This is a genomic window from Tropicimonas sp. IMCC34043 (assembly GCF_003390845.1).
Lineage (GTDB): Bacteria > Pseudomonadota > Alphaproteobacteria > Rhodobacterales > Rhodobacteraceae > Tropicimonas.
This window is the reverse complement of the sequence record NZ_QMEK01000003.1, coordinates 228,067-341,680: the sequence shown is the minus strand read 5'-3', so window position 1 is coordinate 341,680 and position 113,614 is coordinate 228,067. Positions and strand designations below refer to the sequence as shown.

Sequence of the window (113,614 nt, the reverse complement as noted above, 5' to 3'; positions counted from 1 at the left end):
GCCGGGCTGTCGGCGGTGATCGGCGAAGACGGGCTGACCGTTTCGGGCGGCGAACGACAGCGGCTTTGCCTCGCGCGGGCACTGGTGGCGCCCGGCCGGGTCATCGTTCTTGACGAGGCGCTAAGCGAGGTCGATGCCGCGACTGCCGCCCGCATCATGGCCCGCCTTCATGCCCGCTGGGCCGACCGGACCCGCATTATCACCACTCATGGCGATGCGGGCGTCCACGGCCCCTTTGACCGTATCCTGGCGCCGAGCCCGGCATGATCCGCCTCGCGCTGATCGACGGCCCGCTCGATGGCCCCGAAACCCCGGCCCGGTTGCACGCAACGGCCATGGTCCGCGCCATCCGCCGCGCCGGGGCGGCGGTCGAGATCCAGTGCTTTCCGGTCTTCGACGGCGGGCTTTCGACCTCGCTCGACCGGCTGATCCGCGCACTTGCCGTCGCCCGCGCCGCGGCACCGCAGATCGTCCACTGCTCGCTCGGCCTGCCACGGGCGGCGGTGCCGCTCGATGCGGCGCTCGAGGCGCTGCTCGACACCGGTGCGCTGGTGGTCGCGGCGCGCCCCGCGCGCGGACTGCGGCCGATCTGGCCCGCCGCACATCCATCCGTCTTTGCGGTGCAGGGCGATGCCCGCTGCGGGGCGCCGGATCACACCGCCCTCGACCCCGCCCAACGCTGGTTCGGCGCCTGCCCGGCCCTGCCCGCACCCGACGCAATGGCGGGCGCCAGCATTGCCGCGGCGCATTTCAGCGGGCTTCTGGCCGCCGATCTGGAGCGCGGCGGAGACCCCGCCACTGTCGCCAGCCGTCTGGCCGCCACAGCCCGGTTTCACGGCCGCGAACGGCGCCGTGAGCCGGCACCGGAGGGTTCACTCGCCGGCAGGCAGGCCGATTCTGGCTGAGCCAGCGGCCCCCTGCTGCCAGGAGTGCAGGAACGCCTGCGGCGCACGGCCGAAATGCTGGCGGAACGCCGCGACAAAGGCGCTGGGGCTGCGATAACCGAGCGACCAGGCGATGGCCGTGCTGCTTTGCCCGCGGCTCAGCAATTCGATTGCAGCGAGCAGCTTCAGCCGGCTGCGCCATTGGCGAAAGGTCAGGCCGGTCTCGCGCCGGAACAGCCGTTCCAATGTGCGCGGGCTTGCCCCCGCAATGGCGGCAAGCTGGTTCAGGTGCCGTGGATCCTCGGGATGGCCGCGCAGATGCCGGGTCAGCCGCAAAAGCCGCGGGTCCTGCCCGCCCGGCAGGTTCAGCGGCGCCTCTTCCAGCGCCTCGATCTCGTCGAGGGCGACGGCGCACAGACGCCGCAGCGGCGCGTCGAACGGCGCCCGCATGTCGGCACCGCCAAGCCGCAGGATCAGTTCGCGCATGAAGGGGGTCAACAGCAGCACCGAACACTGCCCCTCAGGTTCGGCCCGGATCGGGCAAGAGGGATCGACATAGAGGTTGCGGATCTCGACGTCGGTTTCGGTCACGACGTCGTGCAGTGTTCCGCCGGGGATCCAGACCGCGTGGCTTGGCGGCACGATCCAGACGCAGCCCGCGCTCGTCACCCGCAGAACGCCCTGCCAGGCCCACAGCAGCTGACTGCGCGGGTGCCGGTGCGGCGGGATCGTCGCCCCCGCGGCACGCGTCCGCGCATAGACCAGGATCGGCCGCGCGGGATCGTCGACAAACCCCTTGCCGCTGGGAACATAGTTTGGCGTGTCGGCGACATCCTTTGTCATTATTTCGCTCTAACGCAATTCACGACGTCGGGCTAGGGTCGCGCGTCTGTTGAACGAGCGGAGGTTCGATGCCCTCGAAAGCCGGAATTGAAGGGAAGCAACTGTTCGTCGCGGGCCTCGTGCTGGTGGCACTGTGGCTGTCGATCCTGCCGCCTGCGGCGTTGAGCCCGCATCAGGCGCAAACCCTCGGGATCGTGCTGGTGACGCTGTCGCTTTGGGGCACCGGGCTGGTGCCGGGCTATCTGGCCAGCCTGATCTTCTTTGCGGTGACGATCATTGCCGGGCTTGCGCCGCCAGAGCTGGTGTTCTCGGGCTTCGCCTCGGCGGCGATCTGGCTGATCATCTCGGGCTTTGTCATCGGCAGCGCGATCTCGGTCTCGGGTCTGGGCGAGCGGCTGGCATCGCTGGTCGGTCCCATGCTGACCGGCAGCTATCCGCGGCTGATCGGCGGGCTGATGCTGACCTGCATGGCGCTGGGGTTTCTCATGCCCTCATCGCTTGGCCGCGCGGTGGTGATGGTGCCGATCGGTATGGCGCTGGCCGAGCGCTGCGGCTTTGGCACAGGATCGAACGGCAGGATCGGCGTTGCCGCCGTGCTTGCCGTCGGCTGCAACATGCCAAGCTTCGCGATCCTGCCCTCGAACATCCCCAACGTGATCCTGTCCGGCAGCGCCGAAACCATCCTTGGCGTGCATTTCACCTATGCCGACTATCTGCTGCTGCATTATCCGGTGCTTGGCGTCCTGAAGTCGCTGGCAACGGTGCTGCTGGTGCTGCGGCTGTTCCCGGCCACGGTCGAGGCCGCAGAGATCGCCTCGCACAAGGATCACGACGGCACGCCCGGCGCCGGTTTCAACCGCGGCGTGCAGATCCGGGTGATGGCGATCCTGCTGGTCACGCTCGCCCTGTGGATGACCGACGGCTGGCACGGCATCAACCCGGCCTGGATCGGGCTTGCCGCCTCGGCGATCCTGCTGATGCCGGGGATCGGCGTGGTGACGCCGCCGGCGTTCAAGGCCTCCGTCGATTTCGGCACGCTGCTGTTTGTCGCCGGCGCGCTGGCACTTGGCGCCATCGTCAATGCCTCGGGGCTGGGTGCCATGATCGGGCAGTTGCTGCAGGACGTCCTGCCGCTGGAAGCGGGACGCGACGCGGTGAACTTCGCCTCGCTGGTCGTCATGTCGACGCTGACCGGGCTGATCGCGACCGTGCCCGGGGTCCCGGCCGTTCTGACGCCGATGGCGCCGGATCTGGCCAATGTGACCGGATTCAGCGTGCCCGCGGTGCTGATGACCCAGGTCATCGGGTTCTCGACCGTGCTGTTCCCCTATCAGGTCGGACCGCTCGTCGTTGCCATGCAGCTTTCGGGCGAGCGTCTGGGGACCCTGTTGCGCATTACCCTGCCACTGGCGGCAATCTCGCTGATCGTGCTGGTGCCGATCAACTATCTGTGGTGGCGGCTGCTGGGCTGGATCTGAGCCGTCACGCCCGGCGCAGGCACAGCGTCGCCCATTCGCCGATGTCCTCGCGGTCGTGCAGCGACAGGCCCACCGCGTCATAGGCCGCCAGCACGTCGGCGGCCTGTTCGGTCAGCAACCCGCTGAGAATGGCAAAGCCGCCGGGCTGCAGCGCACCCGCGATATCGGGGGCGAGGGTCACCAGCGGACCCTTGAGGATATTGGCGAAGATCAGGCCAAAGGGGCCGGCAGCCGCGATCTCGTCATGCTCGAGTCCCGCTGCCACCACACAGCGCAACCGGCCTTCCAGCCCGTTCGCCACGGCATTGGCCTCGGCCACCTCGATTGCCACCGGATCGATGTCTGATGCGATCATCACCCCGGGCCAGACCCGTGCCGCAGCCATCGCCAACACCGCGGTGCCACAGCCGATATCGGCCACCGGCAACGGCCGTTCGCCCGCCTCGATCAGCCGGTCGAGGGCGCGCAGACATCCCAATGTGGTGCCGTGATGACCGGTGCCAAAGGCCATCGCCGCCTCGATCAGCAGCGGTTCGACCCCGTCGGGGACGCTGGCGGCGTCGTGGCTGCCGTAGAGCCAGAACCGGCCGGCCTGCACCGGCGCAAGTTCGCGCCGGACCTTGGCGACCCAGTCGACCTCGGGCACTTCCGAGATGGCGAAGGCCTTCGCGCCATAGGCTGCCGCCAGCAGGGCCAGCGCAATATCGTCGGGGGCCTCGGTGAAATAGCCGCCGACCTCCCACAGGCCCGATCCGTCCTCGATCTCGAGAATGCCGATGCCGGTCGGCTCGGGGATCAGATCCTCCATCGCCTCGCCCAGGGCCTCGGCCCGGTCCTTGCCGGGAAGCGTGGTCAGTGCAGTAAAGATCGGCATCGGGCGGCTCCTGTGGTCGGGCGCTCCCGACGGGGGTCCGGGTCGCGGCTGGTGCCCGCGCTAGTCCAGCCGTTTCTCGTGGTCAAGGGCCGCCATGATCTGCGCCACCATTGCATCGACCGGCCCCTGCGAACCGAGGCGGATCAGCGGACAGTCAAGCTCGTCCGCCCAACTGTCGAGCCCGGTGCGGCTGCGCCCGGGCAACAACCCGTCCTCGAAGCCCGCCGCCCATTCCAGAAAGGCGTCGACCTCTTCCTGCTCGCCGTCGGCGCCGCCGTCGGCGAGCGCCAGACGCCACCGCTCGCGCCGGCGCAGCCGCGACAGCCGGGTATCGGTATCAAGCTCCAGATAGACGGCAAGGGTGAACCGCTGCGCGATGCCCTCGCTCCAGCTGTGGATCGATCCCGACAACACCCAGTCGCGCCGCGGCAGGAACACCGTCTCCATCAGGGCGCGGCGTTCGGGGATCGGACGTTTCACCCGGAACGGCGGATCGGTCGGCATCCAGTAGAAATCGTCGGTCTCGAAATGCTGCGTGGCCAGCGCATTGGCCAGCGCCCGACCCACCGTGGTCGTGCCGGTGCCGCTGGCCCCGAAGATGTGGATCCGATGACCAGCCAATGCGCCGTACCCCTGCCCTGCCGGTTCAGGCGCCCTGAGGCCCCGCTGGGCAAGTGACCCCTGTTCCGCCGATTCCGCAATAGCCCGCGGGATTCTTGGCAAGGTATTGTTGATGGTAGGCCTCCGCAAAAAAGAACTCTGCAACATCTTGGATTTCGGTCGTGATCCTGCCGCGTCCCGCAGCATTCAGGGCTGCCTGATAGCTGTCTCGGCTGCGTTCGGCCTCGGCCCGCTGGGCGGCGTCGGCAACGTAGAGCGCCGATCGATACTGGGTACCCCTGTCATTGCCCTGGCGCATGCCCTGGGTGGGATCGTGGCTTTCCCAGAACAGCTTCAACAGATCGCCGTAGCGCATCACCTCGGGATCGAAAACGACCCGCACCACTTCTGCATGGCCGGTGCGGCCGCCGCAGACCTCTTCATAGGTCGGATTGGGCGTGTAGCCGCCGGCATAGCCCGCCATGGTCAGCCAGACCCCGGGGCGCTGCCAGAAGATCCGTTCGACCCCCCAGAAACACCCCATTCCGACGATCGCAACCTGCAGACCCTCGGGCACCTCGAGCGTCAACGGACGCCCGAACACGAAATGCGTTGCAGCGGTGGCAATCGGCTCGGCCCGTCCGGGCAGCGCCGCGTCGGGGGAAATCAGCTCCATCTTGTCGCGTCTGGCAAGGAACATCGGTGTCTCCTATCGTTTCCTGCCATCTATATGGGCGCCTGCGGCTGTTAACGCTACTCTGCAAGGGCCGGTTCGACGGCCGACGGTTCGGACCCTTGGCTCACGACCGGACGCAGGCGGGCCAGCACCGTCTCGTTGCCCGGCCGCGGATGGCGCGGGATCAACAGCGAAAGCCCCAGCGATCCGCTGGCCATGACGGCGGCCAGAACGAACACCCCCGACGGCGCGACGAGCCACAGATAGCCGAGGGCCGCCGGCAGGAACACCGCAGCAATGTGATTGATCGTGAAGGCCACGGCCGCCGTCGGCGCGATGTCGGCCGGGTCGGCGATCTTCTGGAAATAGGTCTTCAGCGCCAGCGCGAGACCGAAGAAGATGTTGTCGATGACATAGAGCCCGGCGGCCATCATCACGCCCCAGCCGAAGCTGTAGACGCCGCCATAGGCCAGAAAGATCAGCACGAGCCCCGAATATTCGAACATCAGCGCCCGCCGCTCGCCGAACCGCGCGACCGCATGGCCGATCAGCGGGGCGACAACGACATTTGTGACGAGCGTGATCATGAACAGCGCGGCAACGTCTTCAACCGCAAAGCCGAAGCGCTCGACCATCATGAAACCGGCGAAGACGACGAATATCTGCCGCCGGGCGCCCGCCATGAACTGCAGCGCGTAATAGAGCCAATAGCGCCGCCGCAGGACCATCTTCTTGGTCTGCGGGGTCGGCGATTCGAACTGCGGGAAGAGCACAAAGGCCGCAGCCGCGACGATCGCCGTGGTCAGGCCCGCGGTCATGTAGACCGTGTTGAAATCCAGATCGAACGTCTTCCAGGTCAGCACGATCAGCCCATAGGCGACCAGCGTCGCCGCCGATCCCGCCGCCAGCAGCCAGCCAAGCATCTTCGGCGCGCGGGCGCGGTCGATCCATTGCAGTTGCAGCGACTGGTTGATCGTCTCGTAATAGTGGAATCCGATCGAGCTGAGCATGGTAATGGTCAGGATCCCGCCGAGCGAGGGGAACCAGGCCGTCACCGCGGTTGCAAGCCCGAGCAGCATGAGCGCCAGGAGCAGCAAGACCTGTTCGCGCATCAGCCGGATCACCAGGATCACGCCGATTGCGAGGAAGCCCGGGATCTCGCGTACCGTGTGCAGCCAGCCGATGTCCGAACCGTTGAAATCGGCAACTTCGATGACAAAGTTGTTCAGAAGTGCGGTCCAGGTCGCAAACGCGATCGGCATCGCCGCGGCTGTGACGAACAGCAGGGTCTCGGGCCGCCGCCAGCGCGGCAAGTTGGCGGAGTCGGAGAGGCTCATGGTGCGCATGCAAACTGCTTACGCGGGGCCAGGGAGTTTGGAAAGTGTCCACGTATGCCCGATCCGGAACAGGCCTTCAAAGCCCGGACATCGACGGCCCCGGAGACGTCGCGCGTTGGGCCAGATGACCGTGGTTCGGTCAATCTCCCTGCCGTCTCCCTGCCGTCCGCAGAGCCACGGCAGGGGCAGTCAAGTCCGGACAGACTGTAGCATCCTGTCGTCTACAGCGCCTGCCTGGGACGCATGCCGGAGGGTCCTGCCTTGGCAATGGCACCTCTTGCGGGGCCCACTGCAAGGGGTGCCATCGCAGCCGGGGTCCACATCGCGTGTGCGCCTGTTTCGTCGCCCCGGTCCCTGTCGGGGTCAGATCCCGTCCGGGCCGGGGTCAGATGTCAGGAGAGCGTCGCGCGCGTTCCAGATCGGGCGTGAACACGGTATAGCGTCCGCGCCCGGCGTCCTTGGAGGCATAGAGCGCGAGGTCGGCATCCTTCAGAATGCGGGCCTGCCCGGAACGGCCGCGGGCGATGCTGGTGGTCAGGCCGATGCTGCCCGAGATCCGGCAATAGACCCCGTTGTAGGGGACCGGCTCCTCCAGCCGGGCGATGATCCGCATCGCGATATTGCCGAGCTTCTGCAAGTCGATCTGATCGCGGATGATCAGCACGAATTCGTCGCCGCCGACCCGAGCCACGGTATCGACTGCGCGGGTCTCGGACACCAGCACCCGGGCGACGTTCTGCAAGACCAGATCGCCCGCGGCATGGCCATAGGTATCGTTGACCTCCTTGAAAAAATCGAGGTCGACATGCATCACCCCGAAGGGGGTGCCGTCGGCGATCAACCGTCCCAGAACGTGGTCCATCGCCCGAAGGTTCTTGAGCCCGGTCAAGGTATCGGTGAAGGCTTGCTCCTCGGCGGCGACCTTGGCGCCCTGCAACCGCAGGTTCAGCTTCTTCGATTCCTGCAGCGCCGCCGATTTCGCCTCGACCAGATACAGCATCTCGACCGCCAGGTCGGTGCCGGCGAAATCGCCCAGCGTCAGATCATAGGCCTGCACCGCATCGACAACCGAAATCCCGAACGACAGGTTGATCAGCACACCGTGCCCGCAGGGCAGTGCCGCCGCCACGCCCTTGAAGTTGCCGCGGACACCGTTGCGGAACGCCAGCGACACTTGCCCGCTGTCGGTCTCGATCAGATCGCGGACGTGACAGAGCCCCTTGGGACGGCGCAACTCGAACAGGTCGAACAGCTGCATCCCCTCAAGCCGCGAGCCCAGCCGCAGCTTCTGCAGGGTCGGACCGACCCGGAGGATCCGGCCATTCGCCGCGACCGTCAGATGCATCGGCATCAGCCGGTTCAGCGCCGCGACACCAAACCCCGGAACCCCGCCGCAACAGGTGCTGCTGCAGACCGCTTCGGTGCCGCCCTGCCCGCTCATTCCGCGGCCTCCTTGGCCGGGCCGACGGGACGGGCAAGCGTGAATCGTCGGCCTTCGGCAAAGGCGCTGTCGAGCAGGCTGATGTCGACCACGTAGCGGCCGTCCGGCGCCATTCGCTGATCGAGCAGCGCCAGCGCGCCGTAATCGTCCGCCATCGCCCGCAGCACCCCGACGAGGACAAAGGCAAATCCCGGATGCAGATTCTCGACATGGAGCGCGAACCGCCCCTCGGATTCTTCGACGAGATCGAGGCAGGGTAGACGCAGTTCGGGGACCGCAAGCCGGGCACGGTCCGGCAAATCCTCCAGCGAGTGGAGGAAATCGGCGAATGTCTCGCCGCCGAAGCGCAACAGGCGGCGGATCGATTCCGTATTGGGATGGCTGACCAGATAGGTCCCGACATCCTCCAGCACCATGTCGTGCGGCTTGTCGAGCACGCGCACGACCTCGTCCATCAGGCGCTGGGTCACCGCATCGTCATAGCTGAACATCGTCTCGAAGCCGTCCGGCCCCAGATCCAGCACGGCGGCCACGCGGTTCCAGCACCCGGTACCGTAGGTATCGCGCACAAAGCACTGGATAGATCGATTCACGAGCCCATGCATTCCCAACCCCTTTGTCACCGGTGAGGCTACGGGGCGGCGTTTAACAAATGGCAAAGGCGAAGCTGCGCAGGCGCGTGGAAATCGTCGAGCAAGCCCCAAACGTATGTCTGCCTTTCGACGAATTCTGCGGATTTTCGGACGATGGAAATGGGCACGACCCGTCGCCTTTGGACAATGGTCGATACGATCTGACCCGTTACAGGTCTTTCTCGGCAGGTCAGCCTGGCCCGACGGCGTCCGTCGCGGCGCTCAGCCGAGCCCCAACCAGCCCGGCAAATGGCCGATGTCAGGCAGGATCGCCGCCGCAAAAGGTGCGAGTTCCGCCTCGGTCGCGGGGCCGGTCAGTACCCCGACCGGCACCATACCGGCGGCGGCGCCGGCACTCAGGTCAAAGATGCTGTCGCCGATCATTGCCACCCGGGCAGGGTCGATCCCGGTCGCCTCGGCAAATGCCAGGCACTGGCCGGGGCCGGGCTTGGCGCCATGGCCGCTGTCGGCGCCCGCCACGAAATCGAACAACTGCAAAACGCCGCAGCCGCGCAGTTGCGCCGCGGCGGCGGCAGCCTCGTCGTTGGTCGCCACGCCCAGAACGAATCCTTCCGCCCGCAGGCGGTCGAGCAGCGGGACGAGCGGTACAGCCTCGATCGCCTCGATTTTCTGAGATTCGGCAACAATCCGCTCATACAGAACCGAAAAGCTCTGATCCGGCAGCAATGGCAGCAGCGCGCGCACAACGTGTTCGGTGGTGCCGGCGACCGCCACGCTGTCGGGATGATAGCGCCGCGCATGCCGGTCCAGCCGAAGACGCGCCGCAAGCGCATCGGCCTGAACCGGGTCGTCCGCGGCCAGATCCAGCAGCAGGTCCGCGGCCCAGCCCCCCCAGGTCGCCTGAAAGTCGAAAAGCGTGCCGTCCTTGTCGAACAGCAGGCCACGCAAGGTTTTCATGGCTATCTGACCGCCCCGGCTCAGGTCCAGTTCGGCAGCGCGCCGCCCGGTAACGCCTGCCGGGCCGCCAGCGGGCGATCAAGGCCAAGCCCCGCCGATGTGCAGAACGCCTGCACCCAGGCATCGTCCATGGTCAGGAAATCGAGCACCGCCGCAAGAAACTCGGGATTGCTCGCCCCGGTCCGCAAATCGTCGATCCCCGCGCCGGTCGAGCCCATGAATACCGGCAGCAACTCGTCGTTCCCGGCCAGCCAAGCCAGGGCATCGAGGGCAATCGTTTCCGCGGTATCCCTGTGCATGCACGGCTCCGTGAAGTGACTCGAAAGGTTTCCTTAACCAATCTCAATACAGACTGTTCCCAACAACGCCAACAGGCTCCAACAGGGTCATGAACAGGAGATCGGCGCGATGCCCGGGCGGATATTGGTCGTGGACGACGTCGCGACGAATCGGATCATCCTCAAAGCGAAGCTTTCCGGCGCCTGCTATGACGTGCTGCAGGCGGGGAATGGAATTGAGGCGCTGCGCATCGCGCGGGAGCAGGCGCCAGACCTGATTCTGCTCGATATTGCAATGCCCGAGCTCGACGGGCTCGAGACCTGCCGCCGTCTCAAGGCCGACCCTCGCACCGCGGGGATCCCGGTCGTCATGGTCACCTCATCGGCCAACATGGCCACCAAGCTCGCCGCACTCGAGGCCGGCGCCGAGGATTTCATGACCAAACCGGTCGACGAGATGGCACTGCTCGCCCGGGTCCGCAGCCTGCTGCGCGCCCGCTCGATCGACGCCGAACTCTCGCTGCGCGACGGCACCTGCGAGGCACTCGGATTTTCCGATGCGCCAAGCTGCTTTGTCGCGGCCGGACGGGTCTGTCTGGTGGCCGGCAACAGGCCGACCGCGCTCGCCTGGGAGCGCATGCTGTCAGAAGTCATTCGCGACCGGATCGAGATCTGCTCGCCCTCCAAGGCGCTTGCTTCCAGCTCTGCCGAACGGGTCCCCGACGTCTTCCTGATCGCGGCCGATCTCGAACACGAGGGCGACGGGCTGATGCTGCTGTCCGAACTGCGCTCGCGCCCGCAAACCCGGCATGCCGCAATCCTGGTCGTTGTCGAGCCCGAGGCGCGCCGCTCGGCAACCATGGCACTCGACCTCGGGGCCTCCGACATCATTTCCCTGCCGCTCGACGGCCGTGAACTGGCAATCCGTCTGCGGACCCAGCTTGAACGCAAGCGTCAGGCCGACCGGCTGCGCCGGCAGGTGCGCGACGGGCTGCAGATGGCGGTGACAGATCCCCTGACCGGGCTTTATAACCGCCGCTATGCGATGTCCCACCTCGCCCGGGTACATGAACGCGCGCAGGACTCTGCCCGCGGCTATGCGCTGCTGCTGATCGACCTCGATAACTTCAAGCGGGTCAATGACACCCATGGCCACGCCGCTGGCGATACGGTGCTTCAATCGGTGGCCCGGCTGCTGACCGCGAACCTGCGCAGCGTCGATCTGGTGGCCCGAATCGGCGGCGAGGAATTTCTGGCGATCCTGCCCAACATCACGCCCGCCGCGGCCGAAAACGCCGCCGAACGGCTGCGCGGTGCAATTGCCGCCACCGCAATTTCGATCCCGCCCGGGCTCATCAGCGATGTGGCCGACCTGCATCAGACGGTCTCGATCGGCCTTGTGGCCGTCGACGCGAACCAGATGGACGCGATGCCGGACACTGGCGGGATCCTCGCCGCCGCAGATCAGGCTCTGTATCGCTCGAAGGCGCTGGGACGCAACCTTGTCACCCGCGGCGAACAAAGCCGCGCCGCCGCATAAGCGAAGGCCGGCACCTCGGCGCCGGTCAGCATTCGGGGACCGATAAGCTTATTGATCGGGCGGCGGCGGCGGGGGATGCCCATAGCCCGCGCCGCCGCCCGCGCGATAGCCAGACCCATCGCGGGGCCCTTTGCCGTCAGACCGACCGCCGCGACCGAAATGCAGGTCCCGCGCCAACCGGTCGGCAAAGGCCTGACGTTCCTCTGGCGACATCTGCGTCAGCTGCGCGATCAGCACCTCCTGCCCGACCTTCCGCGCATTGGCGGCAAGGTCGGCCTGGAGGTCGACCAGCGCCTGCATCCGCGCGGCGTCGAAGGGTTCGGTCCGAAGCACTTGCAGCGTCTCGTCGAAAGCCTGTTTCCACGCGGCCCGACCGGCCCGCATTTCGCTCCGCCGTTCCCAGCTTGCCGAACGAAGCGCTGCGCGCTGCGCCGGATCGAGCGCGGTCAGGAATGGCCCGAGGCCCAGTTCCTTCGAGACCTGGACCGGCCCCGGCCCATCGACGGCACGGCCCAGAATCGCACCGCCGACGATCCCGACCACAGCGAGGTTCAGCGCCAGCGACACAAACAGCAATACCCGCAGCCACCGGCCTCGGCGCGGCGCCCTGACGGGGGCGGATCCGGTCTCGGTCATGTCGCGCGCCCTTTCATCCGTCTGACAGCAGGAACCCGTACTCGGGCAACGAACTGTCCATGGTCAGGTTATAGCTACCGTCGAACAACACCAGCGACAGCGTGTCGACGGCCACCGGAGGATGAAACCCGATCCACAGCCCGGCAATCGTGGCACACGCAAGCCCCGCCAGCGACGGCCAGCCGCCAAGCGCCGCAAGCACCGCGCCAAGGCCAAACCGCCGGCCGGCCCGCGCCTGCGTCTCCACGGGGGCCGCCTCGACCGGCGCCCTCAGGTCCTGTTCACCATAGGCATCTTCCAGAATCCGCGCCATCAGGTCTGGCGTCGGCTCTGCCACCTCTGTCCGCATCGCCTGGAAGAAGGCTTCCAGTTCGCGGTCGAGATCCCCCTCCGGGTTTCTGTCGAACTCAGTCGTCATCGCACAACCCCAGTTCTGCGCGCCGCCCGACCAGCCGGGCCGCCAGCGCTCGTTTTCCGCGGGCGGTCAGGCTTTCGACCGCCTCCACTCCGATCTCCATCACTTCGGCGATCTCGGGGTTCGAAAGCCCCTCGAAGTGCCGCAGAACCACCGCCTGCTGCTGCCGTTCCGGCAAATCTGCCAGCGCGCTGCGCAGCGCCTCGAACCGCGCCGCCTCCTGCATCTGCCCCAGCACCCCGGGGCGCTCGTCTTCGGGCTCGTTGCCTTCGCCGAAGGCATCGTCAAGCCCGATGCTGCGCCGCCGTCGCAAGCGGTCGGTGCACAGGTTGCTCGCCACTCGGTAAAGCCAGGTCGAAACCTTCGCCTCGCCCTCGCGCCACTGGGGCGCGAACCGCCACAGCCGCAGCATCGCCTCCTGGGCCACATCCTCGGCCTCGCTGCGGTCGCCCAGCATCCGCGTGGCAAGCCCCAGAACCCGCGGCGTCAGGCGCAATGTCAGAACCCGCGCCGCCGCCCGATCGCCGCCAGCGTAGGACGCCAGCAGCGTCTCGTCCGTCGTGTCGGACAGGGTATCGAAGGGCATCTCCATCTTCCTGTCGACTAACGCCATTCAGGTCCGGGGTACAATTGTCTCGCCGCCATGGACGCAGGCTTGGCCGCGCTGCCTGCGGGGACGTCCGCGGGCCTGTCTCAGTTCTGCCATCCACCCCGGCCACCCTGGCCCTGGCCACCCTGCCCTTGCTGGCCGCGACCGCTCTGGCGCTGGCCTTGGCCCTGACCGCCCAGCCGCTGCTGCATCAGGGCGGTTGCGGCAGCGTATTCAGCGGCCGTGATCACCCCGTCGCGGTTGGTGTCGGCACGCGCCATCAGCTGTGCGCCCGGCGGAGTACTGCGGTTCTGGCCCGCAGCGGTCCTCGCCTCGGCCCAGGTGATCGTGCCGTCGCGATCGAGATCGAGCCGCATCATCATCCGGTCGGCCCGTTGCGGCCCAAGCGTGCCACGCGTCGCGGTCATCCGGGACAACTCCTCGCGGGTGATCCTGCCGTCGCGGTTGCGGTCTGCCGTGGCGAACAGGTCGTTCATCCGGGTCGCCGGCAGCACGCCAAGCTCGGCCGCGGTGACGCGACCGTCGCCATTCGAATCAAGCTCGGCAAAGCTCGGCCGCGAGGATTGCGCCAGCGATCCGCCGAAGGCGTCGGCGCCGCCGGTGACCGCAAGTCCGAGTGCGATGGCCGATCCGAGAACAAGTATGCGGGTCATGTCTGATCTCCCGATTTCTGCAAGGCCGCGGCCGTGCCGCGCCCTTTCATGTTCATTCTACGCAGCCAGGCGCCGGTTCCGTCGCCCCGATGGCGGTTTTCTGACCCCCCCGCGCAGTTGCGCCAGCGCATCAAGCCGGGCATAGAGAGCCGGGGGAAGAGGGAGATCGCCATGCAGGGCCCAGAACGACATCGCGCGCCGGAGACAGGCCCCGAAGACCGTCCGCTGAAGCAGGCGATGCTGCGCGGGTGGTGCCGGCGGTGTCCGAACTGCAACCGCGGTCGGCTGTTTGTCGGCTATCTCAAGATCGCCGATCACTGCCCGGTCTGCAACGAGGCCTATTTCCACCACCGCGCCGACGACGGACCGGCCTATCTGACGATCCTGCTGGTCGGCCACCTGATGGCGCCGCTGATCCTGATTTTCTATACCGAGCTTCACCTGCAGCCCCTCGTCATGGCGTTGAGCCTCAGCGTGATCTGTGTGGCGCTGTCGCTTTTTTTGCTGCCGCGGATCAAGGGCGCCTTCGTTGCCCTGCAATGGTCGCGCCGGATGCATGGCTTCGGCGCGCCCGAAGAGACGGCCAGGACCTGACGCCGATGGCGGATGCAGCCGCAATTCGCGACGCCGCGACAGTGATCCTGTGGCGAGCCGGCCGCGACGGGCCCGAGGTGCTGATGGGCCAGCGTGGCGCCTCGGCCGTCTTCATGCCCAACAAGTTCGTGTTCCCCGGCGGCGCGATCGACGCCGGTGACGGCGCCGTGCCGCTTGCCGGCGCGCCAGATCCCGTCTGCCAGCGCAGGCTCGGGCTTGCCGCGTCACCGGCGCTGGTGCCCGCGCTGCTGGCCGGTGCCATCCGCGAGGTCTGGGAAGAAACCGGTCTGGTGCTGGGCAAGCCCGGCCAATGGCCCGACCCGCCGTCAGACTGGCGGGGCTTTGCCGCGACCGGCCATCGGCCGTCGGCCGCGGGGTTCCAGTTCGTGTTCCGCGCCATCACGCCCCCGGGCCGGACCCGGCGTTTCGACGCGCGGTTCTTTCTGGTGCCGGCGACAGAGGTGCGCGGCGATGCCGACGACTTCTCGGGCGCCTGCGACGAGCTGCAGTTGCTGCAATGGATACCGCTGTCGCGGGTCCGCAGCTTTGATCTGCCCTTCATCACCGAGGTGGTGCTGGCCGAGATCGGCCCGCTGATCCTGCAGGGACGGCGGCCCGAAACCGTGCCCTTCGTCAAGAACGACGACATCGTGTCGGGCATCACCCGGCTGAGTTGAACCGGGGTGCAGGATCAACCGTGGCGCGCCGCGACGGTCTTCAGCTGGGTAAAACCGTAAAGTGCCTCGAAGCCCTTCTCGCGGCCATGCCCGGATCGGCCGGTGCCACCGAAGGGCAGCTCGACCCCGCCGCCAGCGCCATAGTTGTTGAGGAATACCTGGCCTGCACGGATCGCTCGCGCCATCCACATCTGGCGCGCGCCGTCGGCGGTCCAGATCCCGGCGACAAGCCCCAGTCCGGGGCCATTGGCGATGGCGACCGCCTCGGCCTCGTCCTCGAACGGGATCAACAGCTGGACCGGGCCAAAGATCTCCTCCCGCTCCAGCCGGTGACCGGGGGCGAGACCGGCCAGCAGGTGCGGGGCAAGATAATGCCCGCCCTCGGGGGCATCCTCGACGATTGTGCCGCGGGCGAGCACTTCGGCCTCGGGGGCGGCGGCAAGATAGCCCGCGACGATCTGTTTCTGACGCGCCGAAATCATCGGCCCAAGGTCGTGATCGGCCAGCGCCGGTCCGACGCGAAGGCTGCGATAGCGGGCCGCCATGGCCGCGGCCACCTCGTCAAAGCGGGGGCGCGCGACAAGGATGCGCGAGGCCGCCGAACAGGTCTGACCGGCGTTCTGGATGCCGGCGTTCACAAGAAACGGCAATGCGGCGTCGAGATCGGCATCGGCAAAGACGATCTGCGGGGACTTGCCGCCAAGTTCGAGCGTCACCGGCACGGCATTTGCCGCCGCCGCCGCCTGCACCGACTGGCCGACGCAGAACGATCCGGTGAAGGACAGATGCGCGACGCCGGGGTGGGCCGCAAGTGCCGCCCCCGCCTCTTCGCCAAGGCCCGGCACAACGTTGAGCGCCCCGGCAGGCAGGCCCGCCTCGACCGCAATCCGGGCAAAAGCGAGCGCGGTCAGGCTTGCCTCCTCGGCCGGTTTCAGCACGCAGGCGTTCCCGGCGGCAAGCGAGGCACCGACCGACCGGCCAAGGACCTGCATCGGATAGTTCCAGGGGATGATATGCCCGGTGACCCCGAGCGGTTCGCGCAGGGTATAGACGGTGTAGCCCGGCAGATAGGGAATGGTCTCGCCCATCAGCTTGTCGGCGGCACCGGCGTAGAATTCCATATAGCGGGCCAGCGCCAGGGCATCGTTGCGGGCCTGGGACAGGGGCTTGCCGACATCGCGCGCCTCTAGCCTTGCCAGGGTCTCGGCATGCTCGGCCACGCGCCGGCCGATGCGGGCGAGGATGCGGCCACGCTCGGCCGCGGGGGTCTGGCCCCACGCACCCTCCATTGCGGCGCGGGCGGCTGTGACGGCACGATCCACCTCGTCCGCGCTGCCGCGAGGGATCTCGCCGATCTGGGTGCCGTCCGAAGGGTCCTCGACCGGCAGGGTCCGCGCGGCGGGGATCCAGTCACCGCCTATCAGGATCTCGCGGCTGTCGAACCAGCCCTCTGTCGCATCGCTCATTCTCGCCTCCCCCATTGGCCGCGGACACTGGAATGCCAGCTTGTGCCGTGTCGTGAAACGTCAAACCCGCGGGACCTCTCAGGCGCCGTCATGCCATGGCCTCGGGCAGCATCGGGGCGGCGTCCAGCAGCGTCCGGGTATAGGGATGGCTCGGGGCGGCAAAGACCGCCGCCGTCGTCCCCGCCTCGACGATCTGGCCCGCCTTCATCACCAGCACGCGGTCGGTCACGGCGCGAACCACCGTCAGGTCATGGGAAATGAACAGATAGGTCAGGCCAAGTCGTCCCTGCAGATCGGCCAGAAGGTCGAGGATCTGGGCCCGGACGCGGACGTCGAGCGCCGACACCGCCTCATCCAGCACGATCAGGTCGGGGCGGGTGATCAGCGCGCGGGCAATCGCCAGGCGCTGGCGCTGGCCGCCGGAGAACTCGTGCGGATACTTGTCGGCATCCGTGGGGCGAAGCCCGACACTTTCCAGTGCCTCGGCCACGCGCAGGTCAAGATCGGCCGGCCGCCCGCCAAGGTGGAATGGCTCGGCAATCAGCCGCGCGGCACTGTGGCGGGGATTGAAGCTGCCGTAAGGGTCCTGAAACACCACCTGCATCCGGCGGCGCAGGGCGGGCGGCATCTGCGGGGTGATCTTCTCCCCGCCAAGCCGGATCGCACCGCCCTGGATCGGTTCGAGCCCAAGGATCGCGCGCGTCAGCGTGGACTTGCCACAGCCCGACTCGCCGACAAGCCCAAGGCTCTCGCCGCGGTGCAGATCGAAGCTGACGCCATCGACGGCGCGAAAGCCGGGACGCGCCCCGAACAGCCGCTGGCGCGGCAGGGGATAGTCGCGCACGACCCGTTCGACGCGCAACAGCGGCGCGGCCGCGGGCGGGGCCGGGACGCGGACCGGCTGATGGCGCGAGGCCTCGAACAAGGCGCGGGTATAGGGGTGGCGACGGTGGCGCAGGACATCGAGCGTCGCGCCCGCCTCGACCACCTCGCCCGCCTTCATCACCGCGATATCGTCGGCAAGCTCGGCCAGCACGGCAAGGTCGTGGGTGATGAACAGGCAGGCCATGTTCTGTTCGTCCACCAGACCGCGGATCAGGCCCAGAATACGTTCCTGCGTGGTCACGTCGAGTGCTGTCGTCGGCTCGTCCGCGATCAGCACCCGGGGACGCAGCGCAATGGCCAGCGCGATACAGACGCGCTGGCGCTGGCCGCCCGACAACTCGTGCGGAAAGCGGTCGGGGGGAATGTGGTCGGGGGACAGGCCGACCCGCTCCAGCCGCTCGACCGCGATGCGGCGCGCCTCGCCGCGCCGGGCGGCGCCATGGATCACCAGCGTCTCGGCGACCTGATCGCCAATGCTCTGGACCGGATTGAGGGCGGTCATCGGCTCCTGGAAGATCATGCCGATCTGGCGGCCGCGGACGGAACACATCTGCTGTTCGCTGAGCGTGGTCAGGTCCTGCCCATCGAGGTGGACATGGCCGGACAGCCGGGCCGAGGGCGGCAGCAGCCGCAGGATCGACAGCGCCGTCATCGACTTGCCCGAGCCGCTTTCGCCCGCCAGCCCGAGGATGCGGCCCTGACCGAGCTTCAGCGACACATCGCGCAGGATCGGTGTGCCGGCGATCGACAGGTCGAGGTGTGCGATGTCGATCACCGGATCGTCCTCCGCAGCCTTGGATCGAGCATGTCGCGCAGTCCGTCGCCCATCAGGTTCAGCCCCAGCACCATCAGCACGATGGCCAGACCGGGCAGCACCGCAAGCCGGGGAAAGGTGTAGAAGAACGTCTGGCTGTCGGCGAGCATCCGTCCCCAGGAAGGCGTCGGCGGCTGCGCGCCAAGCCCGACATAGGACAGCCCCGCCTCGGCCAGGATCCCCATCGAGAACTGGATCGTGCCCTGCACCACCAGCAGGTTCGCGATATTGGGCAGGATATGTTCGGCCGAAATCCGCGCCGGCCCCTTGCCCGCAACCCGCGCGGCCAGGATGAACTCGCGGTTCCACAGCGTCAGCGCGGCGCCGCGGGCGACGCGGGCGAATACCGGAATGTTGAAGATCCCGATGGCCAGGATCGCGTTCAGCGCCGAGGGGCCAAGCACGGCGGTGATCAGGATTGCAATCACCAGCGAGGGGAAGGCAAAGATCAGGTCGTTGCCGCGCATGATGAATTCATCCAGCAGGCTGCGGTGACGCGCGGCGGCGGCAAGTCCGAGCGGCACGCCAAGCACGATGCCGATGCCGACCGCAACCAGCGCCACCGCGATCGAGGTGCGCGCGCCCGCCATCAGCATCGACAGCATGTCGCGGCCAAGGTGATCGGTGCCAAGCGGATGGCCGGCACCCGGGGCCGCAAGCTTGCCCGCGATGTCGAGGGCTGTCACGTCCTGCGGGGTCCAGACCAGCGAGATCAGGGCGGCGGCAAGGAAGGCCGTCGACAGCGTCACACCAAGCAGGAACTGGACCGGCAGGCGCATCATCGCCGCAACCTCGGGTCGACCAGCGCATAGGCAAGATCGACCATGAACGTGACAAGGATGACGGCAAAGACCAGCAGCATGACAACGGATTCGACCACGATCAGGTCGCGCTGGGTGATGCCCTGGAATATCAGCAGCCCGAGGCCCGGCAGGAAGAACACCTTCTCGATGATGATCGTGCCCGCCAGCAGGAACGAGAACTGAAGCCCGACGATTGTCAGGACCGGGATCATGGCGTTGCGCATGCCGTGGCGGCGGATCGCCTGCCCCTCCGACAGGCCCTTGGCGCGGGCAGTGCGGATGAAATCCTGATGCAGCGTCTCGATCAGCGCCGAGCGCATGACCCGCGCGAGGATCGAGGCCTGGGGCAGCGCCAGCGCAACCGCCGGAAGCGTCAGCGCGCGCAGCCCGGGCAAAAAGCCAGCGTCCCAGCCCGGGAAACCGCCGGGCGGAAAGACCTTCCACGTGATGGAGAAGGCGATCACCAGCAGCATCGCGAACCAGAAATTCGGCACCGCGACGCCGATCTGGGTCAGGCCCATGATGCCATAATCGACCGCGCGGCCGCGGCGGGCGGCGGCAAGCGCGCCGATGGGCAGCGCGATCAGGGTCGAAAGCGCCAGTGCATAGACCGCAAGCGGCAGCGACACCCAAAGCCTGTCGCCGACAAGCTGCGCGACCGGGACGCGATAGGTGTAGGAGGTGCCGAAATCGCCCGTCAGCATCCCGCCAAGCCAGTGGAGGTAGCGCGCGATGGGCCCACCGGAGAGGCCCAGCGTCTCGCGCAGGGCGGCGACGGTTTCATCCGACGCGTTGAGACCGAGCATGTAGGAGGCAGGATCGCCCGGGATGACCTCGATCACCGCGAAAACGACGATGCTGGCCGCAAGAAGCGACAGCGCAAGCGAGATCAGGCGGTGGGCGACATAACCGAACATGGCCGGAGCCTAGTCGCCGCGCCGCGGGCACGCCAGCCTCTCGACCGCGTGCCCGGCTCGCCCCGCGCGCTTTGCCCTAGTCCGCTTGCGGCAACGCCCCCCCGGCCCGGCCGCCGGCGCGCGACAGCACCGGGGCAAGGGCGGTGATCATCAGCGCGGCGACCGCGAGGATCGCAAAGGCGAAGCGCAGCGAGGTCACCTCGGCCACGAAACCGATCGCCGGCGGCCCCATCAGCAGCGAGCCATAGCCAAGCGTGGCGACCGATGCGATGCCCCGGCCCGGCGGGATCAGCGGATCGGCCGCGGCGCGGCTGTAGGCCAGCGGCACGACGGCGGCATAGCCAAGCCCCATAAGCACATAGCCCAGCAAGGCCGGAACGAACGCAGGAACCAGCACGACGATGGCAAGCCCAACCGCGGCCGAGATCCCGGACAGGCGGGCAACGACGACCGGGCCGAAACGGGTGATCAGCCGGTCCGCGACCAGCCGCATCGCCACCATGGTCACCGAAAAGACCGCATAGCCCAGCGTCGCATGCGCCTCGCCCACGCCGACGATGTCCTTGAGGTAGATCGCGCTCCAGTCCGCAACCGACCCTTCGCCGAGGCCCGAGGCCATGGTGATCAGGCCGACCGCGATCAGCGCCCCGCGCGGAAAGGCAAAGACCGGGCCATCGTGGCTGTGGGCGCTGGTCTGGGACTTCCAGGGCAGAGTCAGGAACGGCCCGAGCAGCAGCGCGCCCAGCACCGCGGCGGCGATGAAATGCACCGGCACTGCCAGCGACAGGCTGGCCGCGGCAAAACCCGAGGCGGCACCAAGCCCGGCGCCAAGGCTCCACATGGCGTGGAACGAGGACATGACCGAATGGCCGATGCGTTTTTCCACCTCGCCCGCCCAGGAATTCATCGTGACATCCATCGCCCCGTGCATCGCGCCAAAGACGAACAAGGCCGCGCCCAGCCAGACCGGCGAGGGCGCAAGCGCGATCAGGATCAGTGCCAATGGATAGCCCGCGGCAAGCCAGCGGGTGACGGAAACAGCCCCGCGGCTGTCCGACAGCCGGCCGGCGAGCGGAAACGAGATCAGCGCGCCGATTCCCATGCAAAGCAGCAATACGCCAAGCTGCGCCCGGCCGAGGCCGTGGTGATCGACCACGGCAGGGATGCGCGAGGCCCAGACCCCAAGCAGGATGCCGTTCAGCGCAAAGGATGCGGCAACGGCACGCCACGGCGTTCGCAGACGCGCACGGGCGGGGGACGCTCCGGGCACTCGTATTTCAGACATGGCGCACCTCCAGGACGGCATCGGAAAGGGCGGCGGTTTCGGCGCCGCCAGCATCGGTAATCAGCAGATCGAGGTCGGCGCAAGCCACCACCCGGTGGCGCGCCCGTCGGCCCAGCTTGGCCGCACCGGTCAGCACCACGGCTCGGGGTGCGGCAGAGCACATCGCCCGCTTTACCGCCGCCTCGTCGGGATTGTCGGCACTGAGGCCGAAGTCGGCCGAAAGTCCGCAGGCGCCCAGAAAACACAGATCGGCCGCGATGTCGGCAATCGCCGCAACAGCCGCCTGCCCCACCGCGATCCCGCCAAAGCCCGAAAGCCGGCCGCCGACCAGAATCGTCTCGATGCCCTTCGACATCGTCGCCAATGCCACCGCCGGGGCGGGCGTAACCACCAGCGCCCGCGGCAGCGCCGGCAGGCTGCGGGCAAGCCGCATGACCGTACTGCCGCCATCGAACATCAGCACCATGCCGTCCTCGATCAGCGACAGCGCCGCCGCCGCGATCCGCTCGGCCGCGTCGTCCGCGGTCATCAATCGCTCCAGCACCGGCCCCGCGGGTGTGACAACCGGCAAGGCACCGCCACGCACCCGACGAACGGCGCCCGCCGCCTCGAGCGCCAGCAGATCGCGGCGGATCGTGTCGGGCGAGACGCCGAACTCTTCGGCAAGGCCGGAAAGCGACAGCGGAAGTCCCTGGGCCGCACGCTCGGTGAGGATCGACTGTCTGGAATCAGGGGAATTGAGGGGCGAGTTCATGGTTTGCAATTTCCTGCACAATATTGCATATAAATGCACTATCATGCAGGCGGCGTCAAGCCGGTGCGACGATCTTGATCCGAGATCCTTGCCGTCCAGAGGTTTCTCGTCCGCAATCGCACTCACCGCGATCATCGTTTATTGGCCATGAGTCCCGACCCAAACGACATAGAAAAATGATATTTCAATAAGATAAAAGACAAGAGCCCATCCCCCTGAAGGATGAGCTCTTTCTGTTGGTTCCCTCGTCCATCGGCCGGACAATCCGGACCGACGGGCAGGTTATGCGATCATCGTGGACCCCTGTTTGCAAAAAGGGGCAAACTATCGGTCACAAAACACACTTACTCGCGATCAGACATCCATCAGCCGCACTTTGAATGCCCGCAGTTCGAACAGGTCATGCAGCCCTCGATCATCCGCATGGAATATTGCCCGCAGCTGGGGCAGGCCGGGCCGTGCGGCCGTTCGCCGACTGCGGCGCGTTCCGACTGAGGATCGGCCTTCAGCCCCATCCCCTCGCCCTCGATGAAGCCGATCGAGACCAGATGGCATTCGATCACGCCGCCGATCGCCGCGAGGATCGAGGGGACATAGCGGCCCTGCATCCAGGCGCCACCGCGCGGATCGAACACGGCCTTCAACTCCTCGACCACAAAGCTCACATCGCCGCCGCGCCGGAACACCGCCGAGATCATCCGCGTCAGCGCCACGGTCCAGGCATAATGCTCCATGTTCTTCGAGTTGATGAACACCTCGAAGGGGCGGCGATGGCCGTTCAGCACGATGTCGTTGACCGTGATGTAGATCGCGTGCTCGCTGCCCGGCCATTTCAGCTTGTAGGTATGACCGTCGAGCGCCTGCGGCCGGTCGAGCGGCTCGGACAGGTAGACCACATCGGCGCCGGTATCGAGCTCGGGCACCGTTTCCTGCGCCTCGCTCACCGCCAGCACCGACCCTGTCACCGCGTTCGGCCGATAGGTGGTGCAGCCCTTGCAGCCCTGATCCCAGGCCTGCATGTAGACTTCCTTGAAGGCGTCGAAGGGGATGTCCTCGGGGCAGTTGATGGTCTTCGAGATCGAGCTGTCGACCCAGGTCTGGGCCGCCGCCTGCATCCGGACGTGATCGGACGGCGAAAGGGTCTGGGCATCGACGAAGTGATCCGGAAGCGGGGCATCGCCGAACTTCTCGCGCCACATCTGCACGGCATAGTCGACCACCTCTTCCTCGGTGCGCGACCCGTCCTTTTGCAGCACCTTGCGGGTATAGGCATAGGCAAAGACCGGCTCGATCCCCGAGCTTACGTTGCCCGCGAGCAGGCTGATCGTCCCGGTCGGCGCGATCGAGGTCAGCAGCGCATTGCGGATGCCGCTGCTACGGATCGCGTCGCGCACATCCTCGTCCATGTGCTGCAGCGAGCCGCTTTGCAGGTATTTGTCCGCGTCGAACAGCGGAAACGCGCCCTTTTCGGCCGCCAGATGCGCCGAGGCCAGATAGGCGGCGCGGGCGACCCGGTGCAACCAGCGCTCGGTCTGACGCGCCGCCTCGTCCGAGCCGTAACGCAGCCCGACCATCAGCAGCGCATCGGCAAGACCTGTGACGCCAAGCCCGATACGCCGCTTGGTGCGCGCCTCTTCGGCCTGCTGGGGCAGCGGAAAGCGCGAGGCATCGACCACATTGTCCATCATCCGGACCGCAGTCGCGACCAGCTCTTCCAGCTCGCCCTCGTCGATGTCCGCGCCGTCCGCGAACGGGGATCGCACCAGCCGCGCAAGGTTGATCGACCCCAGCAGACAGGCGCCATAGGGTGGCAGGGGCTGCTCGCCGCAGGGATTGGTGGCCGCGATCGTTTCGCAATACTTCAGGTTGTTCATCGTATTGATGCGGTCGATGAAGATCACGCCCGGCTCGGCCTGGTCATAGGTCGACTGCATGATCCGGTTCCACAGATCCCGCGCCGGCAGCGTGTGATAAATCGTGCCGTCGAACTGCAATTCCCACGGCTCGTCGGCCTTGACGGCGGCCATGAAGGCGTCGGTCGCCAGCACCGACATGTTGAACATGCGCAGACGGGCCGGGTCGGATTTTGCGGTGATGAAGGCCTCGATGTCGGGATGATCGCAGCGCATGGTTGCCATCATCGCCCCGCGCCGGCTGCCCGCCGACATGATGGTGCGGCACATGGCGTCCCACACATCCATGAACGACAGCGGGCCCGAGGCGTCGGCCGCCACCCCCTTCACGTCCGCGCCGCGCGGCCGGATGGTCGAGAAATCATAGCCGATCCCGCCGCCCTGCTGCATGGTCAGCGCGGCCTCTTTCAGCATGTCGAAGATGCCCCCCATGCTGTCGGGGATCGTGCCCATGACAAAGCAGTTGAACAGCGTCACGGTCCGACCGGTGCCGGCGCCGGCAATGATCCGTCCCGCAGGCAGGAAGCGGAAATCCTCCAGCGCGGCATAGAATCGATCCTCCCACTCGGCGGGCGCGGCCTCGACCTCGGCCAGAGAGCGGGCGATTCGGCGCCAGGTATCCTCGACCGAAACGTCCACCGGGGCGCCATCGGCGCCCTTCAGGCGATACTTCATGTCCCAGATGGACTCGGCGATCGGGGCGGTGAAGCGGGTCATAGGCATTTCCTTCCGGCTGCGGCAGAGGCACCACATAAAGCGTGTTTTGGCGGAGCGCCACCAAATGTTGCGGCTGTCACTCGCTTTTTATCCTAGCACGCTTTGCCTTCCAGACGAACGGCGATAGACACCGTATGTGCGATCTTCCCCGGGGGACTCTTTGGAACCGTCCGTTCATCTTGTGAAACTCTGCGTCGGCGCCGACAGCGTCGAGGACCTGAGCCTGTGGCAGCACGCCAACCGCCACCGATGGCCGGACGGCCTGCCGCGCCACGTCACACGGATGTGGCCGAAGCGTGAGGCCGAGTTGCTGGAGGGCGGTTCGCTTTACTGGGTGATCAAGGGCGTGATCCTTGCCCGCCAGCGCATATTGCGTCTGGACGAGCAGATCGGCGAGGACGGCATCAGGCGCTGTGCGCTGGTGCTCGACGCCGAGATCCGCCGCACCGAGCCTGCCCCGCGGCGCCCGTTCCAGGGTTGGCGCTATCTCACCCCCGGGGACGCTCCACGCGATCTGGCCGAGGCCCGCGCCAGCGACGATGTGCTTCCGGCGGAATTGACCGCAGCACTCGCCGAGATCGGGGTTCGCTGAAACCCGCGCCCTGCCCGCTTTGGTCCGGCCCATCGTTTCCCCGGACGGGACGAGCCCGCCCGGCACGCCTGCGCGCGATTTGCCGTTGAGTCACAACGAGGTATTGGCCTAACGAGGCCCCGGGCCGAGTGTGCCGCGGAAGCAGAGATCTGATCATGGAATACTGGGTTGTGGCCGGGCTTGCGGCGTTTCTGATGGGCCTGTCGAAGGGCGGCATTCCGATGATCGCGATTCTGTCCGTGCCGCTCATGTCTCTGTTCATGGAGCCTGCGCAGGCGGCGGGGCTTTTGCTGCCGATCTATATCGTGGCCGACTGGTACGCCGTGTTTCTGTTCCGAAAGGCATTCTCGGCACGCAACCTGAAGATCCTGCTGCCCGGCGCCCTGTGCGGGATCCTGATCGGGTTCTTCGCCGTTTCCTATGTGCCGGGCGCGCTGGTGAAACTGCTGGTCGCGGGGATCGGCATTTCCTATCTCGTCAATGCGCTGCGCCACCGTTTTGCAAAGGTGAAGGCCCCGGCAAGAACGGCCGATGTCCCGCGCGGGCTGCTCTGGGGGGCGCTTGCCGGATTGACGAGCTATATCAGCCACGCCGGCGGACCGCCGTTTCAGGCCTATGTTCTGCCGCAGAAGCTCGACAAGATGGTCTATCTTGGCACGGCGACAATCTTCTTCACTGTCGTCAACCTGTTGAAGGTGCCGCCCTTCATCCTGGCCGGGCAGATCACCTGGGAAAGCTTCACGCAGGCAATCTGGCTGGCACCGATGGCGCTTGCCGGCGCGTGGAGCGGGGCGGCCATCTCTCGCGTGCTGCCCGAGCGGGTCTTCTTCCTGCTGGTCGAGATCGCGCTGGCGATCGTGTCGGTGAAGCTGCTCTACGAGGTTGCCTTCGGCTGACATCGGCGGCCGGGGCCGCGGACCTAGCGATAGGTTCGCTCCTCAAGCGCGACGTCGTCCATCAATGTGCCACATGCCGCAATGAAGGCTTCCTCGGCGTCGGGCAGTTTCCGGCGCGGATTGGTGAGCAGGTAGAGGTTCACCAGCGGCAGCGCGTCATAGGGCGGCAGTTGCCGCAGGCGCCCAAGTTCGACATCACGCTGCGCGACATGCAGCGGAAGCGCCCCGATGCCGATGCCCGCCACGATCATGCGCCGCAACTCGTGCAGGTTCGATGAGACGCCGCGCCAGCCGGGGGCAAGCTTTGCCCGCGCCCGCAACTGTGCAACCGGCCGCAATGCGCCCTGATCCGACTCGGTCTGGAACGACACCGAGGTCTCGCCTTCGAGGTCCGGCAAAGTGATTCTCTTGCGGTCGAACAACCGGTGTCGCGGGCCGCAGAACAGCCCGAAGTATTCGCGGTAAAGGATCCGCGCTTTCAAGTTTGATGGAATCTTGTGCAACAAGCATATTCCAAAGCTCACGCGGTTCTGTCGGACACGGGCCTCGATCTCCTCGCTGTCGGCCACGGTGACGGAGAACGTCACTTTCGGATGCGCCATGGCAAAGCCGTGAAGCGTGTCGTCCAGGTGCGGCGAGATCACGTGGGACGTCGTGGTGATCGAGATGTGGCCGCGCAGTTCCTCGCCGCCAACTGCCAGCAGCGAGGGAAGCTGCGAGACCGCCCCGAAGACCAGCGAACATTCCTTGTAGAGCAGGCTTCCCGCGCGCGTGACGCTGAATTCGTTGGGTTTCCGGATGACAAGCTCGTGGCCCGTCGCATCCTCGAGCCGCTTCAATGCAGCCGAAATCGTCGGCTGTTTCAGGCCCAGAAAATCCGCCGCCCGCGAGATCCCGCGCTGTTCGACCACCACCATGAAGGTGCGCAGAAGGTTCCAGTCGAGCGTCCAGGGAAACCGCTGCTCATAGGGCTTCATCATAGATCCTGTCTATAATATGAATTGGTATTATTTATTTGCGCGATGCGCAGTCACATGCAAGCGTTTTGCAAAGAAGGCCCTTCAAGGGGTCCCGCATTCGGGAAAAGCCGTCAGCAAACCGCGCAGACGCCACATCATAATCCAGCAGGAGAGCACCATGACACATCGCAGAGCTTTCATTACGACGTTTCTGACCGCCGGCGCCCTTGCCGTCACGGGCATGACCTTTCCGCTTGCCGCCAGTGCGGACGAGCTTGAGGCGCTGAAGGAAAAGGGCGTGATGCGCATCGCCATGTCGGGCGCCTATCCCCCGTTCAACTTTGTCAACGATTCCAACGAGGTCGTCGGCTTCGACCCGGCCATCGGCACCGAGATCGCCAAGCGCATGGGGCTTGAGGTCGAGATTGTCACCACGGCCTGGGACGGCATCATCGGCGGGCTTCTGGCCAACAAGTACGACGCCGTCGTCGGCTCGATGTCGATCACGCCCGAGCGTGCCGAAGTGGTCGATTTCGTCGGCCCCTACTACACCACCAAGCGTGCGATCTTCGTCCTGCCCAGCAGCGGGATCACCAGTGCCACGCAGCTCGACGGCAAGAAGATCGGCGTGACGCTGGGCGAGACCCACGAGGAATGGGCCCGCGAACAGGGGTATAACGTGCGCACCTACAAGGGCCTGCCCGAGCTGCTGCTGGAGCTTCAGAACGGCCGTGTCGATGCGATCGCAAACGACTCGATCGCCGCGATCCTCGCGATGAAGGAAAACGGCTATGACTATGTCATGATCGACGACTTCGAGACCGAGGAATTCGGCGCCGGCATCGCGATCCGCAAGGGCAACCCCGAGCTGCACGCGGCGATGCAATCGGCGCTGGATGCGCTGATGGAAGACGGCACCTATCTTGAGATCGCAAACGAGTGGGTCGGCGGCGACATCCGCTGAACCTTGACCCTTCCAGGATCCTCCGGGGCAGCCCCGGAGGGTCTGAAATCCTACCGGGACATTCCATGACAACCGACTATGGCAAGCTGACCTGGGAACAGGTGCGCGACATCGACAAGGATCGCGTGGTGATCCTGAACGTCTCGGCGACCGAGGACCACGGGCCGCACATGCCGCTCGACACCGATACGGTGCTGGGCATGGCGGTTGCCAATGGCGTGGCTGCGGCGGCGCCTGACGAGGTTCTGGTGATGCCGCCCGTTCCCTATGGGTTCAACGAGCACCACAAGGATTTTCCGGGCGTGATCTGGATCCAGCCCGAAACGCTGATCGCCTTTGTCACTGACGTGACGAAATCGCTGGCGCACCACGGGTTCCGGCGCATCCTGCTGCTGAACTCGCATGGATCGAACCATCCGGTTCTGGACCTCGCGGCGCGCAAGACGGTGATCGAGACCGGGATCATCTGCGTCTCGGCCTCGTACTGGAACCTCTGTGCGGACCGGATCAACGAGGTGCGAAAGTCCGACATCGGCGGCATCGCACACGCGGGCGAGTTCGAGGCGGCGATGTATCTGCACCTTCATCCGGAACACGTGCATCTGGAAAAGGCGGCGAACCAAAACCTCCACGATCCCGACAGCCGGTTCTTCAACCTCGATCTGGCACGGGGCGGCGGCAAGGCCATGTTGATGCGCTGGTGGTCGTCGGTTTCCGCGGACGGGACAATGGGCGACCCCACGGTCGCCGATGCCGAGACCGGGCGAAAGTTTCTGCAGGCGGCAATCGAGGAAACCACGGCGCTGGTGCGCGAGATCCGTGCCTTGCCGATGCTGGACCGCCAGGACCATCACTGACAATCGACGGACCCGAACGAGGTAGGCGATGGATACCGAACTGATGCTGAAGGTCTATCCCTTCTTTCTGAAGGCGGCCTTGGTCACAGTCGAACTCTCGATCCTGACAGGGATCCTCGGGCTCAGTTGCGGAGCGCTCGGGGCGGCCGCGCGGCTGTCGCGCTTCCGGTTCCTGCGGTTCCTCGGCGCGGCCTATGTCAGTGTCTTTCGCGGCACGCCGGCACTGATCCAGTTGTTCATCCTCTATTTCGGCGGGCCGCAGATCGGCATCCAGCTCGATGCCTTTCAGGCCGGGGTGATCGGGCTTGGCGTCAACATCGGCGCCTACATGACCGAGACCATGCGCGGCGCCATCATTTCGGTCGACAAGGGCCAGCGCGAGGCCGCGCGCACGCTTGGCCTGTCGCAGTTCCAGACATTCCGCAAGGTGACGCTGCCACAGGCGATGCGGCTGATGATCCGTCCGCTTGGCGTCAACATCAACGCGCTGATCAAGGGCACGGCGCTGGTCGCCGCAATCTCGGTGGTGGAACTGACCTACACCGCGCAGCGCTATATCGGATCGACCTACAAGCCGTTCGAAATGTTCCTGATCGCGGGGGTCCTCTACATGATCATCATCTACGGCACCGGCCGCGCGGTCGCCTGGCTGGACCGGAGGGCGAGGATCGTATGACCGCCATCGCAACAGAAGGAGAACGCCATGGGGCTTGATTTCTCCGTCGTCCCGAAGTTCTTCGACATCCTCCTGCTGGGAGCGTTCTGGACCATCGCGATCACCGTCTCGTCGGCAATCCTCAGCTTCTTCGGCGGGATCGTCTTTGCCGTCATCACGCTTTATGCGCCGTGGTTCATCCGCCTGCCGTTCCGCGCCTTCGAATGGCTGTTCATGGGCACGCCGCTGCTGCTGCAACTGTTCCTGATCTATTTCGGGCTGGTGCAGATCGGCATCGACCTGCCGGCCTTTGTCGCGGGGGTGATCGGGCTTGGCCTGCACTTTGCCGTCTACAACTCCGAACTGATCCAGACCGCCATCATCGCGGTCGACCGCGGCCAGATGGAGGCGGCGCGCACCCTTGGCCTGTCGCGCGGGCAGGCGCTGCGCAAGGTCGTCATCCCGCAGGCGGTGCGCGACGTGATCCCGCCGATCGGCAACAACATGATCGCGCTTCTGAAGGACAGTGCCCTCGTGTCGGTGATCGGCGTGTCCGAACTGACGCTGTCGGCGCAACGCGCGATCGGGCGCACCTATCGGCCGTTCGAGTTCTACATCGTCGTCGCGGCCTTCTACTACGTCATCAACCTCGGGATGGAGGCGGTTCTGCGCCGGATCGAGCGCCGCAGCCAGCTCTCCCGTTGACCTTTGGGGATCAGACATGACCGCAAGCCAGCCCTTCATCGAAGTCCGCCAGGCCCGCAAATGCTATGGCGAGATCGAGGTGCTCAAGGATATCTCTCTGACCGTCGATCGCGGCCAGATCGTTGCCATCATCGGCCCCTCGGGGTCGGGGAAGTCGACGCTGTTGCGGGCGATCAACGATCTCGACCCGCTGACGGCGGGCGAGGTCTGGCTCGACGGCGTGCGGGTCAACAAGACCCTGCCGCACCGCCAGTATGAAAAGCACATCAACCAGATGCGCCAGCACATCGGCATGGTGTTCCAGCACTTCAACCTGTTCCCGCACCTGACCGTGCGCGACAATGTCACCATGGCGCCGAAGCTGCTGAAGGGTATCTCCGACAAGGAGGCCGACAGGCTTGCCGAAGAGCAACTGGCCCATGTCGGCATGCTGGAGCGGATCGACTATTTTCCCTCGCAGCTTTCGGGCGGCCAGAAGCAGCGCGTGGCGATTGCCCGCGCACTTGCCATGAAACCCAAGCTGATGCTGTTCGACGAGGCGACCTCGGCGCTCGACCCCGAGCTGGTCGAAGAGGTCAACCTCGTCATGAAGAAGCTCGCCGAAGAGCACATGACGATGATCATCGTGACCCATGAAATGGATTTCGCCGCTTCGGTCTGCGACCGCGTCATCTTCATGGACGGCGGCGTCGTGGTCGAGGAAGGCCCGCCAGAGCTGGTCTTTCGCAACCCGACCCAGGACCGAACCCGAAACTTCCTGCGCAAACATCTTGAAGGTGCAAAATGACGACGAAACCGTCGCATCTGTTTTACCAGTCGCGCCAACCACGGCCGTTCCTGGACCGTGGCGAGGGGATCTATCTCTTCGATCAGTCCGGCAAGCGCTATATCGACGGCTGCTCTGGGGCGATGGTGTCGAACATCGGCCATTCCAACCCGCGGGTGCTGGCCAAGATGAAGGCGCAGATGGACAAGGCCACGTTCGGCTATCGTCTGCACTTCCGCACCGAACCGTCGGAGAAGCTGGCCGCCAGGACAGCCGCCCTGATGCCCGCCGGTCTTGACCGGGTGTTCTTTGTCTCGGGCGGCTCCGAGGCGGTCGAGACCGCGACCAAGCTTGCCCGGCAATATGCGCTGACGAGGGGAGAGGCCGGCCGCTACAAGGTCATCTCGCGCTTCCCCTCCTATCACGGCTGCACGCTCGGGGCGCTTGCGCTGACGGGCTATGACCCGCTTGCGCGCCCCTTCGATCCGATGATGCGCGACATGCCGAAGATCGCAGCACCCGCGACCTACCTCGACCGCGACAACCTTTCCGAGGACCAGCGCGGCATCAAATATGCCGAGCTTCTGCGCGAGAAGATCGAGGCCGAAGGCGCGGAAACCGTGCTTGCCTTCCTGATGGAGCCGGTGGGCGGTGCCTCGACCGGGGCGCTGGTCGCGCCCGACAGCTATTATGGCCGGATCGCCGAGATCTGCCGCGAATACGGCATCCTGCTGATCTATGACGAGGTGATGACCGGCGCCGGGCGCACCGGCAAGTTTCTTGCCGCCGAACACTGGGGCATCACGCCAGACATCATCGCCATGTCAAAGGGCTTTGCCGCCGGCTATGCGCCGCTTGGCGCCGTGGCTGCACGCACCGACATTGTCGAGGCGGTGCTCGATGCGGGCGGCTTCCTGCACGGGTTCACCTATGCCGGCAATCCGCTTGCCTGCGCTGCGGGGCTTGCCGTGCTGGAGGAACTGGAGGAACAGGACATCGTCGCCAATGCGGCGAGGATGGGGGATCTGCTGAAATCCCGGCTTGAAGCCCTGATGGCGCGTTATCCCTTCATCGGCGATGTGCGCGGCAAGGGGCTGCTGCTGGCCTTCGAACTCGTCGCCGACCGCGAGACGATGCAGCCACTGCCGAAGGCGTGGAACCTCTACAACGAGCTTGTCGAAATCGCCTATGCCCGCGGGCTCATCATCTATTCGCGCCGCACCCGTGGCGGTGTCGAGGGCGATCATTTCCTGGTCTGCCCGCCGCTGATCGTGACCGCGGCACAGATCGACGAGATCATGGAGATCCTGATAGAAAGCCTCGATGCGCTGGCCGAGAAGTTCGCCCTGCCGGTGCTGGAACCGGCGCACGCGCCATGAGGCTGTCAGACAAATCGACCACGATCGAGGCGGCCATCGCCGGGATCGCGGACGGGGCCACGGTCATGGTCGGCGGCTTTGGCGTGCCCGGCACGCCCTTTGCCCTGATCCAGGAGCTGCGGCGCCAGGGGCAGAAGGACCTGACCCTGATCAAGAACGACGCCAACGAGGCCGGGATGGGCATCGACCATCTGATCGCGGGCGGTCAGGTGCGCAAGCTGATCGTCACCCATATCGGGCTGAACCCGCACGCGGTCGCCCGGATGAACAACGCCGAGATCGAGGTCGAATTCTGCGCCCAGGGCATCCTTGCCGAACGGATCCGGGCGGGCGGCGCCGGGTTGCAGGCGATCCTGACCGACATCGGGGTCGATACCGATCTGGCGCAGGGCAAGCAGGTGGTCGAGATGAACGGCCGCCGGCTGCTGGTCGAAACCGCGCTGCGGGCCGATGTGGCGCTGATCCACGCGGCCCGGGCCGATCCGTTCGGCAATCTCGCCTATGCCGCCACCGCGCGCAATTTCAACGTCGCCATGGCGATGGCCGCGGCCCGCGTCATCGCCGAGGCCGAGACGCTGGGGCCGCTCGGCACGCTTTCGGCCGAGGCGGTCGAGACGCCCGGCGCCTTTGTCGATCACGTGGTCGCCCTTGGCGCACTTTCCGAGGAGTACGGCATTGTCCGACGCTAGATCCCGCATGGTCGCCCGCGCCGCCCGCGAAATCCGGCCGGGCATGGTGGTCAATCTCGGCATCGGCCTGCCGACCAAGGTGGTGAACCACCTGCCCGCCGACTTCCCGGTCTGCCTGCATTCGGAAAACGGGCTGACCGGCATCGGCCCGACGCTGCCCGACGAGACCGCCGACCGCAACCTGATCGATGCGGGCGGCGCCTATGTCTCGACCATCCCCGGCTCGGCGTTCTTCGACAGCGTGGTGTCGTTCTCGCTGGTGCGCTCGGGGCGGCTCGATCTGACCCTGCTTGGCGCATTCGAGGTTGCAGGTAACGGCGATCTGGCCAACTGGAAGATCCCGGGCAAGTTCTCGCCCGGTGCCGGGGGCGCCATCGAACTGGCGCAAAAGGCACGGCGTGTCGTGGTCATGACCACCCACGTCGACCGCAAGGGCAACCCGAAACTGCTGGCCGCCTGCTCGCTGCCGCTGACGGCGCGCGGCTGTGTCGTGCGGATCTATACCGACATGGCGGTGGTCGACATCACCGAGGCGGGCTTTGCGCTGTGCGAACTGGCCGAGGGCGTGAGTGCCGCCGATGTCAGGGCGGCAACCGGCGCCCCGATCGCCATCCCCGACACCGCCATCCCGACGTTCTGAGGCCAATATGGACCACGATCTGCAAACCCGCATTCTGGCAGCGGTCGACACGCTGTTCGACGACGAGATCGCCTTTCTGGGCGCGTTGACCGCGCACCCCTCGACCCGAGGCAACGAACAGAGCGCGCAGACCTTCATGGCGGGCGAACTCGACGCCCGCGGGATGGCGGTCGACCGCTGGATGATCGACGTTGCCGAAATCCGCGACATGCCGGGATTTTCGCCCGTACTCGGCTGCTATGAGGACGCCGTGAACGTGGTCGGCGCACATCGCAGTGCGACCCGCAAAGGCCGCTCGCTGATCCTCAACGGCCATATCGACGTGGTGCCCGCCGGGCCGCTCGACATGTGGGACAGCCCGCCCTTCGCACCCCATGTCAGTGACGGCTGGCTTTATGGCCGCGGGGCCGGCGACATGAAGGCGGGACTTGCCTCGAATCTCTACGCGCTCGATGCCCTGCGCCATATCGGGCTGGCACCCGCCGCGGACGTGTTCTTCCAGTCGGTGGTCGAGGAGGAATGCACCGGCAATGGGGCGGTTGCCTGCCTTCAGCGTGGCTATCGGGCCGAGGCGGCGCTGATCCCCGAACCCTTTGGCGAGGCGCTGGTCACATCCCAGCTTGGCGTGATCTGGGCACAGGTTCACCTGAAAGGGTTGCCGACCCATGTCGCCTATGCCGGAAGCGGCGCAAACGCCATCGAGGCGGCGATCCCGCTGATTGCGGCGCTGCACGGGCTGGAGGAACGCTGGAACGCGCCAGAGAACCGCCATGCCGATTTCGCCCATGTGCATCACCCGATCAACCTGAACATCGGCCGGATCGAGGGTGGCGACTGGGCAAGTTCCGTCCCCGCCTGGTGCGTCTTTGACATGCGGATCGCGATCTTTCCGGGGCAAGACATTGCCGCCGCGCAGGCCGAGATCGAGGATGCGCTGATGGATGCCGCGCGTGGCAACGCCTTCCTCAAGAATGCCCTGCCCGAAGTCGTCTGGCACGGCTTTCTCGCCGAAGGCTATGCGCTGTCGGCCGACCGGGGCGCCACCGCCGCCGCGGCCATCGGCGCGCTCGATGCCGCGCATATTGCGGTGCAGGGCCGGCCGCTCGACCGCGCGGCCATCACCGCGACCACCGATGCGCGGTTCTTCGGCCTCTATGCCGATACGCCAGCGCTGGTCTATGGCCCGCGGGCCGAGGCGATCCATGGCTTCAATGAGCGGGTAGAGCTGGAAAGCGTCCGCCGCATCACCCAGGCCACCGCCCTTTTCATTGCCGACTGGTGCGGCGTCGAACAGATCTGAGAACCCCATGCGCGAAGCTGTCATCGTCTCTACCGCCCGCACCCCCATCGGCAAGGCCTATCGCGGGGCGTTCAACAACCTCGAAGGGCCGGCGCTCGCCGCCCATGCGGTCCGCGCCGCCATCGCCCGCGCCGGGTTGGATGGCCCCGAGGTCGAACAAGCCGTGTTCGGCTCGGCGCTGACCCAAGGCTCCACCGGGATCAACGTTGCCCGCCACATCGCGCTGGCCGCCGGCCTGCCCGACAGCGTCGCGGGCCTGACAGTCGACCGGCAATGCGCCTCGGGGCTCGATGCCATCGCGGCGGCTGGTCATATGGTTGCGCTAGAAGGGGTCGAGGTCGCCCTGGCGGGCGGGCTCGACAGTATTTCGCTGGTCCAGAACGATCACTGGAACGGCTATCGCTATCGCGCACCGGGGGTGCCCGAGCGATATTACCTGTCGATGATCGAAACCGCCGAGATCGTCGCAGACCGCTATGGCGTCAGCCGCGCCGCGCAGGATGCCTACGCCTTCCAGAGCCAGCAGCGCACGGCCGCCGCGCAGGCCGCCGGACGCTTTGCCGACGAGATCGTGCCGGTCGATGCGACGATGATCGTGACAGACAGGGCCACGGGCGAAACACGGGAACAAGCGGTGCGGCTCGAGGCCGACGAATGCAACCGGCCCACGACCGCGCCCGAGGGTCTGGCGGCGTTGAAGCCGGTGCTTGGCCCCGGCAAATGCGTGACCGCGGGCAATGCGAGCCAGTTGTCCGACGGCGCGGCCGCCTGCGTGGTGATGTCGGAAAGCGAAGCCACGCGCCGCGGGCTTGCGCCGCTTGGCGCTCTCCGCGGCTTTGCCGTGGTGGGCTGCCCCCCCGAGGAAATGGGGATCGGCCCGGTGCTCGCCATCCCGCGACTGCTGTCCCGCCATGGCCTGAAGGCAAGCGACATCGATCTGTGGGAGATCAACGAGGCCTTCGCCGCACAGCTCGTCCATTGCCGCGACAGGCTCGAGATCCCCGACGACCGGCTCAACGTGAGCGGCGGCGCCATATCCATCGGCCATCCCTATGGCATGTCGGGCGCGCGCATGGTCGGGCATATCCTGCTGGAAGGCCGCCGCAGGGGCGCGCGCTGGGGCGTGGTCTCCATGTGTGTCGGCGGCGGTCAGGGTGCGGCAGGCCTGGTCGAGATATTTTGAGCGGACGTCCGGTGCCGTGCACGCCGCCTGTGCCGCTTACAGTCGCTCGACGGCCGTCCGAGCGATCCGAATGGCCGGCATTTTCGCCCGGCACCCTCTGTCATCGTGCGCCGCCCGGGCCGTTCGGGTCGGTTTGAGAATTGTGCCCGCCCCGTGGTTTGATATTGCTGGGTCACGTTACATGCGGACGTGGCGAAATCGGTAGACGCGAGAGACTTAAAATCTCTTTTCCTCAGTGAAGTACGGGTTCAAGTCCCGTCGTCCGCACCAACAAATTCCACAAGTGTATTTTGCTTCCGTATCTTAGGAGACAGACAGGCTCTGATGGTGTGACCACGCCCGACGGCATCGATGTGCCAAGGTGGAGCTGGAACGTTACACAAGGGAGAGCGGTCACATCGTCAGAGCCCGTCGAAGCACATGGTCACGAGGTCAGTGAACTTCGCTCGATTTGACCGACCCGACACGAAAGACAGTCCCGCTATTCGAGTCGAATAACTCTGCAGCGTTTCCTTTCCCATTTTGCCCTCAGTTGCATCAATGCTAAAATCTCTCTGACACTTCGGCGGATCAAAACCTTCAGGGAGGAGACTTTGATGTTAAGAACGTTGTTAATTACTGTCTTGGCCGCGGGATTGCCGATTTTGGCGGCCGCGCAAGACGATCAAAAACCCAATATCCTGGTAATCTGGGGCGACGATATCGGTCAATCCAACATTTCGGCCTATACCAAGGGTCTGATGGGCTATCGCACGCCCAATATCGACCGGGTGGCCGAGGAAGGCTTGATCTTCACCGACTACTACGCCGAGCAGTCCTGCACCGCCGGTCGGTCGTCCTTCATCACGGGGCAGTCCGTATTCCGGACAGGTCTGTCGAAGGTCGGTATGCCCGGCGCGGCCGAGGGCATGCAGATCGAGGATCCGACCATCGCCGGTCTTCTGAAGGCGCAAGGATACGCCACCGGGCAGTTCGGCAAGAACCACCTCGGCGACCGGGACGAGATGCTGCCGACGAACCACGGCTTCGACGTGTTCTTCGGCAACCTCTATCACTTGAACGCCGAGGAAGAGCCCGAGAACGAAGACTACCCGGCCGGTGCAGAGTTCCGCGAGCGGTTCGGTCCGCGGGGCGTAGTGCGGTCTTTCGCCAATCCGGACGGCACGCAGACGATCGAGGACACCGGCCCCCTGACAAGCAAGCGCATGGAAACTGTCGATCAGGAAACGCTCGATGCCGCCATCGCTTTCATTCGTGAGAAAGACGCCGAAGGCACGCCCTGGTTTGTCTGGTGGAACGGCACCCGGATGCACTTCCGGACCCATGTCAGCGACGAAATGCGGGAAATGGCCGACCAGATCACCGGCAAGCACATGGACGAATACCAGGCGGGGATGATCGAGCATGACATGCAGGTTGGTCAGCTTCTCGACCTGCTCGATGAGCTTGGCATCGCAGACAACACCTTCGTCGAATACTCCACCGATAACGGCCCGCACATGAACACCTGGCCTGATGCCGGCATGACGCCGTTCCGGGGTGAGAAGAATACCAACTGGGAAGGGGCCTTCCGCGTGCCGGCGATGGTGCGCTGGCCTGGGCGGATCGCTCCGGGCAGCGTCTCCAACGAGATCATGCACCATATGGACTGGCTGCCGACCTTCCTTGCGATGGCAGGTCAACCGGACATCAAGGAGCAGTTGCTGGAGGGCATTACCGTCGCCGAAGTGGGCGGGGGGCGCGACTATCGCGTCCACCTCGATGGCTACAACACGCTGCCCTACCTGCTGGGTGAGGAAGCAACCTCGCCGCGCCACGAGATCCTCTACTTCTCGGACGACGGCGATCTGACTGCGCTGCGCTGGAACGACTGGAAGGCGATCTTCCTTGAGCATCGTTATCCCCAGACGCTGCGGGCCTGGGCCGAGCCCTGGACGCAGCTGCGCATTCCGCTGCTGTTCAACCTGCGGCGCGACCCCTATGAACGCGCGCAGATCACGTCGAATACCTATTATGACTGGTATCTGGACCGGGCTTTCGTTCTGCTCCCGGCGGCCGATTACATCGGCACTTTCCTGGCGACATTCCAGGAATTCCCGCCCCGCCAGAAGCCCGGCAGCTTTACCATCGGCGAAGCCGCCGAGATGATCACCACGGGCGCATCCGGCGCGCAATGACCGGCATTTGAACAATCAGGCGACCCATTCAGGTGGGTCGCCCTTTAAATCTGACTTTGGCGCCAGGCTTATGCTGGCACAGGCTTTCCCGGCGATCCTGGCCGCTCGCCTCGATGCATGTGGCGCCGCTCTGGCAAGGCATTGATTGGCGCAGGCCGGACCGGGTCAGGCGACTTGTCCGCCTGAAATACTCTTTATGGTGCCTCGGTCGATCCGTTGTCGTCCGCACCATGTCGAAAGACGCCGACAAGACGTTTGAACAACAGGCCTTCGCGCTCGGTCTGCGCCCGGCAAGGGTCGGTTTGATCATGTCGGCTGGACCCGACGGCGAATGGCTCCGGCAAGCCCGAATAGAACATTCAGGCTTGCCGGCGCTCTACCCGGCCAGCGTCTGCCGCGCACGCAGGGCACGGTACAGGCCGTCCCTGCGTGCCATCAGATCCGCCGGAGTGCCGTCCTCGACAATCTGCCCGCGATCGAAGACGAGTATGCGGTCCATCCGTTCCACAGTGGCCAAACGGTGCGCGATCACCAGGGTCGTGCGCCCCTCCATGAGCCGCTCTGCGGCTTCGGCAACCTGCGCCTCGGACTCTGAATCGAGCGAAGATGTCGCCTCATCCATGACCAGGACAGGCACATTCGACAGGAATGCCCGCGCGATGGCCACCCGTTGACGCTCGCCCCCCGACAGCTTGACGCCCCTTTCGCCCACCTCCGTGCCAAAGCCCTTGGGCAGCCGTTCGATGAAGCCAGCAGCCCCCGCGCGCTCCGCAGCGTCACGGATTTCCTGCATCGTGGCACCGGGGCGCGCATAGGCGATGTTCTCGGCAAGAGAGCGATGGAACAGGACAGGATCCTGCGGGACAAGCGCGATATGCCGACGCAACGCATCCAGGGGAACCCGCGCAATGTCGACACCGCCGAGCGTGATCGTACCCTCGTTGATTTCATGAATCCGCTGAATCAGTTTCACGAAGGTTGTCTTGCCCGACCCCGACCGACCGACCAGCCCGACCTTTTGACCCGCCGGTATGGAAACGTCCAGATTGGCAAAGAGCGGCGTCGCAGCCCCTGCGTATCCATAGCCGACACGGTCAAACGCCAGCGCCGCCGCACGGGGCGACAAGGCCGTTTCGGGCAGTCTGGCGACGGATTGTTCGCGGGTCGCGACCATCAGGTCGACCAGTTCTTCGGCGTCGTTGACGGCCTTTTGCAGCCCGCGCACATGGTTTCCCATCTGGCGCAAATACCCGTCGAGCATGCCAAGCGCCGAGACGACGAAGGCAATCTCGCCGGCATCGGCCAGATCGCGGGTATAGGCGACCAGCGCCCCGCCCAGGACCGTCGCCCGCAAGGCCCAGATCGTCATGTCCTGAGACAGTCCAGACCATGTGCCCCGCCGCCACGTCCGCCGGGTGCGATGCGCCCATTTGGACAGCACAAGCCCCAGCCGCGCGTCCTCGCGCAGCTCTCCCGCATGGGCGCGCACGACCCCGTTGGATGTGATGGCATCGGCCAGCGCGCCGGATACCCGGCTGTCTTGCGCGTTGGCCAGACGGGCCGCCGGAGCCACCCAGAACAACGTCAACGACAGGGAGAGAACTAGAAACACGAGTGCGCCGACACCGGCGACAAGCCCTACCTCCCAGCGAAACGCCGCCAGCGTTCCGATGGTGCCCAAAAGGATCAACATCGAAGGCAAAAGCGCCAGCAACAGCAGATCGGCCATTTCATCCAGCGCCCAGGCCCCGCGTGTGATCTTGCGCACGGTGGATCCGGCAAAGGCGTTCGCATGCCAGTCGGCCGGCAGCCGTTGAACATGCGCGAAGGCCTCGGCCTCGGCGGCACGCATCGAGGGAATGGTCAGCTCGATGATGGAAAAGTAGCTCTGGATCTTGGCCGCAACGGACAGGGCGCCCAGACCGAGGAGCGCCGCGAAGGCTGGCCAGGGCGTTTCAGCCGCCGCGACCGCCTGGACAAGGCGACCGGTAAAGACGGGCACGCAGAGGTCGGCGGCCGTTGCAATCAGGACCACCGCCAGGACGGCAACGACCTTTCCGCCTTGGCGCATCCAAAGACGGAAGGTGAACGAGAAAACGCGCGCGAATGCGCTGTCGGTCGAAAAAGGGAACATGAACGTCTCGCAACCGTGTCGGCTGCGCCTTGCGAAGTATTTGGAGAGCAGGTCCTGTGTGGACCGGGGGATCTGCAACTTTGGGCGAGATACGCCGCAGAAGTGTCAGGTCAGGGCGGCTCCGAAACGGGAGCGGCCCGGGAGGAAGCGATAAGCGATAGCCATGTGCGCCCTCCTGGCAAGGTGTGTCATTGGGGATCTCTTATGCGGCGGCCACCTTGTCCGTCAAGTGCAACTTGAACGATAGGCACCCGAAGTGTCATCGGCCCATCGCGGCCATCACAGACGGCGAGCGCCAGGGCGAGGGTCTGTTTGCCGCCTCCACGGTGGAACGCGCCCCAGGCTTTTGCCGCGCCGCGGGCGCCGAGCCGCTGCGCGGTTCTCTGGATATCCGAAGCTTCCCGGGCCCTGGGGCGCAGATAGCCGGTCCGCCTGTGCCGCCCCGGCGTGGTCCGCGCAATCCCGGAGCCCTTGCGGGGTCTATGCCCGGCTCTTCCGGCCCGGCAGACGGATCCCGTTCGAATGGGCGATCCTGTCGCCCCGGTTCATCCCCGCGCGTGCGGGGAACAGGTTTTCACCTTCCTGAAGCGCTCATGTCCGAACGGTTCATCCCCGCGCGTGCGGGGAACAGTCGGGGTAGATATCGCCCGCCGGCTCCCAATACGGTTCATCCCCGCGCGTGCGGGGAACAGGACGTAGAAGTTTGCCATAGCTCTCTGATCCTCGGTTCATCCCCGCGCGTGCGGGGAACAGGACCGGACATGATTTCTGCGAAGGCGGTCATTCGGTTCATCCCCGCGCGTGCGGGGAACAGACTTCCTGCAGCCTATTGACCTGCCACGCTTTTCACAATGTCAAAGAACCTACCGGACCACGCCGCTCACGCTTTGCGGAACTGAACCAGCGTCAATCCGTCGAACTCCACCGGGACGCGGCGGTTGTCCCCGATGGTGCGGAACTCAAATCCCTGGTCCGTCGGCGCGCGCCAGACCATCACGGCGTCGCCGCCTTCGATATAGGCCACAACCTGTTCCCGGATCCGCTCCCGCGTTCTGGCCGAGTAGTCGCCGACAAAGACGCCGGCCCGGATCTCCAGCAGCCAGGCCGCCAGCCGCCCCCGCAGCCGGGGCGGGGCAGTTCGCCCGGCTCCAGCATCAGCCCCGCGAGCCCGCCGACCGGGATATGGGTGCGCGTGCCGTCGGAATTGACCGCCACGAAGGCACCGTCCAACACGTCGAGCTGCGCACGCTCGACGAAGACGAGCGAGGCGCGGTCCTTCAGCGGGATCGGTTTCGGCGGCGGCAGCCCCTTCATCTGGCGCGCCGGATCAGCATGAGTCCGCACCCGAACGCCTTTGCGCGGCCAAAGCCCGCCGCAAGGCGCGCCAGAAACGCCGCCGGGTCGGTCACGGTCAGCTTGCCGGTCAGATCGAGGATGCCGAACTGCGGCTGGCCTTTTCGCCTGCCGCTGTGCGCGGGCAGGGCGTGGACCGAATAATCCCCCACCGTGACCTCGTCGAGCACGAAGCCGTTGCGCGCGCCCTGCCCGGCAAGCCAGCCCTGACCTGCGGATTGCGCCGCCTGCATCCGGGCCTCGGCCCGGCCCTCCTTCAGCGGATAGAGCGCGTCCATCACCAGATCGATATGGCGCTTCCTCTCCTTGCCGCCGCCCGACATCTCGCCGGTCCGTTCGGTCCGGGTGGCATTGGCGCGCAGGGTAAAGAACAGCTGATCGCCCCGGGCGAGATCGGGCGCAAAGGCCTTCACCTCGGGCGGATCGAAAAAGGGACTGTCGCCCGGGTGGCGCGCTGACAATGTCAGGAACCGGCCCTTGCCCTCGCCGCGCCACAGGAAATCGCGTTTCGCCTCCGGGTCGCCGGCGAAAGCGGTCCACAGCAGGCGATGGTGCGCATCCGATCGCCGGCCGCGCTCCCGCGGCTCCAGAAGCGCATCGAGCGTCGAGACGGCAGGGTCGCGCGAAATGCTCAGCCGGGAGAGATAAAGGCTCATTTTGCGACCTCCGGGGCGATCTCGACCGGGACAACCGCAACCTCCCGTTCCGAGAAATGCCACAGCAGCCGGTCATTGACGATGTCGTGGCGGGTCTCGCGGCGGGAGGCGTCGGGGCGGTCGTCCGTTGCCATGATCCGCGCCACCTTGCCGCGCTGCCAGGGCGGCAATCGCAAGTGCGCCAGCGCGGCCTCGGGGCTGGCGGCATCGGTGACAAGGGGATCGAGCGGCGCGGCAAGCGGGCAGGACTTCCGCCCGAGATAGAGCGTGAATACCGGCTGCTTCAGAGCCGCCTGCAATTCCAACAACGGCCCGCCCCAGACCGCCACGCCATAAAGCGGCCCGGTCCGGTAGTCGCGCAGGGTGATCGTGGTGTTGGTGCGCCCGTTTGCCAGACGCAAGGCTTCGGGGCGGGACTGCGGACGGCGCGCGGCGGCGGTCGGGACGGTTTCCACGGTGTGATAGTCTCGCAGCGGGCCACCGTGATCGAAGACCGCTACAGCCGTTTGCAGGGCATCGAGCGCCGAGAAATCCCCGCCGCGACGCACCCCCAGCGCCGCCCCCATCAGGCCGATCAGGGCCGCGCGGCCCGGCCAGATCAGCGAGCCGCGCCGTTCGTGACCCGCGAATTCACCCATCGCGCCGAGTGCGGCCGTGAGCTGAAAGATCAGGTAGTCAGGCATCGACGGTCCCGGCCATCGCCGCGTCGGCGGCAAAGGCCGCGATCTCGTCCAGCGTCCCGACCCCTTTGGCAACATCCATGACCAGGTGAGCTTCGCAACAATCGCCATAGGCCCTGTCGATCCGGCCGGCCATCTCCTCCAATGCCGAAACCGAGGCCGCCACCAGATCGGTGCCACGCACCGGCGCAAAGAACGCCCCGGTCAGATCGCGCGGCTGCTGCGGGCCACGTTCGACGCGGACAAAGCCGGCGCGCGGATGGTGGGCGTGGCTGTTCTGTTTGCCCCGCGGGGTTGCGGTGGCAAGCGCACGCGCGAGCGATTCCATGCCCTTGGCCGCCAGATCGCGGTCGCCGTTCAGGTTCTCGACCAGCAGATCGACGTTCACGCAGACATAGAGATAGTAGACGCCCGAGCCGAACCCAAGCTCGCCCAGATGCCCGGCACCGGCATCTTCCTCGCGGGTTTTCAGGTCGTCGACCGCCGCGAACCAGTCGTCTTCGGCCAAAACACGGTGCGTCGTGATCGCATGGCCAACCTGGACTGCCGCCTCGCGGCTGAAATCGGGGTCGTCAGCCAGCATCCGCCCGAACATTGCGATATCGACCGCCCCGTCGGCATGGCGCAGCACCAGCTTTTTCAGATCCTTGTCCTTGGGCAAATCCTCGCCCGCCAGAACCCTGCCCGCCAGACCCTCTGCCAGGGCCCATTCTTCGGGCGAGATGAAGGCGAGGGTCGTTGCCTGCAGTTTTTCAGGGGCGTCCTTCTTCGGTGCCTCGAGCTTACCGAAAAGCTTTGCCACATTCTCGGCCGCAGTCTGTGCGGCCTCGGGCGCCGCCCCGCCGGCAACCAGCTTTTCCTTCAGCTTTTCGAACAGGCGCTTGGTTCGGGTGCCGCGGTGGTCGGCCAGATCCGTCTCGAACCAGGCACTTTCCCGGATCGCGCGCTTGAGCGATTGCGACGACAGGCGCAACCGCGGTGCCCCGCCGACCGTTGCCTGCTTCGGGCGCCCCTGATCGTCCCGGTTCGGATTGGAGGGCGGATAGGCGGTCAGCAGGTGGAACTGCACGAAGGTCGTCATGCGGAGGTCTCCTCAAGGCTCTCGGGGGCAGGGGCGCCGAAATAGTGAAAGGTCCAGCGGGCGCGGGTCGTATCATCCCAGCGCAGCAAATCCTGTCCGAGCGCCGCCACATTGCATTTGTTGGCCGCCATCGGCAGGGCCCGGCACAGCGCCGCGGTCAACTCCTCGCCCTCGGCGCGCATCAACCGCTGGAATCGCGCGGCGGACATCGCCGGGGGATCTCCGCCAAGCCGACGGGCAAGCGGGCGGTTTTCATGATCGCGCACGCGGGCGAGCACCGTTACCAACCGCAGCAGAGGCGCGGCGTCCCGCAGGTTCAACGCCTGCGCCAGCGCGTGAACCTGCGGTTCCGACAATGCCTCGATCGCGGTGGCGTGCCGCAGACGCGCGGCCAGCGCGCGGGCTTTCCCGGATTGCCGGTCCGCGATCTGATGGCTCCACCAGCCCAGAACGATCTGGCCGGGCGATTTCGTCTCGCTGCCCGTCATTCCGCAACCTCCTCCTTCTGCTTCGGCGCCGGCGTAAGGCGCAGCGCCTCAAAGGCGTCGCCCCCCACCTTCCCGTGCCCGGCGAAGGCGGCAAGCAACCCGCGATGGGCCTGAACGATCTGCTGCTGCACCTTTGGGTCACGGTCGGCGAGCCCTGGCAGGGCTCGGCCCTCGAAAATGGGAATGGCGACCTGCCGCATGTCGTCGAGCCAGCCCCGCGCGACATCGCTCGCCGCCACGCCCTTCTGCAACTGCACCACGCGGGCCTCGAACGGTGCCTGGGTGTCGGCATAAAACGCCTCCCGAACGGCCTCGCGCTCCTCGCCCTCGGCAAGCACCGGCTTCAACGCGCCGCGCAGCGCCAGCGACAAGCGGTCCGCGGCCTCGACCAGCCCTGACAGGATCAGCGTCGCCTCGCCATCGAGGGCAACGAATGGCGGCGTGGACAGGATGAAATCCCTGGGCTTCATGTTGTCCATCGCCCAGCCGCCGACGATCAGCCGCACCTGCAGCTTCGACTGGCGATTTTCCCACTCGCGCACCATTCCGGCCCGCCGCCGTAAGCCCTCTGCCTCGTTCGGCAGCGCGGCGACGATGCCCAGCCAGTGGCGGTAGCCGAAAAGCCCGGGCCGGGGGTGACGCGGCAGCCACTCGTCGGTCACCTTCTGCCGGTAGTAGGGCGAAAGCGGGTGGTCCCAGCCCGCATAATTGGTGCCATAGGGCCGCTGGATCACACCGGTGATCGCGCCCGCCGTCTCCACCAGTCGCAGCCGGCGCGGCATACCAAAGAACGCCTCCGCCGGGTGGCTTTGTTCGGGAAAGACCTGCTGGCCCTTTTCGGAGGTCACCGTGGCGCGCATCCAGGGCAGGGTCTCGGTGCCGGCCGGCCGGCCGTAGGGAACGTTCGCCCAGACGATCGGCCAAAGCGCCTGTTGCGGGGCCACGAGGGTCACCAGCGGCCCGCCACCCCGCATCGAAGTGCGGTTGCCGGCTCCGCCAGACGGTGCGAAGGCCTGGAAGGTATAAAGCGCCATCGCCGCCATCGCCGGGTCGAGCACCGGGTATCGGCCGCGGCGCACCATCAGGTCGGCATTGTTTTTCGCCGTATTGCCGCCGGCGCTGTCGATGAACAGCATATCGGGCGGGTTGGGCGCGCCCTCGAGCGGCGCCAGATCCTGCAGGAAGCGTGGCCCCTCGCCGGTCAGCTCGAAGGCCGGCGCCAGCGGCGACAGCCGGGCGCGCAGGCGTGCAGGATCGGGCGCCTGCCGGTCCTCCCAGTCCTCGTCATGGGCCGGCGGGTCGGCGAGAAAGACCAACCCGATCAGCAGTTCAAGACAGGCGAGGTTGAGATCGGCGCGCGGCCAGTCCGGACGCAAAAGATCCGGGTCGGCGATTTCCCAAGGCGCGATAATGCGCCGGTGGCCATCGCGTGTGAGGACGGGAATCCAAGGATCGGAAATGAGATTAAGGGGCACCGGCAATATCCTTTTGCAAATTTAGCTCTATTGCCTTGCGCGCCCAGTTCCGCATAAATGAATCTGGGCGCGACAAGGATCAGACTCTTAAGGTCTGCATCTTCTTAACCTCCGCTCATATGAAGCCGCGCCAACGGCTGCGTTAAACTTTGTACTTTCAAGCAGCGGATTCGGGAAACCGAGTCCGCTGCTTTCATTTGATAACATCAGCGCCAAGGCCTGTCTATAAAAAGGTGGAAAGAGATACTACGCATCTCTTTCCACCAAGCACTTAATCATCCCCGCTTGGCGGGGAACAGTCTTTCGCAACCCTTTCCACAAAGCACGGGCCATCCCCACAGGCGCGGGAAACAAAACTTTGATTACTTGTCGTTATCACAAATAGGCCGTTACAACAGCCCCCTCTCGGGATCGTAGCGCAGCCCCGTGCAAATCTCCCCGTCCGGCGCCATCGGGCAGACATGCACCGCCGCCCGCCGCCACTCCGGCCAGCCTGCCGTCATCGCGGCCACCTCGGGCGCCGCCTGATCCGGCAGGTCCAGCCCCTGAAGCCGGTGTTCGGCGGCCTGCACTTCGGAAAGCTGCCAGGCATCCTCCATGTCCCCGGCCTCGGTCCCGGCGTGGGGCACAAGCCGCCCCGCCTGCCACCGGGCGAGCAGCAGCGTCTTCTGCGGCCTGCCCAGCCGGGTCGGGTATTTCGTGTCCTCGGCCCCGGCGCCGCCCATTCGGTATCCGTCCTCCAGCACCACCACATTGCGCCACGCCTGGTTGGCCGCCGAGTACCCCTTGCCGATCCGTTCCGTCTCTGCCGTTTCCAGCAGGCCGGGCACCGGCTCGGCATCAGCGCCATGCACCGCCTCGATCAGCGCGCGCAGCCCCGATGGCGCCTCGATCCGCCCGATCCCGAACAGCACCCGCGCCGTGCGCCATTGCAGGTCGAGCGGATAGACCCAGGCGCCCCGGTCCAGCACCCGGTGCAGCCACTGGTCGTCCTCCACGCTGTCGGGGTCCGGCGACACGACATGCAGCAGCGGCGCTGGCACCGCCCGCATCGCCGCCGGACGCCGGTCCATATGCCGCCAGAGCCGGCCGGCGCGCTGGATCAGTGCGGCCATCGGCGCGAGATCGGAGACCATCACGTCGAAATCGAGATCCAGCGAGGATTCCACCACCTGCGTTGCCACCAGCACCCGCCCCGGACGCGGCTCCCGCGCCTTGCCGAAGCGCTCCAGCGCCGCCGTTTCGTGCCGCAGCCGGTCGCAGAGCGCAAAGCGGGCGTGCAGCAGATCGGCCTCGACCCCCGCGGCCCGCAGCGCCTCGACCCCGGCAATTGCATCGTCCACGGCATTGCGCACCCAAAGGCAGGCCGCCCCCTGCCCCGCCCGTTCGGCCAGCAAGGCAACGGCGGCCTCGGGATCCGGAAGGCGGTGGACCGATACCTGCCCACGCGCGCCTGTTTGTTGTGGAAACTCCCGCCGCACCTGCCCATGGCTCAGCGTCAGCGCCGGATAGGCCGCGTCCCCGCTGTCGGCGTGATCGTAGGCCGCAAGCAGCGTCTTGCGTTGCGCCATCGGCAAGGTCGCCGTCAGCAGGATCGCCGAACCGCCGGCCATGCGATGCGCCCGCAAAAGCTGCGCCAGCTCGGCCGCCATGTAGGGCTCGCCCAGTTCATGCACCTCGTCGACGATCAGAATCTTCGAGGACAGGCCGAAGTGGCGCAATGTCGAGAATTTGGTCGGCAGGATCGAGAGCAACGCCTGATCCACCGTCCCCACCCCGACATTGGCCAGCAGCGCCCGACGGCGGTTATCGGCAAGCCATTCGGTACAGACCGGTTCGTCGGTGCCCGCGCTCTGCCGTGCCACGAGCGTGCGGAACGGCCCGGACAGGCGTGCCCTGCCATGTGCCAGCACCAGGCTGTGCGGCCCCGCGAACATGCGCGACACGACCTCTTGCGCGCGGGCAAACATCGCATTTGCCGTAGCCATGGTGGGCAGGGCAAAGAACAGCCCCCGTCCCTTGCCCGCGGCCATCATCCGCTGCGCCAGGATCAGCGCGGCCTCGGTCTTGCCGACGCCGGTTTCATCCTCGATGACCGCCAGCATGGGGCCATCGGGCAATGGCACCTCCGCACAGGCCGCCTGCATCGGGCGCAGGTCGAAGTCGAACAGCTTTCCGCCGCTCGGCGCAGGGACAGTCAGACCCGCCAATTCGACCGCCATGCCCGCCTTGTCCCGGGCGCGTTCCAGATAGGCCGCGATCGGGACAGTCGGATCACAGGGCGGAAACCACGCCGAATTGGAGCCGACCCAATCGGCGGCGGAGACCAGACCAGGAAGCCACCAACTCAGCGCAAGCGCGCCTTCGCGGTCGAGCCCGTCGAGGGATGCCTTCGGCCAGAGGGCAAGGAACGCCTCGATTGTCCTGGCGCTGTCGGCCAGCGCCTCCTGCCCCGCGCTGTCCAGGGACCGGCGCAACTGAACCACATCGCGCGTTGGCGGGCGACCGTGATGCCCGGCCGTGGCCGCATAAAGCCTCAGCCGATAGCGCTCCGTCGATCCGAGCCTCTCGGCGATCAGCGTATCGTGATGGCGCAACAGGGCTTCGGTAACTTCCCAGTGAAGACCTGCGGGCTGCGCCTTCCCTTCGCGCAACATTGCCCGAAAACCTTCGCCGATCTTGCCCAGATCGTGCAGAGCGGCCAGCAGGACCAGCGCGTCCTGCAACGCCGCATCCCATCCGAACGGACCGATCAGTCGTTCGGCGACCGCAGCGACATCGAGCATGTGATAGATCGCCGGATGCTCAGGACCGCCTTCCGGCGGCACACTCTTGCCCGGCCAACGAGATATTGTTTTCTCCATCGGCAGAATGAGTACCGGGCAACTTGGCGAGAATTCAAGCAGGAACAAGGGCCGTGTCACAACAATGGACCTGCCAGGCCGTGGAACACGCGGGGCACCATAGCTTCCAGAAAAAGACGCTTTATTAATCCATTAGCCAGGCTGGGCATTTTGCCCAGCCCCCTTGAGTCCCCCTGTCGATGCTCGGTGGTAACTCTGTGGCGGCGAGGTGCCCTTCGGCGTTGCGCCAGAGGCGCGCCGAGGGGGACGAGGAGGCCCTGCCCGAGGGGGTGAACCCCAACGGTCCCATTTGCATCACCACCGCCGACCGGCCCATTTCGCGCTCGGTCTGTTGGTGCCACACCGCGTTGGATTTTCCGCGAACGACGCGGCCGGGGCTGAGAGCAGCCTTGAAGCAATCGCCCGGTTCATTGGCCGTGTGACGGACCTTGAAATCCACGATCTGCGGCGATGCACAGACTTCGCCGTCCCGCTGCCAATCGACTCGGGGCTTGGCGCGACGCGCCTGTTTCAGGCCGTCGTCGAGCGGAGTGGGCGCGACTGTGAGCGACCGCGATCCGAGCGCTGCCCCTTGCGGTAGGGCAGCGTCAGGCGGTTGTAGCCGGTATGCCGGCCGGCACGACAGCCGGCCCGGCGGGTATCGGGGCGCCGGTCACTCCAGCAGCAGGAACGGCTCCCGATCACTGTCGCCTTCGAGATAGAGGCCCGTCCACTCGCGGTCGGTGGTGATCAGGTCCCAGCGATATTCGATGCGGAGCTGCTTCTCCGCCTCGTTCCACACCGGGACACCGTGATAGGGCAGCACGTTTGCGGGTTCCGGCAGGGGGCGGACACCGATCCGCCCCGGACGCGGCGAGACCGTCAGCCCGAGCGCCCCCGGCGCGAAGTCCTCCAGAAGGCGCACCTTGTCCCGCGCCTCGAGAAACGCCCGGTAGCGGATCACGCCCTCGTCGCTGCGGCGTTCGAGATCGGCGCGCAGCTCCGCTGCGGCCGGGTCGCCGAGATAGGCCAGCCGGAGCTGCTCCTCCGAGACCCCGGGATTGGCGCAGAGATGGAAGGTCACCGGGCGCGCCTCGCGCAGCGCGGTCACCGTCTTCTCGTCCCCGGCCTTCGCCCGCGCCCGAATTTCCTCCGCCATCTCCTCCCAGACACCGAGGAAGCCCGGCGTCTCGTCGGCAATGCGCGAGGTCTCGTGCAGCACCAGTGTCTCCCCGAACCCGGCCGCCTCGGAAAGCGCCACGAGCGCATCGAAATAGGCGTCAGAGTCCGACTGTGGCATGCCGTTGACCCGGGCGAAGGCGCCTTCGGCGAAGATGTGAATCCGCGCGCCGGGCGCATGGAAGCGCCCGACACCGAGGGCGAACTCATGCAGGCGGCGCAGCATCACAAGCTCGCCGAAGTCCGGCAGCTTCCGGCGCGTCTTGAGCGGCACCGGCGCCTTGAAGGGAAAGCCGAGGATGGTGAACTCGATGGGCCTTTTTGCCGCCACGAAGGGCTCGGCCATGCCGATCCAATGCGCGGCAAGATCCCGGATCCACTCGGGACGGCCGAAGACGGTTTGCGGGTCGCAGCAGAGTCCGATCAGCCGCTCCTGCCAGCTCTCGCCGCTGGGCGGCATGCCGAGCTCGGGAGCGAGCATCCCGAGCTGCGGCTCGAACGCGGCAAGGCCGCAGGTCCCGCCATCCCGGATACGGGCCACGGGTATGCTCCTGTCGAGATTGCGGAACGGGCGGAAGGGGAAAACATAGGCGCTTGTCTCGCCGGACATGGGAAAGACCTTTCTGTTCAGAGAAGAGGATAGGAGAGCGGTCAGGCGAGCCCGCGGCAGGCGGCCGCCTCGAGCGCGCTGAGGCAGATCCTTTCGGGCGCGCATGCCGGCTCCAGTTGCCCGGACATGACCCGCAGGGCCTCGTCCAGAAACAGCGGCGCGGCCTTGGCAACCGAGCCGGACAGCACGACGGTGCGCGGGTCGAACATGCGGCAGACCGTGATCAGATAGATCCCGAGATGCGCCGCGAAGATGTCGAAGACACGGGCCGCGTCGGGATCGTCGGAGACCCGCGCCGCGATCTGTGCACCGTTGAGCTCCTGCCCGGTCAGGCCCCGGTAAATCCGGGCAAGGCCGCGGCCCGAAAGAAGGTGGTCCAGCACCACGGTTTCGCCGATCTCCGGGACGCGGCGCAACTCCTGGCTGACGAGCCCCGCACCTCCGGTGAAGCCGCGCATGAGCGTGCCGTCGTGATAGGCCAAACCCGCGCCGGACCCGAGGTTGATCAGCAGCAGAGGGCTTGCGGCCGGCCCCAGACCGAAGCGGTATTCACCCAGAGCCATGGCGTGAACGTCGCTTTCGACACAGATCTCGTGGCCCGGAAACCTGTCGCGCAGCAGCGCCCCCAGATCGACCTCGATGGGCCCGCCGAGCAGCGAGCTCTGTTGCAGCCGCCCCTCGTGCACCGGGGCATTCCAGCTCAGCCCGATGCGGATATCGCCTGGCCCGACCTTGCTGTCGAGAAGCGCCATGGCCCGCCCTAGGAACGCCGGTTCGCCCGGCATCAGGCTGGCGGTGGCCACGACCTCGCGGCCGAGCAACTCGCCGGTCGGCTTCATGCGGCAGATGTCGATCTTAGTGCCCCCGAAATCGAAGGCGATTGTCGTGCCCGTCACCCGCGAACCTCACGATACAGGAAGGGAGCGGGATCCGTGTCCGCCCCGATGCGCAGCGGCTCGAAGCGGCCGCCGCCGCGTTTCAGGTCCCAGAGGTAGTCGATCCGCAGCGTCTGCCCCTTCGCCCCGATCACCGGGACCCCGTGATAGGGCAGCTTGTCGGCCGGCAGGGGAAGCGGGCGCACCCCCAGCCGTCCGGGACGCGGGGAAACGGTCATCGAAAGCCCGCCCGGAACCAGCCGGTCCAGCAGGCCGATCCTGTCGCGGGCCTCGAGGAAGCCGCGATAGGCCAGCACCCCCTCCTCGGCACGCGCGGCAATGGAGGCGCGCAGGTCGGCGGCCTCCACGTCGCCGCGATAGGCCCGGCACAGCTCCTCGTCGGGAACACCGGGGTTGGCGATGTTGTGGAAGCGCACGGGAAGCGCGTCGCGGATGGCGTCGAGCGTCCTTGGATCGCCGGCGTCCCGGCGCCTGCGGATATCCTCGGTCGCTGCGGTCCAGGCGGGGCGGAAATCCGGCTCTTCGTCGAGCACCACGTTGAGGTCATGCAGCGCCAGATGCGTGCCGATCCCGAAGAGATCCACGACGTGGCCCAGCGATGCGAAATAGGCATCCGCCCAGTCCCGTGAAAGGCCGTTCAGCTCGTGAAACGGCCCCTCGCTCAGCAGATGCACACGCGCGCCCGGAAGGTGATGCGCAGCGATTGCCTCTCCGATCCGGTTCAGGCGGCACAGGCCCACGACCTCGCCAAAATCCGCGGCGCGCCGGTCGGTCTTCAGCGGCACGGGCATCTTGAACGGAAAGCCGAGGATCGTGAATTCGACTGGCCGGTCCGTGGACAGGCGGTCCTCGATTGCCGCCAGCCACGCCTCTGCCCGCGAGGTCACGAACTCGGGCTTTCCGAACAGCACGCCGGGCAGGAGAAAGAGGCCGAGGATGCGCTCGGCGAGGCTGCCGCCGGGGGGCAGATCGAGCGGTGGCGCGAAGCGCTCGATCAACGGCGTCAGCTCTGCGGGTGAGATCGTTCGCGACGGCAGGAAGGTGGCGTTCTCCGTCATCCTGTCCAGATGCCTGAAGCTCTGGAACGGGAAGATGTACGGACTCGTCTTTTCGGTCATGGAGTCATCCAGTGCGGAAGGGTAAGCACGATGGCGGGCACCGCCGAGAGCAGCAGAAGCACGCAGGCCAGGGTGAAGTAGAAGGGCAGCATCTCGCGGAGGAACTCGCCGACGCGGCACCCGGTGATCGAACAGATGGTGAAGAGCACGATGCCGACCGGAGGGGTCAGCGTGCCGATCGTGAGGTTAAGCGCGACGATGACGCCCATGTGGACCTCGTCGATCCCGAAGGCGCGCGCGATCCCGACCAGCACCGGCGCCGCGAGGATCATGATTGCGGCCCCCTCTACCAGCATCCCGAGCATCAGCAGCGCGACGTTCAGGAGCAGCAGGATCACGAGCGGATTGTCACTGATCCGGGTCAGCGCCGAGACCACATGAACCGGCACCTGCTCGATTGCGAAGATGTAGGAAAAGGACGCGGAGGCCCCCATGATGATCAGCACGGTCGCTGTCGTCTCGGCGGTTTCCTTCAGGATCAGCCACAGTTCCTTCCATCCCACCGAGCGGTAGATGAAGGCGCTGACCGCCAGCGTGTAGAGCGCCGCCATCACCGACAGCTCGGTGATCGTGAAGACCCCCGCGCGCAGGCCGACGATCAGCAGGATCGGCATGAGCAGCGCCCAGGCGCAGTGCCGGAGGGCGGCAAGCCGCTCGAACCGGCTCGAACGTTGCAGCAGCACCGACCCGTAATTCCGGCGCCGTGCGATGATGGCGACAGCGGTCATCAGGGCGAGCGCAATCACGAATGCGGGCACCACGCCACCGAGAAAGAGCTGCGCCACCGAGACCTGGCCCAGGAGCCCGAAGAGGATCAGCGAGGTCGACGGCGGCAGCACCGGAGCGATGACTGCGGAGGCCGCCGAGATCGCGCTGGAAAAGCCCAGGGAATAGCCGTTGGCCCGCATCTGCGGAACCAGAACCCGGCTGTCGATCGCGGCATCCGCCACGGCAGAGCCCGACATCGAGCCCATGATCAGGCTGTTGAGCACCGCCACCTGCGCCAGCCCGCCGCGCCAGTGGCCGACCATCACCTGCGCGAAAGAGATGATCCTCTCGGCGATCCCGCCGCGTGCCATGACCGTTCCGGCGAAGACGAAGAACGGGATCGCCAGCAGCGGGAAGCTGCGCAGCGAGGTCTGGATCTGCTGCATCATCACCAGCGGCGAGGTGTCGGCATGGAACAGGAAATAGATCAGCGCCGCGCCCAGAACCGCGAAGACCACATTCAGCCCGATGACCATCGCCAACACCATGCCGACGAGGTCCAGGATCAGGAAATTACTCATCGCCGTCCCCTTTGACAACGAGGCGGGAGGCACGCAGCAGATGCGACAGCGCCATCAACGCGAAGCTCAGGGGGAAGATCATGTAGAAGTATCCGAGCGGCATCTGCAGCCCTTCGGAGGTCCGGTTCCAGCTCCGCATCGTGTAGTCCCATGCGATGGATGTCATCTTCAGCGCGATGACGGCGCAGACCAGGTCGAGCACCGCCTGCAGCGCGCGGCGGCCGCGCTGCGGGAGTTGCTGGAGCAGAATATCCACATGGAAATGCCGGTTGCGGCGGGATGCGCCCGCAGAGGCCAGGAAGATCATCCAGACAAAGGCATAGGTCGACAGCTCGATGCCGAAGGGCACCGTGCGGCCCAACATGTTGCGCAGCACCACATCTGCGGAGACCATGACGATGATGAACGCTACCAGCAGGGCTGGTAGCGTCTCGTCCAGGAACTTCCAGAAACGAAGGACAGACCGGACCATTCCGGACTCACTGCATTGCTGCGCGCACGTCCGCGAGCAGCCCGTCGGGCCATTCGGGGAACAAGCTGTAGAAGGGCTCGGTTGCCACGCGATAGGCGTCCTTGTCGGCCTCGACGAAGATCACGCCCTCGGTCTTGAGTTCGGCGATCCGGTTGATGGTGATCTCGTCCATGCCGGCGGAATAGGCGTCACCTTTCTCGGAAAACTCGTCGCTCAGGAGTGTCTGGCAGGGCTCGGGCAGCTTCGCATAGAGCTCCTCGCTCATCGCGAAACCGTAGAAGACGCGGAAGTGATCCGTGACCGTGACGGTCTTCGCAACCTCCATCAGGTTCGCGTTGGCCATCCCGTCGATTCCGCCCTCGGCGGCGTCCACAACACCCTGCTGCAGCGCGAGGTAGAGTTCGGAGAAGGGGATGGCCTGCGGCGCGGTCTTCAGCGTCTCGAAGGTCCGCAGATAGGCCGGCGCCTCGGGCACGCGCATCTTCACCCCCACGAGGTCGGACGGTTCCGGATAGCCCTGGTGGCCGAGGATCGAGCGCGGCGCATCGAACCAGTTCAGCGCAAGCACATGAAGCCCGGCCTTCTCCGCGAGCCGGTCCTTGAAGCCGCCGATCAGTGAGGATTTCTCGAGCTTCTGCGCGCTTTCGAGCGTGGGCGTCAGAAACGGGCCGTTCAGGATCGACAGCTCGGGCACACCTGCCGTCGCCAGAGCACCGGCGGTGATGTAGAAGATGACGTTCTCGCCAAAGGCGGCCTGCTCCAGCGCCTGCATCTCGCCGCCAAGCTGCGCGGAGGGGAAGACGGCCAGATCGAGCTTGCCGTCGGTCGCCGCGGTCACGTCCGCGACGATCTTCTCGAGATGCGGGTGGATCGGGCTTGTGGGCGAGTTCTGGTGCGAGATCCTGAAGGAAACGGGTGCCTCGAGCGCCGCAGAACAGGCGGCCCCGGCATCCTGTGCCGAGACGGCACCCGCGGTGGCCAGCGTTGCGGCAAAGGCAGTAAATGCGGTGTTTTTCAGCATGTCGTTTCCCTGTCTGAGTTTTTCTGTTTGGTGATGACCCGGCATCCGAATGGGTCCGTCAAAAGTATCATGCCGGATCAGCCGCGTTCTTGAACGTTTGTGAAACCCGGCTGCGCGGACGCCCCCCGACAGCTCGCACAATCCCGGGCAAGGAGAGCGAAATCCATGTTTTCCAACGTCTAACAGGCATGATGGCAGCACGCATCCCGCCCCCCGACAAGGCCGCCTGCCGGGTCGCCGCAGTGCGCAGGCACAGCAGCGAACGGGACGGACCGGCCGGCGTTTTTGAACTTTCTCGACCGACGGCAACCGTCCAGAGGGACAAATGCAATCCTGGAATGGTGGCTTGCCATCTTCCCCGCGCCGTGCAGAGATTTCGCGGTCGACCCGAAAGACATGCCCTGAAACCTGCTGAAATGCCCCCGCCATGACCACTGATCGCGCTGTCACGCATTGGCGCATCGCCGACATGATCGACGTCCTGGACATCGTCTCTCCGCCAGAGGCGGGGACGATGCATTGCCATCCAACCTACAACATCGGCGCGGTGCTCGACGGTCATGCAACGGTCGAATGCGATGGCCACGCGCACGAGCAACCCACCGGCTCGACAACCCTGTTCAACGCATTCGACGCCCATGCCAGCGCCTGGTACGGGGAGCGCAATCATTACTTCGTAATCAACATCGGCGAGGCGACCTGGCAACGGCTCTGCATGGCACTGGGCGACGGGCACCAGCCGCTTCAGCTTCGCGGACCGATCTCCCGGGACCAGATCATCTTTCACATGATGCTCGGCCTCCGCGAGGAGTTGCTTTCCCGGCCCGAAAACGTCGGTCTCGACGACATCGCGGCGCTGCTTGCAACCATCGCCCGGCGCGGCTTCACCCGCGATGACGAGACCGCACCGCTGGAGGCGCTGGACGCCTTCCGCGACCGTCTGAGCCTGGCCACCGAACAGGGCGAGGGCCCGTTGCGGATCGAGGAACTGGCCGGGCACCTTGACCTCAGCCGGTTCCAATTCTCCCGGCTTCTGCGCAACATGATCGGGCTGCAGCCGAGGCGCCTGCGGCTGCAGCTCATGGTCGCGACGGCCCAGTCCGAGATCGTTTCCGGCGTTCCGCTCTCCTCCGCGGCGATGAACGCCGGGTTCTCGGATCAGAGCCACATGAACCGCGAGTTCCGGCGCACGCTCGGAATCACCCCGCGGGAGTATCAGCGCGTCGTCCGTCCCGGAATCTTGTGACCGCGCACAAACGTCCAAGAACGGCGGCTCGCGGCCGGTCATGATCGCTCCATCACAGCAAGACGGAGCAAGAGATCATGAACTTCACCCAGAGCGTCGACAAGATCCCCGACTGCATTGCCGCCGCCCTGCCGCTTGTCGAGACCGCCGCGCGGCGCATCGGCGTCGGGACCTGGAAGGGCGAGCGCATCGCCTTTACCGGCATCGGCGCCAGCCTCCACTCGGCCCATGTCGCGGCGCGCCAGTTTCGCGCGCAGGGCATCGTCGCCTATGCGTTGAGCCTTGAGGAAATGGCCGAGACCGGCACCCGGCTGGCGGATCGTGTCGTGATCCTGTCGGCCTCCGGCGCGAGCGTGGAGGCGCTGGACCTCGCCGACAGGCTGCACGGCACCCCTGCCATTGCGGTGTCGGTGACCGCTGCCAATCCGCTGGCGGAGCGCGTCGACGCGGTCGTCGAGACCGGCAACGCGTTGGAGAGCAGCCCCAGTGCGCCGAGCTTTGTCTGTACCTCCGTCGCGACCGGGGTTCTGGCCGAGCTGGCGTCGGGGGCGCTCCGGCCGGAATGGGCCGGGCTGCCGGGGCTCGCAAGCCGAACGCTCGCGGAAACGGCTGGGCCGGCGCGGCATCAGGCGAGGCAGATGGCAGGTTGCCGCTCGATCGACGTCGTGGGACCGGGCATACTGCACGGCGTGGCCGGCGAGATCGCGCTGCTCCTGCGCGAGGCGGCCCGGGTCCCGGCGATGGCGTTCGGCACCCGTGACTACCTGCACGGCCCGCTGGAATCCCTCGAAGCGGGACACGGGTTGATTACCCTCGGGGGCGCCCGCGAGGCCATGCTGGCCAAGGACATGGACGCCGCCGGAGCCCTGACATGGCATATCGGAGCCGACTGTGCGCCCGTGATGCAGGCCTCCGGGCACGCGGGGATCGACGCGTTGCTCGCCATCCTTCCGGCAGAGCAGTTCATTGCCGAGCTCTCGACGATCCGCGGCCTTGCGGATGCGCCGTTCCGCTATCGTCAGGACGACACGAAGGACCGGAAGGACCGCGCGCGCGCGCTCCAATGATCCTCGGGCATCCCGAGCGATCTGCCGCGGGACGCCCATCCTGACCCTTCAACCGGCACTTTCGGGCCCGTTCCGTCCGGCGGATGTCGTGGCTGACCCCGAGACCGCCCATCAGCCTCCGTCCGTTCAATGGTGAACCGCCCGCCCGGAATCGGTCATTCGCCGATATCGTCGAGGTTCTTGCCGATTGTCTCGATCCGCAAGGCCAAAGGGACGACTGCGCCAAGGATCGAGGTGCCGACTAGCGCCCCAGAGCAGCCGTTCGGTACCGAAGTCTTGCAGCGGGGTCGGGAACAGGAGGCCGGTGCCGACCCCGCCGGTCTTCGCGAGGGGTCGGCACCCTTGGCGCGGATCCTGACCGGACATACCTCGTCGGCGATCGGAAAGGCCTGGGTATTCGGTCCGATGTCGGTCGAGACGCCGAAGCCGAAAATCGCGGCCGCTCCGTCGGCCAACGTCTCTCGGCCCGGAAGGCCCAAGCGTCGCCCCTGATCCTCGCATGGCTCGGCCCGCAGCGCCCGCGGGTATCGGCCGGGTCCGGCCTTGGCGAAAAGCCGGCCTGCATCCACGGCACCGGGACAGCCGGCAGTCCGTCCTGACCGACGGCCGCGTCGAGATCGCCTCCAATCTGGTCGAGAATCTCATCCATACGCCGTCGCACAGGCTTCCAAGCCGACACCGCATTCTCGCTGCTGTGCAACGCAAGCGAACAGCCAAGTTCGGGAACGCTCCTTTCGGAACACAACAGGTCCGCCGGATTGCGTCCGTTCATATTGCGCGCGTTCAACCGATCGTCGCACCGGCACGCGCGTCTCAGGCCTTGCCGAAATGCTCCATGATCGCCGCGGCGTATTTGATCCCCTTGATGTACTTTTCGATCTGAATGTTCTCGTCGGGTGCATGCAGATTGCAGCCGGGATTGGCAAATCCGGTCAGTACGCAGGGGATCCACACGTGCTTGAGGATGGCCCCCTCGGCGGAGACCCCGTTGACGATGGGCGGCTCGCCATAAACTTCCTGGGCCGCGGCGATGATGGACTTCGAAATGTCCTCGCGCGCCGAGATCTTGTAGGGCGGTTCGGCATGCTCGAAGGTCCGGACCTCGATGTTGTCGAAGCCCTTGTCCTTCAGATGCGCCTTCAGCCTGGCCGCGGCGGCCTCGGGCTGAATATTCGGGATCAGGCGGAAATCCATCCGAACCCGTGCCTCTTTCGGCACGATGGTCTTGGTGCCCGGCCCGGTATACCCTGCGACAATTCCCTGAATATTTGCCGTGGGCTCGTAGGTGCGGGCGCGCAGGGCGTCCACACCGTCACGGCCCAGGACGAACTGATCGACGCCCATTTCCTCGCGCAGCATGTCAAAGTCGATCCGCGCGGCCTTGTCGGCCAGATAGCCGTCGTCCTCTGCGTCCGGGACATAGATGCCCTCGGCCCAGTTCTCGATCAGGATGTTGCGGTCGCGGTCCATGATGGTGGCGAGCGCATGCACAAGGTCCCAGACCGGGTTCGGCACCAGCGGGAAGTTCAGCGAGTGGACATCCTGGCGCGGGCCGCGCGCGATCAGTTCCGCAAACAGCACCGACTTCAGCCCCAGCGAGACGTCCGGCACATCGGCGCCGATTTCCAGCGAACCATCAAGGCAATGCATCCCGTCTGCCGCCAGAAGCGAGGTGTTCTGCGCGGCCCAGGCGGCCAGATGGGGGCTGCCGATTTCCTCTTCGCCCTCGATCAGGAACTTGAGGGTTACCGGGACCTCGCCGCGCACGGCAAGAAACGCCTTGGCCGCCTTGTTGAAGGCCAGAACACCGCTTTTGTTGTCGGTGGCGCCACGTCCGTACAGCACGCCATCGACGATGGCAGCCGACCATGGCCCGCCATGGCTCCAGGCCTCCACCGGTTCGGGTGGCTGCACGTCATAGTGGGAATAGCACAACAGCGTCTTTTTCGAGACCGGCGACGGCAAAGTGCCAAAGACCACCGGCGGCCCGGCTTCGAGTTCGTAAAACTCGGCCGGCAGGCCATCGTCGTGCATCATCCGGCGCACGAGATCGGCACAGTCCCGCAACCCGATGTTCTGGGCCGAGACCGATGGCTGCCGGACAAGTGTCTGCAGATCCGCAACAAACTCGTCAGCGTGGGCATCGATGTAGGCGTAAATGTCTTTCATTGTGCCATTTCCATTTGTTGCACGATCTCCCAGGCATTCAGGCGCTGGCCGTTCAGGTCGGGCGCCCGGCTTTCGGCGATCCTGACAAAGGCCGGCGCCAGCCGGTCGGGAGATATCCATTGCCGCTTCAGATCCGCAGAATAATTGGCCTCTGACATCGGTGTGTGCATCAGATGCCCGGGCGTAATGGTGCAGGAGACGATATCCGCTGTGCCCGCCTCCAGCGCGAGACATTTCGAGAACCCCTCGAGCCCGTGCTTGGCCATGCAATAGCCGGTTTCGTCGGCAAAGCCCTTGATGCCCGATTGCGACGAGACAAAGATCAAGGTACCGCCGCGCGCCTTCATCTCGGCCCAGACCGCCTGCGACAGCAGGAAGGCCGCCTGAAGTCCAACGTCGAGCGTGGCGCGGAAGGTCTCGAAATCTGTCATCTCCAACGGCGCGGGACGAAGGATCGCCGCGTTGTGGATCAAAGTGTCGACAGGGCCGCCGTCGCACATCGCGGCCGCCGCGGCCCGGGTCTGTCCGGCGTCGGCCAGATCGGCCGCTATGGCACGCGCACGCGGTCCGCACTGCATGGCCACCGCCTGCAGCGCCTCCGCCGCGCGGTCGATCAGTATGAGGTCAGCACCTCTGGCTGCAAAGGCCCGGGCGATCGCGGCGCCCAGCCCCTGCGCCGCGCCGGTCACGACCACGCGCTGAGCGTCGATCGGCGGGGTCATGCTGCGCCCACCGCCGGCAGGCTTTCCCAGCTGCGGCTGCGGGTCGAGGTCAGGACCGCGTCCAGCACCTGCTGGTTGCGTACTCCGTCGAGGAATGTCGCGCCCCTGTGCAGCGGCCGGGCATCCGATATCGCCGCAACGAGTTCACGCAGCGCCGCCAGAACCGAGACGTTCCAGATCCCCTTGTTCAGCCCCGGCAGCGCCGCAGCAGGGTCGGCCTCGGTGATCTCGGTGAACCCCTTGTCGCCGGCCTTGGCAAACCACAGCCTCTCATCGCCGTTCGACAGGGTCAGCGTGCCCCTTGACCCGAACACCTGCGTCTCGTTGCCCATGTTGGTGGCCGCGACGCCGCTCATGAACACCTGCGCGATGGCGCCCGATGCCATTTCCAGCGTGAAGTGGGTCAGGTCGTCGGCGGTCGCCGTCCAGGCCTGCCCGGTCTTGGGGTCGACCCTGTCGGGCACCCGCGTCAGCGCCTGGCCTACCACCGCCGCAGGCTCGCCCAGCCACCAGCGGAGCATGTCGACCTGATGCGATCCATTCGCGCCCAGCCGGCCCCCGCCCTGTGCCGCGTCGGACCACCAATCGCCCATCGGGCGCGATGCCGGATCATTCCAGGAGGCGCCGATGTTGGTGATGTTGACGTGCCGGATCTCTCCCAGGTCGCCTTCCGCGATCATCGCAGAGATGCGCGCCCGATTGGGATTGAAGCGCAATTCGTGGTCGATCATGTGGACCCTACCCGCGCCTTCGGCAGCGTCCAGCATCGCTCGGGCCTCGTCTGCGGTCATCGCCGTCGGTTTTTCGCACAGCACATGGGCACCCGCGGCAATAGCGGCGAGCGTCATCGGCAAGTGCAGGTTCGTGGGCGTCGCGATGCACACAAGGTCCGGCTTCTGCTCGTCCAGCATGCGTTGCCAGTCATCGTAGACCGCGCCGATCCCGTGTGGCTCTGCCGCGGCCTTCGCACTGGCGATGCGACCGGACGCAAGCGCCACCACCTTTGCCCCCGCGATATGCCGGAACGCTGGCAGATAGGCGTCACGCGCAAAGCTCGCCCCGATAATGCCGACCCTGATCATGTCGTCTCCTTTGCGTTGATGGAAGAATGCTCAGCCATTCGTCTTGAGCCGCGGGTCGAGGAAGTCGCGCAGCCAGTCGCCGATGATATTGAAGGCCAGCACCGTCAGAACGATTGCCATGCCGGGGAACACGGCCAGCCACCACTTGTTGGCGATCAGCTGGTCACGGCTTTCGGCCAGCATCGAGCCCCAGGTCGGCACCGAGGGTGGAACGCCCAGTCCCAGGAACGACAGGGCGGCCTCGGCCAGGATGACCGAGGCGATGTTGAAGGACGCGATCACCGTCAGGGGCGCAATCACGTTGGGCAGAATGGTGACGAACATGATCGACATGTGGCTGGCACCAAGGGCGCGCGCGGCTTCGACGAATTCCTTCTCGCGCAACGAGAAGGTCTGCGCCCGCACGATCCGCGCGTAGGTGATCCATTGACCGATCCCGAGCACGACGATCAGGTTGACCACCCCCGGCCCGAGCACCACCAGGAACATGATCGCCATCAGCACGAAAGGAAACGCCAGCTGGATGTCGCCCAACCGCATGATCACGTCGTCGATCCAGCCGCCGAAATAGCCCGAGATCAACCCCAGCGCCACGCCGAGCGAGCCGCCGATGGCAATGGCGGTGACCCCCACCAGCAGAGAGATTCGAGCGCCATAGAGCAGCCGCGACAGCACGTCCCGGCCCAGACCGTCCGACCCCAGCACGAACTTGACGTGCCCCATGCTGTCTCTCACCATCGGCGGCTGGAGCCGAAGCATGATGTTCTGCCGGTTGGGATCGTGCGGCGAGATCGTGGGGCCGAAGATTGCCGCACCGACCAGCAGGCCGAGAATGACCAGCGCAAAGATCGGCCAGCGAGCGCGCACCATGCTGCGCCAGGCCCGCCGCCATCCATCGCCGCGCCGACGCGGTGGCAGGGCAGCAGCCGTGTCGGAAACATCCGTCGCGGCAGGATCGACGAACGGTCCGTCGGGATGGGATTGCAACATCGATCCGCTCCTCATAGGCGCACACGCGGGTCGAGGCGCGCATAGATCAGGTCGACGATCAGGTTGATCGCCACAAAAATCCCCGCAAGGACGATCACGCAGGCCTGCACCAGGGGGATGTCGCGTTGATTGATCGCGTTGAAGAGAAGCCGCCCGATCCCCGGCCAGGAAAACACGATCTCGACCACCACGACGCCGCCCAGCAGGAACCCGAACTCAAGCCCGATCATGGTGACCACCGGCAGCCAGGCGTTGCGCAGCGCGTGGTTGATGACCACAGAAAACTCGCTGAGCCCTTTGGCACGGGCGGTGCGCACATAGTCCAGCGAGAGGGTCTCCAACATCGACGAGCGAACCAGACGGGCGTTGCGCGAGAGAGAATAGACCCCCACGGCAAGGCTTGGCATCACCATGTAATAGAGCGCAGAGGGCAAGCTGGTCAGCGCGGTGCGCACATCGCCCTGAAGAAGCGGTTCCAAAAGCGGAACATGGCCGGAGATCGGGAACCAGCGCAACTGCACGCCGAACAGCATGATCATCATGATACCCAGCCAGAAACTCGGGATCGACTGACCCAGCATTCCGAGGATCATGATCGAGCCGTCTGTTGCGGTGCCGCGCCTCAGCGCCGCCAGCACGCCAAGCGGAATGGCAAAGACAATCGCGATCGCCATCGAGAACAGCGTCAACTCGATGGTCGCGGGCAGCGCATCGGCCACCACCTCGATTGCCGGACGGCGGAATTTCAACGACCGGCCAAGGTCGCCCTGCGCGGCATTGCCGATGAAGGTCAGGTACTGGACGTAAAGCGGCTTGTCGAAGCCAAGCCTTTCGCGAGCCTGGTCGATTTCCTCGTTCGTTGCCCGATCCGAGACGTAGAGATATGTCGGGTCGCCACCGATGTGCAGCCCAATGAAGCTGATGAGCGTCACGCCCAGAAGCACGATGACAGTCTGGCTCAGGCGTCGGGCTATGTAAGTCCACACGCGACAGGTTCCTTTGGCTCGGCCTGCAGTGCGCCCTCAAGCGCCCGGCAGGAAGGGGCGGGATGCGGCCGTTGCGGCCGCATCCCGATGTGTCACTTCGCGGCCAGCTTGGCGTCGAAGAGTTCAACCACCTCGTCGCGGCGCGCGGTCCAGTCGATGCGATTGCTGACACCGTAGAAATCGGGCTGAAAGTACATCAGCAGCCACGGGCCATCGTCGTGAAACACCTTGAGCATCTCGTTGATGATCGTGCGCTCCTCTTCCGGCGACTTGGCCGCCTCGATGTCCGCCCACCGGCTGAACCAGCGGGGATCGTCCCAGTCGGTGTAGTTCGGGCCCGAATCCACCGCCGCCAGGTCGGACATGTCGTAGAGCGCACTCCACAGACCGCCGCCCGAGCCGAGGAAGAACATCGGACCCGCCTCGTGCTTGCGGATCAGAGGCACATAGACCGAGGACCATTCCATCAGTTCGACGTTCGTCGCCACGCCGATATCGGAAAGGTATTGTCCAACGGCAAGCGCGACGTTGGCGTCGTTCAGATAGCGGCCGCGCGGGGCCTGAAGCGTCATCTCGAAACGCACGCCATCGGCGTCACGCGGATAGCCGGCCTCGTCCAGCAGCTTTTCGGCCATTGCCGGGTCATAGGGATAGGGCGTGAGGTCGGGGTTGCCCTGAGGCGGGTTGACCAGGCTGGTTGCACGTTCGCATTCGATGCTCAGCAGCTGCTGGCAGATCGTCGGAACGTCCACCGCATACTGCAGGGCGCGGCGCACGTCCGCCTTCTTGATCGCCATTGCGCCGGGGGAGTCGAACATCGCGCTTTGGTTGAAGCCGACGTACATCCGCCGGGTGCCCTGAACCTTTTCGACCCTTGCGACATTGCTGTTGTCGATGGCGCCGATCTGGTCCGGCGAGACGTTTGTGATGATGTCGACGTTTCCGGTCAGCAGTTCCGCCGTCCGGGTCGAGGCTTCCGGGATGATCCGATATTCGATCGTCTTGAAGTTGCCGGGATCCTGGCGTTTTTCCAGAACGATCTCCGACCCCGGCGTCCAGTCGACCACCTGGTAGGGACCAGAGGCCACGGGGTGGGTCGTTGCGTCGTCGAGGCTCATCTTCTCGTAGCTGTCCTTGCAGTGGACAAACACCTCGGTCAGAAAGCCCGGCGTCATCGAGCTCTTGATGCCCACGTTGATGACCACATGCTCGGGATCCGGCGCAATGGCATCCTTGAAGTCGATCGAGGTGAAGATGAACCCCGGCGTGTTGCCGGTGAACTTGTTGGCCGGATCCGCCGCACGGTTGAACGAATAGGCAACGTCCTCGGCGTCCAGGGTCTCGCCGTCCTGGCAGGTATGACCGGGTGGGATGTGATAGGTCAGCGACTTGCCATCGTCGCTGACGGTATAGGTGTCGGCCAGGCGTGGCGTGACCTGCCCGTCAACGGAAATCGACGACAGCGTGGTGAAGATGTGTTCGGCGACGTTGGAGGCATCGCGCGAACTGATCTCGCCGGGATCGAGCGTGTCGATGTCGGCGCTCAGCCCTACCACCAAGGTGTCATCGGACGGCGTGGCGAGGACCGCATACGGCACTCCCGACACCGCACCGGCAACGATCAACGCATATTTCAGTTGTCTCATATGTGTTTCCTCTATTACGGCGGATCATCCCGCCTTGATCGCGTCTTGTCGGATTTCGGCCAGTTCGACCGCTTCGCCCCTGCCCGATGAAATGACGCAGGCTTCGAGCATTTGCAGCGATCGGAGATGGTCGTGGCCAGTGCACTGCGGCGCAGTTGATCCGCGCCATGTTTTCACGAAGGATGCGAGCAGTGCGGCCGCATCCGTGATCCAGTCGACGTGCGCCGGCAGCGGCACGTCGTGCAATTCGGTGTCCTGACGCCGCGCGTATCCGAGGCGTCCGAACATGTCGCGCTGGACAACGACGCCTCGCGTACACTCGGTGCGCCATTCAAATCCAAGCCGGTCCCAGTTGCCCTGCCAGGTGCCCTGGTAATTCACCGTCATCGCGTTATCGAAATCGATGATCGCCGAGACATTCGCATCGCCGCGATACATCGACCACGAGGGGTTGAAGGTGCGCGCATAGACCCGCACTGGCTCGGCCCCGTAGACGAAGCGCATCAGGTCGAAGTGATGCACCGATTGTTCCCAAAGCATCGGCTGTTCCATTGTCAACGGATACTTGTTGAGGTGCCCAAGGGTGCCATCGCGCCAGCGCTCGTAGGTGAAGCGGGCGAATTCCGGCGTGCCGACGGTGCCGGTGGCAAACAGGCGGATCGTCTCCTGCGTCACCGCGAGGTACCGGAAATTCAATCCGACGATCAGCGGCACGCCGGCCGCCTCGGCCATCGCGACATAGCGGCCGGCCGTCGCCAGATCGTCCGCGAGGGGCTTTTCGGCAAGGATGGCCATGTGATGCTGGCAACAGACCTCGAACTGGGCCGCGCGCCCGGCGGGCGGGGTGCACAGAAGCACCGCATCGCCACCGGCTCTGACGACTTCGGACAGGTCCGCGCCGATCGCGGCCTTGGGGTACTGCCCGGCCAGACGGTCGCGCGCCGCCGGATCGGGATCGCACAGCCCGGCAATGGTGACGTCGGGATTGGCCGCGATGACCTTCAGCCAGGTCTGCGCCCGCGCACCCAGTCCAACGACAATGAGGCGCATCGCGGTCATGCCGCCACCTCGTTCCGCAACAGATCGGCCAGTGACGCCCGGACCGGTGTCCAGCGAAACCCGGTGAGTGCCGAGTTCACGCAAGATCCCATCGGCCCCTTCGTCGCCGGCCCGGGCACAGCCGAAACCTCAACCCGCGAGCCGGGGATCAGCGCGCCAATCGCCTGCGCCAGTTCAAGATCGCTCAGAACCTCGGCGCTGCCGCAATGAAGAACGCCGGTGTCGTCGCCCGGAAAGGTCCGCAGCAGATCGGCCAGCGCACGGCCAATATCGGGCAGCCAGGTCCAGTCGCGCCGCGCCTGCGGCGTGTCGACCCGGATCAAGCCGTCCCGGTGCGCATCCGCGATCATCCGCGCGACCAGCCCCAGGTAGGGGCGCGACGGTCGCGGCGCTTCGTGCGGCCCGAACAGGTTGCCAAGCCGCAAGCTGACGGTGGCGAACGTCGGCTCTGCCGCGCCCTGCGTCACGATCTCGCCGGCCTTTTTTGCGGCCGAATAGGGTCCGCGGGCGGTCGCGGGGGACGTCTCGGTCAGCGTTCCGGCGCCGTCGGACGGGCAGAACACGCCGGTCGAGCTGAGAAAGACGAACCGCCCCGCGCCCGCCTTCCGCGCCCAGTCGAGGCTGCAGGTCAGCAGATCCATGTTCATTCGGACATGCGCGGCCGCACTGATGCCCAGCGTGGCCGGACCAGCCGTGATCGCCGCGCCATGCACGACCGCAAAGGGTCTGATCCCGCGCAGGTCCTGCAAGCTGTCGGCCAGATTGCCGGTGACCCGGTGAATGCCGTTCAGCCGTTCAATCGCCGCGTCGTCAAAGGCGCGGTCAAGGCCCATCACGTCGAATCCGGCGGCCGCCAGTTCGACAGCGATCTGCGAACAGACGAAGCCGCCCGCACCCGTGATGACGACCAACCGGCGTGTCATCGGCCATCTCCCCGGGGCACGTCTTGCACCGGCAGGCGGAGACACTCCGGCAGCACCCGCGACCCGGTCATGCGGCCACCTGCGGGCCTGCAAGCCGCACCGCAGTATCGATCGCGGCATCGAAGGTTCCGGCCAGAGGCGCAAACGGCGGCCTCACCCTGGCAAAGGCCGGATCGCCGCGCTGAAGGGCGACCGCCGCCTTGATCGCGGGGATCAGCGGAAGCCCTTCGAAAACCTTGCGCACCGCCGAGACCTGATCGAGAAGTGCGGCTTCTTGCGGCGTGCCCAGCCCCTCGATCAATCGCCGGATGCCCGCGGGATTGACGTTTGCGCTGGCGCTTATGCAGCCTGCCCCACCCGCAGCGGCATTCTGCGGGATCAAGGATTCCGAGGCCGAGTAGGTATCGATCTGCGGAAAAGCCTCGATGACGGCACGTGTATTGTCCCAGTTGCCGGAACTGTCCTTCAGCCCGGCGATGGTGTCGGGATAGGCCTTCAGCAGCCTCTCGATCAGGCTCAGCGTGATCGGCACGCCGGACATTTGCGGGATGTGATAAAGATAGACGCGAAACGTCGGGGAGGCCACCGCCTCGATCACCTGGGCAAAGGCCGCGAAGACGCCATCCTCCGGCACGCCCTTGTAATAGAAGGGCGGCAGCATCAGCACCCCCCGGCACCCCAGCCCGTGCGTATGAGACGACAGCGCAACCGTGTCGGCCACGGCGCAACATCCGGTGCCGGGGATCAACACCGAAGCGTCGATACCGCCGGAAACCAGTGCCTCGAGCGCGGCGGTCCGCTCGCCGACGGACAGGGAGTTGGCTTCGCTGGTGGTGCCGAAAGGTGCCATGCCATGCGCACCGGCGGCCAGCAGGCCGTGGGCGTGCGCCACCAGCCGGCGATGATCGACGGCACCGCGCTCGTCGAACGGCGTGATCGCGGGGACGAAGAGTTCTGGCGAGCGCGTGGTCATGCCTCGGCCCCTCCTGTAGCAAGCGCGACGTCGCAGGGTTGGTGACTGGAGGGCTCGACAAGATCGCAACGGGGGATCGCGCAGGATTCGTCGTCGCTCTCGGCACCGCCGCGCCACATCAGCACGGCGAAGCTGCCAACCTCATCCAGCACGGTGGCGCCCAGATGCCACACCCCGGGGTTGAAGATGATCCCCAGCGAGCCTGGCATCAGCATCGCCAGTGCCTGCGCCGGATCCGGGGCGCCGCTGGAGTCCGAAGGCATGACCAGTGCGATGTAACGCGACACGGACAGAGGGACGAAGACCTGGGCTGCGAAAGGATGCCGTTCCATGGACGTCACCGCCAGAGGCAGGGCCGAGGGGGCAACCCGGTTGACGTGAAAGACCGGGGCACAATCGCTGTTGTGGTGGCGCAGATGTTCGGAAAAGAAGGCGCGGTCTCCGATCCGCTGAGGCGGCGCGACAATCGCGCCGAAACGCGCAAACGCGGCGCGGTCAGGCGCGATCAACGGCAGGCGCAATGTCGTCATGGATGGGCCTCCTGCGCCGGCGGAACCAGTTTGGTCCAATGCCGTGCAATGCTGTCGCGGTTGCAGATCCAGACGCCGGACTTGCCCTGCAGGTAATCGAGAAAGCGGATGAGTCCGGCGATCCTTCCCGGATGCCCGATCACGCGGCTATGAAGACCGACCGACATCATTCGCGGTACATCGGCGCTTTCCGCGTGCAGCACGTCAAACGTGTCGATCAGGTATTCCGCGAACTGCGACGCTGAAAAGACATCGCCGCTGACAAACTTCGCATCGTTGTTTGTCATGGTGTAGGGGATCACCAGGTGATCCCGTTCGCCAACCCGGGTCCAATAGGGCAGATCGTCGTTATAGGCATCGCTGTCGTAAAGATAGCCGCCATGTTCCGACACCAGAGTGCGGGTGGCCTCGCTGGCGGAATAGCGGCAGTACCATCCGGTCGGTGCCCGGCCGACGCTGTTCAGGATGCTGTCATGCGCCTCGCGGATGTGCTTGGCCTCGGTCGCGGGATCAAGGAGATAGTGCTCGATCCAGCGCCAGCCATGCGCGCAGACATCCCACTGTGCCGCAGCAATGGCCTGTGCGATGCCGGGCGTCCTCTCCAGCGCCATCGCGCTGGCAAACACCGTCAGCGGCAACCCGCGCGTGGTAAACAGCCGGTGCAGACGCCAGAACCCGACACGGCTGCCGTATTCATACATGCTTTCCGCGGCCAGGTCGCGCTGCCCCCGCGGCACACGGGACGCGCGCACTTCGGTGAGCGCGCTTTCGGAACGGCCATCGCCAAGGTCCAGACTGTATTCCGAACCTTCCTCGACATTCAGCACGAAGTTCAGCGCCAGGCCCGCGCCGTTCGGCCAACGGATCTGTGGCGGCCGCGGGCCATAGCCGACCAGATCCCGCGGGCGGGGGAGGACATCGCCAGAGGAGGGAGCGTGCTCAGTCACGCGTTCCCTCCACCTTGCAGAAGAAGCAGCACCAGTCGCCCGTGTTGACGTTGGGCAAGGCACGCAGGCCGAAGAACATGCCGTCCGCCGGCGCGTGCAATTGGCCCACCGTGTCGCCATAGACGTTGACGATCCGCGCGATCGGGTCGCCCTTTGACATCATCGTCAGGAACGAGACACCGGGTTCGGGCAGGAAAATGCCCGAGGCAGGCGCCAGCAGCGCCTCCTGCTGGCCCTTGTAGCAGGGCGTCGAATAGACGGCCTGCCCCTCCAGCATCTTGTAGTGATAGCAGATGTTGAGGATCGAATTGGCCAGTTCGGTGCCGATCTCGCGGAACTTCTCGGGGGCGGTCGCAGAGCGGCCGCCAAGTTCGACCGTGATGCCGGTCTTGCCCGCCGCCTTCATCGCCGCCATCGGGCTTCCGGTGGGATTGAAGTTCGACATGATGCAGCCCCAGCCAAGCCCCATCGCCTTGGCCAGTTCAACCGAGGCCGGCGTCTCGTCGACGAAGATTGCCTTGTCGAGGAAGGAATGCGCGCCGCCCGAATGGATCGAGATTTCGATGTCGGCGACGTCCTTCATCGCTTGCCAATGTGCATGGGCGACGCGGTCGGAAAAATACCCCTCCGCCTTGCCGGGATAGATCCGGTTCATGTCATAGGTGAAGGTGTCGAGCGGGTTGCCGCGTTCGGCCGCCGAAAAGGCGAGCGGGTTCATCACCGGCACCAGAACGACCGCACCGGAAAGTTCCGCAGGATCGATCCGCTCCATCGCCATGTGACAGGCAATCGGGCCTTCGGGTTCGTCGCCGTGGATCGCGCCGTTGACCCAGAACACCTTGCCCGGATGGGCGCCGTTGATCACGATCACCGGGATTTCGACCCGGATGCCGCCGGCAAGTTCGCCCGCCGGGATCACGCCCCGCACCATTGTGCCGGGTTTCGCGGTGGCGGTGCCGACCGTGACGCTCTGATTGGCCTGAGTGCTCATACCGCCTCCGCCCCGCCCTTGTTCCAGGCGTCGAGTTGTTCGGGCGTGTAGACCTGCATGAACTCGATCTCGATGCCGCCGGCATCATTGTCGAGGAAGGCGACAAACCCTTCGGGATGGGCATGACTGCCCTTGATGTTGCAGGCCTTGCACAGGCGCAGATCGGCGCCCTGGCTCTGGGCGTGCGACAGGGCCGCGTCGATGTCATCGACCTCGTAGCAGATGTGATGCAGGCCCTCGGCGCCGCGTTCCGCGATCCACGAGGCAAAGCGGCCATTTGGATCGGTGGACTGGCACAACTGGTATTCGATCCCGCCGAGGTTGAAGAGCGCGACCTTGTTGCCCGACTTCGGGAAATGCACGATCTCGGTATCGGCGGGCACATGCAGGAACCGCGCATAGGCGTCGAGCGCCACTTGCGCATCGCGCACGGCAAAGGCCATGTGCTTGATTCCCTTGACGTTCGGATTGTCGGATTTCACCATTCTCGCTTCTCCCTCTCAGCCGGCGTCTTGCAGCCGTTCGGCACGTATCCCGGCCACGACCGCGGCCATGCGTTGCATTGCGATGCGGATGCGGTCGACCGGCTGGGTCATCGACATCCGCACGAAATCGTCTGTGTGGTCACCGTAGATCGTGCCGGGGTAGATCATCACCCGACCCTCGGCCAAAAGCCTCTCGCAGAACGCGCCTGCACCGATCCCGAGGTCGAGACTGGCAACGTTGGCATAGACATAGAAGGCGCCCTGCGGTTCGGCATAGGTCATGCCCATGGCATCCAGCCCGGCACAGATCGCACGGCGGCGCCCTTCGTATATCTGGCGCATTTCCTCGACGCAGTCCTGCGGACCGGTCAGCGCCGCCAGCGCGGCGTGCTGGCTGACAGCGGCGGTCGAGATCGCGAAGGCGTGGTTGATCTCCGACATCGGCACGATCAGCTCGCGCGGTCCGGCGATGTAACCGACCCGCCAGCCGGTCATCGCATAGGCCTTGGAAAATCCCGACAGGGTGATCGTGCGTTCGCGCATCCCCGGCAGCGCCGCGACCGGCTGGACCCGGTGATTGCCGAACACCAGGCGCGCATAGATCTCGTCGGAAATGACGATCAGGTCGTGCTTGCGCGCCAGTTCGGCAATCTTGCGCACCTCGTCGGGCGGGGTCACCGACCCGGTCGGGTTATTGGGGTTGATCAGCACAAGGACCTTCGAGCGCGGCGTCAGATGCGGCTCGATCATCGCGGCGGTCAGGGTGAAATTGGTCTCCATCCCCATCGGGATCTTGACCACGTCCGCATCGGACAGTTCGGCCGCCTGACCATAGGGATTGTAGCCGGGGCAAGGCACGATCATCTCGTCGCCGGGATCGAGCAGCGTCAGCGCAATGATGAACATCGCCTGCTGGCCACCGGGCGTGACAATGATCTCGTCGGGCGCATAGTCGGCACCGCCGAAGGCCGCGATGTTCCGGGCGATCGCCTCGCGCAGGGGAGCGATGCCCTGCGGGTGGGTGTAATGCGTAGCCCCGTTCGCCAGTGCCTGTTGCCCGGCCGTGACGATATGGGCGGGCGTGTCCAGATCCGGATCGCCTCGACCCAGCTTGATGACGTCATCGAGCCCGTCGGCGATTTCCAGCATCCGGGTAATCAGATGCGCATCCGCCAGCTTGACACGTTTTGCCAGGCGCGAAGTGTTGCCGGTCATGCTCTCAATCTCCTTCAGGCGGCGGATGGAAGGTCGTAGATGTCGCTGAACTTCTCGGTCAGGTGCCGGATGTAGGGCTTGGGATCCAGCGGCCGGCCCGTCGCGCGCACCAGCAGTTCGTCGCGCGTGTAGCGCCGGCCGTGCTGGCAAACGCGGTCGGTCAGCCAGCTCCGCAGCGGCGTATAATCGGCCCGCTCCAGCCCCTGCCGGATCGCGGGATCCTCGGCATTGGCTGTCTCGAACAGCTGCGCCGCCATGATGTTGCCGATGGTGTAGTTGCAAAATCCCACCTGACCGCCGGACCAGTGCACGTCTTGCAAGACACCCTGTGCGTCGTCGGGAACCTCGACCCCGAGATACTCCTTGATCGAGGCATTCCACGCTTCGGGCAGATCTTTCACCGCCAGCGATCCCTCGATCATCTGACGCTCGATATCGGTGCGCACCATGACGTGAAAATCATAGGTCAACTCGTCCGCCTCGACCCTGATCAGGCTCGGCATGGAGCGGTTGATGGCGCGGAAGAACTCGTCTTCGGTCACGTCGTCCAGTTGATCGGGAAAGGCGTCGCGCGCATCGCCGAAATGATTGGACCAGAAGGCCCGGCTGCGGCCGACCTGATTCTCCCACAGCCGAGACTGCGACTCGTGGGCGCCAAAGCTGACGCCTCCGACGGCGTAGAGCCCGATCAGATCGGTTGCCAGAGGCGTCCTTGTATAGGCCGCATCGACGCCCTGTTCATAGATCGCATGGCCGGTTTCGTGCAGTGCGCCAAACAGGCACATCGGCATGTAGTTCTGGCTGACGCGGGAGGTTATCCGCACATCGTTGCGGGTGAAGGAAACCTCGAACGGATGCACCGTGGTATCGAAGCGACCGCGATTGGTATCGAAACCGATCCGCTTGGACATCTTCAGCGCGAACGCCAACTGATCGGCGGCAGGATAATTGCGATACAGAAAGTCCGAACGCGGCTGCTCCCGCTCGGCGATGGCACGGACGAGCGGCAACATGCCGTCGAGCAACTGCGCGAACATCACATCGAGATCGGCGATGGTCGTGCCCGGCTCCAGCTTGTGCAGTAGCGATTCATAGGGGTGGCTGCCAATGCCGATGGCGGCGGCAATTTCGCGATTGATCTCAACCATCCGCTCCAGCGCCGGAGCAAAAAGGGAAAAGTCGCTGCTTGCGCGGGCATCGGCCCAAAGATCATGCGCGACCCCCGCAAGCTCTTCCTTGCGCCGCAACAGCTCTGCCGGGATCCGCTGATGATAGTCGATCGCTTCGCGGACCTGCCGGACAATGGTCGCCTCGACACTGTCGGCAGGCTTGCCCGCAATCTCGGCCTCGGCGCGGTCCAGGCTCCGCAGAGCCTCGTTCGAACACAACAGATCTCGCGCCGCAACGGCAAGCGTCGCCACCTGTTTGCCTCTGGTCTCTGCGCCGCCGCGCGGCATCATCGTGCGCGCATCCCACGACAGGACTGATCCGGCATTGAGGAAATCGTTAACCCGCCCCATGATCTCGAGCAGCTCCGAGTATCCCATCTGTTCGTTCCTTTGCTCGTTTCCTGGTCCTGAAATCGTCCTGGCGGATCCGGCTGTCGAGGAGACGCGAGAGAGCTTGACTAAGAGAAACTGTTGTGTGCTCAATCTGAATGTCGACAGTCGACAATCTAACAATGGGCAATACGCCGAAAGCCGTCAAGCGAAAGATCGGGCCCAGAATTCGGTGCCCACGGACCGGAAGCGAGGATCATGCGAGAGTTGAGGACAAACGAAGCCGCGCTCGTCGAGATGGCGGTGGCCGGCAGCGTCAGCGAACCGGCCGTCCGGCCCGGCCAATACATCCCGCACCCCGACGGACGCGCCGCGATCCTGCCCGGCATGTACGGGATCGCCTACAACGTCCGTTGCGGCGACCGGGCCTTTGGCTGGGCCGGCGACCATGTCGAACCCGGCGTATCGATCGACGATGAAGGGGACAGCGGGCGCCACCACGCGCTGCACTACCTTACATGCATCGGCAACGACGCGGTGGTCACATCGGGCATGGCCGCCGGAGCGCGGGGCGTGGTGATCGGGGAACACGCGCGCATTCTGGTCCAGTTCGAAGCAGAGGCGCAGGAGCTAATGGCGCCGGGGGACCGGGTGCAGATCATCACCTGCGGCCGCGGCCTGACCCTGCCCGACTTTCCGCAGGTCGAGGTGAAAAAGCTCAGCCCAAGGCTGTTTCACGCATTGGGCGTGACGCTGTCGGGCAATCGGCTGCATGTCCCGGTGTCGATGGAATTGCCGATCCGGATCATGGGATCGGGGGCGGAGTTGAATTCGGAATACGTCGATCAGGACCTGATGTCGGGAGACCGGGCGCTGATGGCAGAGCTTGGTATCGACAAGATGCGGCTGGGTGATCTGATCGCCATCCGTCATGCGGACCATCGATACGGGCGGTCTTACCGCGAGGGCGCGGTATCGATCGCGCTGTGCATTCACGGCGACAGCGTGATGACCGGACACGGCCCCGGCATCCTGACCCTGATGACCGCCCGCGACGGCAGTATCGATTTCAGCGTCGATCCCGCCGCAAACCTATCGACCGCATTGCAACTGGGAGCCTGAGCCATGAACGTGACAACCAACGTGTCCGACATCGTCGCGGTCTCCTCGACGGGTCAGGTGGCAAACCCGTCCTTTTCGGGCCTGCCGGCCGAGCCTTACCGGCTGGCGGCCGATGGCACCCCGTTTCTCTGGCCGACCTTCGGCGGCATCGTCTATAACGTTTCGGTCGGCGACAGCGCCTTTGGCTGGGCGGGCGATTGCATACACCCCTCCGTCAGCATCGCGCACGCCGACCCCAACAAGAACCGCGGACTGAACATCTTTGCCTGCGTTGGAAACGTCGCGATGGTCGTCAACGGCGCGGCCAAGGGCGCAAAAGGCGTCGTCACCGGCAAGTCGGGCCGGTTTTCGGATCAGGTCATCATCCATTTCGATACCGAAACGCGTGCCCTGCTCGCGGTCGGCGACACAATTCTGGTGCGCTGCGAGGGCGTCGGGCTTGCCTTGCCCGAGTTTCCCGACATCCACGCCAAATCGCTGTCGCCGAAACTGTTCGACCTGCTGCCGAAGCGGGTCGAAGGCGGCACACTGCAGATCGGTGTCTGTGCCACGGTGCCGCCGCATCTGGTTGGTGCGGGCGCAGGGCTGACCTCGGAGGGCGGTTCGCTGCACATACAGTCAACCGACCGCAAGGCGCTGGCGCACCTGGGTCTGGACGGCCTGCGGCTGGGCGATCTGGTGGCCATTGCCGACACCGACAGCCGCTACAATCACGGGTATCTGCGCGGCGCGATGTCGATCGGCATCGTTGGACAGACCGACGGCCCGCGCGCCGGCTACGGCCCGGGCATGACGATCATCCTTACTGCCCCGGCTGCGCAACTTGGCGCCTTCGATGCCCCCGGCACAAACATCGCCTCTTTGCTGGAGCTTAGCGCCTGATGACGACCACAATTGCCATGACCAATGTCGACCGTGATAGCCTGCGTGCCTTCGTCTCCGACGGGTTCGAGGCATTGGGCCTGACCGCCGAGGATGCCGGGATCTTTGCCGACGCGCTGATCTTTTCCGAGCTGCGGTTTCACCCCGGCCAGGGCCAGGGCGTGATGCGCCTGCGCCGCTATCAGCAGCGGATCGGAAACGGCGAGGTCGACCCCCGCGCCGGCTGGTCCGTCGTCAAGGAAGGGCCGGCGCTGGCGCTGGTCGACGCCCATAACGGCATCGGTACGGTTGCCGCGGCCAAGGCGATGCGGCTTGCGATCAAGAAGGCCAAGGAAGGCGGGATCGGCACCGTCATCGTGCGCAACTCAACCCACTACGGTTCCAGCGCCGTTCACGCCTGCCAGGCTCTCGATCATGGTTGCATCGGGATCGCCTATACCAACGCGGGGCCGGAAATGGCGCCCTGGGGCGGGCGCGAGGGCGCGGTGGGCACCAATCCATGGAGCATCGCCGCCCCGACCGACATGGGTTTTCCCGCCGTGCTCGATATCGCCATCACCACCGCGGGCAAGGGCATGATGAACTGGTTCCTGCGCGAGGGAAAGAAGATGCCCCTCGACTGGGCGTTGACGCCCGACGGACTGGAAACCGATGATCCCGGCGCCGCAATGAAGGGCGCGCTGCTGGGGATCGGCGGCCACAAGGGATATGGCTTGGCTTTCATGACCGATGTGCTGACGGGCGTGCTGTCGGGCAGCGGCTATGGCCTGATGCCCTATGCCGATCCAAAGAAACTCGACGTCTCGCACAGCTTCACCGCAATCGACATTTCCTGGTTCATGGAGCCCGAGGAATTCAACCGCCGGATGGGCGATTTCGCGCAGATGGCCAAGAGCCGCGCCCTGCGGCCGGGCTTCGACGAGATCCTCATTCCCGGCGAGCAGGAAGCGCGGCGGGTCGCGCGCAAGTCGGCAAACGGCGTGCCGATCGACAATGCCGTGCTCGCCGATCTGAACCTGCTGGGCGGGGAGCTTGGTCTGACCACCAGCCTGCAGGAGCTTGGCCCCTACCGGGAGGACCGTCTGTGAACGCTGCATCCGGCCTGCGGCCGCTTTCGGCCGGTTTTCACGCAAACATGCGCGACAAGCTGCGCCAGACCGCCAGCGACAACGGGCTTGACGGGCATCTGATGCTGCGGCCCTCGAACATCGCCTATGCCTGCGGCTTCTTCTATGCAGCCAATGAACGCCCTGTCGGACTGTGGCTGCCGGTAGAAGGCGACCCGATCCTGTTCATCCCGGAACTCGAGCGCGAGAACGCAGAAAGCGCAACCGCGCTTGCCGTCCGTTTCTACACCGAGTTTCCTGGCGAAACGCATCCGCTGCTCTGGATGCTGGACCAGATCGGGCTGCAGTCATTGTCGCTCGACCAGCTTGACGCCTTGCTGCTGCCGGCAGTGCGCGACCGGGTGCGCCGGCTGGACCTGCGCGATTTCGCCATGGAACAGCGCTACATCAAGACTCCCGAGGAAATCGCCCTGACCCGCGCTGCCGCCGGTTTTGCCGATCTGTTCCTGTCACGCCTGTCCTCCGCGGGCGGTGACATCATCGCCCAGGGCGGCACCGAGGTGGACCTGCTCAACGATGCAATGGCCTTTGCACGCGGCGCGCTGATGACCCGCCACAGGGTGACCTTTGCGGGAACGCCGATGGGGATCACCGCCACGGTCCATTCCGGGCCGCGCGCGGCACTGCCGCATGGCGCAGTGCTGGAGCGCCGGCCGCAGCCGGGCGAGACGCTGATCGCCGGCATCGGCGCGAGTCTTGGCGGCTATCACGCCGAAAGCGGCGCGACCTTCGTGATCGGCCACATGAAGGGCGAACAGCGCCGGATCATGCAGGCGATGCAGGATTGCGACGCGGCAGCCGTGGCAGCGCTGGTGCCCGCCGCACGCTGCGATCTGGTCAACGACGCCGCCCAGGACGTTCTGCGCGCCGCGGACCTTGCCGACGCGATCCGCCACCGGATCGGCCACGGCATGGGATTGGACGGGCACGAAGCGCCCTGGCTCGCCCCCGGCGACAAGACCCGCATCGCGCCCGGCATGGTGTTCTCCAACGAACCCGGTGTCTACCGCCCCGGTCTGGACGGATACCGAACCATCAACACGATGATCGTCACCCCGAACGGCGTCGAAATACCTTCGCGATTTCAGGCCGAAACCCCCATCGACGCGCGCATCATCGCGCTTTGACGCCAAAATCCCAATTCGGAGACCCAAATGCCCGAACCCGCCGCCTGGAAATACGACAAGATCATCAAGAAGATGTTCAACGAACCGGCGCCCGAACGGGTGTTTCTGGGCCGGGTGATCCCCTGTGCCGACGACACCGTTGTCGAGGATGGCTGGGTTCATATCAAGGACGGCAGGATCGTCGCTGCGGGCCCCCGCCCCGCCGCCCTGCCTGACGGCGTCGAGGTCATGGATACCGGCGGCAAGACGCTGATGCCGGGTCTCATCAACAGCCACGCTCACCTGAACTGGGACGGTATCCACGAACTTTCTCGCCAGTCCATGGACGATCCCCGCCCGATTTCGGTCTTCAAGGCCGCTGGCAACATGCTCAAATGCCTGCGGGCGGGCGTCACGCTGGTGCGTGACCTCGGCTTTCACGACCTCAACCTCTACACCAAGCAGGCGGTCGAGCAGGGCATCTTCCCGGGCCCGCGCGTTCTCGTCTCGGGCGCCGGCATCATCCAGACGGGCGGTCACACATACTGGGTCTGCCGCGAGGCGACCGGCGCCGACGAGATGCGCCGCGCGGTGCGCGAACAGGTCCGGGGCGGCGCGGATCTTATCAAGATCATGGCCTGCCACGACACTCTGGAATTCACCGACGCGGAGCTCGAGGCGGTCATCGACGAAGCCCATCGCAACCGGCTGCCGATCACGGCGCATGCGACCTATGACGCCTGCATCCGCCGCGTCGCCGAGTTTGGCGTGGACTGCATCGAACACGGCGGCTCGATGACCGACGAGACGATCCAGATCCTTCTCGACCGCAAGCTGCCGATCGTGACGACCTTTTCGGCGCTGGTGTTGCAGGCCGATCCGGAGATCGCCCGCGCCTTCGGCATCCCGGAATGGAAGATCACCGAGCGCCAGCACGCCGTCGCCGACAAGAAGCGGTTCGACGGGCTGGTCCGCGCGGCCGCTGCGGGAGTACCCATCGTCTTTGGCACCGATGCCGGCAGCCCGGCGGTGGAGCATGACAGCATCGCACCGGAACTTGGCTTCATGGTTGAGGTCGGTGTCTGCCGCGACAACCTCGACGCCCTGCGCTCGATCACCCAGCGCGCAGCGAAGCTGAGCCGGCTGGAGGCGAAGATCGGCACGCTGGAAGCCGGCAAATGCGCCGACCTGATCGTCGTAGACGGCAAACCGGACCAGGACCTGAAGGCGCTGACCCGCGTGCAGATGACCTTTATTGACGGGCGGAGGATGAACTGATGGCCGAACACTCGCTGCTCGTGGACCGCCTCGCGCCCCGGATCGTCGAGGAGGACGGGTCGTTCCGCACCAGGATGCTGAACATTGCCGCCGGCATGACCAACGTCATCGCGATGGGCCGGGGCGACCCGGATTTTCACACACCGCCCCACATCGTCGCGGCGGCGAAGGCGGCGCTGGACGCCAACCAGCACCATTATACCGGACCGACCGGCCTGCCCGCGCTTCGCGACGCGATCGCGGCAAACCTGCGGGCGGACTACAACCTGGATTACGCGGCGGACGAGATCATCGTTACGGCCGGGGTGCAGGAAAGCATCATGCTGTGCATGCTGGGCCTCGTGTCGCCCGGCGACGAGGTGCTGATCACCTCGCCCCGCTTCACCACCTATGACACAGCCGTGCATCTGTGCGGCGGCATACCTATCCCGGTGCCGACCCACGAGAAGGACGACTTCGCCCTCGACCCCGCCGAGATCGAGAAACGCATCACCCCCCGCACGCGGCTGTTCGTGATGGTTTCGCCCAACAATCCGACCGGAGCGGTCACGCCGCCCGCTGTGATCCGCCAGATCGCCGCGCTGGCCGAGAAACACGACATCCTGCTGATCGCGGACGAGATCTATGCCAAGCTGATCTATCCCGGCAACGAACACCTGTCGCTGGCTTCGCTGCCCGGCATGAAGGCGCGCACGATCACGCTGAACGGGTTTTCAAAGACGTATGCGATGACCGGCTGGCGGGTGGGCTACATGGCAGCACCGCTCGATTTCGTCGAAAAGCTGACGGAACCCCGCCACACCCTGTCGATCAACACCTGCACCATCTCGCAGTATGCCGCCCTTGCCGCCCTGACAGGGCCGCAGGACGACATGGCGCGGATGTTTGCGGATTATGCCGAGCGGCGCGATTATCTGATGGGCGCGCTCACCGAAGCCGGCCTGACTTACGGCCATCCCGGCGGCGCCTTCTATATCTACACCAACATTTCTTCGACCGGGATGGCGGCGCCGGACTTCTGCGAGGGTTTGCTGCGCGAAACCGGCGTGATGGTCTTTCCCGGCACCATGTTCGGCGACGACAGCACCGATTACATCCGCATCTCCTACCTTCAGCCGCTGCCCAGGATCCGCGAAGCAATGGGGTTGATCGGTGATTTCATCGCAGCGCACCGGAGCACCAAATGACACAGATCCCAGATCCTGCCGAGAAATTCGTCGGCATCCAGATCAGCCCGATCAGCTTTATCGACGAGGGCGTCGATGCGGTTCTCGACACGCTGCAAAACCGCGTCGGCGTCAACGTGCTGATGTTGGGCACGGTCTCCTGGCTGGGGCTGAAGACCGGGCGATCGATCTCGTACAAGCTGGACGGCTGGCCCGACCATGGCGTGCCGGAGCCTTTCACGATGCGCGGCGGAGCCTATTTCAACCCGGATCCGCGCTATTACCAGAACACGCTGATCAAGGATTTCCGCGCTCGCGATGCCGAGATGGAAGGCAAGGATATCCTCGATCTGGTTCTGCCCGCCGCCCATGCCCGGGGCATGAAGGTCTATGTCGAGCTGATGGAGCCCTTCTTCAAATACGCAGGCCACGGGTCGGTCAACAATATCGCGATCCCGGGCCTCGCACAGGTGATGGAGGTCGATGTCTACGGCCGCCGCAAGGATGAACCATCGACCTCGAACCCCGATTACCGCAACTGGATTCATGCGATCATCGAGGATCAGGTCCGCAATCATGCCATCGACGGGATCATGTGGTGCAACGAGCGCAACTCGCCGCTGGACCAGATGATGCAGGGACAGGCCCCCGGGGATTTTTCCGAGCCCGCCCGGCGCGAGGCGCTGGACCGCGGCATCGACGTCGAGGCCTGCCGGCGCGCCTGCATCAGGATGCACGAATTCCTGCAGGCCGCGATTGCCGGCGAGACCTTCGATGACGGCGCGTTCATCACCTTCCTGCGGGTGTTGATGGACAATCCCGCGCTGCTGGTCTGGGAACGCTTCTGGCTGGAGCGCAACAAGGACCTGGATCGAGAGCTGTACGGGTTGGTGAAATGGTGCAAGCCCGGACTGCCGTTCGGACTGAACGTCTGGAACCGCAACCATTTCAACATCTTTCGCCGCGCCCAATGGCCATGGGCGGAGCAGACCATGTATGCCGACTGGGTCAAGCCGATCACCTATCAGCACCAGTCCGGCGAGATCTGGGCCAAGGAACTCGGGATCTTCCAGCGCACGATCCTGCGGGATTTCGATCCGGCAGCGGCGGCGGCGGTGATGCAGGCGATGCTGGGGCTGAAAGAGGCGCCGCTGGACAGCGTGATCCAGGCCGGCATGGACCCCGACACCTATGTCTACGGCCAATGTGCCGACGCCCTGCGGGGCGTCCACGGCAAGGCGCAGGTCTACATGGGGCTCGGCATCGACGCGCCGCGGGTGCGGGCCGATCAGGCAAAATGCACCCCCGACATCGCCTATCGCTCGGTGATGGCGACCTACCGGGCGGGCGGGCACGGCATCGTCCTGGCACCCAACTATGCCTCGATGCACCTGACCAATCTCGACGGCGTCGCGCGCGCCCTGCAAGAGCTGGGGTTGAAGGAATGAGCGGGCCCGACAGGCTGGTGGCGGGGGGACAAGTCCTTATGCCGGACGGGCTCCACCCGGTTGACATCGGCCTGTCCGGCGGCCGGATCGCCGGGATCTATGCCCGCGGCACCGCGCCGCCCGCGCGCGACAGGATCGATGCCACAGGGCTGACGGTCCTGCCCGGACTGGTCGACATCCATTTCCACGTCCGCGCCCCGGCCTATCCCGAGCGTGGCACTGTCCAGTCCGAAACCCGCGCCGCGGCGGCCGGCGGTGTCACCACGATCTTTGAAATGCCGATCTCGAAGCCCTGCTGCTCGACCCCCGACGAGGTCGCGCGCAGGCTGACGCATTTCGCCGGGAATGCCGTGGTCAACTTCGGCCTCTACGCTGCACCGGGCGATCTGACCGAAGCCAGCCGCGACGCAATGAAGGCGCTGGGGATCGTGGCATGGAAGATTTTCACCACCCCCGCCCCCTCCGGCCGCGAGGACGAGTTCGAGGGCCTGGCATTCCCCGACGAGGCCGACCAGTACCGCGCGCTGGAACTGCTGGCGCAGACCGGCCTGCCGCTGGTCGTCCACGCCGAAAGCGCGGCCTTGCTGGGACTTTTTGGCGATCGCGCGGCGAACCTCGATGCCGCCAGCGCGACCACCCACACCGCCGCCCGTCCCGCGGTCTGCGAGGCGGTGGCAGTGGCCAAGCTGCTGGCGATGAACATGCGCGCGCAGGCGCGGCTGCACATCGCGCATGTCACGAGCGCGCAGACCGTCTCGGTTCTGCGCGGCTTTGCGGGCACCTCGGACTTTACCGCCGAGACCTGCCCGCAGTACCTGTTTGCAACCGAGGCCGACGTCGCCCGCGCAGGCATCTATGCAAAGGTCAATCCGCCGATCCGGTCGCAGGGCGATCAGGACGCACTGTGGCAAGCCATCGATGACGGCATCATCGACTTCGTCACCACCGACCACGCCCCTTTCTCGCAGGCCGAGAAAAAGGCAGCGGAGGGCAATTTCCTGACCGCTCCGCCCGGCGTTCCGGGGATCGAGTTCATTCTGCCGGCGATGCTGGACGCGGTTGCGGCGGGGCGGCTCAGCCTCGAACGTGCCCATGACCTCGTTTGTGCCAATGGCGCACGCCGGTTCGGGATCTATCCGGCCAAGGGCGCGATCCTGCCCGGCAGCGACGCCGATCTTGTTCTGGTGGATCTGGCGCAAGACACTGTCATTTCGGCCTCGGCGCTGCAGACACATGCCCGCGAGGTTGCCCATCTGTACGAAGGGCGCAGGCTCCGCGGCAAGGTGATGCAGACACTGGTCGCAGGGAACACCGTCTTTGACCGCGGTTCGGTCACCGGTGCGCCCGGGCATGGCCGGCATGTCAGACCGTAAGTGACGAGAGGAAGGTGAAGATGCGTCCAGATCAAGGACCCGATCAGGCGACGGAAACGGAACCGGCCACCTTGCTGGAGGTGCGGGGCCTGACGACCTGTTTCAAGACAGGGTTCGACGGGCGCGAGATCAACGCGATCGAGGAGGTGAGTTTTTCCGTCGCCCCGGGCGAGACCCTTGCCATCGTCGGCGAATCCGGATCGGGCAAGTCGGTCACCAGCCTGTCGGTCATGGGATTGCTGCCGCCGCAGACGGGCCGAATTGCTGCCGGAAGCATCCGCTTTCGGGGCCGCGAACTGACGACGCTCGACAACACGGCGATGCGGGGCCTTCGCGGCAACATGATGTCAATGATCTTTCAGGAACCGATGACCTCGTTCAATCCGGTCTACACCATCGGTCACCAGATCGCCGAGGTCATCGTGCTGCACCAGAAGCTTGGATACCGGCTCGCCTTGCGAAAGGCAGTCGAGATGCTGGAGCTGGTGGGTATTCCCGAAGCCCGGCGCCGGGTCGACAATTTCCCCCACCAGATGTCGGGCGGGATGCGGCAGCGCGCGATGATCGCCATGGCGCTGAGTTGCGAGCCTGACCTGTTGATTGCGGATGAACCGACAACCGCACTCGATGTCACCATCCAGGCGCAGGTGCTGGAATTGCTCAAGGATCTTCAGGCGCGGATGGGAATGGCGATGATCTTTATCACCCATGACCTGGGTGTGGTGGCCGAGGTCGCTGATCGGGTCTGCGTGATGTATGCGGGCCAGATCGTCGAGACCGCGCCGGTGAATGACATCTTTGCGGCGCCGCGGATGCCCTACACGGCCGCATTGCTTGGCTCGATGCCCCGCCTCGGCGCCGGCCGTGACCGGCTGGTCCCGATCCCCGGGCATGTGCCGCCGTTGTCGCGGCTGCCGAAAGGGTGCCGGTTCCGGGGCCGTTGCAGCTTTGCCCGGCCCGAATGCGCTGCGGGCGAACCCACGCTGGACCGGATCGAACCAGGCCACGACGTGCGTTGCTTTCGCGTCGGCGAACCGGACCTTCTGCAACGGAGCGCATCGTGACCATGTTCGACGACAAACGGACCGAGACTGCGCCGGGCGAACCTCTGCTGCGCGTGCGCAACCTGAGAAAGCACTTCCCGGTTGGCGGAGGCCCTTTCAGACGGCCGCCGGTCGCGGTCAAGGCGATTGACGACATCTCGTTCGAGATCGCTCAGGGCGAAGTGGTGGGTCTGGTCGGAGAGTCGGGCTCGGGCAAGACGACCGTGGGGCGCACCATCTTGCGCCTGACCGAGCCGACCTCGGGCCAGATACTGTTCGACGGGCAGGACGTCGCGGCGTTGACTCCGCGGCAGATGCGGGCTCAGAGAAAGCGGATGCAGATCGTATTTCAGGACCCCGATGCGAGCCTGAATCCCCGAGAGACGATCCGGCAAGCCATCGGTCGCGCCCTGCGTATCCACAGGATCGGCACCGGCGCCGACCGCGAGGACCGGATCGTCGCCCTGCTGGAACAGGTTGGCCTGTCAGGGGACTACATCGACAGATATCCCTACGAATTTTCCGGCGGACAGCGGCAAAGGATCGGCATTGCCCGCGCCCTCGCCGTGGAGCCCGAGTTCATTGTCGCGGACGAGCCTGTCTCGGCGCTGGACGTTTCGGTGCAGGCGCAGGTCATCAACCTGATGGATGACCTGACGCAGCGGCTTAATCTCACGATGCTGTTCATCGCGCACGACCTGGCTGTCGTGGAACACATCTCGGATCGTGTGATCGTGATGTACCTTGGAAAGATCATGGAGATCGCGCCATCCCAGACCCTCTATGACGCACCGCGCCACCCCTATACCAGGGCGCTGATGTCGGCCGTGCCGCGGCCGGACCCGACAATCAAACGCCAGCGGACGCTGCTGCAAGGCGACATTCCCAGCCCGATCAACCCGCCCTCTGGATGTGTGTTTCGATCACGCTGCCCTTCCGCTGGCCCGGAATGCGCGAGCATCATTCCACCGTTGGAACAGGTCGGACCGGGGCATTACAGCGCCTGCGTCAAGAACCGGCAGTTCGGCTAGGACACTTGCGTGGCGACCGCTGCGGCGCTCACACGACCTGCGACTGCTGCATCCGCGAGACTTGTAGCAGATGGTTCTCAAGTTCCTTGCGCAGCGCGACCGGGTCGGCGTCGCACCTGATCTGTTCGCGGATGAAATCGCGAAACATCTCGTGGTGGCGCACGACCGAAAACAGATCGTCGGCCCGATACTGGCGCATACTGAAGATGATCATCACATGGCGCGCAATTGCCGACCACAGCGTCGCCACGATCTGGTTGTGGGACGCTACCGCGATTGCCTTGTGAAAGCTCAGGTCGGCTTCCAGCGACCCGGCCCTGTCGCCGTTGACAGCCGCTTCGTGCATTCGCGCAATCGGAACATTCAGTTCCGTCGCCGCCGGGTCGAATTGGCGCCAGTGCAGGACTGCGTCGCGCAAAAGGATCGCCTCGAGCGAAAGCCGGACCTCAAGCACCTTCTCGATTGTCGCCTCGTCAAAGGCCGCAACCCGGAAACCCCGGCTCGAATCCGCGGTCACTATACCTTGGGCGTGAAGAATTTTCAGCGCTTCCCGGATCGGCGCACGGCTGACGCCGATCCGATCGGCGAGGGCCACTTCGGTAACTCGTTCGTCTGGATTCAGAATTCCGGTCGCAATCGCACGGGCAACTGAATCGGCGATTGTTTCAGCAAGCGTCACACGCTTGGGAAGCTTGAAGATCTCGTCGGTGGTGCCGTTCAATGCTTCTGCCCCATAACCTTGGCCCTCTTGAGCCACCCGATGTCAAACTGGGTGAAAAAACTGCGCTTTCCTAAGTAGTATGCCAAAAGAACAGACGACAAAAGAGGCCGCGGCTCTGGACGGCATGCAGCCGGCGGGCGTTGATGGTGCGACCGGCCTCGTCAGCATCGATGTGCGACGGCGGGTGTGCAACGACCCATAAAGGTCTGTGGCCACCGGCGCGGGATCGGACGCAGCAGCGGTCCGGTCAAATCGGTCAAGGCTGCAGGACCGGCCCTGCGCCCGCCCGAGAGCGCGTCAGATCCCGCGGCTGGCGATCAGCCGGGCCAGATCGCGGGCGGCGGCGGCGCGCGCGGCGGCAATACCGGGGGTGCCGCTGTCGGGCGCAATCGGGGCACTGACGTCAAAGGTGCCGGAACGGTCGCGGCCACCGGTCAGGCTTGCCACGAAATACTGGCCGGACAGATGGAACCGGCCGTCGACACCGGCGACCATCCTGTCGAACCGCAGATGCACCCTTGCGTCGGGCAGGTCCTCGAACGGCCATGGCTCGGCTGCAACCCGTGCGCCGGTCACAGCCGCCAGGTGCTGGGTAACTTCCTGGGTCAGACCGCGGGCGGGATCGTCGGCCCAAAGCGCGCCGCGATCAGACGTCAGCGATCCGCCGGGGCCTTCGATCCAGATTTCCTCGGTCCTGGCGTAGGAGGGCAGCGACACCTCGCGCACCTCGACCTTGCTGACCGAAATCGCGATGCGCCCGCCCGAGGCGACCGGCGGCGCGGCGTAACGCACCGATTTCGCCCCGCAGGCCCCCAGAAGGAGCGTCATTGCGAAGGCGGCGAAAACGAAAAGGCGCATGGTCGCTCCGTTGGCAGGAAAGTCCGGCAAGCAGCATAACTGCCGGAGGGGATGTAACAAGGGTGCGGCGGAAACCCGCAGCCAAGTGGGACAAAACTGCTGCAGCGGTCGCCTGAGCGGCCCCGCAACAACGCGTTGCCGGGGCCGTCGGACGGTTTCGCCCCCGACAAGATCACCGCCCGGTCAGCAGCGCATTGGGCTTTCGTTCGAGCATCCGCGCCAGCGAACTGACCGAGTCCGCAGCCCGGCTGACCTGCCGCAGTGCCTCGCGGGCCTCGCGGTTCAGCGCCCCGGTGTCGGACAGGCCGGCCAGCGTTTGCTGTGCCGTCCGCAGCACCGCCTCGGCCTGCGCGACCAGCGCCGGCAGGTCGTTCGTGGCCGAGGCTACCGCGTCGGCGGCCTCGCGGGTCGCGGCCAGGGCCTCGTTCACGTTGGTGACGGTGCCGCCCTCCCGCAGTTCCGCGAGCGCGGCCGAGACCTCGTCGAGCGCCGCGTTCACGCTGGCAGGCAGCGCCTTCGCGTCGTCGGTGCCGATCAGGGCATTGGCCGAGTCGACAAGGTCGTTGACCGAGGCAGCCAGCCGGTCGAGATCCATCGCCTCGACCTTGGCAACGATTGCATCGGCGCTCTGGATCAGTTCTGGCACCCCGTCGAAGGCGGCGCTTACATCATCGGCCGCCTTGCCCGCAGAGGCCACCGCCTCGCTGACAGTGGCGACGGTCCCGGCATCCTGGGCCTCCTGCATCAACACCGTTACCTTTTCGGCCGCGTCCGTCACCTGCGCGAGCGCGCTCGACAGGTTTTGCGGCAGGGCACGGGTGGCATCGTCGTCAAGCACGCTCCTCGCGCTGTCGGCCAGCCCCGTCACCTGGTTCAACAGGGCGTCGAAGTCGAGCGCATTTGCCTTGGCCGCGACAGCCGTGATCTCGTCGATCAGCTGCGGCATGGTGGTAAAGGCGGTGCCGACATCGCCGGCCGCCTGGCCGGCTTTCTCGACCGCCGTCACAAGCTTCTGCACGCCGTTGCTGTCTTGCAGATCGGACAGCAGCGTTTCGAGCGTGCCTGCGATGGTATCGATCTGCCCCGGCAACGCCTGGAACTGGGCGCTGCCGACCAGCGTGCGCAGGTCGGTGACCAGCCCGCGCAACTCGGCCGGGGTCTGTTGCAGATCGGGGCTTGCCACCAGATTTGCGGCGTTGTCGAGAAGCCGCTTGGCCGACTGCAAGATATCCTCGATCGGCAGGTCGGTGACCCGCTTGATCAGCCCCTCGGCCGACGAGGCGACGCCCGAGATCTCGGCCGGAATACTCGGCAGGATCGGATAGGGACTGGCATCGCGCAGGAACTGCGCGGCGGGTGCATCGGGCACCTCAACGAGGTCGATCCTGAGCCCGCCGGTCAGCAGCGAGGCCCGCGAGAGTTGCGCGCGGAGCCCCTCGTCCACCCGCTGTTCGAGGAAATCGATCACCTCCTGGTCTTCCGTGACGGCGTCGGACCCCATGGCGATCTGATCGAGTTCGATCGAAATCACCACAACCAGACGCACCCTCTCGTCGCCGAAAAGCTCGGGATCGACGGCGCCGGTCACACTTTCGACCTTGCCGATCTCGAGCCCGCTCAGCATCACTGGGGCCCCGACCTTCAGACCGGTTATGTTTTCGTCGAACACCACGGACAGCCGCACCGTGCCGCGCCCGCCATCGGCGCTTTCAAACAGGCTGCCTTGCGCGTCCTCGCGGTTGTTGAACACCGAAAATGTCTGGCCGTCCTGAACAGGGACGCCGCCCGAGACCAGCGTCTCGAAGCTGACGCCACCGGTCACGATCGAACTCAGGCTCTCGAAATCGAGCGAGGCGCCGCCCGGACCGATCGACAGCGAGAAACCCGAGGTATCCCAGAACCGGGTCCGGCTGGTCAGCAGCTTGTCGTGGGGGGCGGCGACAAAGGCGTCGGCCAGAACCGAGATGCCGTCGGGCGAAAGCTGCGGCCGGCCCACACGCCCGACCTCCAGCCCCTTGAACATGATCGAGGTGCCCTCTTTCAGCCCGCGCCCGGTATTGGTCGTCAGCACGATCCGCGTGCCCGTCTGGTCGGGTGGCGCCAGGGGGGTGTTGGCCAGCCCCTGGAATTTTCGGTGCAGCCCGCCCGGAACGCTGTTCCAGCTGCCTTCGATATAGACCCCGCTCAGCACGGTGTTGAGCCCGGTCACGCCGCGCAGCGAGACCTCGGGGCTGACCACCCAGAACACGGAATCTGAATCGACGAAATCCTCGATATCCTTGTCCACACGGACATGGGCGATCACCTGGGTCAGGTCTTCCGAAAAGGTGACGTCCTCGACCAGCCCGACCGAGACCTCGCGATAGCGCAATTCGGTCTGCCCCGCGACGATGCCCGAGGCATTATCGAAGCTGATTTCGATCATCGCACCGCGCTGGGAATAGCTGTGCCAGGCAATGCCAAGTGCGATCAGCAGCGCCGCGACCGGGATCACCCAGACGATCGAGACCCGGTCCATCAGGCTTTGCCGCGCGGGTTCGATATGGGCGGGGGGGATCTGGTCGGTCACGTTTTGCTTGCCTCAAGGGGTTTGGCGTCCAGGCTGTCCCAGATCATCCGGCTATCGAAGGATCGCGCCGACAACATGGTGAAGACCACCGAAAGCGCGAAGGTGACGGCCGCAGGTCCGGGGTGGATCGACACGACCACCGACAATTGAACCAGCGCCGACAGCACGGCGACGACGAAAACGTCGATCATCGACCAGCGGCCGACGAATTCCACGACTTCGTACAATTGCATCCGCCGCAGCAGATCATGGGTCCAGCCATGCTGGACCGACAGCGCCAGATAGGCGACAGCAACGAACTTTCCCATCGGGATCGCGACCGAGGCGGTCAGGATCACCAGCGCCACCGGGATATCGCCATGCGCCATCAGTTCGACCGCGCCGCCGACGATGGTCGAGCCGGCGGTCTTGGCCAGCAGGGTCGTCTTCAGCATCGGGAAAAGATTGGCCGGGATGTAACAGATCAGCCCGACCACCCACCAGGCCCAGACCCGGCTCATGCTGTGGGTATCGCGCGACTGAAGGCGCTTGCCGCAACGGCCGCAGGTCTCGGTGCCCAGGGGCCAGACCCGCGCGCAATGTGTGCAGGCCACCAGCCCGGCCTGGCGCGCAGTCAGGCACTGCCGGGGCTCGGCTTGCACGTCAGCCATGTTCGGGACCCGCCGGTTGCCGCGCCGCGCCGCGCCGCGCGTATTCCTCGGGCGCCAGATGCCCCGATTCGAGCGCCCCCCAGATCGTCCAGCGGCAGAGGAACCGGTCCTGGAACACGGTTACCACCACCAGGGCTGCAAACAGCCAGAACGCGGTGCCGATCTCGACATGGGCAAGGTTGGCGATCTTGACCAGCGCGACCCCGACCCCAAGCACGAAGATTTCGGCCATCGACCACGGCCGCAGATCCTCGCTCCAGCGGAATGCCAGCCCCGCCCCGTCAAAAGGCGGCCGCTTCAACAGCATCGGCACCAGCACGAACAGAAGCAGCAGCATCCTCAGCAGCGGCACCACCACGATCAGCGTGGTCACCAGAACGGTCAGGCCGATCATGTTGACCTGGGCAAACGCCAGCGTCGCATCGAAGATCGACACCGAATGCTTCAGACCGTTGGCCTCGATCGACAGGAAGGGGGTGAAGACCGCCGCCGTCAGCAGCACCAGAATGGTCAGCGCCAGCGCCACGATCTGCAGCGCCGCACCCGCGATTGGCGTGATCAGCACGTGGTGGCACCGCTCGCAGGTCGCACGCGCGCCAACGCCGGGCGAGACCGCACGGTACAGCGCGTCGCAGGACGGGCAGGCGATCAGCTGCTCAAGCTCGCCGTCTGTCAGGTCGGGTGTGGCCACGGAGGTCTCGCTGCACTTGTTCGCCGTGCACCCTATCAGTCGGGGAAGTACGCGCAATGGTCCGGGTGCGTCCAGCGGTGGCGTGGCTGGCACGGAATGCAGGCAAGATCGCTCAGCCGAACTTGAGGAACAGTTTGGAATAGGGCTTCTTCAGGGTCGCAGCCGCCGCCCTGACCTCTGCCATGTCACCGCTTCGGGTCGCGGTCAGAAAGGCCGCCACCGAGGCCTCGAGGTCGGCAGACAGCGCCGCGAAGGCGGCGTTGCCTGTGGCATCGGACGGCGGATTGGCAATGATCTCGCGGGCGAGATAGTCGAGCACGGCCGCTTCCTCGCGCAGTTGCCCGATGTCGGTCGTGGCCATGTCGGTTCCCAGCACCTTTTCCATCTGGGCGTGGTAGGCGTTCATGCGGTCCGAGAAGGTCTGGACCCCGTTGCGCTGGTGCAGCGCACCGAACAGGCCGCGAACCTCTTCCAGGGTCTCGTGCGCTTCGGGCAGCGCACCTGCGTCAACCTCTTCGGTCGCCTTGGCAACAATCGCCTGCACTTCGCTCAGCGTCGCGTCCCATTGCGCGTCGTCGGCATATTGCGGCGGTGGCGTGCTGCCGTAACGTGCGCGCAGGTCGGCAAACTTCGTGTCGAGCGATGCCATCGCGCCCGCGGACTCGGCCTGTTGGCCGGTATTGGTCAGAAACAGCGCCGCCCGATAGTCGCCGTACATCTGCCGGAACGCGGTTTCAAAGTCCGAGACGGGGCCGGCAATGGCCGCCGTTGCCGCCGCGACGGCGAAAAGGACGACAGCGGGGATCGAAAACTGCATGATCGGGCCTTTCGGAAGGACACACGCCGGCTTTCCCACCCTAGGCCGGGTCTGCCCAGCGCTGCCATGACATGGGTCAAGGGCGCGTCCGTCACCTCAGGCGGTGGCGGCGACCCCTTCTTCGGCGGTGATCGGGCAGGCCGAGGCATGGCCCGGCCCGACCTGCAACATCGGTGGTAAACCTTCGGCACAGGAGGGCTGCGCCAGCGGACAGCGGGTGCGGAACACGCAGCCCGAGGGCGGATTCAGCGGTGAGGGCAGATCGCCCTCCAGCACCGGGCGGACCCGCGCCAGTTCCACCACCGGGTCGGGGATCGGCACCGCCGAGACCAGCGAGCGGGTATAGGGATGCACGGGATGGTCGATCAACTCGTCTGCCCCCGCGGTCTCCATCACACGGCCGAGATACATCACCAGGATCCGGTCCGAGATATGTTTCACCACGCTCAGGTCATGGGCGATGAACACCAGCGAAATCCCGAGGTCGCGCTGCAATTCGCTGAGCAGGTTGATCACCTGCGCCTGCACCGACACATCGAGCGCCGAGACCGGCTCGTCGCAGATCACCAGTTCGGGGTTCAGGATCAGCGCGCGGGCGATGCCGATGCGCTGGCACTGGCCGCCCGAAAACTCGTGCGGATAGCGGTTGATCTGGTTCGCCAACAGACCGACCCGCTCCATCAATTCTCCCACCCGCGCCTTGACCTCGGCCTTCGGGGTCTCGGGGTGGTGGGTGATCAGCGGTTCGGCGATGATCTCGCCCACTTTCATGCGCGGGTTCAGCGCCGCCAACGGGTCCTGAAACACCATCTGGACCGCCTGCCGGTGGCGCCGCCGCTCGGACGTGCCCATCTTCAGCAGTTCCTGCCCCTTCCACAGGATCCGCCCGCCGCTGGCCGGGATCGTGTTGACGATGGCTCGGGCGACCGTCGACTTGCCCGACCCGGATTCGCCGACGATCCCCAGCGTCTCGCCCTTTTCGAGGGTAAAGCTGACGCCGCCGACGGCATGCAGCTTCAGCGAGGGTGTCCAGGGCCAGGCGCCGCGGGGGCGCACGTCGAAGGTGACCTGCAGGTCCTCGACCTGCAAAAGCGGGGCGTCGGTCATCGCACGACCTCCTCGGGATTGCGGTGACACGCGCGTACGCGGGTCTCGCCCAGCCGCTCCAGCGGCGGAACAACACTGATGCAACGCTCGAACGCCAGCGGGCAGCGCGGCTCGAACGGGCAGCCCGTGACGGCGCGCAGCATGTCGGGCGGCTCGCCCGGAATGGTCGGCAGGACATCCTCGCGGCGGTCGAGCCGCGGCACCGCATCGAGCAGGCCAAGCGTATAGGGATGGGTCGGGGCGGCGAAGATCTCGGCCGTCGTGCCGCGCTCCATGATGCGGCCGCCATACATCACCATGGTCCGCTCGCAAGACCCCGCGACAATGCCCAGATCGTGGGTGATCAGTATCATCGCGGTGTTGAATTCATAGCGAATGTCGCGCAGCAGATCCATGATCTGCGCCTGCACCGTAACGTCGAGCGCAGTTGTCGGTTCGTCGGCGATGATCAGCCGCGGCCGGCACAGCAGCGACATCGCGATCATGATCCGCTGCCGCATCCCGCCCGAAAACTCGTGCGGATACATCGTGATCCGCGCCGCCGCATCGGGGATGCGGACGGCATCGAGCATGCGCACGCATTCGGCCCGCGCCTCGCGCCGTGACATGCCCCGGTGCAGCGTCAGCACCTCTTCCATCTGGGCCGAGACCTTCAGGTACGGATTGAGAGATGTCATCGGATCCTGAAAGATCATCGCGATCTCGGAGGACCGGATCTTGTTCAGCTGCCCTTCCGGGAGGTTCAGGATCTCCTTGCCGTCCCACTTGACCGAGCCGGTCGAATGGCCGTTCCGCGCCAGCAGCCCGATCGTGGCAAAGGCGGTCTGGCTTTTGCCCGAACCCGACTCGCCCACGATCGCAAGCGTATCGCCCTCGTTGACGTCAAAGCTGACCCCGTTGACGGCCGACACGGTGCCGTCGTTCGTATCGAACTGCACACTCAGATCGTTGATTTCAAACAGCGCCATGTCTCAACGATCCTTCGGGTCGAGCGCATCGCGCAGCCCGTCGCCAACAAAGAAGAAGGCGAACAGCGTGATGACGAAAAAGAAGAGCGGAAAGCCCAGCATCCAGAGCGTTCCGTACTGCATCTGGCTGGCCCCGTCCGAGATCAGCGCCCCCCACGAGGTCAGCGGTTCCTGCACGCCGAGGCCCAGAAACGAGATGAAGCTTTCATAGATGATCATGTTCGGCACCAGCAGCGTCGCATAGACGATGACGACGCCGAGCAGGTTCGGCACGATGTGGCGGCGGATGATGGTGGCGGGGCGCACGCCGATGGCATGGGCCGCCTCGACGAATTCCTTGTTCTTGATCGACAGGGTCTGACCCCGCGCGATCCGCGCCATGTCGAGCCACGAGATCAGCCCGATGCCCACGAACAGCAGCAGCACCGAGCGTCCGAAGACGACCAGCAGCAGGATCAGCACGAACATGTAGGGCACCGACATCAGCACATCGACGATCCGCATCATGATGTTGTCGACTCGGTCGCCGTAATACCCGGCCGTCGCGCCATAGATCGTGCCGACGACCACGGCGATCATCGCCCCGATCAGCCCGACCATCAGCGAGATCTGGGTGCCCTGCACGGTCCGGGCGAACAGGTCGCGGCCAAGCGCGTCGGTGCCGAAGAAGTGCCGGGTCGCGATGCTCGGCCGGCCCGCCTCCTCGACATTGCCCAGAACCGACCAGTCGACTTCCTCGTTGCTCCAGGGCGTCAGGTGCGATCCGAACAGCGCGAACAGCGCAACGAAGATCAGCACGATCAGACCGGCCACGGCGGCCTTGTTGCGAAAGAACCGGATCCGGGCATCGGCCCAGAGCGACCGGCCCTCGATGGCGGGCCCGATCTCGGCTGTTTCCAGCGACCGGGCGGCAGTGCGGGATGTGAGCATGGCGGCCTCAGTAGCGGATCTTCGGGTCGATCCAGGCATAGAGGATATCGACCACGAGGTTGAAAAGGACGGTCAGCGCGCCGGTCAGGATTGTGATCCCCATGATCACCGAATAGTCCCGGTTGATTGCCGAATTGACGAAGAAGATGCCGATGCCGCCGGTCGAGAAATAGATGTCGATCACCACGGAACCGGTGATCATCCCGACAAAGGCGGGTCCGAGGTACGAGATCACCGGCAACAGCGCGGGTTTCAGCGCGTGGCGGAAGATCACCCGCCGCATCGGCAGGCCCTTGGCGCGGGCGGTGCGGATGTAGTTGGCGTTCAGCACCTCGAGCATCGAGGACCGCGTCAGCCGCGAGATCGAGGCCATGAACGAGGTCGACAGCGCAATCACCGGCATGATGACGTATTGCCACTGCCCGCCCTGCCAGCCGCCGCCCGGCAGCCACCCGAGCCACAGCGTGAAGGTCAGCACCAGGATCGGCGCCATGACAAAGTTCGGCAGAACCTGAGCCCCGACCGAGATGCCGACGGCCAGATAGTCGAGCCAGGAATTGTGATAGATCGCGGCGAGGATGCCAAGGCTCATGCCGACCGAGGTCGCGACGACGAAGGACCAGAACCCATAGGTCAGTGTCACCGGGAAGCCCTGCCGGATGATATCGTTGACCGTCTGATCCTTGTAGATGAACGACGGGCCGAAGTCGAAATGCACGACCACGTTCCAGACATAGCGGGCGATCTGCACGATCAGCGGCTGGTCGAGCCCGTATTTTGCCATCAGGTTCGCCATCACCTGGGGCGGCAACTGGCGTTCGCTGTCGAACGGCCCGCCCGGGGCGGCATACATGATGAGATAGGAGAAGATGACGAGGATCAGCAGCGTCGGTATGGCGACGGCGAGGCGCTTGATGATGAATGTTAGCATTCAAAGGCCCTTCTGGGTCGGGCGCGCGGGGATCCCCGCGCGCCCTGCCGGGTGAGCGGCTTATTCAGCCACGCGATACAGGTCTTTCGAATACCAGTTGTTTTCGGCGTTGTTATAGGGCCAGCCCTTGATGTCGGACTTCAGCAGGAAGGTGTTGGCATAGTGGTAGATGGGCAGGATGCCCATGTCGTCCGACAGCACCTTTTCGGCGTCGGTGTACATCACTTCGGGGTCCTCGGCGGTGGCCGAGGCGGCCATCAGCCGGTCGAATTCGGCGTTCGACCATTTGCCGTCGTTCTGTTCGTTGTCGGTGGTCAGGACGTTGAGGAAGGTCGAGGCCTCGTTGTAGTCGGCGCACCAGGCGACACGGGCGACGTCGAACTGGCCGTCGCGGCGGACGTCGAGATAGGTCTTCCACTCGAAGTTCTGCAGCTCGGTCTCGACGCCCAGCTTCTGCTTCCACATCTGGGCGATGATGGTCGCGATCTGCTTGTGGTTCTCGTCGGTGTTATAGATCAGCTTCAGCTTCAGATCCTTGACGCCGGCTTCCTGCATCAGCTTCTTGGCTTCGGCATCGCGCTCGGCCTGGGTCCAGTTGGCATAATCGATCTCGGGCACCTCGAAGCCCGCGGTCTTGATGTGGGTGAAGTCATAGGACGGCCACTGCCCGCCCTTCAAGATCTGGTTGACGATCACGTCGCGGTCGACGGCATAGGACAGCGCCTGGCGCACCCGCACGTCCTTCAGTTCCGGGATCGCGTCGGGCCGCTGGTTGAATGCGTAGTAGTACGAGCAGAGCCGCGGCACCGAATGCGCCTCGTCCGGCATCTGTTTCAGCAGCGCGGGGTACTGCCCGGCCGGCAGCGGCTCCAGATGGTCGATCTCGCCGGCCTTGTAGCGGGTCAGCGCCTGATTGACGTCGTTGATGATCATGCCGGTCGTCTTCTCGATGATGACGTTATCGGCATCCCAGTACATCGGATTCTTTTCGCGGGTCTGGTATTCGTTCATCACCATCGCGGTCAGCGTGTAGGCGCCGTTCGAGACGATGTTTTCCGGATCGGTCCACTTGGCGCCGTATTTCTCGATGGTGGCGCGGGGCGCCGGCATCATCGTCGAATAGGTGGTCATCATCGGGAAATAGGGCAGCGGCTTGATCAGCTGTACTTCCAGCGTGTGATCGTCGATCGCCTTGACGCCCAGATCCTCGACCGGCTTCTCGCCCGCGATGATCTCCGAGGCATTCACGATCGAGGCCATCTCCATGTACCAGGCATAGGGCGAGGCATTGGCGGGATCGACGGCGCGCTGCCAGCCATAGACGAAGTCCGCGGCCGTGACCGGTTCGCCATTCGACCACTTTGCCTCGGGGCGCAGATGGAAGGTATAGGTCTTGTTCTCGTTGCTGGCCTCGTACGAGGTCGCGACGCCCGGGATCAGGTTGCCGTCGGCATCCTGGATCAGCAGGCCCTCGAACAGGTCGCGGATCACGTGGTGACCTTCGGTCTCCTCGTTCATCTGCGGATCGAGGGTCGGGAACTGGTCGAGCTGGCGATAGGTAAAGGTCTGGTTGTCCGACAGCTTCTCGCCGGTTACCGGATGAGTGCCCGCGGCGGGCGCCGCGGTCGCGATAACCGCCGCGACGGCGGACAGTTTCAGAATGGCCTTCATGTTCATTTGTTTCATCTCCCTGTTGGACCTGTCGCGCGCCGCGTCACGTCGTCGGTGCCGGCTGCTCTGACCGCACTATGACCCCGGGACGTCCATGCGAGCAACGTTTTCCAATGGCCTCCCCGCTGCCTAGACGACACAGATGACGCAACGGTATTGCTCGCGCGAGGCGCATATCGGGTTCGATCTGGTCCTGTCAAACTCGAAGCGCTTTGAGAATGCCCGCGCAACTGCGTCATATTCGGCACCCTGAAGAACAAACCCGTCAAGATGGAGGCGCGCCCGGACCGGCGCCCCCCCCTTTTCGGAAAATTGTGGCGACCGGCTGGGCAGGGCGCGACCGGTATTCCCGGCGTGCCAGCCTGATCGTTTCTATCAACTATTACTTGTCCGACGGATTTTATCTGGTATGACTCGTCGAAATCGACGCGAGAGGAAAAGGACGAACATGAATTTTCGAATTACCGCACTGGCGGCCCTGCTTTCCGGAACCGCGCTTTGCGCCCAGGCGGCCGAGCCCGCCGATGTTCTGACCAATTACGCCGACATCGCCCAGGCCGGCTACCAGGACAGCCTTGCGTCGGCACAGCAACTGAAGGCTGCGCTCGAAACCTTCGTCGCGGCCCCGACCGAGGCCAATCTGGACGCCGCAAGGACCGCCTGGATCGCCGCTCGCGTGCCCTATCAGCAGACCGAAGCGTTCCGCTTCGGCAACCCCACGGTCGATGCCTGGGAAGGCAACGTCAACGCCTGGCCGCTGGACGAGGGCCTGATAGACTATGTCGACGGCGACACCGGCCTGAACGACGAGAACCCATTCTCGGGCGCCAACGTGATCGCCAACCCGATGATCGAGATCTCGGGCACCAATGTCGATGCCACCAAGATCACCCCCGAAGTGCTGCGAGACCTGCAGGAGATCGACGGGATCGAGGCCAACGTGGCCATCGGCTATCACGCCATCGAATTCCTGCTCTGGGGTCAGGACCTGAACGGCACCGGCCCCGGTGCCGGCAATCGCCCGGCCAGCGACTTTGACACCGCCAACTGCACCGGCGGCAACTGCGACCGCCGCGTCGCCTATCTGATGGCCGCAACCGACCTTCTGATTGCGGATCTCGAAGAGGCCGTGGCGCTCTGGGCGCCCGACGGGCAGGCGCGCGCCGAAGTTACCGCCGACCCGGCACAGGGGCTGGTCATGGCTTTCACCGGGCTTGGGTCGCTGTCCTATGGCGAACAGGCCGGCGAACGGATGAAGCTCGGCCTGCTGCTGCACGATCCCGAGGAGGAACACGACTGCTTCTCGGACAACACGCACAACAGCCACTACTACGACGGGCTTGGCATCCGGAACGTCTATACCGGCAGCTACCAGCGCATCGACGGCACGACGGTCGAGGGGCCGTCGCTCTATGATCTCGTCAAGGACCGCGACCCGGAACTTGCCGACGCGCTGCTGGCCGATCTCGACGGCACCATGGAGGCGCTTGGCGCCATCGTGGCGCAGGCCGAGGCCGGAACCGCCTATGACCAGCTCATCGGCGCGAACAATCCGCAGGGCAACGCCGTCGTCCAGGCCGCCATCGACGCGCTGGTCGCCCAGACCCGCAACATTGAACGCGCCGTCGCGGCGGTCGGGCTTGAATCGATCCCGGTCGAAGGGTCCGACAGCCTCGATAACCCCGGCGCCGTCTTCCAGTAACCGCGACACTCCGGGGCCAGGCTGTCCTGGCCCCGGAACCCGTCGCCCAAGAGAACGCCATGATCGTCTGCCATTGCCAGAACATCACCGACCGCGACATCGACGCCGCCATCGACTGGATGCGCGCCTCGGACCCTGCAACGATCATCACGCCGGGCAAGATCTATCACGCGCTTGGCAAGAAGGCCGACTGCGGCGACTGTATGCCACTGTTCTTGTCCACCATGCGCAGTAATGCGAACATCGAATTTCCAGCCACGCTCCGCGCGCTTCGCGACGGACAAGCAAGAGGATCCCGGCCATGAAGGGCGACACGAAGGCTATCGAATATCTCAACAAGGCGCTGCGCAGCGAGTTGACGGCGGTCAGCCAGTACTGGCTGCACTATCGCCTGCAGGAAGACTGGGGCCTTGGCCACATGGCCAAGAAAAGCCGCGAGGAAAGCATCGAGGAGATGCAGCACGCCGACAAGCTGATCGCGCGTATCCTGTTTCTTGAAGGCCATCCCAACCTCCAAAAGCTCGACCCGCTCAGGATCGGCGAGGGCCCGAAAGAGACCCTCGAATGCGACCTCGCGGCCGAGCAGGAGGCCCAGGCGCTGTACAAGGAGGCCCGCGGCTATTGCCAGTCGATCGGCGACTTCGTCTCGATGGAACTGTTCCAGGAGCTGCTGACCGATGAAGAAGGTCACATCGACTTCCTCGAAACCCAGCTCGCCCTCTATGAACGTGTGGGCGCCGAGCGCTATGCGCTGCTCAACGCCAAGCCGATGGATGACGCAGAATAATCGCAGATCCGCTTGGGAGGCTGTTTGTTGAGACCCTCCCACCAGAAGCTTCGGCGTGCGCCCCAACGGGTTTGCGCGCCGTCGCGCCCGGCCGTGGCCACCGCAAGGTGGCCGGGCCTTGCGACCGTCGCGGCGCTGGCCATCACGGTTCTTTCCGCCCCTGTTGAGGCCGCCGAGACCGCCCCGCCGACAGGCTGGGGCGAGCCGCATCTGCACCGGGTTCCCCGCACCAAGGCCGAGGCCGCGCGGATCGCCGCCATCACGGACGATCCCGCCGATTTCACGGCCCCCGAGCCGTTCGAGGAGCGTCCCGCGGGTGCGGCCACCCATTTCGACACGACGACCGCGACACCGTTCTCGCTGCCGTCGGCCAATCTTGCGCCCGAGCGCGGGCTCGACTTTCGCGTCGGCCATGGATTTTTCGAAAAGCTCTGGGTCGCCGCCCCGACCGCGACCACGGCAAGCGACGGGCTTGGCCCGCTGTATAACGCACGGGGCTGCAAATCCTGCCACGTCCGCGACGGGCGCGGCCACCCCCCCGAGGGGCCGGACGACAATGGCGTGTCGATGGTGCTGAAGCTGTCGCAGCCGGGCGACCCGGCCGCGGCCGCAGACCTGATCCGCGCCCACCTCGCCACCCTGCCCGACCCGACCTATGGCAACCAGTTGCAGGACCGCTCCCTGCCCGGTCTGCCGGCCGAGGGGCGCCTTGCCATCGACTGGACGCCTGTGCCCGTGACCCTTGGCGACGGCACGGTCGTGACCCTGCGCAAGCCTGCCTATTCGGTCACTGACCCGGGCTATGGCCCGCTCGACCCGCAAACCGTGCTCAGCGCCCGCGTCGCGCCGCAGATGATCGGCCTCGGCCTGCTCGAGGCGATCCCCGAGGCCGACATCCTTGCCCTCGCCGACCCCGAGGACAGCGATGGCGATGGCATCTCGGGGCGGCCGAACCGGGTCTGGTCGCTGGAATACGGCCAGTGGATGCTCGGCCGCTTCGGCTGGAAGGCGGCGCAACCGACCGTCGCGCAGCAGGGCTCGGACGCCTTCGTGACCGACATCGGCATTTCGACCCCGCTGCACCCCGTCGCCTGGGGCGATTGCACCGCGGCCGAACCCGCCTGCCGTGCCGCCCCGCACGGGCAAAGCGGCAATGACGAGGGGCTCGAGATCCCCTCGGTCGGCCTCGACCTCGTATCCTTCTACACCCGCAACCTCGCCGTGCCGGCCCGCCGGGATCTGGACGACCCGCAGGTCTTGCAAGGCAAGCGGCTGTTCCATGAGGCGGGTTGCGCCGCCTGTCACCGGCCCAAGTTCGTGACCCATCGGCTGCAGGACCGGCCGGAACAGAGCTTTCAGCTGATCTGGCCCTATACCGACCTGCTGTTGCACGACATGGGGCCGGGTCTTGCCGACGCGCGGACGGAATTTGCCGCAGAGGGCGCCGAATGGCGTACCGCCCCGCTCTGGGGCATCGGGCTGACCGAACAGGTCTCGGGCCACACGCACTTCCTGCACGATGGCCGCGCGCGTTCGCTGCTGGAGGCGATCCTGTGGCATGGCGGCGAGGCCAAATCCGCCCGCGAGGCGGTCCGCACCCTGCCCGAAGGCGACCGCGCCGCGCTTATCGCCTTCCTCAATTCGCTTTGACACCGGAGACTGCCATGCGCCGCCGTCACTTCCTTGCCGCCTCCACGGCCGCCCTGCTGGCAACGCCAAGCTGGGCCGAGATCGGCGCGCCGCGCTATGTCACCGCAGCCGCCCGGCCCGACAAGTCGACCTGGATCGTCGGGCTCGATGCCGGGGGAACGGTGTTGTTCTCGCACCCCGTCCCGGGCCGCGGCCATGCGGCAGCGCTTCACCCCGACCGGGCCGAGGCCGTCACCATCGCCCGCCGCCCCGGCACCTTTGCAGATGTGGTCGATTGCGCGACCGGCAAGGTCCTGACCCGGCTGCAATCGCCGGAAGAGCGGCATTTCTATGGCCACGGCGCCTTCACCGCGGACGGCCGCTATCTTCTGACAACCGAAAACGCCTGGGAGATCCCGGACGGACGGCTTGGCGTCTGGGATGCCGCCAACGGCTATGCCCGGGTCGACGAAATCCCCTCGGGCGGGATTGGCCCGCACGAGATGCTGCGGCTGCCCGACGGCAATTTCGCCATCGCCAACGGCGGCATCCAGACCCGCCCCGAGTCGGAGCGCGCCAAGTTGAACCTGCCGACCATGCAATCGAACCTGACCTACATGTCGCCCGAGGGCGAGATTCTGGAACAGGTCGCCCCCGAGCCCGCGATGCGGCTGAACGCGATCCGCCATCTCGCCACCGATACCGCGGGCGGGCTTGCCATCGGGCTGCAATGGCAGGGCAACCCGCTGCAGCAGGTACCGCTGGTCGCCACCCACCGGCGGGGCGAGGCGCTGCGGCTTCACGATCACCCACACACGGCGATGCTGAAGCAATATGCCGGTTCCATCGCCTTTACCCGCGACCGGCGCGAGATCGTGGTGACCGGACCTTTTGGCGATGCGGTGCTGTTTTTCGATGCAGCGACCGGCGCCCCCTTGTCGGCGCGCAGCCTGCCGGTCGCGGCGGGTGCCGCCGTGGCCCCCGAGGGCATCGCGATCACGGTGGCGGGCGGCCTGCAGATCGGCGACAGCCGCGGCACCCGTTTCGTCCCCGTGCCGGGCGACTGGTCGTGGGATAACCATCTGGTCCCGATCGGCTGATGACAGGTCCGGACCGCCACAGGCAAAGCGCCTTGAACCCACAGCGACGCAGCGGCCGTGAGGCCGCCGGGCCGTTGCCAGCCTTGGCTTGCCCCCACCGGCCCGCTTCGGCATCCTCGGGGCGCCCGCCATCCCGCCGCCCTGCCGCCCCACCGGAGACCCAAATGGTCCAGATATCCCGCGCAGCCTTGCTCCTTTGCGCCCTCGCCCTTCCCTTTCCGGCCGCGGCCCAGCAAGGTCCTGACCACGCCGCGCTGCGCGACCGCTCGCTTGTCGTGCTCGAACGCCAGTTCGGCGCCTTCCGCGATGCGACCGGCGTCCTCGCCGGGACCTCTGCCGCGTTTTGCGCCGGCACCGGGGATGGCGCCGACCTGAACGCCGCTTTCGCCGCCACCTGGCGCGCCTGGGCGCCGCTCGACAGTTATCAGTTCGGCCCGGTCGAACAGACCGGCGCGGCGCTCAGCGTCAATTTCTGGCCGGACAAGAAGAACTTCGTCGGACGCGCGCTTGACGGACTGCTGGAGCAGCCCGAGGCCGCGCAGGCCGCGCCCGCCACCATCGCTGCAAGCTCTGCCGCGATCCAGGGCTTGCCGGCAATCGAATTGCTGCTGACCACCGACCGCCCCACCTGCCCGGCCATCGTCGGGATCTCGGGCTATCTCGATCAGACGGCGCAGGCGCTTTTTGAAGGCTGGTTCGCACCGGGCGGATGGGCCGATCTGGTGCGCAGCGCCGGCCCCGACAATCCGGTCTATCGCAATGACGCCGAATTCACGGCGGTCCTTTTTACCGCCGTCGACTTCGGGCTCGACCGCGTGGCCGATGCACGCCTCGCCCGCCCGCTCGGCACGTTCGAGGCAAGTTATCCCACCCGGGCCGAAGCATGGCGTTCGGGCCTGACGGCTGAGATCGCCGCGGCCCAGCTTGCCGGCGTCGCCGAACTGATGGACGATGGCTTCGCCGAGGCCGTGCCAGCCGGGAAGCGGGAAAGTTTCGACAGCCAGATCGGCATCGCCGAACGCCGCTTGCGGGACATCGGCATGCCGATTTCCGACGCCGTGGCCGACCCCGGCACCAGGATCAGGGTGGAGGCGGCCCAGAGCCGGGTCAACAATCTGCGGGAATATCTCGACCTTGCGATCGGCCCCGAACTGGGGGTCGAGCTTGGCTTCAGCGCCGCGGATGGTGACTGAACCGGGTAAGGCAACACGCCAGCGGACCCCGTGCGGGGTCCGCTCTCGATCTCTCGGGGCAAGCCTTGCTGCCCGGTCGGCTCAGGCGCCGCCCGGTTCGCCGGTAAAGGTAATGGTCACATCCTCGTCGCGCGCGATGAACTGGCAGGCCAGGCGATAGCGCGGCGGCAGGTCGCTGATTTCCGCGTCCTGGATTTCCTGTTCGGTCAGTTTGCCCAGCTCCTTGAGCTTGATCTTTTCCTTTTCGGTGAAGGCGATGGCATTCCGTTCGGTCGGCTTGTCATAGCTCACTTCGATCAGGCAGGAACCGCACTCGCCGTCGCGGCATTCGAACGGGATCGGAACGTGGTTCTGCTCGGCCAGAACCAGAATCGTCTTGGTGTCTCCGGCGATCGCATAGACGGTCTTGTTCTTGCGCATCGTCGGAGAGGTGAAGGTCACAATTGCCATGGTCATAGCCCTTTGCTGGCCACCCCGTCATCCTTCCGGACCAGGGCGGCGGTGGCTCGGCTGAGCCGGTTGCGCGTCCTGCAGTTCCACAGCAAGCAGCGTGCCAGCCGCCATGCCCGCCCAGGCGCCGTGCCCGAGCGGCAGATTGTGGGGAAGACGACAGCACACTGGTGCGAAGCCGACAAAGTCGGCGCAACCGGGTGCCGGGCGGCTCAGTGACCGAGGATCTGGCTGAGAAACAGCTTGGTGCGATCGGACTTCGGGTTGTTGAAGAACTCGTAGGGCTCGTTCTGTTCGACGATCTGACCCTGGTCCATGAAGATCACCCGGTTCGCCACAGCCTGCGCAAACCCCATCTCGTGGGTGACGCAGAGCATGGTCATGCCCTCCTCCGCGAGTTCGATCATGGTGTCGAGAACCTCCTTGATCATCTCGGGGTCGAGCGCCGAGGTCGGTTCGTCGAACAGCATGATCTTGGGCTTCATGCAAAGCGAGCGCGCGATTGCGACCCGCTGCTGCTGCCCACCCGAGAGCTGGCCCGGAAACTTGTTGGCCTGCTCGGGGATCTTGACCTTCTCGAGGAAATGCATGGCGGTTTCGACCGCCTCCCGGCGCGGGACCTTGCGGACCCAGATCGGCGCCAGCGTGCAGTTCTCGAGGATGGTCAGATGCGGGAACAGGTTGAAGTGCTGAAACACCATCCCGACTTCGGAACGGATCTTGTCGATGTTCTTCAGATCCGAGCTCAGTTCGGTTCCGTCGACAAGGATAGATCCGCTCTGATGTTCCTCGAGCCTGTTGATGCAGCGGATCAGGGTCGACTTGCCCGACCCGGACGGGCCGGCAATGACAATCCGCTCGCCCTCATAGACGGTCAGGTTGATGTCCCGCAGCACGTGGAACTGGCCGTACCACTTGTTCATGTGGGTGATCTGGATCGCGACTTGATCCGAGACCGTCAGCGTGGGTCGGTTGGGGGCAGGAATTTGGGCGGCGTCTGACATGGCGGCTCCTTATTGATGCCCTGTCCGGAGCTTGCGCTCAAGATACAAGGAATAGCGAGACATCGAAAAACAGGCAATGAAGAACAGGAGGGCGACAAAACCGTAAAGCTCCCATACGATTCCGTTCCAGTTGGCGTCGGCACGGATCGAGCGGAGCAGGCCCAAGGGGTCGAGCAGGCCGATGATCGACACCAGTGTCGTGTCCTTGAACATGCCGATGAAGGTCGAAACGATCCCGGGGATCGAGATCTTCAGCGCCTGGGGCATGATGACCAGCCGCTGTGCCAGCCAGAAGTCGAGCCCGAGCGCGTCCGCGGCCTCGTACTGTCCCCTCGGCAGCGCAGCAAGACCGCCACGGATCACCTCGGCCATGTAGGCCGCGGCGAACAGCGTGACCATGATGATGACCCGCAGGATAATGTCAAAGTTCGTCCCCGGCGGCATGAAGATGTTCAGCAGCGTCGAGGCCACGAACAACAGCGTGATCAGCGGCACGCCCCGGATGAACTCGATGAAGCCCACAGACAGCGACCGCACGATCAGCAGGTCCGACTGCCGCCCCAGCGCCAACAGGATGCCAAGCGGCAACGACAGCGCGATGCCGACGACGCCGATGGTCAGCGACAGCATGAAGCCACCGAACAGCCGGCTCTGCACCGGCTCGATCCCCAGGGGGATCACGCCTTGCAACAGGCTCGATGCCGGGGCGGCCAGGAACAGCCACCACAGCACCGGCGCAACCAGGGCACCGATTGACGCCGCGAGGTTGCCGAAGTGGTCATAGATCACCCGATAGACGCCATAGCCGAGAGCAAAGCCCATCGCCGCGACGATCGGGTTCCAGATCGAGCCGCCCCAAAGCAGCCAGGGCATGAGGAACGGGTAGACGGCGGTAAAGTACATCAGTTTGCGCGGCACCGACGTGAACAGCACCGGCGCCAAAGCCACCGCCAGCAGCAGGAAGGTCGCGATCGGACGCCAATAGAGCTCGGACGGATAGAAGCCGAACAGAAGCTGCAGCCAGCGTTCCCGGATCACGCCCCAGCAGGCACCGCCCGCCGGACCGTTGATCTCGCGGCAATTTTCCAGCGATGTCCCGTACCAGGTCGGCGAGAACATCCAGGGAAGGACTTGCGACAGGATCCAGTAGATCGCCGCCAGCGACAGCAGGCTGAGCACCGCGTTGAACGCATTCGAGAACAGGTTCGCGTGAAGCCAGCCGACCATTCCCCGGCTGGACACAGGCGGCTCCTCGGGTTCAAGCATCTGGGTGCGGACGAATTGGGTCTTGTGCATCCTAGCGCTCCACCAGTTTCACGCGGTTGTTGTACCAGTTCATGACCCCCGAAATCGAAAGCGAGATCCCGAGATAGATAAGCATGCCGAGCAGCACCGCCTCAAGCTCGCGGCCGGACTGGTTCAGGGTGATCCCCATCAACGTGCCGGTCAGGTCCATGTAGCCCACCGCGATCGCCAGCGACGAGTTCTTGGTGAGGTTCAGGTACTGCGAGATCAGCGGCGGAATGATGATCCTGAGCGCCTGTGGCAGGATCACCAGGTTCATGATCCGCTTCGGACGCAGCCCGAGCGCGGCGGCCGCCTCGGTCTGGCCTTTCGAGATTGCCAGGATCCCGCCGCGCACGATCTCGGCGATGAACGACGCGGTATAGAGCGACAACGCAAACCACAGCGCAATCAACGAGTTGCGCAGATGTGTCCCGCCGACAAAGTTGAACCCCTTGAGTTCGGGCAGGCCGAGGTGGAAGCCAAGCGCCCAGAGCAGCCCCACAAGCGGCACCAATGCAACCCCGAGTCGCAGATACCAGGTGGTCGGGCGATCCCCGGTTTCGGCCTGGATGCGGTCGGCGCGGCGACGAATGCGCCTCGATCCCCAAAGCCCGGCACCGGTCACGGCAAGGATCGCGATCAGGTTCAGGCTGATCTGGAACAGACCGCAGGAATCGTTCAGAAGAGCCCCCGGTTCGGGCGCCACGCAGGCCTCGCTCGAACGGTCGGGAAACACCGGGATGTCGCCGAACCCGCGGCTGAACAACGGCTCGGGAATATAGATCCCGCGGTTGGTGATCGCCACGCTGTCGAACAGGACCATGGATGCGGCCGGGTCATCGCCCCGGAAATCCCGCGGCGACGGCAGGGTTTCGATCAGCAGGGCCATGGAAAACACGATCCAAAGCAGTACCGGAACGTTGCGGAAGGTCTCGACATAGATCGTCATCAGCCGCGCGACGAGCCAGTTGTTCGACAGTCGCAGCACGCCGACCACAATGCCGATGATCGTCGCGGTCACACAGCCGAGGAACGCGACCAGAAGCGTGTTGAGAAGGCCCATGACCGCCGCGCGCCAGTGCGTGGACTGGGAGTTGTAGTCGAGCAGGCGCTGGTTGATGTCATAGCCCGCCGTGTCGTTCAGGAAGCTGAAGTTTATCGGCTTGCCCAGCGTGGCCAGGTTGTTGGCAGTGTTGTTGATCAGCCACCCGACGAGAACCAGGAACCCGATCAGTGCGACGACCTGGATCGTCAGCGATCGGTAGCGGGTGTCGTAGATCAGCATACCGAGCCTGAACGACTCCTTCGGCGGATCGGCCAGTTCTGTCATGAGGCAATTGTCCCTGTTTCTGTCCGTCAGCCCGTTTCGAAGACCGGCTCTGGCCTCCGTTCCGCGGGCCCGGTTTGTGGATTCGGCGGGAAGCGCCCGGAGGCTGGCAGGGGCACCAGCATCCGGGCAAATCTACTCAGCGGAACGGCGGCGCGTATTGCAGGCCGCCCTCGGTCCACTGCGCGTTCAGGCCGCGCGCAAGGCCGATCGGAGTGTTCACGCCGATGTTCTTCTCGAACAGTTCGCCATAGTTGCCGCCGGCCGAGATGGCCCGCTTGGCCCAGAGCGGATCGAGCCCCAGCATCTCGCCCAGCGATCCTTCGGTGCCGAGGATACGGTTGATTTCGGGGTTGTCGGTGCCGTTCGACAGTTCCTCGATATTGGCCGAGGTGATGCCAAGCTCTTCGGCCGCAACCAGCGCGAACAGGGTCCAGCGCACCACGTCGCCCCATTCGTTGTCGCCGTGGCGAACGAGGGGGCCCAGCGGCTCCTTGGAAATGATCTCGGGCAGCAGGATCTGGTCCTGCGGGTTTTCGAAAGTGGCGCGGACAGCGGCAAGGCCGGACGCATCGGTGGTATAGGCGTCGCAGGCACCGGCCAGGTATTGCTGCTGGGCCTCGTTGTCGGTCTCGACCGGCACCGGCTCGTAGCTGATGTTGTTCTTGCGGAAGAAGTCGGCGAGGTTCAACTCGGTCGTGGTGCCGGTCTGGATGCAGATCGTGGCGCCGTCGAGTTCCTTGGCCGAGGAGACGCCGAGCGACTTCGGCACCATGAAGCCCTGGCCGTCATAATAGTTCACGCCAACGAAATCGAACTTGAGGTCGACGTCGCGGGTGAAGGTCCAGGTGGTGTTGCGCGCCAGCACATCGATCTCGCCCGAGGCGAGGGCCGTAAAGCGGGTCTTGCCGGTGGTCGGCACGAATTCGACCGCCATCGCATCGCCCAGCACCGCGGCGGCAAGTGCCCGGCACACTGCAACGTCAAAACCCTTCCACTCGCCATTCGCGTCCGGGGCGGCGAAACCGACGAGACCCGTGTTGGTCCCGCAGTTCAGCTTGCCGCGTGCCTTGACGTCGTCCAACGTGCCCGCGGCCGCAACACCTGCAGACAGACCGGCAAGCGCCAAGGCCCCAACGAATACTGATTTTTTCATCTTTTCCTCTTCCTGATGGTACCCGTGCCTGACCGACGGGGCTTTTGTTGAGCTTCAGAGCCCAAACGAATTAGTACGGGGAAACATCGCTTCTCCGTGAATAAACCTTGGGCAAATTCGTTAAACGACGTCAAGACCGGGTCCACCCCCTTGGGGGCTTTGGATCAGGATCAGGAGGGTTTCGACGCGCTAGACCAGATTTTGGGCATCTGCCGAAAGAGCAGGTCAGTTTTCAGGCGTGGGGTCGAGAAAGTCGATAGAACTCCAAGGCATGCAAAAACGCCGCATGCTTGATCGAAGCTGACGTTACGGCCATTTCGTCCGCGCCCCACTGATTTTCCTGCCAGATCTCGTCGATGCGCGACCTGCGCCAAAGCTCGTCGGGATCCAGCACGCCTTCAATCGCGGCAAGTCCCAGAACCAGCGACCCCGACAGCGCAACGAGATCGTGGAGCGCGGTCAGGGCAAAGGCGTCCTCGGCTGCAACCCGCTGTCGCAGGGCGACAAGGCTCGCCTCTGGCTGCGGCACCGGCGCAATGCCGACCGTGACCCGAAGCGGCGCCGCGAAGGCAGAGGCCGCCCAGTCGAGCAGCGGGTCCCAGGCCTCGGCCTGCTGCGCCACCAGCGCTTCGGGTGCCTCGGCGCGATAGCAGCAAAGGTCGGTCTCGCCATAGGCCGCGATCAGCTCTGACACTTCGGCGAATTGCGGCACCACCTTGTCGATTGCCGCATTGGCCGAGCGCGTCATCGGCATGCTCAGCGGGTCGATCTCGCCCTCCTGAGCGTCCCATTCCAGAACGAGGCGTTGCGCAAGCGCCCGACTCGGCACGATCAGCGGCGCCTTGGCCGGGGTCCGCACAGGGCGGCCGTCGAGCGTAATCGTCCAGCCGTCCCCGGCCGCAACCGCTTCGGCCGCCTTCCAGAACCGCTTGATCTTCCAATCGGCCATGTCAGCGGCCCCAGATCGCCTGAAGCGCACCTGGCAAAGCGTCCCATTCGTCGATCACCACATCGGCGCCCGCGGCATGCAGTGCCGCAACCGGGTGATAGCCCCAGGCCACGCCGATGGTGGCAAAGCCGGCGGCACGCCCCATCTCGATATCGAACGTCGTGTCGCCCACCATCGCCGCATCGCCCGGCTCTGCCCCGGTCTCGGCCAGTGCCGCCAGCAACATCGCGGGATGCGGTTTCGACGGGTGATGGTCGGCGACCTGTTCGGTCGCAAAGGCGCCGGTCAGCCCGTGCGCTGCCAATACGTGATCAAGCCCGCGCCGCGACTTGCCGGTGGCAAGCCCGACCAGCAGGTCGTCACGCGCCAGCAGCCCATCAAGAACCGCCCGCGTGCCGGGATACAGCGGCGACATCTGCTGCGGATCGCCCGCGGCACGGTTGCTGGAAAAGCTGTCCTTGTAGGCCGCGACCAGCGCATCGTGGCTTGCAGGATCGAGATCCGGGGCAAGGCGCGCCATGGCCACGGGCAATGACAGCCCGACAATCGACAGCACCGCGGACAGGGACGGCGATGCGGCACCGATTGCGCCGAAGGCTGATACCACCGCGGCCATGATGTGGGCCTGGCTGTCCACCAGGGTGCCGTCGACATCGAAGACGACAAGGCGCAAGGGGGCGGCGTCCATCACATTTCCTCGGCGAAAGGATCCTCGGGCACGTCGGCGGCGTTCCAGTCGAGCGTTTCCCAGGTGCGCACCATATGCGGCGGCAGCGGCGCTGTCAGGGTCAGGCGGGCGCCAGTCACCGGGTGGCGCAGGCTCAGCGAGCGCGCGTGCAGGTGCAGCTTGCGCGACAGCCCGCCGCCAAGCCCGGCGCCCCAGCCGTCGCCCAGATTCTCCTGCCCCGAGCCGGCATACTTGCCGTCGCCCATGATCGGATGGCCGATCTCGGCCATATGGGCGCGCAGCTGGTGGGTGCGGCCGGTGATCGGCACCAGCGCGACCCAGCTCAGCCGCCCGCCAAGCGCCGAAAGCACGGCATAATCGGTGGTTGCCCGCTTGGCGCCTTCGGTGGCATCGACCTCGCGGGGGTGGATGCAGCGCATCTTCTCGCCCTCGCCGCCGGCGCCGTGGCCCGGCGCCTTGATCAGCCCGAAGCGGATCGTGCCCATCCGCGGCATCGGAACCCCGGCCACCACAGCCCAATAGATCTTGCGCGTCTCACGGGACCGGAAGGCATCGGTCAATGCGCCCGCGACCGCCCGGGTCCGGGCCAGCACCAGCACGCCCGAAGTATCCTTGTCGAGCCGGTGGACCAGCCGCGGCTTTTCCTCGAACCCGAAACGCAGCGCCTCGGCAAGGCCGTCGACATGGCGGGTCTGGCCGGTGCCGCCCTGGGTCGGCAGGCCCGCCGGCTTGTTCAGCACCACGATATAGTCGTCGCGGTAGAGCACCGCATCGCGGATCATCTCGGCGTCGGCATCGGACACCAGTTCCGGGGCGGACCGCGGCGGCAGGTCGCCCACGTCGGGCAACGGCGGAACCCGCACGATCTGGCCCACCTCGATCCGCGTCGCAGGCTTGACGCGCTGACCGTCGAGCCGGATCTCGCCCTTGCGGCAAAGTTTTTCGATCCGGCCCTGCGAGACATGGGGGAACCGCCGGCGCAGCCAGCGGTCGAGCCGCTGGTCGCCTTCGCCGTCGCCGATCTGGATCTGTTGAACGCGGCTCATGGCAGTGGCACCAGACCGCGCGTCAGCGTCAGGCCAAAGACCAGCGCCGCCAGCGACACCAGCACCGAAGCGGTGATATAGACAAGCGCGACCGCGGTCCGGCCACCTTCCAGCAGGAAGATCGCATCGAGCGAGAATGCAGAGAACGTGGTGAAGCCGCCGAGAACGCCGGTCATGACAAAAGCGGCAACATGGTTCGCCCCCTTGCGCTCCAGCAGGACCACGACCGCCCCCATAAGAAACGAGCCGACGATGTTCACCGTCAGCGTGCCCCAAGGGAAGCCGATCCCCAGCAGGGATTTCATCGTGACGTTCACGAGATATCGGCAGGTGGCGCCAATGGCGCCGCCGAACGCGACTTGCAGGGCGGTCAGAAACATCGTCATGCCGCTGCATGTCCTGCGCCGGCGGCGCGATGTCAAGGGCGGGGCCGCTCAGGCGGCCCTGTCCGTCACCTTCTCGATCACACGTCCGGCAGGCACAGGCCCTTCGACCACCTTCAGACCGGTGATCATCGGCGTCACGAGGTTCTCGCGCTTCCACACCTTGTAGAAAACGATTGCCCCGATGTGCAGCAAGATCAGGGCTAGGATGACCGGCGCCATGGCGCGGTGCACTCCGGTCGCCCAGGTACTGGCGCCGGCACCCGCTGGATCATAGAGCGGGCCATAGTTGATGAAGTCATCCGGGTTCGAATAAAGCCCGGTATAGACCTGAAGCGCCAGCGCCCCCAGCACAGCAAAGACCGACAGCGCACCGATCGGGTTGTGCCCCGGCCAATAGCTCGGCTTGCGGGCACGCGCCCCGCGCAGATAGCGCGACACCGTGCCCGCACCATAGAGGAAGTCGCGGAACCGCGCCGGCCAGGGGCCGAAGAGGCCCCAGATCAGCCGGAACGCCAGCAGCCCGATCACCGCATAACCGAAGTAGAAATGCAGGGTCATGATCCCCGGGCCGAATTCACCCAGAAGCCATGCGGCTGTGACGCAGATCGCCAGCGCCCAGTGAAACAGGCGCAGCCCGGGGTCCCACAGGCGCACTTTGTGAAGTTCGTGAGGATTCCGCGATTCACCGGCCATGGGATCAGTCGTCCAGCTTGTAGTCGCTGTGGCAGGCCCGGCAGGTCTCGCCGAGTGCGCCAAGCGCCTTCAGCATCTGGGGTTTGCCCAAGCCCGCCTGCTGCTGCATGTTGGCCGTCTCGGTCTTCAGATTGCCCATCAGCGTCGCGACCTTTTCATAGTTTTCCCACAATGCCGGCTTGGCCTCGGACACGCCCGGCAGGTCGGCCGAAGAGGTCCCGGGCGCCCAGAGCGACTCGTTGACCTTGGCGACTTCGGCGGCCAGCGTGTCGGCGGCGGCCTGCGCGGCTTCGGGGGTGTAGTCCACCTGACCCTTGGCCATCGCGGCAAAGACCCCGACCTGCTTGCCGAAGGCCTTCATCTGCTCCTGGCGGGCCTTGACCATCTCGGTCGGGGTCTGGGCCATGGCGAGGCTCGGAAGGGTCAGGATGATGGCTGTGATAATCAATTTGCGCATGGCTGGTCTCCTTGCGGTTTGCGGCGGTTTCCCGGGTGATACGA

The 113,614-nt window shown here is 65.5% G+C and carries 108 protein-coding genes, 1 tRNA gene, 1 pseudogene and 1 CRISPR repeat array (1 of these 111 cut by a window edge); of the genes and pseudogenes, 38 read left to right on the top strand and 72 right to left on the bottom strand.

The features are described from left to right. Positions 1-267, top strand: partial view of an ABC transporter ATP-binding protein gene (locus DQG17_RS14150; protein WP_198666126.1) — the end only. Its footprint begins 1,536 nt before the window's first position; only the last 267 of its 1,803 coding nucleotides appear in the window; its start codon lies off the left edge, out of view; the stop codon is at positions 265-267. Beyond that, a complete protein-coding gene (locus DQG17_RS14145) occupies positions 264-905 on the top strand; it encodes a hypothetical protein (RefSeq protein ID WP_116133488.1) in 642 nt (213 codons plus the stop codon). The genes DQG17_RS14150 and DQG17_RS14145 overlap by 4 nt, the downstream gene beginning before the upstream one ends. On the opposite strand, the gene DQG17_RS14140 is transcribed toward DQG17_RS14145, so the two are convergent. After that, positions 873-1,727: a helix-turn-helix transcriptional regulator gene (locus DQG17_RS14140; RefSeq protein ID WP_116133487.1), complete on the bottom strand. Its 855-nt coding sequence runs from the start codon at positions 1,725-1,727 to the stop codon at positions 873-875. The two genes, DQG17_RS14145 and DQG17_RS14140, sit on opposite strands and share 33 nt — an antisense overlap. 68 nt (positions 1,728-1,795) lie before the next feature. On the opposite strand from DQG17_RS14140, the gene DQG17_RS14135 reads away from it, so the two are divergent. Next, positions 1,796-3,205, top strand: coding sequence for an SLC13 family permease (locus DQG17_RS14135; protein ID WP_116133486.1), 1,410 nt, complete (start codon positions 1,796-1,798; stop codon positions 3,203-3,205). Positions 3,206-3,209: 4 nt separating this feature from the next. On the opposite strand, the gene DQG17_RS14130 is transcribed toward DQG17_RS14135, so the two are convergent. From DQG17_RS14130 to DQG17_RS14095, 8 genes are all read right to left on the bottom strand, one after another. Beyond that, positions 3,210-4,079 (bottom strand): 50S ribosomal protein L11 methyltransferase, encoded by an 870-nt coding sequence (locus tag DQG17_RS14130; RefSeq protein WP_116133485.1) that lies wholly within the window; start codon positions 4,077-4,079, stop codon positions 3,210-3,212. 60 nt (positions 4,080-4,139) lie between these two features. Then, positions 4,140-4,700: a hypothetical protein gene (locus DQG17_RS14125; protein WP_116133484.1), complete on the bottom strand. Its 561-nt coding sequence runs from the start codon at positions 4,698-4,700 to the stop codon at positions 4,140-4,142. A 25-nt stretch (positions 4,701-4,725) separates the two neighbouring features. Next, on the bottom strand, positions 4,726-5,379 hold the full coding sequence (gene msrA / locus DQG17_RS14120) for a peptide-methionine (S)-S-oxide reductase MsrA (protein WP_116133483.1): 654 nt from the start codon (positions 5,377-5,379) through the stop codon (positions 4,726-4,728). A gap of 53 nt (positions 5,380-5,432) precedes the next feature. After that, the gene (locus DQG17_RS14115; RefSeq protein ID WP_116133482.1) at positions 5,433-6,701 is read right to left on the bottom strand and encodes an MFS transporter; all 1,269 of its coding nucleotides are present in this window, start codon (positions 6,699-6,701) and stop codon (positions 5,433-5,435) included. A 376-nt stretch (positions 6,702-7,077) separates the two neighbouring features. After that, positions 7,078-8,133, bottom strand: a complete 1,056-nt coding sequence (locus tag DQG17_RS14110) for a GGDEF domain-containing protein (RefSeq protein WP_116133481.1) — start codon at positions 8,131-8,133, stop codon at positions 7,078-7,080. Beyond that, a complete protein-coding gene (locus DQG17_RS14105; protein WP_369908036.1) occupies positions 8,130-8,726 on the bottom strand; it encodes a heme NO-binding domain-containing protein in 597 nt (198 codons plus the stop codon). Before DQG17_RS14105 ends, DQG17_RS14110 begins: the two co-directional genes overlap by 4 nt. A gap of 261 nt (positions 8,727-8,987) precedes the next feature. Then, positions 8,988-9,683 carry an HAD family hydrolase gene (locus DQG17_RS14100; protein ID WP_198666125.1) on the bottom strand — a complete coding sequence of 232 codons (696 nt, stop codon included), beginning with the start codon at positions 9,681-9,683 and terminating at the stop codon, positions 8,988-8,990. A gap of 20 nt (positions 9,684-9,703) precedes the next feature. Then, entirely contained in the window at positions 9,704-9,982 is a 279-nt protein-coding gene (locus DQG17_RS14095; RefSeq protein ID WP_116133478.1) for a DUF3572 domain-containing protein, read from the bottom strand. Between the two features lie 109 nt (positions 9,983-10,091). Here DQG17_RS14095 and DQG17_RS14090 point away from each other — a divergent pair, with 109 nt between their 5' ends. Further along, positions 10,092-11,501, top strand: coding sequence for a diguanylate cyclase (locus DQG17_RS14090; RefSeq protein WP_116133477.1), 1,410 nt, complete (start codon positions 10,092-10,094; stop codon positions 11,499-11,501). 48 nt (positions 11,502-11,549) lie between these two features. On the opposite strand, the gene DQG17_RS14085 is transcribed toward DQG17_RS14090, so the two are convergent. The 4 genes from DQG17_RS14085 to DQG17_RS14070 form a co-directional block, all read right to left on the bottom strand. Further along, positions 11,550-12,137 (bottom strand): periplasmic heavy metal sensor, encoded by a 588-nt coding sequence (locus tag DQG17_RS14085; RefSeq protein WP_116133476.1) that lies wholly within the window; start codon positions 12,135-12,137, stop codon positions 11,550-11,552. A gap of 13 nt (positions 12,138-12,150) precedes the next feature. Then, positions 12,151-12,555: a hypothetical protein gene (locus tag DQG17_RS14080; RefSeq protein ID WP_116133475.1), complete on the bottom strand. Its 405-nt coding sequence runs from the start codon at positions 12,553-12,555 to the stop codon at positions 12,151-12,153. After that, positions 12,545-13,144, bottom strand: coding sequence for an RNA polymerase sigma factor (locus DQG17_RS14075; protein WP_116133474.1), 600 nt, complete (start codon positions 13,142-13,144; stop codon positions 12,545-12,547). Before DQG17_RS14075 ends, DQG17_RS14080 begins: the two co-directional genes overlap by 11 nt. Before the next feature lie 101 nt (positions 13,145-13,245). Beyond that, positions 13,246-13,815 (bottom strand): EF-hand domain-containing protein, encoded by a 570-nt coding sequence (locus DQG17_RS14070; protein ID WP_116133473.1) that lies wholly within the window; start codon positions 13,813-13,815, stop codon positions 13,246-13,248. Between the two features lie 171 nt (positions 13,816-13,986). On the opposite strand from DQG17_RS14070, the gene DQG17_RS14065 reads away from it, so the two are divergent. Then, positions 13,987-14,409, top strand: a complete 423-nt coding sequence (locus DQG17_RS14065; protein ID WP_116133472.1) for a DUF983 domain-containing protein — start codon at positions 13,987-13,989, stop codon at positions 14,407-14,409. Positions 14,410-14,414: 5 nt separating this feature from the next. Then, on the top strand, positions 14,415-15,086 hold the full coding sequence (locus tag DQG17_RS14060) for a DNA mismatch repair protein MutT (RefSeq protein ID WP_116133471.1): 672 nt from the start codon (positions 14,415-14,417) through the stop codon (positions 15,084-15,086). 14 nt (positions 15,087-15,100) lie between these two features. Here the strand turns inward: DQG17_RS14060 and DQG17_RS14055 are convergent, their stop codons facing one another. The 7 genes from DQG17_RS14055 to DQG17_RS14025 form a co-directional block, all read right to left on the bottom strand. After that, complete coding sequence (locus tag DQG17_RS14055; RefSeq protein WP_116133470.1) at positions 15,101-16,552, bottom strand: aldehyde dehydrogenase family protein; 1,452 nt, start codon at positions 16,550-16,552, stop codon at positions 15,101-15,103. A gap of 88 nt (positions 16,553-16,640) precedes the next feature. Continuing rightward, on the bottom strand, positions 16,641-18,212 hold the full coding sequence (locus tag DQG17_RS14050; protein WP_116133469.1) for an ABC transporter ATP-binding protein: 1,572 nt from the start codon (positions 18,210-18,212) through the stop codon (positions 16,641-16,643). Further along, complete coding sequence (locus tag DQG17_RS14045) at positions 18,209-19,030, bottom strand: ABC transporter permease (protein ID WP_116133619.1); 822 nt, start codon at positions 19,028-19,030, stop codon at positions 18,209-18,211. Before DQG17_RS14045 ends, DQG17_RS14050 begins: the two co-directional genes overlap by 4 nt. After that, the gene (locus DQG17_RS14040; protein ID WP_116133468.1) at positions 19,030-19,971 is read right to left on the bottom strand and encodes an ABC transporter permease; all 942 of its coding nucleotides are present in this window, start codon (positions 19,969-19,971) and stop codon (positions 19,030-19,032) included. Before DQG17_RS14040 ends, DQG17_RS14045 begins: the two co-directional genes overlap by 1 nt. 76 nt (positions 19,972-20,047) lie before the next feature. Next, a complete protein-coding gene (locus tag DQG17_RS14035) occupies positions 20,048-21,256 on the bottom strand; it encodes an MFS transporter (protein WP_116133467.1) in 1,209 nt (402 codons plus the stop codon). Next, positions 21,249-22,010 (bottom strand): DeoR/GlpR family DNA-binding transcription regulator, encoded by a 762-nt coding sequence (locus DQG17_RS14030; RefSeq protein ID WP_198666124.1) that lies wholly within the window; start codon positions 22,008-22,010, stop codon positions 21,249-21,251. The genes DQG17_RS14035 and DQG17_RS14030 overlap by 8 nt, the downstream gene beginning before the upstream one ends. Before the next feature lie 365 nt (positions 22,011-22,375). Beyond that, on the bottom strand, positions 22,376-24,640 hold the full coding sequence (locus tag DQG17_RS14025) for an adenosylcobalamin-dependent ribonucleoside-diphosphate reductase (protein WP_116133465.1): 2,265 nt from the start codon (positions 24,638-24,640) through the stop codon (positions 22,376-22,378). A 160-nt stretch (positions 24,641-24,800) separates the two neighbouring features. On the opposite strand from DQG17_RS14025, the gene DQG17_RS14020 reads away from it, so the two are divergent. Then, complete coding sequence (locus DQG17_RS14020; RefSeq protein WP_116133464.1) at positions 24,801-25,232, top strand: DUF1489 family protein; 432 nt, start codon at positions 24,801-24,803, stop codon at positions 25,230-25,232. A 155-nt stretch (positions 25,233-25,387) separates the two neighbouring features. Next, complete coding sequence (locus tag DQG17_RS14015) at positions 25,388-26,128, top strand: sulfite exporter TauE/SafE family protein (protein ID WP_116133463.1); 741 nt, start codon at positions 25,388-25,390, stop codon at positions 26,126-26,128. A gap of 23 nt (positions 26,129-26,151) precedes the next feature. Here the strand turns inward: DQG17_RS14015 and DQG17_RS14010 are convergent, their stop codons facing one another. After that, positions 26,152-27,105 (bottom strand): LysR family transcriptional regulator, encoded by a 954-nt coding sequence (locus DQG17_RS14010; RefSeq protein ID WP_232829445.1) that lies wholly within the window; start codon positions 27,103-27,105, stop codon positions 26,152-26,154. 160 nt (positions 27,106-27,265) lie between these two features. On the opposite strand from DQG17_RS14010, the gene DQG17_RS14005 reads away from it, so the two are divergent. The 12 genes from DQG17_RS14005 (at position 27,266) to DQG17_RS13950 (ending at position 38,402) form a co-directional block, all read left to right on the top strand. Next, the gene (locus DQG17_RS14005) at positions 27,266-28,051 is read left to right on the top strand and encodes a transporter substrate-binding domain-containing protein (protein ID WP_116133461.1); all 786 of its coding nucleotides are present in this window, start codon (positions 27,266-27,268) and stop codon (positions 28,049-28,051) included. A gap of 65 nt (positions 28,052-28,116) precedes the next feature. Continuing rightward, positions 28,117-28,908 carry a creatininase family protein gene (locus DQG17_RS14000; protein ID WP_116133460.1) on the top strand — a complete coding sequence of 264 codons (792 nt, stop codon included), beginning with the start codon at positions 28,117-28,119 and terminating at the stop codon, positions 28,906-28,908. A 28-nt stretch (positions 28,909-28,936) separates the two neighbouring features. Next, positions 28,937-29,584, top strand: a complete 648-nt coding sequence (locus tag DQG17_RS13995; protein ID WP_116133459.1) for an amino acid ABC transporter permease — start codon at positions 28,937-28,939, stop codon at positions 29,582-29,584. 27 nt (positions 29,585-29,611) lie between these two features. Beyond that, positions 29,612-30,268, top strand: coding sequence for an amino acid ABC transporter permease (locus DQG17_RS13990; protein ID WP_116133458.1), 657 nt, complete (start codon positions 29,612-29,614; stop codon positions 30,266-30,268). 16 nt (positions 30,269-30,284) lie between these two features. Then, positions 30,285-31,055, top strand: coding sequence for an amino acid ABC transporter ATP-binding protein (locus DQG17_RS13985; RefSeq protein ID WP_116133457.1), 771 nt, complete (start codon positions 30,285-30,287; stop codon positions 31,053-31,055). Next, on the top strand, positions 31,052-32,413 hold the full coding sequence (locus DQG17_RS13980) for an aspartate aminotransferase family protein (protein ID WP_116133456.1): 1,362 nt from the start codon (positions 31,052-31,054) through the stop codon (positions 32,411-32,413). The genes DQG17_RS13985 and DQG17_RS13980 overlap by 4 nt, the downstream gene beginning before the upstream one ends. Further along, positions 32,410-33,102, top strand: a complete 693-nt coding sequence (locus DQG17_RS13975; RefSeq protein ID WP_116133455.1) for a CoA transferase subunit A — start codon at positions 32,410-32,412, stop codon at positions 33,100-33,102. The genes DQG17_RS13980 and DQG17_RS13975 overlap by 4 nt, the downstream gene beginning before the upstream one ends. Beyond that, positions 33,089-33,742, top strand: a complete 654-nt coding sequence (locus DQG17_RS13970) for a 3-oxoacid CoA-transferase subunit B (RefSeq protein WP_232829444.1) — start codon at positions 33,089-33,091, stop codon at positions 33,740-33,742. Before DQG17_RS13975 ends, DQG17_RS13970 begins: the two co-directional genes overlap by 14 nt. Positions 33,743-33,749: 7 nt before the next feature. Beyond that, the gene (locus DQG17_RS13965; protein WP_116133453.1) at positions 33,750-35,042 is read left to right on the top strand and encodes an ArgE/DapE family deacylase; all 1,293 of its coding nucleotides are present in this window, start codon (positions 33,750-33,752) and stop codon (positions 35,040-35,042) included. Between the two features lie 7 nt (positions 35,043-35,049). Beyond that, entirely contained in the window at positions 35,050-36,225 is a 1,176-nt protein-coding gene (locus DQG17_RS13960; RefSeq protein ID WP_116133452.1) for an acetyl-CoA C-acyltransferase, read from the top strand. A gap of 183 nt (positions 36,226-36,408) precedes the next feature. Further along, positions 36,409-36,495, top strand: a tRNA-Leu gene (locus DQG17_RS13955). A gap of 326 nt (positions 36,496-36,821) precedes the next feature. Beyond that, positions 36,822-38,402: an arylsulfatase gene (locus DQG17_RS13950; protein WP_116133451.1), complete on the top strand. Its 1,581-nt coding sequence runs from the start codon at positions 36,822-36,824 to the stop codon at positions 38,400-38,402. A gap of 376 nt (positions 38,403-38,778) precedes the next feature. Here DQG17_RS13950 and DQG17_RS13945 read toward each other — a convergent pair whose 3' ends face one another. The 14 genes and pseudogenes from DQG17_RS13945 to dctP all read right to left on the bottom strand — a co-directional run bounded on the left by DQG17_RS13945 (position 38,779) and on the right by dctP (position 55,697). Then, positions 38,779-40,536, bottom strand: a complete 1,758-nt coding sequence (locus DQG17_RS13945) for an ABC transporter ATP-binding protein (RefSeq protein ID WP_116133450.1) — start codon at positions 40,534-40,536, stop codon at positions 38,779-38,781. 541 nt (positions 40,537-41,077) lie between these two features. After that, positions 41,078-41,350: direct repeats of the CRISPR family, unit length 29 nt; unit sequence CGGTTCATCCCCGCGCGTGCGGGGAACAG. A 66-nt stretch (positions 41,351-41,416) separates the two neighbouring features. Next, positions 41,417-41,662 (bottom strand): annotated as a pseudogene (gene cas2e / locus DQG17_RS13940) (type I-E CRISPR-associated endoribonuclease Cas2e); the annotation flags it as partial. Between the two features lie 184 nt (positions 41,663-41,846). Beyond that, positions 41,847-42,545, bottom strand: coding sequence for a type I-E CRISPR-associated protein Cas6/Cse3/CasE (cas6e, locus tag DQG17_RS13930; RefSeq protein WP_116133448.1), 699 nt, complete (start codon positions 42,543-42,545; stop codon positions 41,847-41,849). Beyond that, on the bottom strand, positions 42,542-43,228 hold the full coding sequence (gene cas5e, locus DQG17_RS13925) for a type I-E CRISPR-associated protein Cas5/CasD (protein WP_157973619.1): 687 nt from the start codon (positions 43,226-43,228) through the stop codon (positions 42,542-42,544). Before cas5e ends, cas6e begins: the two co-directional genes overlap by 4 nt. Beyond that, positions 43,221-44,306 carry a type I-E CRISPR-associated protein Cas7/Cse4/CasC gene (gene cas7e / locus DQG17_RS13920; protein ID WP_116133446.1) on the bottom strand — a complete coding sequence of 362 codons (1,086 nt, stop codon included), beginning with the start codon at positions 44,304-44,306 and terminating at the stop codon, positions 43,221-43,223. Before cas7e ends, cas5e begins: the two co-directional genes overlap by 8 nt. Continuing rightward, on the bottom strand, positions 44,303-44,794 hold the full coding sequence (gene casB, locus DQG17_RS13915) for a type I-E CRISPR-associated protein Cse2/CasB (RefSeq protein WP_116133445.1): 492 nt from the start codon (positions 44,792-44,794) through the stop codon (positions 44,303-44,305). The genes cas7e and casB overlap by 4 nt, the downstream gene beginning before the upstream one ends. Next, entirely contained in the window at positions 44,791-46,269 is a 1,479-nt protein-coding gene (gene casA / locus DQG17_RS13910) for a type I-E CRISPR-associated protein Cse1/CasA (RefSeq protein WP_157973618.1), read from the bottom strand. The genes casB and casA overlap by 4 nt, the downstream gene beginning before the upstream one ends. A gap of 389 nt (positions 46,270-46,658) precedes the next feature. Beyond that, positions 46,659-49,133 carry a CRISPR-associated helicase Cas3' gene (gene cas3, locus DQG17_RS13905; RefSeq protein ID WP_157973617.1) on the bottom strand — a complete coding sequence of 825 codons (2,475 nt, stop codon included), beginning with the start codon at positions 49,131-49,133 and terminating at the stop codon, positions 46,659-46,661. A gap of 652 nt (positions 49,134-49,785) precedes the next feature. Beyond that, a complete protein-coding gene (locus tag DQG17_RS13900; RefSeq protein ID WP_198666123.1) occupies positions 49,786-51,006 on the bottom strand; it encodes an L-tyrosine/L-tryptophan isonitrile synthase family protein in 1,221 nt (406 codons plus the stop codon). Then, positions 50,943-51,797 carry an ROK family protein gene (locus tag DQG17_RS13895; protein ID WP_116133441.1) on the bottom strand — a complete coding sequence of 285 codons (855 nt, stop codon included), beginning with the start codon at positions 51,795-51,797 and terminating at the stop codon, positions 50,943-50,945. Before DQG17_RS13895 ends, DQG17_RS13900 begins: the two co-directional genes overlap by 64 nt. Beyond that, entirely contained in the window at positions 51,794-52,915 is a 1,122-nt protein-coding gene (locus DQG17_RS13890) for an L-tyrosine/L-tryptophan isonitrile synthase family protein (RefSeq protein ID WP_116133440.1), read from the bottom strand. The genes DQG17_RS13895 and DQG17_RS13890 overlap by 4 nt, the downstream gene beginning before the upstream one ends. Next, positions 52,912-54,204, bottom strand: a complete 1,293-nt coding sequence (locus DQG17_RS13885) for a TRAP transporter large permease (RefSeq protein ID WP_116133439.1) — start codon at positions 54,202-54,204, stop codon at positions 52,912-52,914. The genes DQG17_RS13890 and DQG17_RS13885 overlap by 4 nt, the downstream gene beginning before the upstream one ends. Next, positions 54,197-54,676 carry a TRAP transporter small permease gene (locus tag DQG17_RS13880; RefSeq protein ID WP_116133438.1) on the bottom strand — a complete coding sequence of 160 codons (480 nt, stop codon included), beginning with the start codon at positions 54,674-54,676 and terminating at the stop codon, positions 54,197-54,199. The genes DQG17_RS13885 and DQG17_RS13880 overlap by 8 nt, the downstream gene beginning before the upstream one ends. A gap of 7 nt (positions 54,677-54,683) precedes the next feature. After that, a complete protein-coding gene (dctP, locus tag DQG17_RS13875; RefSeq protein WP_157973616.1) occupies positions 54,684-55,697 on the bottom strand; it encodes a TRAP transporter substrate-binding protein DctP in 1,014 nt (337 codons plus the stop codon). 427 nt (positions 55,698-56,124) lie between these two features. Here dctP and DQG17_RS21690 point away from each other — a divergent pair, with 427 nt between their 5' ends. Next, a complete protein-coding gene (locus DQG17_RS21690; RefSeq protein WP_157973615.1) occupies positions 56,125-56,943 on the top strand; it encodes an AraC family transcriptional regulator in 819 nt (272 codons plus the stop codon). Positions 56,944-57,020: 77 nt separating this feature from the next. Then, complete coding sequence (locus DQG17_RS13865) at positions 57,021-58,010, top strand: SIS domain-containing protein (protein WP_116133436.1); 990 nt, start codon at positions 57,021-57,023, stop codon at positions 58,008-58,010. Positions 58,011-58,823: 813 nt separating this feature from the next. On the opposite strand, the gene DQG17_RS13855 is transcribed toward DQG17_RS13865, so the two are convergent. From DQG17_RS13855 to DQG17_RS13785, 15 genes are all read right to left on the bottom strand, one after another. After that, a complete protein-coding gene (locus DQG17_RS13855) occupies positions 58,824-60,179 on the bottom strand; it encodes a M20/M25/M40 family metallo-hydrolase (RefSeq protein WP_157973614.1) in 1,356 nt (451 codons plus the stop codon). Then, entirely contained in the window at positions 60,176-60,901 is a 726-nt protein-coding gene (locus DQG17_RS13850; protein ID WP_116133433.1) for an SDR family NAD(P)-dependent oxidoreductase, read from the bottom strand. The genes DQG17_RS13855 and DQG17_RS13850 overlap by 4 nt, the downstream gene beginning before the upstream one ends. Further along, positions 60,898-61,983: a Gfo/Idh/MocA family protein gene (locus DQG17_RS13845; protein WP_116133432.1), complete on the bottom strand. Its 1,086-nt coding sequence runs from the start codon at positions 61,981-61,983 to the stop codon at positions 60,898-60,900. The genes DQG17_RS13850 and DQG17_RS13845 overlap by 4 nt, the downstream gene beginning before the upstream one ends. A 30-nt stretch (positions 61,984-62,013) precedes the next feature. Beyond that, positions 62,014-62,973: an ABC transporter permease gene (locus DQG17_RS13840; RefSeq protein WP_116133431.1), complete on the bottom strand. Its 960-nt coding sequence runs from the start codon at positions 62,971-62,973 to the stop codon at positions 62,014-62,016. Between the two features lie 11 nt (positions 62,974-62,984). Further along, positions 62,985-63,959 (bottom strand): ABC transporter permease, encoded by a 975-nt coding sequence (locus tag DQG17_RS13835; protein ID WP_116133430.1) that lies wholly within the window; start codon positions 63,957-63,959, stop codon positions 62,985-62,987. Positions 63,960-64,051: 92 nt separating this feature from the next. Continuing rightward, positions 64,052-65,605 (bottom strand): ABC transporter substrate-binding protein, encoded by a 1,554-nt coding sequence (locus DQG17_RS13830; RefSeq protein ID WP_116133429.1) that lies wholly within the window; start codon positions 65,603-65,605, stop codon positions 64,052-64,054. Between the two features lie 24 nt (positions 65,606-65,629). Next, complete coding sequence (locus DQG17_RS13825; RefSeq protein WP_116133428.1) at positions 65,630-66,664, bottom strand: Gfo/Idh/MocA family protein; 1,035 nt, start codon at positions 66,662-66,664, stop codon at positions 65,630-65,632. Then, on the bottom strand, positions 66,661-67,587 hold the full coding sequence (locus DQG17_RS13820; RefSeq protein WP_157973613.1) for an NAD(P)-dependent oxidoreductase: 927 nt from the start codon (positions 67,585-67,587) through the stop codon (positions 66,661-66,663). Before DQG17_RS13820 ends, DQG17_RS13825 begins: the two co-directional genes overlap by 4 nt. A 67-nt stretch (positions 67,588-67,654) precedes the next feature. Next, positions 67,655-68,560 carry a dihydrodipicolinate synthase family protein gene (locus DQG17_RS13815; protein WP_116133426.1) on the bottom strand — a complete coding sequence of 302 codons (906 nt, stop codon included), beginning with the start codon at positions 68,558-68,560 and terminating at the stop codon, positions 67,655-67,657. Then, entirely contained in the window at positions 68,557-69,090 is a 534-nt protein-coding gene (locus DQG17_RS13810; protein ID WP_116133425.1) for an ureidoglycolate lyase, read from the bottom strand. Before DQG17_RS13810 ends, DQG17_RS13815 begins: the two co-directional genes overlap by 4 nt. Next, on the bottom strand, positions 69,087-70,037 hold the full coding sequence (locus DQG17_RS13805; RefSeq protein ID WP_116133424.1) for a polysaccharide deacetylase family protein: 951 nt from the start codon (positions 70,035-70,037) through the stop codon (positions 69,087-69,089). The genes DQG17_RS13810 and DQG17_RS13805 overlap by 4 nt, the downstream gene beginning before the upstream one ends. Then, positions 70,030-71,028: a succinylglutamate desuccinylase/aspartoacylase family protein gene (locus tag DQG17_RS13800; RefSeq protein ID WP_116133423.1), complete on the bottom strand. Its 999-nt coding sequence runs from the start codon at positions 71,026-71,028 to the stop codon at positions 70,030-70,032. Before DQG17_RS13800 ends, DQG17_RS13805 begins: the two co-directional genes overlap by 8 nt. Then, positions 71,025-71,513 (bottom strand): VOC family protein, encoded by a 489-nt coding sequence (locus tag DQG17_RS13795; RefSeq protein WP_116133422.1) that lies wholly within the window; start codon positions 71,511-71,513, stop codon positions 71,025-71,027. The genes DQG17_RS13800 and DQG17_RS13795 overlap by 4 nt, the downstream gene beginning before the upstream one ends. A 15-nt stretch (positions 71,514-71,528) precedes the next feature. Beyond that, a complete protein-coding gene (locus tag DQG17_RS13790) occupies positions 71,529-72,728 on the bottom strand; it encodes a pyridoxal phosphate-dependent aminotransferase (protein ID WP_116133421.1) in 1,200 nt (399 codons plus the stop codon). A 14-nt stretch (positions 72,729-72,742) separates the two neighbouring features. Next, positions 72,743-74,275: a carboxypeptidase M32 gene (locus DQG17_RS13785; RefSeq protein WP_116133420.1), complete on the bottom strand. Its 1,533-nt coding sequence runs from the start codon at positions 74,273-74,275 to the stop codon at positions 72,743-72,745. Positions 74,276-74,485: 210 nt separating this feature from the next. Here DQG17_RS13785 and DQG17_RS13780 point away from each other — a divergent pair, with 210 nt between their 5' ends. Genes DQG17_RS13780 through DQG17_RS13735 form a run of 10 tightly spaced genes read left to right on the top strand, consistent with a single transcriptional unit; the run spans position 74,486 to position 85,803 of the window. After that, a complete protein-coding gene (locus DQG17_RS13780) occupies positions 74,486-75,349 on the top strand; it encodes a DUF4438 domain-containing protein (protein WP_116133419.1) in 864 nt (287 codons plus the stop codon). Between the two features lie 3 nt (positions 75,350-75,352). Next, entirely contained in the window at positions 75,353-76,231 is an 879-nt protein-coding gene (locus DQG17_RS13775) for a DUF4438 domain-containing protein (RefSeq protein ID WP_116133418.1), read from the top strand. Next, a complete protein-coding gene (locus DQG17_RS13770; RefSeq protein WP_116133417.1) occupies positions 76,231-77,319 on the top strand; it encodes an Ldh family oxidoreductase in 1,089 nt (362 codons plus the stop codon). Before DQG17_RS13775 ends, DQG17_RS13770 begins: the two co-directional genes overlap by 1 nt. Continuing rightward, positions 77,316-78,485, top strand: coding sequence for a Xaa-Pro peptidase family protein (locus tag DQG17_RS13765; RefSeq protein ID WP_232829443.1), 1,170 nt, complete (start codon positions 77,316-77,318; stop codon positions 78,483-78,485). The genes DQG17_RS13770 and DQG17_RS13765 overlap by 4 nt, the downstream gene beginning before the upstream one ends. A 27-nt stretch (positions 78,486-78,512) precedes the next feature. Continuing rightward, entirely contained in the window at positions 78,513-79,742 is a 1,230-nt protein-coding gene (locus tag DQG17_RS13760; RefSeq protein WP_116133416.1) for an amidohydrolase family protein, read from the top strand. Beyond that, positions 79,742-80,929, top strand: coding sequence for a pyridoxal phosphate-dependent aminotransferase (locus DQG17_RS13755; RefSeq protein ID WP_116133415.1), 1,188 nt, complete (start codon positions 79,742-79,744; stop codon positions 80,927-80,929). The genes DQG17_RS13760 and DQG17_RS13755 overlap by 1 nt, the downstream gene beginning before the upstream one ends. After that, entirely contained in the window at positions 80,926-82,356 is a 1,431-nt protein-coding gene (locus tag DQG17_RS13750; protein ID WP_116133414.1) for a hypothetical protein, read from the top strand. Before DQG17_RS13755 ends, DQG17_RS13750 begins: the two co-directional genes overlap by 4 nt. A 38-nt stretch (positions 82,357-82,394) precedes the next feature. Next, on the top strand, positions 82,395-83,729 hold the full coding sequence (locus DQG17_RS13745; RefSeq protein ID WP_232829442.1) for a dihydroorotase family protein: 1,335 nt from the start codon (positions 82,395-82,397) through the stop codon (positions 83,727-83,729). Positions 83,730-83,749: 20 nt separating this feature from the next. Further along, entirely contained in the window at positions 83,750-84,793 is a 1,044-nt protein-coding gene (locus DQG17_RS13740; protein ID WP_116133412.1) for an ABC transporter ATP-binding protein, read from the top strand. 2 nt (positions 84,794-84,795) lie between these two features. After that, positions 84,796-85,803, top strand: a complete 1,008-nt coding sequence (locus DQG17_RS13735; RefSeq protein ID WP_116133411.1) for an ABC transporter ATP-binding protein — start codon at positions 84,796-84,798, stop codon at positions 85,801-85,803. Between the two features lie 28 nt (positions 85,804-85,831). On the opposite strand, the gene DQG17_RS13730 is transcribed toward DQG17_RS13735, so the two are convergent. From DQG17_RS13730 to DQG17_RS13680, 11 genes are all read right to left on the bottom strand, one after another. After that, positions 85,832-86,524: a GntR family transcriptional regulator gene (locus DQG17_RS13730; protein ID WP_198666122.1), complete on the bottom strand. Its 693-nt coding sequence runs from the start codon at positions 86,522-86,524 to the stop codon at positions 85,832-85,834. Positions 86,525-86,821: 297 nt separating this feature from the next. After that, on the bottom strand, positions 86,822-87,382 hold the full coding sequence (locus DQG17_RS13725) for a membrane integrity-associated transporter subunit PqiC (protein WP_116133409.1): 561 nt from the start codon (positions 87,380-87,382) through the stop codon (positions 86,822-86,824). 172 nt (positions 87,383-87,554) lie between these two features. Next, on the bottom strand, positions 87,555-89,951 hold the full coding sequence (locus DQG17_RS13720) for an MlaD family protein (protein ID WP_116133408.1): 2,397 nt from the start codon (positions 89,949-89,951) through the stop codon (positions 87,555-87,557). Further along, positions 89,948-90,601, bottom strand: a complete 654-nt coding sequence (locus DQG17_RS13715; protein ID WP_116133407.1) for a paraquat-inducible protein A — start codon at positions 90,599-90,601, stop codon at positions 89,948-89,950. Before DQG17_RS13715 ends, DQG17_RS13720 begins: the two co-directional genes overlap by 4 nt. Further along, entirely contained in the window at positions 90,594-91,292 is a 699-nt protein-coding gene (locus DQG17_RS13710) for a paraquat-inducible protein A (RefSeq protein WP_232829441.1), read from the bottom strand. Before DQG17_RS13710 ends, DQG17_RS13715 begins: the two co-directional genes overlap by 8 nt. Positions 91,293-91,404: 112 nt before the next feature. After that, positions 91,405-92,109 carry a hypothetical protein gene (locus DQG17_RS13705; RefSeq protein ID WP_116133406.1) on the bottom strand — a complete coding sequence of 235 codons (705 nt, stop codon included), beginning with the start codon at positions 92,107-92,109 and terminating at the stop codon, positions 91,405-91,407. Positions 92,110-92,205: 96 nt separating this feature from the next. Beyond that, the gene (locus DQG17_RS13700; protein WP_116133405.1) at positions 92,206-93,216 is read right to left on the bottom strand and encodes an oligopeptide/dipeptide ABC transporter ATP-binding protein; all 1,011 of its coding nucleotides are present in this window, start codon (positions 93,214-93,216) and stop codon (positions 92,206-92,208) included. Next, the gene (locus tag DQG17_RS13695; RefSeq protein ID WP_116133404.1) at positions 93,213-94,184 is read right to left on the bottom strand and encodes an oligopeptide/dipeptide ABC transporter ATP-binding protein; all 972 of its coding nucleotides are present in this window, start codon (positions 94,182-94,184) and stop codon (positions 93,213-93,215) included. The genes DQG17_RS13700 and DQG17_RS13695 overlap by 4 nt, the downstream gene beginning before the upstream one ends. 3 nt (positions 94,185-94,187) lie before the next feature. Next, positions 94,188-95,114, bottom strand: coding sequence for an ABC transporter permease subunit (locus DQG17_RS13690; RefSeq protein WP_116133403.1), 927 nt, complete (start codon positions 95,112-95,114; stop codon positions 94,188-94,190). Between the two features lie 7 nt (positions 95,115-95,121). Beyond that, positions 95,122-96,045, bottom strand: coding sequence for an oligopeptide ABC transporter permease OppB (gene oppB, locus DQG17_RS13685; RefSeq protein ID WP_116133402.1), 924 nt, complete (start codon positions 96,043-96,045; stop codon positions 95,122-95,124). 60 nt (positions 96,046-96,105) lie between these two features. Beyond that, entirely contained in the window at positions 96,106-97,722 is a 1,617-nt protein-coding gene (locus DQG17_RS13680) for a peptide ABC transporter substrate-binding protein (RefSeq protein WP_116133401.1), read from the bottom strand. A gap of 442 nt (positions 97,723-98,164) precedes the next feature. Here DQG17_RS13680 and DQG17_RS13675 point away from each other — a divergent pair, with 442 nt between their 5' ends. From DQG17_RS13675 to DQG17_RS13650, 6 genes are all read left to right on the top strand, one after another. Continuing rightward, positions 98,165-99,418 (top strand): imelysin family protein, encoded by a 1,254-nt coding sequence (locus tag DQG17_RS13675; protein ID WP_116133400.1) that lies wholly within the window; start codon positions 98,165-98,167, stop codon positions 99,416-99,418. 59 nt (positions 99,419-99,477) lie between these two features. Further along, positions 99,478-99,723 carry a (2Fe-2S)-binding protein gene (locus tag DQG17_RS13670; RefSeq protein WP_116133399.1) on the top strand — a complete coding sequence of 82 codons (246 nt, stop codon included), beginning with the start codon at positions 99,478-99,480 and terminating at the stop codon, positions 99,721-99,723. Beyond that, the gene (bfr, locus tag DQG17_RS13665; protein ID WP_116133398.1) at positions 99,720-100,205 is read left to right on the top strand and encodes a bacterioferritin; all 486 of its coding nucleotides are present in this window, start codon (positions 99,720-99,722) and stop codon (positions 100,203-100,205) included. Before DQG17_RS13670 ends, bfr begins: the two co-directional genes overlap by 4 nt. A gap of 93 nt (positions 100,206-100,298) precedes the next feature. After that, positions 100,299-101,855, top strand: a complete 1,557-nt coding sequence (locus DQG17_RS13660) for a di-heme oxidoredictase family protein (protein ID WP_369908033.1) — start codon at positions 100,299-100,301, stop codon at positions 101,853-101,855. 14 nt (positions 101,856-101,869) lie between these two features. Then, entirely contained in the window at positions 101,870-102,934 is a 1,065-nt protein-coding gene (locus DQG17_RS13655; RefSeq protein ID WP_116133397.1) for a DUF1513 domain-containing protein, read from the top strand. A gap of 164 nt (positions 102,935-103,098) precedes the next feature. Next, positions 103,099-104,127, top strand: coding sequence for an imelysin family protein (locus tag DQG17_RS13650; RefSeq protein WP_157973612.1), 1,029 nt, complete (start codon positions 103,099-103,101; stop codon positions 104,125-104,127). Between the two features lie 81 nt (positions 104,128-104,208). Here DQG17_RS13650 and DQG17_RS13645 read toward each other — a convergent pair whose 3' ends face one another. From DQG17_RS13645 to DQG17_RS13595, 11 genes are all read right to left on the bottom strand, one after another. Beyond that, a complete protein-coding gene (locus tag DQG17_RS13645) occupies positions 104,209-104,583 on the bottom strand; it encodes a 2Fe-2S iron-sulfur cluster-binding protein (RefSeq protein WP_304466273.1) in 375 nt (124 codons plus the stop codon). 206 nt (positions 104,584-104,789) lie between these two features. Next, the gene (locus DQG17_RS13640; RefSeq protein WP_116133395.1) at positions 104,790-105,581 is read right to left on the bottom strand and encodes an amino acid ABC transporter ATP-binding protein; all 792 of its coding nucleotides are present in this window, start codon (positions 105,579-105,581) and stop codon (positions 104,790-104,792) included. A gap of 9 nt (positions 105,582-105,590) precedes the next feature. After that, on the bottom strand, positions 105,591-106,877 hold the full coding sequence (locus DQG17_RS13635; protein ID WP_116133394.1) for an amino acid ABC transporter permease: 1,287 nt from the start codon (positions 106,875-106,877) through the stop codon (positions 105,591-105,593). 1 nt (position 106,878) lies between these two features. Continuing rightward, positions 106,879-108,198, bottom strand: a complete 1,320-nt coding sequence (locus DQG17_RS13630; RefSeq protein ID WP_116133393.1) for an amino acid ABC transporter permease — start codon at positions 108,196-108,198, stop codon at positions 106,879-106,881. Positions 108,199-108,334: 136 nt separating this feature from the next. Further along, positions 108,335-109,351, bottom strand: coding sequence for an amino acid ABC transporter substrate-binding protein (locus DQG17_RS13625; RefSeq protein ID WP_116133392.1), 1,017 nt, complete (start codon positions 109,349-109,351; stop codon positions 108,335-108,337). A gap of 232 nt (positions 109,352-109,583) precedes the next feature. Next, complete coding sequence (locus DQG17_RS13620; protein ID WP_116133391.1) at positions 109,584-110,300, bottom strand: ATP12 family chaperone protein; 717 nt, start codon at positions 110,298-110,300, stop codon at positions 109,584-109,586. Position 110,301: 1 nt separating this feature from the next. Next, the gene (locus DQG17_RS13615; RefSeq protein ID WP_116133390.1) at positions 110,302-110,988 is read right to left on the bottom strand and encodes an HAD-IA family hydrolase; all 687 of its coding nucleotides are present in this window, start codon (positions 110,986-110,988) and stop codon (positions 110,302-110,304) included. Then, positions 110,988-112,034 (bottom strand): RluA family pseudouridine synthase, encoded by a 1,047-nt coding sequence (locus DQG17_RS13610; RefSeq protein ID WP_116133389.1) that lies wholly within the window; start codon positions 112,032-112,034, stop codon positions 110,988-110,990. The genes DQG17_RS13615 and DQG17_RS13610 overlap by 1 nt, the downstream gene beginning before the upstream one ends. Then, positions 112,031-112,414: a fluoride efflux transporter CrcB gene (gene crcB, locus DQG17_RS13605; protein WP_116133613.1), complete on the bottom strand. Its 384-nt coding sequence runs from the start codon at positions 112,412-112,414 to the stop codon at positions 112,031-112,033. Before crcB ends, DQG17_RS13610 begins: the two co-directional genes overlap by 4 nt. 54 nt (positions 112,415-112,468) lie before the next feature. Then, on the bottom strand, positions 112,469-113,113 hold the full coding sequence (locus DQG17_RS13600) for a cytochrome b/b6 domain-containing protein (RefSeq protein WP_116133388.1): 645 nt from the start codon (positions 113,111-113,113) through the stop codon (positions 112,469-112,471). A 4-nt stretch (positions 113,114-113,117) separates the two neighbouring features. Next, positions 113,118-113,570 (bottom strand): cytochrome c, encoded by a 453-nt coding sequence (locus DQG17_RS13595; protein ID WP_116133387.1) that lies wholly within the window; start codon positions 113,568-113,570, stop codon positions 113,118-113,120. Positions 113,571-113,614: the final 44 nt, after the last annotated feature.

Coding starts and splice junctions, on each gene's coding strand:
- DQG17_RS13965 (WP_116133453.1), top strand. CDS start 33,750: ATGGACCACGATCTGCAAACCCGCATTCTGGCAGCGGTCGACACGCTG.
- DQG17_RS14145 (WP_116133488.1), top strand. CDS start 264: ATGATCCGCCTCGCGCTGATCGACGGCCCGCTCGATGGCCCCGAAACC.
- DQG17_RS13815 (WP_116133426.1), bottom strand. CDS start 68,560: ATGACCACGCGCTCGCCAGAACTCTTCGTCCCCGCGATCACGCCGTTC.
- msrA (WP_116133483.1), bottom strand. CDS start 5,379: ATGTTCCTTGCCAGACGCGACAAGATGGAGCTGATTTCCCCCGACGCG.
- DQG17_RS13610 (WP_116133389.1), bottom strand. CDS start 112,034: ATGAGCCGCGTTCAACAGATCCAGATCGGCGACGGCGAAGGCGACCAG.
- DQG17_RS14080 (WP_116133475.1), bottom strand. CDS start 12,555: ATGACGACTGAGTTCGACAGAAACCCGGAGGGGGATCTCGACCGCGAA.
- DQG17_RS13850 (WP_116133433.1), bottom strand. CDS start 60,901: ATGACCCCGCCGATCGACGCTCAGCGCGTGGTCGTGACCGGCGCGGCG.
- DQG17_RS14110 (WP_116133481.1), bottom strand. CDS start 8,133: ATGAGCGGGCAGGGCGGCACCGAAGCGGTCTGCAGCAGCACCTGTTGC.
- casB (WP_116133445.1), bottom strand. CDS start 44,794: ATGACGGGCAGCGAGACGAAATCGCCCGGCCAGATCGTTCTGGGCTGG.
- DQG17_RS13885 (WP_116133439.1), bottom strand. CDS start 54,204: ATGAGTAATTTCCTGATCCTGGACCTCGTCGGCATGGTGTTGGCGATG.
- DQG17_RS13995 (WP_116133459.1), top strand. CDS start 28,937: ATGGATACCGAACTGATGCTGAAGGTCTATCCCTTCTTTCTGAAGGCG.
- DQG17_RS13840 (WP_116133431.1), bottom strand. CDS start 62,973: ATGTTGCAATCCCATCCCGACGGACCGTTCGTCGATCCTGCCGCGACG.
- DQG17_RS13800 (WP_116133423.1), bottom strand. CDS start 71,028: ATGAGCACTCAGGCCAATCAGAGCGTCACGGTCGGCACCGCCACCGCG.
- DQG17_RS13975 (WP_116133455.1), top strand. CDS start 32,410: ATGAGGCTGTCAGACAAATCGACCACGATCGAGGCGGCCATCGCCGGG.
- DQG17_RS14085 (WP_116133476.1), bottom strand. CDS start 12,137: ATGACCGAGACCGGATCCGCCCCCGTCAGGGCGCCGCGCCGAGGCCGG.
- dctP (WP_157973616.1), bottom strand. CDS start 55,697: ATGCTGAAAAACACCGCATTTACTGCCTTTGCCGCAACGCTGGCCACC.
- DQG17_RS13725 (WP_116133409.1), bottom strand. CDS start 87,382: ATGCGCCTTTTCGTTTTCGCCGCCTTCGCAATGACGCTCCTTCTGGGG.
- DQG17_RS13980 (WP_116133456.1), top strand. CDS start 31,052: ATGACGACGAAACCGTCGCATCTGTTTTACCAGTCGCGCCAACCACGG.
- DQG17_RS13640 (WP_116133395.1), bottom strand. CDS start 105,581: ATGTCAGACGCCGCCCAAATTCCTGCCCCCAACCGACCCACGCTGACG.
- DQG17_RS14100 (WP_198666125.1), bottom strand. CDS start 9,683: ATGAAAACCTTGCGTGGCCTGCTGTTCGACAAGGACGGCACGCTTTTC.
- DQG17_RS13630 (WP_116133393.1), bottom strand. CDS start 108,198: ATGACAGAACTGGCCGATCCGCCGAAGGAGTCGTTCAGGCTCGGTATG.
- DQG17_RS13750 (WP_116133414.1), top strand. CDS start 80,926: ATGACACAGATCCCAGATCCTGCCGAGAAATTCGTCGGCATCCAGATC.
- DQG17_RS13620 (WP_116133391.1), bottom strand. CDS start 110,300: ATGGCCGATTGGAAGATCAAGCGGTTCTGGAAGGCGGCCGAAGCGGTT.
- DQG17_RS13810 (WP_116133425.1), bottom strand. CDS start 69,090: ATGACGACATTGCGCCTGCCGTTGATCGCGCCTGACCGCGCCGCGTTT.
- DQG17_RS14005 (WP_116133461.1), top strand. CDS start 27,266: ATGACACATCGCAGAGCTTTCATTACGACGTTTCTGACCGCCGGCGCC.
- cas3 (WP_157973617.1), bottom strand. CDS start 49,133: ATGGAGAAAACAATATCTCGTTGGCCGGGCAAGAGTGTGCCGCCGGAA.
- DQG17_RS13645 (WP_304466273.1), bottom strand. CDS start 104,583: ATGACCATGGCAATTGTGACCTTCACCTCTCCGACGATGCGCAAGAAC.
- DQG17_RS13880 (WP_116133438.1), bottom strand. CDS start 54,676: ATGGTCCGGTCTGTCCTTCGTTTCTGGAAGTTCCTGGACGAGACGCTA.
- DQG17_RS13670 (WP_116133399.1), top strand. CDS start 99,478: ATGATCGTCTGCCATTGCCAGAACATCACCGACCGCGACATCGACGCC.
- DQG17_RS13595 (WP_116133387.1), bottom strand. CDS start 113,570: ATGCGCAAATTGATTATCACAGCCATCATCCTGACCCTTCCGAGCCTC.
- DQG17_RS13945 (WP_116133450.1), bottom strand. CDS start 40,536: ATGTTCCCTTTTTCGACCGACAGCGCATTCGCGCGCGTTTTCTCGTTC.
- DQG17_RS14055 (WP_116133470.1), bottom strand. CDS start 16,552: ATGAGCGATGCGACAGAGGGCTGGTTCGACAGCCGCGAGATCCTGATA.
- DQG17_RS14095 (WP_116133478.1), bottom strand. CDS start 9,982: ATGCACAGGGATACCGCGGAAACGATTGCCCTCGATGCCCTGGCTTGG.
- DQG17_RS13785 (WP_116133420.1), bottom strand. CDS start 74,275: ATGGGATACTCGGAGCTGCTCGAGATCATGGGGCGGGTTAACGATTTC.
- DQG17_RS14035 (WP_116133467.1), bottom strand. CDS start 21,256: ATGTCTGAAATACGAGTGCCCGGAGCGTCCCCCGCCCGTGCGCGTCTG.
- DQG17_RS13770 (WP_116133417.1), top strand. CDS start 76,231: ATGACGACCACAATTGCCATGACCAATGTCGACCGTGATAGCCTGCGT.
- DQG17_RS13690 (WP_116133403.1), bottom strand. CDS start 95,114: ATGCTCACATCCCGCACTGCCGCCCGGTCGCTGGAAACAGCCGAGATC.
- DQG17_RS14070 (WP_116133473.1), bottom strand. CDS start 13,815: ATGACCCGCATACTTGTTCTCGGATCGGCCATCGCACTCGGACTTGCG.
- DQG17_RS13845 (WP_116133432.1), bottom strand. CDS start 61,983: ATGATCAGGGTCGGCATTATCGGGGCGAGCTTTGCGCGTGACGCCTAT.
- DQG17_RS13825 (WP_116133428.1), bottom strand. CDS start 66,664: ATGACCGCGATGCGCCTCATTGTCGTTGGACTGGGTGCGCGGGCGCAG.
- DQG17_RS13700 (WP_116133405.1), bottom strand. CDS start 93,216: ATGACCGACGCCCCGCTTTTGCAGGTCGAGGACCTGCAGGTCACCTTC.
- crcB (WP_116133613.1), bottom strand. CDS start 112,414: ATGTTTCTGACCGCCCTGCAAGTCGCGTTCGGCGGCGCCATTGGCGCC.
- DQG17_RS13655 (WP_116133397.1), top strand. CDS start 101,870: ATGCGCCGCCGTCACTTCCTTGCCGCCTCCACGGCCGCCCTGCTGGCA.
- DQG17_RS14075 (WP_116133474.1), bottom strand. CDS start 13,144: ATGGAGATGCCCTTCGATACCCTGTCCGACACGACGGACGAGACGCTG.
- DQG17_RS14040 (WP_116133468.1), bottom strand. CDS start 19,971: ATGTTCGGTTATGTCGCCCACCGCCTGATCTCGCTTGCGCTGTCGCTT.
- DQG17_RS13960 (WP_116133452.1), top strand. CDS start 35,050: ATGCGCGAAGCTGTCATCGTCTCTACCGCCCGCACCCCCATCGGCAAG.
- DQG17_RS13675 (WP_116133400.1), top strand. CDS start 98,165: ATGAATTTTCGAATTACCGCACTGGCGGCCCTGCTTTCCGGAACCGCG.
- DQG17_RS14135 (WP_116133486.1), top strand. CDS start 1,796: ATGCCCTCGAAAGCCGGAATTGAAGGGAAGCAACTGTTCGTCGCGGGC.
- DQG17_RS14115 (WP_116133482.1), bottom strand. CDS start 6,701: ATGCGCACCATGAGCCTCTCCGACTCCGCCAACTTGCCGCGCTGGCGG.
- DQG17_RS14090 (WP_116133477.1), top strand. CDS start 10,092: ATGCCCGGGCGGATATTGGTCGTGGACGACGTCGCGACGAATCGGATC.
- DQG17_RS14140 (WP_116133487.1), bottom strand. CDS start 1,727: ATGACAAAGGATGTCGCCGACACGCCAAACTATGTTCCCAGCGGCAAG.
- DQG17_RS21690 (WP_157973615.1), top strand. CDS start 56,125: ATGACCACTGATCGCGCTGTCACGCATTGGCGCATCGCCGACATGATC.
- DQG17_RS14015 (WP_116133463.1), top strand. CDS start 25,388: ATGGAATACTGGGTTGTGGCCGGGCTTGCGGCGTTTCTGATGGGCCTG.
- cas7e (WP_116133446.1), bottom strand. CDS start 44,306: ATGACGACCTTCGTGCAGTTCCACCTGCTGACCGCCTATCCGCCCTCC.
- DQG17_RS13985 (WP_116133457.1), top strand. CDS start 30,285: ATGACCGCAAGCCAGCCCTTCATCGAAGTCCGCCAGGCCCGCAAATGC.
- DQG17_RS13735 (WP_116133411.1), top strand. CDS start 84,796: ATGTTCGACGACAAACGGACCGAGACTGCGCCGGGCGAACCTCTGCTG.
- bfr (WP_116133398.1), top strand. CDS start 99,720: ATGAAGGGCGACACGAAGGCTATCGAATATCTCAACAAGGCGCTGCGC.
- DQG17_RS13695 (WP_116133404.1), bottom strand. CDS start 94,184: ATGGCGCTGTTTGAAATCAACGATCTGAGTGTGCAGTTCGATACGAAC.
- DQG17_RS13635 (WP_116133394.1), bottom strand. CDS start 106,877: ATGCACAAGACCCAATTCGTCCGCACCCAGATGCTTGAACCCGAGGAG.
- DQG17_RS14045 (WP_116133619.1), bottom strand. CDS start 19,030: ATGCGCCTGCCGGTCCAGTTCCTGCTTGGTGTGACGCTGTCGACGGCC.
- DQG17_RS14025 (WP_116133465.1), bottom strand. CDS start 24,640: ATGACCCGCTTCACCGCCCCGATCGCCGAGTCCATCTGGGACATGAAG.
- DQG17_RS14030 (WP_198666124.1), bottom strand. CDS start 22,010: ATGAACTCGCCCCTCAATTCCCCTGATTCCAGACAGTCGATCCTCACC.
- DQG17_RS13705 (WP_116133406.1), bottom strand. CDS start 92,109: ATGCAGTTTTCGATCCCCGCTGTCGTCCTTTTCGCCGTCGCGGCGGCA.
- DQG17_RS13715 (WP_116133407.1), bottom strand. CDS start 90,601: ATGGCTGACGTGCAAGCCGAGCCCCGGCAGTGCCTGACTGCGCGCCAG.
- DQG17_RS13790 (WP_116133421.1), bottom strand. CDS start 72,728: ATGACCGGCAACACTTCGCGCCTGGCAAAACGTGTCAAGCTGGCGGAT.
- DQG17_RS13795 (WP_116133422.1), bottom strand. CDS start 71,513: ATGGTGAAATCCGACAATCCGAACGTCAAGGGAATCAAGCACATGGCC.
- DQG17_RS13900 (WP_198666123.1), bottom strand. CDS start 51,006: ATGCGCGCCCGAAAGGATCTGCCTCAGCGCGCTCGAGGCGGCCGCCTG.
- DQG17_RS13615 (WP_116133390.1), bottom strand. CDS start 110,988: ATGGACGCCGCCCCCTTGCGCCTTGTCGTCTTCGATGTCGACGGCACC.
- DQG17_RS13865 (WP_116133436.1), top strand. CDS start 57,021: ATGAACTTCACCCAGAGCGTCGACAAGATCCCCGACTGCATTGCCGCC.
- cas6e (WP_116133448.1), bottom strand. CDS start 42,545: ATGAGCCTTTATCTCTCCCGGCTGAGCATTTCGCGCGACCCTGCCGTC.
- DQG17_RS13830 (WP_116133429.1), bottom strand. CDS start 65,605: ATGAGACAACTGAAATATGCGTTGATCGTTGCCGGTGCGGTGTCGGGA.
- DQG17_RS13950 (WP_116133451.1), top strand. CDS start 36,822: ATGTTAAGAACGTTGTTAATTACTGTCTTGGCCGCGGGATTGCCGATT.
- oppB (WP_116133402.1), bottom strand. CDS start 96,045: ATGCTAACATTCATCATCAAGCGCCTCGCCGTCGCCATACCGACGCTG.
- DQG17_RS14000 (WP_116133460.1), top strand. CDS start 28,117: ATGACAACCGACTATGGCAAGCTGACCTGGGAACAGGTGCGCGACATC.
- cas5e (WP_157973619.1), bottom strand. CDS start 43,228: ATGCCTGACTACCTGATCTTTCAGCTCACGGCCGCACTCGGCGCGATG.
- DQG17_RS13680 (WP_116133401.1), bottom strand. CDS start 97,722: ATGAACATGAAGGCCATTCTGAAACTGTCCGCCGTCGCGGCGGTTATC.
- DQG17_RS13760 (WP_116133416.1), top strand. CDS start 78,513: ATGCCCGAACCCGCCGCCTGGAAATACGACAAGATCATCAAGAAGATG.
- DQG17_RS13890 (WP_116133440.1), bottom strand. CDS start 52,915: ATGACCGAAAAGACGAGTCCGTACATCTTCCCGTTCCAGAGCTTCAGG.
- DQG17_RS14060 (WP_116133471.1), top strand. CDS start 14,415: ATGGCGGATGCAGCCGCAATTCGCGACGCCGCGACAGTGATCCTGTGG.
- DQG17_RS14130 (WP_116133485.1), bottom strand. CDS start 4,079: ATGCCGATCTTTACTGCACTGACCACGCTTCCCGGCAAGGACCGGGCC.
- DQG17_RS13745 (WP_232829442.1), top strand. CDS start 82,395: ATGCCGGACGGGCTCCACCCGGTTGACATCGGCCTGTCCGGCGGCCGG.
- DQG17_RS13855 (WP_157973614.1), bottom strand. CDS start 60,179: ATGAAAGACATTTACGCCTACATCGATGCCCACGCTGACGAGTTTGTT.
- DQG17_RS13780 (WP_116133419.1), top strand. CDS start 74,486: ATGCGAGAGTTGAGGACAAACGAAGCCGCGCTCGTCGAGATGGCGGTG.
- DQG17_RS13990 (WP_116133458.1), top strand. CDS start 29,612: ATGGGGCTTGATTTCTCCGTCGTCCCGAAGTTCTTCGACATCCTCCTG.
- DQG17_RS13625 (WP_116133392.1), bottom strand. CDS start 109,351: ATGAAAAAATCAGTATTCGTTGGGGCCTTGGCGCTTGCCGGTCTGTCT.
- DQG17_RS14065 (WP_116133472.1), top strand. CDS start 13,987: ATGCAGGGCCCAGAACGACATCGCGCGCCGGAGACAGGCCCCGAAGAC.
- DQG17_RS13775 (WP_116133418.1), top strand. CDS start 75,353: ATGAACGTGACAACCAACGTGTCCGACATCGTCGCGGTCTCCTCGACG.
- DQG17_RS13600 (WP_116133388.1), bottom strand. CDS start 113,113: ATGGCCGGTGAATCGCGGAATCCTCACGAACTTCACAAAGTGCGCCTG.
- DQG17_RS13820 (WP_157973613.1), bottom strand. CDS start 67,587: ATGACACGCCGGTTGGTCGTCATCACGGGTGCGGGCGGCTTCGTCTGT.
- DQG17_RS13740 (WP_116133412.1), top strand. CDS start 83,750: ATGCGTCCAGATCAAGGACCCGATCAGGCGACGGAAACGGAACCGGCC.
- DQG17_RS13755 (WP_116133415.1), top strand. CDS start 79,742: ATGGCCGAACACTCGCTGCTCGTGGACCGCCTCGCGCCCCGGATCGTC.
- DQG17_RS13650 (WP_157973612.1), top strand. CDS start 103,099: ATGGTCCAGATATCCCGCGCAGCCTTGCTCCTTTGCGCCCTCGCCCTT.
- DQG17_RS14010 (WP_232829445.1), bottom strand. CDS start 27,105: ATGAAGCCCTATGAGCAGCGGTTTCCCTGGACGCTCGACTGGAACCTT.